The 115343-nt window shown below is 31.9% G+C and carries 94 protein-coding genes, 1 tRNA gene and 1 pseudogene (2 of these 96 running past the window's edge); 48 read left to right on the top strand and 48 right to left on the bottom strand.

What is annotated here, in order from left to right; translation table 11 throughout:
• Positions 1 to 925 carry the 5' portion of a DUF1501 domain-containing protein gene (locus MW871_RS07950; RefSeq protein WP_188049673.1) on the bottom strand. It extends 242 nt beyond the left edge of the window, so the window shows 925 of its 1167 coding nt (coding positions 1–925); it begins with the start codon at positions 923 to 925; the stop codon falls past the left edge of the window.
• A gap of 16 nt (positions 926 to 941) precedes the next feature.
• Entirely contained in the window at positions 942 to 2330 is a 1389-nt protein-coding gene (locus MW871_RS07945) for a DUF1800 domain-containing protein (RefSeq protein WP_248428184.1), read from the bottom strand.
• A gap of 517 nt (positions 2331 to 2847) precedes the next feature.
• Between MW871_RS07945 and MW871_RS07940 the strand changes: the two genes are divergently transcribed.
• From MW871_RS07940 to MW871_RS07840, 21 genes are all read left to right on the top strand, one after another.
• A complete protein-coding gene (locus MW871_RS07940) occupies positions 2848 to 3549 on the top strand; it encodes an outer membrane beta-barrel protein (RefSeq protein ID WP_248428183.1) in 702 nt (233 codons plus the stop codon).
• An 11-nt stretch (positions 3550 to 3560) separates the two neighbouring features.
• Positions 3561 to 4292: an outer membrane beta-barrel protein gene (locus MW871_RS07935; RefSeq protein ID WP_188049676.1), complete on the top strand. Its 732-nt coding sequence runs from the start codon at positions 3561 to 3563 to the stop codon at positions 4290 to 4292.
• Positions 4293 to 4324: 32 nt separating this feature from the next.
• Entirely contained in the window at positions 4325 to 6289 is a 1965-nt protein-coding gene (locus MW871_RS07930; protein ID WP_248428182.1) for a T9SS type A sorting domain-containing protein, read from the top strand.
• Between the two features lie 53 nt (positions 6290 to 6342).
• Positions 6343 to 16122, top strand: a complete 9780-nt coding sequence (locus MW871_RS07925) for a SpvB/TcaC N-terminal domain-containing protein (RefSeq protein ID WP_248428181.1) — start codon at positions 6343 to 6345, stop codon at positions 16120 to 16122.
• Positions 16123 to 16129: 7 nt separating this feature from the next.
• Positions 16130 to 16546, top strand: coding sequence for a DUF4279 domain-containing protein (locus MW871_RS07920; protein ID WP_248428180.1), 417 nt, complete (start codon positions 16130 to 16132; stop codon positions 16544 to 16546).
• Positions 16547 to 17001: 455 nt separating this feature from the next.
• Positions 17002 to 17856: an RHS repeat-associated core domain-containing protein gene (locus MW871_RS07915; RefSeq protein ID WP_345799454.1), complete on the top strand. Its 855-nt coding sequence runs from the start codon at positions 17002 to 17004 to the stop codon at positions 17854 to 17856.
• A 794-nt stretch (positions 17857 to 18650) separates the two neighbouring features.
• Positions 18651 to 19556, top strand: coding sequence for an RHS repeat domain-containing protein (locus tag MW871_RS07910; RefSeq protein ID WP_248428178.1), 906 nt, complete (start codon positions 18651 to 18653; stop codon positions 19554 to 19556).
• 16 nt (positions 19557 to 19572) lie between these two features.
• Positions 19573 to 20451 carry an ankyrin repeat domain-containing protein gene (locus tag MW871_RS07905; protein WP_248428177.1) on the top strand — a complete coding sequence of 293 codons (879 nt, stop codon included), beginning with the start codon at positions 19573 to 19575 and terminating at the stop codon, positions 20449 to 20451.
• A 449-nt stretch (positions 20452 to 20900) separates the two neighbouring features.
• Positions 20901 to 21755, top strand: a complete 855-nt coding sequence (locus MW871_RS07900) for an RHS repeat domain-containing protein (protein WP_248428176.1) — start codon at positions 20901 to 20903, stop codon at positions 21753 to 21755.
• Positions 21756 to 22190: 435 nt separating this feature from the next.
• Positions 22191 to 23138: an RHS repeat domain-containing protein gene (locus MW871_RS07895; RefSeq protein WP_248428175.1), complete on the top strand. Its 948-nt coding sequence runs from the start codon at positions 22191 to 22193 to the stop codon at positions 23136 to 23138.
• Complete coding sequence (locus MW871_RS07890; protein ID WP_248428174.1) at positions 23135 to 23653, top strand: hypothetical protein; 519 nt, start codon at positions 23135 to 23137, stop codon at positions 23651 to 23653. The genes MW871_RS07895 and MW871_RS07890 overlap by 4 nt, the downstream gene beginning before the upstream one ends.
• On the top strand, positions 23650 to 24366 hold the full coding sequence (locus tag MW871_RS07885; protein ID WP_248428173.1) for a hypothetical protein: 717 nt from the start codon (positions 23650 to 23652) through the stop codon (positions 24364 to 24366). The genes MW871_RS07890 and MW871_RS07885 overlap by 4 nt, the downstream gene beginning before the upstream one ends.
• A 366-nt stretch (positions 24367 to 24732) precedes the next feature.
• Positions 24733 to 25191 carry an RHS repeat-associated core domain-containing protein gene (locus MW871_RS07880; protein ID WP_248428172.1) on the top strand — a complete coding sequence of 153 codons (459 nt, stop codon included), beginning with the start codon at positions 24733 to 24735 and terminating at the stop codon, positions 25189 to 25191.
• An 88-nt stretch (positions 25192 to 25279) separates the two neighbouring features.
• Positions 25280 to 25624 (top strand): hypothetical protein, encoded by a 345-nt coding sequence (locus MW871_RS07875; RefSeq protein WP_248428171.1) that lies wholly within the window; start codon positions 25280 to 25282, stop codon positions 25622 to 25624.
• A gap of 2 nt (positions 25625 to 25626) precedes the next feature.
• Positions 25627 to 26016, top strand: coding sequence for a hypothetical protein (locus MW871_RS07870; protein ID WP_248428170.1), 390 nt, complete (start codon positions 25627 to 25629; stop codon positions 26014 to 26016).
• A gap of 273 nt (positions 26017 to 26289) precedes the next feature.
• Complete coding sequence (locus MW871_RS07865) at positions 26290 to 27168, top strand: RHS repeat-associated core domain-containing protein (RefSeq protein WP_248428287.1); 879 nt, start codon at positions 26290 to 26292, stop codon at positions 27166 to 27168.
• Position 27169: 1 nt separating this feature from the next.
• Positions 27170 to 27556: a hypothetical protein gene (locus MW871_RS07860; RefSeq protein WP_248428169.1), complete on the top strand. Its 387-nt coding sequence runs from the start codon at positions 27170 to 27172 to the stop codon at positions 27554 to 27556.
• A 251-nt stretch (positions 27557 to 27807) separates the two neighbouring features.
• Positions 27808 to 28692 (top strand): RHS repeat domain-containing protein, encoded by an 885-nt coding sequence (locus MW871_RS07855; RefSeq protein ID WP_248428168.1) that lies wholly within the window; start codon positions 27808 to 27810, stop codon positions 28690 to 28692.
• A 52-nt stretch (positions 28693 to 28744) separates the two neighbouring features.
• The gene (locus tag MW871_RS07850) at positions 28745 to 29068 is read left to right on the top strand and encodes a hypothetical protein (RefSeq protein WP_248428167.1); all 324 of its coding nucleotides are present in this window, start codon (positions 28745 to 28747) and stop codon (positions 29066 to 29068) included.
• Between the two features lie 866 nt (positions 29069 to 29934).
• A complete protein-coding gene (locus tag MW871_RS07845; protein WP_248428166.1) occupies positions 29935 to 30093 on the top strand; it encodes a hypothetical protein in 159 nt (52 codons plus the stop codon).
• A gap of 215 nt (positions 30094 to 30308) precedes the next feature.
• Positions 30309 to 30905 (top strand): hypothetical protein, encoded by a 597-nt coding sequence (locus MW871_RS07840; RefSeq protein ID WP_248428165.1) that lies wholly within the window; start codon positions 30309 to 30311, stop codon positions 30903 to 30905.
• Positions 30906 to 31073: 168 nt separating this feature from the next.
• Here MW871_RS07840 and MW871_RS07835 read toward each other — a convergent pair whose 3' ends face one another.
• From MW871_RS07835 to htpG, 6 genes are all read right to left on the bottom strand, one after another.
• Positions 31074 to 31667 carry a hypothetical protein gene (locus tag MW871_RS07835; RefSeq protein ID WP_248428164.1) on the bottom strand — a complete coding sequence of 198 codons (594 nt, stop codon included), beginning with the start codon at positions 31665 to 31667 and terminating at the stop codon, positions 31074 to 31076.
• 226 nt (positions 31668 to 31893) lie between these two features.
• Positions 31894 to 33672 (bottom strand): ABC transporter ATP-binding protein, encoded by a 1779-nt coding sequence (locus MW871_RS07830; RefSeq protein WP_248428163.1) that lies wholly within the window; start codon positions 33670 to 33672, stop codon positions 31894 to 31896.
• 156 nt (positions 33673 to 33828) lie between these two features.
• Positions 33829 to 34368 (bottom strand): lipocalin family protein, encoded by a 540-nt coding sequence (locus MW871_RS07825; RefSeq protein WP_248428162.1) that lies wholly within the window; start codon positions 34366 to 34368, stop codon positions 33829 to 33831.
• Positions 34369 to 35376: 1008 nt separating this feature from the next.
• A complete protein-coding gene (locus tag MW871_RS07820) occupies positions 35377 to 35793 on the bottom strand; it encodes a hypothetical protein (RefSeq protein ID WP_248428161.1) in 417 nt (138 codons plus the stop codon).
• 282 nt (positions 35794 to 36075) lie between these two features.
• Positions 36076 to 36261, bottom strand: a complete 186-nt coding sequence (locus MW871_RS07815; protein ID WP_188049692.1) for a hypothetical protein — start codon at positions 36259 to 36261, stop codon at positions 36076 to 36078.
• 388 nt (positions 36262 to 36649) lie between these two features.
• A complete protein-coding gene (htpG, locus tag MW871_RS07810) occupies positions 36650 to 38554 on the bottom strand; it encodes a molecular chaperone HtpG (protein ID WP_248428160.1) in 1905 nt (634 codons plus the stop codon).
• 179 nt (positions 38555 to 38733) lie between these two features.
• Here htpG and MW871_RS07805 point away from each other — a divergent pair, with 179 nt between their 5' ends.
• The 3 genes from MW871_RS07805 to MW871_RS07795 all read left to right on the top strand — a co-directional run bounded on the left by MW871_RS07805 (position 38734) and on the right by MW871_RS07795 (position 41151).
• Positions 38734 to 39210, top strand: a complete 477-nt coding sequence (locus tag MW871_RS07805) for a lipocalin family protein (protein ID WP_248428159.1) — start codon at positions 38734 to 38736, stop codon at positions 39208 to 39210.
• Between the two features lie 19 nt (positions 39211 to 39229).
• Positions 39230 to 39925 carry a YiaD family glycine zipper/OmpA-like lipoprotein gene (locus MW871_RS07800; protein ID WP_188049696.1) on the top strand — a complete coding sequence of 232 codons (696 nt, stop codon included), beginning with the start codon at positions 39230 to 39232 and terminating at the stop codon, positions 39923 to 39925.
• 278 nt (positions 39926 to 40203) lie between these two features.
• Positions 40204 to 41151, top strand: coding sequence for an ABC transporter ATP-binding protein (locus MW871_RS07795; RefSeq protein ID WP_248428286.1), 948 nt, complete (start codon positions 40204 to 40206; stop codon positions 41149 to 41151).
• Positions 41152 to 41343: 192 nt separating this feature from the next.
• Here MW871_RS07795 and MW871_RS07790 read toward each other — a convergent pair whose 3' ends face one another.
• On the bottom strand, positions 41344 to 43755 hold the full coding sequence (locus tag MW871_RS07790) for a S9 family peptidase (protein WP_248428158.1): 2412 nt from the start codon (positions 43753 to 43755) through the stop codon (positions 41344 to 41346).
• Positions 43756 to 44016: 261 nt separating this feature from the next.
• On the opposite strand from MW871_RS07790, the gene MW871_RS07785 reads away from it, so the two are divergent.
• Positions 44017 to 45024: a 3-oxoacyl-ACP synthase III family protein gene (locus MW871_RS07785; RefSeq protein ID WP_188049698.1), complete on the top strand. Its 1008-nt coding sequence runs from the start codon at positions 44017 to 44019 to the stop codon at positions 45022 to 45024.
• Between the two features lie 105 nt (positions 45025 to 45129).
• Here MW871_RS07785 and MW871_RS07780 read toward each other — a convergent pair whose 3' ends face one another.
• Positions 45130 to 47538 carry a TonB-dependent receptor gene (locus MW871_RS07780; RefSeq protein WP_248428157.1) on the bottom strand — a complete coding sequence of 803 codons (2409 nt, stop codon included), beginning with the start codon at positions 47536 to 47538 and terminating at the stop codon, positions 45130 to 45132.
• Between the two features lie 241 nt (positions 47539 to 47779).
• Here MW871_RS07780 and argS point away from each other — a divergent pair, with 241 nt between their 5' ends.
• Entirely contained in the window at positions 47780 to 49558 is a 1779-nt protein-coding gene (gene argS, locus MW871_RS07775; protein ID WP_248428156.1) for an arginine--tRNA ligase, read from the top strand.
• 82 nt (positions 49559 to 49640) lie between these two features.
• Here the strand turns inward: argS and MW871_RS07770 are convergent, their stop codons facing one another.
• A complete protein-coding gene (locus MW871_RS07770) occupies positions 49641 to 50552 on the bottom strand; it encodes a DUF6607 family protein (protein ID WP_248428155.1) in 912 nt (303 codons plus the stop codon).
• A gap of 105 nt (positions 50553 to 50657) precedes the next feature.
• Between MW871_RS07770 and MW871_RS07765 the strand changes: the two genes are divergently transcribed.
• The 8 genes from MW871_RS07765 (at position 50658) to MW871_RS07730 (ending at position 59779) form a co-directional block, all read left to right on the top strand.
• The gene (locus tag MW871_RS07765) at positions 50658 to 52718 is read left to right on the top strand and encodes a TonB-dependent receptor plug domain-containing protein (RefSeq protein ID WP_248428154.1); all 2061 of its coding nucleotides are present in this window, start codon (positions 50658 to 50660) and stop codon (positions 52716 to 52718) included.
• 26 nt (positions 52719 to 52744) lie between these two features.
• Entirely contained in the window at positions 52745 to 53368 is a 624-nt protein-coding gene (locus MW871_RS07760; RefSeq protein WP_248428153.1) for an HmuY family protein, read from the top strand.
• Between the two features lie 443 nt (positions 53369 to 53811).
• On the top strand, positions 53812 to 55173 hold the full coding sequence (gene ffh, locus MW871_RS07755) for a signal recognition particle protein (protein ID WP_188049704.1): 1362 nt from the start codon (positions 53812 to 53814) through the stop codon (positions 55171 to 55173).
• Positions 55174 to 55320: 147 nt separating this feature from the next.
• Entirely contained in the window at positions 55321 to 56202 is an 882-nt protein-coding gene (locus MW871_RS07750) for a bifunctional 5,10-methylenetetrahydrofolate dehydrogenase/5,10-methenyltetrahydrofolate cyclohydrolase (RefSeq protein ID WP_188049705.1), read from the top strand.
• A gap of 230 nt (positions 56203 to 56432) precedes the next feature.
• Complete coding sequence (locus tag MW871_RS07745; RefSeq protein WP_248428152.1) at positions 56433 to 57359, top strand: magnesium transporter CorA family protein; 927 nt, start codon at positions 56433 to 56435, stop codon at positions 57357 to 57359.
• Positions 57360 to 57434: 75 nt separating this feature from the next.
• Entirely contained in the window at positions 57435 to 58049 is a 615-nt protein-coding gene (locus MW871_RS07740; protein ID WP_188049707.1) for a hypothetical protein, read from the top strand.
• 1 nt (position 58050) lies between these two features.
• Entirely contained in the window at positions 58051 to 58344 is a 294-nt protein-coding gene (locus MW871_RS07735; RefSeq protein WP_188049708.1) for a winged helix-turn-helix domain-containing protein, read from the top strand.
• Positions 58345 to 58399: 55 nt separating this feature from the next.
• Positions 58400 to 59779: a DUF4153 domain-containing protein gene (locus MW871_RS07730; protein WP_248428151.1), complete on the top strand. Its 1380-nt coding sequence runs from the start codon at positions 58400 to 58402 to the stop codon at positions 59777 to 59779.
• Positions 59780 to 59837: 58 nt separating this feature from the next.
• Here the strand turns inward: MW871_RS07730 and rluF are convergent, their stop codons facing one another.
• From rluF to MW871_RS07710, 4 genes are all read right to left on the bottom strand, one after another.
• Positions 59838 to 60656 (bottom strand): 23S rRNA pseudouridine(2604) synthase RluF, encoded by an 819-nt coding sequence (gene rluF / locus MW871_RS07725; protein WP_188049710.1) that lies wholly within the window; start codon positions 60654 to 60656, stop codon positions 59838 to 59840.
• 295 nt (positions 60657 to 60951) lie between these two features.
• The gene (locus tag MW871_RS07720) at positions 60952 to 61803 is read right to left on the bottom strand and encodes an alpha/beta hydrolase (protein ID WP_248428150.1); all 852 of its coding nucleotides are present in this window, start codon (positions 61801 to 61803) and stop codon (positions 60952 to 60954) included.
• Between the two features lie 99 nt (positions 61804 to 61902).
• Entirely contained in the window at positions 61903 to 62682 is a 780-nt protein-coding gene (locus MW871_RS07715; RefSeq protein WP_188049712.1) for a zinc ribbon domain-containing protein, read from the bottom strand.
• Positions 62683 to 62685: 3 nt separating this feature from the next.
• Complete coding sequence (locus MW871_RS07710; RefSeq protein WP_248428149.1) at positions 62686 to 63783, bottom strand: Nif3-like dinuclear metal center hexameric protein; 1098 nt, start codon at positions 63781 to 63783, stop codon at positions 62686 to 62688.
• A 184-nt stretch (positions 63784 to 63967) separates the two neighbouring features.
• Here MW871_RS07710 and lpxK point away from each other — a divergent pair, with 184 nt between their 5' ends.
• Positions 63968 to 64993: a tetraacyldisaccharide 4'-kinase gene (lpxK, locus tag MW871_RS07705; RefSeq protein ID WP_248428148.1), complete on the top strand. Its 1026-nt coding sequence runs from the start codon at positions 63968 to 63970 to the stop codon at positions 64991 to 64993.
• Entirely contained in the window at positions 64965 to 65777 is an 813-nt protein-coding gene (locus MW871_RS07700; protein WP_248428147.1) for a purine-nucleoside phosphorylase, read from the top strand. The genes lpxK and MW871_RS07700 overlap by 29 nt, the downstream gene beginning before the upstream one ends.
• Before the next feature lie 4 nt (positions 65778 to 65781).
• On the opposite strand, the gene MW871_RS07695 is transcribed toward MW871_RS07700, so the two are convergent.
• From MW871_RS07695 to recF, 12 genes are all read right to left on the bottom strand, one after another.
• Positions 65782 to 67947, bottom strand: coding sequence for a tetratricopeptide repeat-containing hybrid sensor histidine kinase/response regulator (locus tag MW871_RS07695; protein ID WP_248428146.1), 2166 nt, complete (start codon positions 67945 to 67947; stop codon positions 65782 to 65784).
• Positions 67948 to 67974: 27 nt separating this feature from the next.
• A complete protein-coding gene (gap, locus tag MW871_RS07690) occupies positions 67975 to 68976 on the bottom strand; it encodes a type I glyceraldehyde-3-phosphate dehydrogenase (RefSeq protein ID WP_248428145.1) in 1002 nt (333 codons plus the stop codon).
• An 83-nt stretch (positions 68977 to 69059) separates the two neighbouring features.
• A complete protein-coding gene (gene lipA / locus MW871_RS07685) occupies positions 69060 to 69929 on the bottom strand; it encodes a lipoyl synthase (RefSeq protein WP_248428144.1) in 870 nt (289 codons plus the stop codon).
• A 291-nt stretch (positions 69930 to 70220) separates the two neighbouring features.
• Positions 70221 to 71042, bottom strand: coding sequence for an energy transducer TonB (locus MW871_RS07680; RefSeq protein ID WP_248428143.1), 822 nt, complete (start codon positions 71040 to 71042; stop codon positions 70221 to 70223).
• Between the two features lie 337 nt (positions 71043 to 71379).
• On the bottom strand, positions 71380 to 71931 hold the full coding sequence (locus MW871_RS07675) for an RNA polymerase sigma factor (RefSeq protein ID WP_188049720.1): 552 nt from the start codon (positions 71929 to 71931) through the stop codon (positions 71380 to 71382).
• Positions 71922 to 73028: a glycosyltransferase gene (locus MW871_RS07670; protein WP_248428142.1), complete on the bottom strand. Its 1107-nt coding sequence runs from the start codon at positions 73026 to 73028 to the stop codon at positions 71922 to 71924. The genes MW871_RS07675 and MW871_RS07670 overlap by 10 nt, the downstream gene beginning before the upstream one ends.
• 91 nt (positions 73029 to 73119) lie before the next feature.
• On the bottom strand, positions 73120 to 73743 hold the full coding sequence (locus MW871_RS07665; RefSeq protein ID WP_210644096.1) for an FMN-binding negative transcriptional regulator: 624 nt from the start codon (positions 73741 to 73743) through the stop codon (positions 73120 to 73122).
• Between the two features lie 88 nt (positions 73744 to 73831).
• Positions 73832 to 74845, bottom strand: a complete 1014-nt coding sequence (gene murB / locus MW871_RS07660; RefSeq protein WP_188049723.1) for a UDP-N-acetylmuramate dehydrogenase — start codon at positions 74843 to 74845, stop codon at positions 73832 to 73834.
• Between the two features lie 217 nt (positions 74846 to 75062).
• Complete coding sequence (locus tag MW871_RS07655; protein WP_248428141.1) at positions 75063 to 76127, bottom strand: glycosyltransferase family 4 protein; 1065 nt, start codon at positions 76125 to 76127, stop codon at positions 75063 to 75065.
• A 6-nt stretch (positions 76128 to 76133) separates the two neighbouring features.
• The gene (locus MW871_RS07650; protein ID WP_248428140.1) at positions 76134 to 76805 is read right to left on the bottom strand and encodes a DUF2461 domain-containing protein; all 672 of its coding nucleotides are present in this window, start codon (positions 76803 to 76805) and stop codon (positions 76134 to 76136) included.
• A gap of 6 nt (positions 76806 to 76811) precedes the next feature.
• Positions 76812 to 77510: a thioredoxin domain-containing protein gene (locus MW871_RS07645; protein WP_248428139.1), complete on the bottom strand. Its 699-nt coding sequence runs from the start codon at positions 77508 to 77510 to the stop codon at positions 76812 to 76814.
• A 78-nt stretch (positions 77511 to 77588) separates the two neighbouring features.
• On the bottom strand, positions 77589 to 78668 hold the full coding sequence (gene recF / locus MW871_RS07640; RefSeq protein WP_248428138.1) for a DNA replication/repair protein RecF: 1080 nt from the start codon (positions 78666 to 78668) through the stop codon (positions 77589 to 77591).
• 232 nt (positions 78669 to 78900) lie between these two features.
• Here recF and MW871_RS07635 point away from each other — a divergent pair, with 232 nt between their 5' ends.
• The 8 genes and pseudogenes from MW871_RS07635 to MW871_RS07605 all read left to right on the top strand — a co-directional run bounded on the left by MW871_RS07635 (position 78901) and on the right by MW871_RS07605 (position 86232).
• Positions 78901 to 79677, top strand: coding sequence for a tetratricopeptide repeat protein (locus MW871_RS07635; RefSeq protein WP_188049728.1), 777 nt, complete (start codon positions 78901 to 78903; stop codon positions 79675 to 79677).
• Positions 79678 to 79779: 102 nt separating this feature from the next.
• Positions 79780 to 80355 (top strand): 6,7-dimethyl-8-ribityllumazine synthase, encoded by a 576-nt coding sequence (gene ribH, locus MW871_RS07630; RefSeq protein ID WP_188049729.1) that lies wholly within the window; start codon positions 79780 to 79782, stop codon positions 80353 to 80355.
• Between the two features lie 163 nt (positions 80356 to 80518).
• Positions 80519 to 82360, top strand: coding sequence for a DNA mismatch repair endonuclease MutL (mutL, locus tag MW871_RS07625; protein ID WP_248428137.1), 1842 nt, complete (start codon positions 80519 to 80521; stop codon positions 82358 to 82360).
• A complete protein-coding gene (locus MW871_RS07620) occupies positions 82357 to 83103 on the top strand; it encodes a rhomboid family intramembrane serine protease (protein WP_188049731.1) in 747 nt (248 codons plus the stop codon). Before mutL ends, MW871_RS07620 begins: the two co-directional genes overlap by 4 nt.
• 28 nt (positions 83104 to 83131) lie before the next feature.
• Positions 83132 to 84001 carry a rhomboid family intramembrane serine protease gene (locus MW871_RS07615; RefSeq protein ID WP_248428136.1) on the top strand — a complete coding sequence of 290 codons (870 nt, stop codon included), beginning with the start codon at positions 83132 to 83134 and terminating at the stop codon, positions 83999 to 84001.
• An 89-nt stretch (positions 84002 to 84090) separates the two neighbouring features.
• On the top strand, positions 84091 to 85137 hold the full coding sequence (locus MW871_RS07610; protein WP_188049733.1) for an endonuclease/exonuclease/phosphatase family protein: 1047 nt from the start codon (positions 84091 to 84093) through the stop codon (positions 85135 to 85137).
• A 154-nt stretch (positions 85138 to 85291) separates the two neighbouring features.
• Positions 85292 to 85519, top strand: a pseudogene (locus MW871_RS16400) (IS1/IS1595 family N-terminal zinc-binding domain-containing protein); the annotation flags it as partial.
• Entirely contained in the window at positions 85426 to 86232 is an 807-nt protein-coding gene (locus MW871_RS07605; RefSeq protein ID WP_248428135.1) for an IS256 family transposase, variant Zn-binding type, read from the top strand. The pseudogene MW871_RS16400 and the gene MW871_RS07605, both read left to right, overlap by 94 nt.
• Positions 86233 to 86426: 194 nt before the next feature.
• Here MW871_RS07605 and MW871_RS07600 read toward each other — a convergent pair whose 3' ends face one another.
• The 7 genes from MW871_RS07600 to MW871_RS07570 form a co-directional block, all read right to left on the bottom strand.
• Positions 86427 to 87053 carry a WbqC family protein gene (locus MW871_RS07600; RefSeq protein WP_248428134.1) on the bottom strand — a complete coding sequence of 209 codons (627 nt, stop codon included), beginning with the start codon at positions 87051 to 87053 and terminating at the stop codon, positions 86427 to 86429.
• 73 nt (positions 87054 to 87126) lie between these two features.
• Positions 87127 to 88680, bottom strand: coding sequence for a signal peptidase I (gene lepB / locus MW871_RS07595; RefSeq protein ID WP_248428133.1), 1554 nt, complete (start codon positions 88678 to 88680; stop codon positions 87127 to 87129).
• A 126-nt stretch (positions 88681 to 88806) separates the two neighbouring features.
• A complete protein-coding gene (gene dapB / locus MW871_RS07590; RefSeq protein ID WP_248428132.1) occupies positions 88807 to 89505 on the bottom strand; it encodes a 4-hydroxy-tetrahydrodipicolinate reductase in 699 nt (232 codons plus the stop codon).
• A gap of 239 nt (positions 89506 to 89744) precedes the next feature.
• Complete coding sequence (locus tag MW871_RS07585; protein WP_210644074.1) at positions 89745 to 90305, bottom strand: DUF5683 domain-containing protein; 561 nt, start codon at positions 90303 to 90305, stop codon at positions 89745 to 89747.
• The gene (locus MW871_RS07580; protein WP_188049739.1) at positions 90306 to 91205 is read right to left on the bottom strand and encodes a ParB/RepB/Spo0J family partition protein; all 900 of its coding nucleotides are present in this window, start codon (positions 91203 to 91205) and stop codon (positions 90306 to 90308) included.
• Positions 91206 to 91209: 4 nt separating this feature from the next.
• A complete protein-coding gene (locus MW871_RS07575; protein WP_248428131.1) occupies positions 91210 to 91977 on the bottom strand; it encodes a ParA family protein in 768 nt (255 codons plus the stop codon).
• Between the two features lie 391 nt (positions 91978 to 92368).
• A tRNA-Pro gene (locus MW871_RS07570) sits at positions 92369 to 92443 on the bottom strand.
• 159 nt (positions 92444 to 92602) lie between these two features.
• Between MW871_RS07570 and trxB the strand changes: the two genes are divergently transcribed.
• Positions 92603 to 93550: a thioredoxin-disulfide reductase gene (gene trxB / locus MW871_RS07565; RefSeq protein WP_188049741.1), complete on the top strand. Its 948-nt coding sequence runs from the start codon at positions 92603 to 92605 to the stop codon at positions 93548 to 93550.
• Positions 93551 to 93662: 112 nt separating this feature from the next.
• Here the strand turns inward: trxB and MW871_RS07560 are convergent, their stop codons facing one another.
• From MW871_RS07560 to MW871_RS07540, 5 genes are all read right to left on the bottom strand, one after another.
• The gene (locus MW871_RS07560; protein WP_210644072.1) at positions 93663 to 94496 is read right to left on the bottom strand and encodes a GIN domain-containing protein; all 834 of its coding nucleotides are present in this window, start codon (positions 94494 to 94496) and stop codon (positions 93663 to 93665) included.
• An 84-nt stretch (positions 94497 to 94580) separates the two neighbouring features.
• Complete coding sequence (locus MW871_RS07555) at positions 94581 to 95321, bottom strand: head GIN domain-containing protein (protein ID WP_248428130.1); 741 nt, start codon at positions 95319 to 95321, stop codon at positions 94581 to 94583.
• A 2-nt stretch (positions 95322 to 95323) separates the two neighbouring features.
• Complete coding sequence (locus MW871_RS07550) at positions 95324 to 97054, bottom strand: PspC domain-containing protein (protein WP_248428129.1); 1731 nt, start codon at positions 97052 to 97054, stop codon at positions 95324 to 95326.
• A gap of 2 nt (positions 97055 to 97056) precedes the next feature.
• A complete protein-coding gene (locus MW871_RS07545; protein ID WP_091205948.1) occupies positions 97057 to 97389 on the bottom strand; it encodes a PadR family transcriptional regulator in 333 nt (110 codons plus the stop codon).
• Positions 97390 to 97503: 114 nt separating this feature from the next.
• Complete coding sequence (locus tag MW871_RS07540; RefSeq protein ID WP_188049745.1) at positions 97504 to 97959, bottom strand: DUF4870 domain-containing protein; 456 nt, start codon at positions 97957 to 97959, stop codon at positions 97504 to 97506.
• 200 nt (positions 97960 to 98159) lie between these two features.
• Here MW871_RS07540 and MW871_RS07535 point away from each other — a divergent pair, with 200 nt between their 5' ends.
• Positions 98160 to 98612, top strand: coding sequence for a DUF4442 domain-containing protein (locus MW871_RS07535; protein WP_188049746.1), 453 nt, complete (start codon positions 98160 to 98162; stop codon positions 98610 to 98612).
• Positions 98613 to 98708: 96 nt separating this feature from the next.
• Here MW871_RS07535 and MW871_RS07530 read toward each other — a convergent pair whose 3' ends face one another.
• The 9 genes from MW871_RS07530 to MW871_RS16365 form a co-directional block, all read right to left on the bottom strand.
• On the bottom strand, positions 98709 to 98921 hold the full coding sequence (locus MW871_RS07530) for a hypothetical protein (protein WP_188049747.1): 213 nt from the start codon (positions 98919 to 98921) through the stop codon (positions 98709 to 98711).
• 222 nt (positions 98922 to 99143) lie between these two features.
• Positions 99144 to 100139: an FAD:protein FMN transferase gene (locus tag MW871_RS07525; RefSeq protein WP_248428128.1), complete on the bottom strand. Its 996-nt coding sequence runs from the start codon at positions 100137 to 100139 to the stop codon at positions 99144 to 99146.
• 13 nt (positions 100140 to 100152) lie between these two features.
• Positions 100153 to 102336: a PepSY domain-containing protein gene (locus MW871_RS07520; protein ID WP_248428127.1), complete on the bottom strand. Its 2184-nt coding sequence runs from the start codon at positions 102334 to 102336 to the stop codon at positions 100153 to 100155.
• Positions 102337 to 102348: 12 nt separating this feature from the next.
• Positions 102349 to 102831: a DUF2271 domain-containing protein gene (locus tag MW871_RS07515; RefSeq protein WP_188049749.1), complete on the bottom strand. Its 483-nt coding sequence runs from the start codon at positions 102829 to 102831 to the stop codon at positions 102349 to 102351.
• Between the two features lie 4 nt (positions 102832 to 102835).
• Positions 102836 to 104344, bottom strand: a complete 1509-nt coding sequence (locus tag MW871_RS07510) for an ankyrin repeat domain-containing protein (protein WP_248428126.1) — start codon at positions 104342 to 104344, stop codon at positions 102836 to 102838.
• Between the two features lie 335 nt (positions 104345 to 104679).
• Positions 104680 to 106608 carry a glucosamine-6-phosphate deaminase gene (gene nagB / locus MW871_RS07505; RefSeq protein WP_248428125.1) on the bottom strand — a complete coding sequence of 643 codons (1929 nt, stop codon included), beginning with the start codon at positions 106606 to 106608 and terminating at the stop codon, positions 104680 to 104682.
• A 37-nt stretch (positions 106609 to 106645) separates the two neighbouring features.
• Complete coding sequence (locus MW871_RS07500; protein ID WP_248428124.1) at positions 106646 to 108025, bottom strand: sugar MFS transporter; 1380 nt, start codon at positions 108023 to 108025, stop codon at positions 106646 to 106648.
• Positions 108026 to 108086: 61 nt separating this feature from the next.
• Positions 108087 to 108962, bottom strand: coding sequence for a sugar phosphate nucleotidyltransferase (locus tag MW871_RS07495; RefSeq protein ID WP_248428123.1), 876 nt, complete (start codon positions 108960 to 108962; stop codon positions 108087 to 108089).
• A 26-nt stretch (positions 108963 to 108988) separates the two neighbouring features.
• Positions 108989 to 110065 carry a mevalonate kinase family protein gene (locus tag MW871_RS16365; RefSeq protein WP_248428122.1) on the bottom strand — a complete coding sequence of 359 codons (1077 nt, stop codon included), beginning with the start codon at positions 110063 to 110065 and terminating at the stop codon, positions 108989 to 108991.
• Positions 110066 to 110572: 507 nt separating this feature from the next.
• Between MW871_RS16365 and MW871_RS07485 the strand changes: the two genes are divergently transcribed.
• Positions 110573 to 111613 carry a LacI family DNA-binding transcriptional regulator gene (locus MW871_RS07485; protein WP_188049754.1) on the top strand — a complete coding sequence of 347 codons (1041 nt, stop codon included), beginning with the start codon at positions 110573 to 110575 and terminating at the stop codon, positions 111611 to 111613.
• An 895-nt stretch (positions 111614 to 112508) separates the two neighbouring features.
• Positions 112509 to 115343: the 5' portion of a SusC/RagA family TonB-linked outer membrane protein gene (locus MW871_RS07480; protein ID WP_248428121.1), read on the top strand. 291 nt of this gene lie beyond the right edge of the window; the window shows 2835 of its 3126 coding nt (coding positions 1–2835); it begins with the start codon at positions 112509 to 112511; its stop codon lies beyond the right edge, outside the window.

Genomic DNA, 115343 nt, shown 5'->3' with positions numbered 1-115343 from the left:
GACCAAATTCAGAAAAAACAACAATAGTTACATTTTGTAATAAAGAGGCTTTTTTTAAATCGGTATAAAATGAAAATAACGCATCATTCAATTCCGTTAATTTGTTGTTTTGAATCGCCAATTGGTTGTCGTGCGTGTCAAATCCGTTTAGCGAAGTATAATATACTTTTGAATTCAAATTTCCTTTAATTAAACGGGCAATCCAAGCTAGATTTGTAGCCAAACCCGTTTTAGGATAGCTAATTTCAGTGTTTGATTTAGCTAATGCTTTCTGAATCTCATCAGAACCTTCAGTAACCGAATTGGCAATTTTTCGAACAAAATCCAATTGCGGATTATCAGATAAAGTTATTGTGTCCTCTTTTTGATTTTTAGTTTTAAAAACATTCGGGTTTTTCACCGTAATCGAATTAGGTTCTAAGCCTTTTAATGCCAAATTATCAATAGTGTCTATGTTGATTCCGGCAGTTGGTTGATGATCTTTACATTGCAAATCCAGATAGCGACCTAGCCAACCTTCGTTGCTATATTTATTAAAATCTGAAGCAGTTTGCCAAATTTCTTGACTGCGAAAATGCGAGCGATTAGGTTCAGGATAACCCACATTTTGAATTACCGATAAATCGCCATTTTGCTGCATTTCTGCAAATCCTTTCAAGGCTGGATGAAATGCCATTCCTTTATTTTTGCTAACAACAGCCTCGTTAGATAAAGCGATTTGTGGACGCAAGTTGTAATACAATGGATCCTCAAAAGGAACGAAGGTGTTCAGTCCATCATTTCCTCCATTTAATTGTACAAAAACAATGCATTGATCTCCAATAATTAAGTTTTGTTGCGAACCAAAAGCATGTAAAAAATCGGGTAAAAGTAGCGCGCCTCCAGTAAATGTTCCCGTAAGTGTCAAAAAGTTTCTTCTATTCATTTTCGCAATTTTAAAATTAAATCAATTGATATTCGGGCATTTTTATCATGGCATTATACAAGCGCAAAACAACCTGATTGGCATTCTCTGCTTTTGGATTGAAATCATATTTAATGATATTCTCAAAATCTTTTTGGGATGCAATATCTACCGAACACAACAATCTATTTTTTAGTTCCGTTATAATTTGCTTGTTATTACCATTATTGTTCCAATTGATTTCAACCTGTTTTGTTTTAATGTTTTTGTCTATCATTTCCTCGTTTGGTTTGACATTTTTTCTATTTAAACCGCGGCCGCTACAAAGTAAATCAGCAAGATTATTCCGTTGTAAATAGACTTGTGAAGTCAACCAAGAATTTCCGCCAACCCATCCTTTTACATTGGGTTGGTTGTATAAATCCATTCCTTGTTCTTTTATAAAATTGGCAATCAATTTTGGGTTTGAATTTTCAATATGAAGTTCGGATAGTAGTTGTAAAACATATTCCAACGGATTTTTTATTTTAGAACCGGCATTATTTTTAGTGTATTCCTCAGTAAATATTTTTATTAATAAAGGCTGAATTTCAAAATCAACTTTTCGAAAATAATCACCATAATATTCAACTAATTCCTCTTTTGGTGTATCGTAAATAAACCATCCTAGAATTTTTCTTGTAAGGAGATAAGGAATTTGCTTTTGTTCGAAAATTAGATCTACTATATCATCACATTTGAAGTTTCCGGTTTTTCCAAAAAAAGTCTTCACGTCATTATCCTCGAAAACGCGGCGGTATTGAGCTCCTTCTTTTCCAATTCCTAAACCTGCTAAAGCTTTGGCACCATTTTTTATATCAGACTCCGTATAATTTCCAATTCCTAATGTGAATAATTCTAATAACTCTCGGCTTAAATTTTCGTTGTTTTTCCCTTTTTTATTGTCCGTATTATCAAGATAACGCACCATTGCGTTGCTTTTTAATATTTTTTTTGTCAATTCCTTGAAATTTCCAAAAGCATTTTCTTCTAGAATTTGATGGTGTTGATAGATATAATAATTGACTTTTACCTTTTGAAAAGTTGCTACAAAATGGTTGTGCCAAAAACAGGTCATTTTCTCTCGTAGAGGAAATTCTTCATTTCTCATTTTATCAATCCACCACGCTTTCATTTCTAGTGAAACTTTAGCTTCAGTAATACGTAATTGCTTTCTAGCCTCCGTATTATCTTCTTTGTATTGCATTCGGAGTTGCTTGAAATCTTCCGCCGTTTTAGGACTATTTTCTAGAAAATCGGGTATTTGTTTTTCTGATTTTTTCTGGAAAGACTTTTCAAGAAATGAACTCAAACCAATTTCTGAAATAGTTTGTGCTTCTTTAGAGGAAAAACCAAGTCGTAATGACCAAAGTACTGTATTGTCCATACTATTAATGGGATTAAAATCGAATGATAATTATCAAGAAAAAGGAACAATGTTGCTGTGATTTTTCTCTTTTAGTTCTCAATTAGGACAGCCATTTTACCAAAAGGTTTAATAAAGAAGATTGATTCGAGAAGAGAGAAAAGACGATGTAATCTTGATTAGTGAATTAAAATAAATCAATTTCTATCATAAAATAAAAAGAACAGCACTTTTATGATTCTCAAAAAAACCTCTTTTTTTTTAAATATGATCACTTAATGCTTCTTGTATTTTTTAACTTAAAGTCTTACTATAACAAAAGAAACTGAGGTTTTAAAAACTTTTTTTAATAGTAAAATAATATAAATATTGTTATTTTTTTTTAAAATATATCAGATTATTCTTTATTAATAAAACTAATAATTAATAAAATATGTAGCTATTTTTTTATTATAATCATTTGTACATTTAACATTTGTATTTTAAAAATGTGTTGATATTTAAAATATTACCGTCTATATTTGCAAAAAAATTTTGCATGAAAGTAATACAATACTTATCAATTTTTTGTTGTTTTTTTAACACTTTGATTTATTCTCAACACGACACCAACATTACTTATGGTTTGAAATTCGGGGCTTTACACTCAAAAATCAGTAATCTTCCAGAGAGTATAAAGGGACGAGATAATACATTTGATAATAGTAAGATGGAAACCAAAGGTCTTTATGGTTTAGAAGGTGGTTTTTTCTTGAATTTTAAATTATACGATACTCGCGTAGCCATTCAGCCCGAAATTTTGTTTAGACAATCGGGAGAGACTGTTACCTATAAGGACAGAGTAGGTAAGGAGTTTGAGTTAGGGCTCAATTATTCTTACATAGAAATAGGGGCATTGTATAAAGTATATCCTTATAAGGGATTAAATTTAGGTTTTGGTGCTTTTTATGGTGTGAGCCTTTCACCCAATAATGTTACTTATAAATCGAATGAAGCTGGCGGATTATATGATGTAGCTACTAGACAGTTTTATCAAGATGGTTTAGATGGTGCAGATGATTTTTCGATGTGCTTTTCTCTGGGATATGAACTTCAGCAAAGTATTCATTTTGATCTACGCTATTATTTAGGTGTAAAAGATGTAGTAAAAAGTAACGCTTCCTCCTTTCAATTTATCGAAAATCAAAATAAAACCAACACTATTAGTCTTTCCTTAGGCTATAGTTTTCACCAATGGTAATTTCAAAAAAAATGAAAAAAATTATTATAATCCTTTTTTTAATTGGCGCAAAATCACTTTCAGCTCAAGGAGATAGAAGAATCACTTACGGGCTTTTTGTGGGCGGAATGTATTCAAAAATGTCTAATCTTCCTGATGTAATTGTACCCAAAGGAATTTATGAAGGCTACACTTTAGAAGAGAAAGGAAAGTTTGGTCCTACGGCGGGATTTTTAATTAACTGGAAATATCCGTATGCAAAAGTGAGTATTCAAACCGAGGTTTCGTATTCTCAACAAGCCACCGATTTGAATTATGAAGATGTAAAAGGTCTTGAATACAAAATAAATTTTGGTTACAGTTATCTTAATACCGCCACTCAATTTAAGTATTATCCGTATCAAGGTTTATATGTTGGTGTTGGTCCAGGTGTGTCTTTTAATATCAATGCTAATAATATAAAATACACTTCCAATAGTCAAGAGTTATTTGCAAATTCTGGAGTTTATTTTGAGCCTGATGCCAACGTACAAAAAGTTTTGAGAGAAGCGCTTACCGGTAAAAATTATTTTTACGGAATATTCTCAGCTGGATACGAATTTGAATCCAATTGGACTGTTGGAGCCAGATATACTTTGGGGCTTACAGATGCTTTAGCAACTGAAGAAAACGGGCATCGCTACAGCGAAAATAAAAATAAGATTAATAGTATTTCATTAATTATTGGATATTCATTTGATTTTGATGATTTGGCGAATTTTTAATAGCGATTTCATTTTTTAAAATAGTAGAAATTATGTGTAGAAGGATTTTTTTAGTATTGGTTTTTATTGCGTTATCGACCAGTAATTTAATTTTTTCGCAACAAAAAATAAAACCTGGTGCTGTACAAGATCCTACTTTTTGGCTTACTTCAAGAAATAGTGGAGAAGCTTATTATTGGGAAAATCGTACGGATAATGAAGGTAAAATAACTGCTAAAAAACAAACGGGAACGGCTTTCAATTTTAACCCTAGTATAATCTTTGATGCGACACAAGATTCTTTGATTCTGCCATTAGGAACGGATAAAAAAAGGAAACAGACCTTATTTCTAGTCTATAAAGTAAAAGATAGTTTAAAAGAACAGTTTTTATGGACAATAAATGATCCGAAAAAAATAGTAGCACTTGCCACCAATAAACGTTTGGTAGATTTAAAAAAATATTCGTACCAGTCTTATAAAGAAAAAATAAAACCTCATAAAGCCAATATTCATTTTTTTCAGCAAAATATTACCGATACCATAGCGCGCTCTTCCTCACTAACAATTGGTCAAAGGTCTAAGTTAGAAAAATTACCGCCAGAAGATTTTAAAGGAAATATAGGTGAAATTTTGGTATACAATAGAGTACTCTCGGGATTAGAAACTCAAAAAGTAGCTAGCTATTTAGGTATTAAATATGGAATTTCTCTTTCGCAATTTGAAAGTAAAAATTACCTCAATAGTTCAGGAGATATTATTTGGGATATAGATAAACACAAGGGATTTGAAAATTCTATTACTGCTGTAGGAAGAGATGATGCGAGTGGATTGTTACAATTAAAAAGTAGCAATATGATAGAAGAAGGTTTGCTTACCATTGCTCTTAAAAGTAAAAGCAACAAAATACCAAATAATTATTTTTCTTTTTGGAGTGATAACAGCAAAAATCTTATTGTAAAAAAGCAGGAACAAGGAGCGCCAATAGGAATTGCGAGAGAATGGCAATTAGATTTTGTGAATCCAAGTGATTTAAGTCTGGATTGGAATTTTAATACGAGTTTTATAAAAGGGACTTTACCTAAAAATACTTTTTACTGGTTATTAGTCGATTATTCAGGAAAAGGAACTTATCAAGAAAAAGATTCAGAATACATACGTTTAGGAAGTACAGAAACACAACAAAAACTAGTGTTGAATGATTTTGATTGGGACAAACAAAAAACAGGAAAAACTAATTTTACTATAAAAATTGCTCCAGAAATGTTCAGTAGCGTTTGGATTACAGAAGCTACTTGTGGAGTAACGGGATCCGGAGAATTAAATTATACTATACAAGGAGGTGAAGCTCCTTTTGTAGTAACAGTAAAAAAAGAAGGAAGTGATACTGTCGTAAAACAATGGAACCAAGCTGCTAAAAGTGCTAGTGGAGTACAACTTTCGTCGGGGAATTACGAGTATATCGTTAAAGATGCAAAAGGCAATTTATACACAGAAACTGTTTTTGTAGCTGACAAAGAAGGTACTTTCCCAGATTTAAAATCACAATACCAACTCACGAACGGTAACGCAATTACACTTGATGCAAGTCAAGGGTTGAAACCAGGAAATTATGAATACAAATGGTATTATGAGGGGAATTTTATTGATGATAATCCTAAAATTTTAATAGATCAAGCCGGTATTTATGAACTTCGATTATCAAGTGATAATCTATGCAAGACTTCGACTAAAATTGCGGTTTCTACAGATGGGAAAGAAAATTTAGATTCTAATGTCTTGATATTATATCCCAATCCAACAATTGACGGTCATTTTACAATAGCCATGCAATTTGTTCAAAAAACGGATGCCACAATTGCTATACATTCTTTAAATGGAAAATTAATTCAAGAAAAGGAATTCAAGCAAATAGAAAATTACCTATATGATGGGGTTATCAACGCTTCATCAGGAATGTATCTTGTTACCGTAAAATCAGATTTTGGAACTAAAACTTTTAAAGTAATTGTTAAGTAGTTCCATTTTAAATAAAAATTAACCGATTGCCCCACAGTTGATTACTATTCGTTATGAAAAATAAAATTATAATTAGTGTCCTTTTAGTTAGTTCCTTTTTGTTTGCAATAAATTTAAAAAACAATGCTGTTGTTTCGTTATTAACTACTCATTTTTTTGAAGAACAATCAACTGAATCCCTTCCTGAAAAGGTAAAATTAGATCCCGCGTTCGTTACTCCGTCAAAAGTATTTGATGCAGATATTCAACTAGGAGTAATTGGTATTCAAGAGGAAAATGACTCGGATGATGCCTATGATAACGTATTTCATTTTAAAATTGATGCGGAACCTGCTGCAACTGAAAGTGCCTACTTAGAATACGAATTATATGGTTTTGATCAAGCAGCTTCTATCTCTAGAAGTGTAAATAATCAGCCTAGTATTGGAGGACAATTTTTATCACCTAATAAAAGTTGGAACCAACAATCAGAATTACTCTCTGAAAAATCATTAAGAAATGGGGATAATGTGGTTTTGTTTACCGCATCAGAAGGAGTGGCGAATTCGTATAAAATAAAAAATGTTCGAATTGTCTATAAATCGGTGGTTCCTTCAAATGAGCTAACACTTTTACAGTCAGAAACTAAGTTATACATCAAAGGAACTAATTTTCCGTCTCAAATTAAATCACTAACTATAGAGGGGATTGCAATAGATATGAGTGAACCAGAATTTGAATTGGTTTTAGATCGTAAAGAAGCTGAAAAATCTATACTGTTGACCAAAGAGACGACAACAGGAACAATAAGTAATCAAAATTTAGCGGTAAGTGATTTCAAAAAAGTGGATCGATTTGTTGCTGTAGAAAATGCAAAAGAACGTATTTTTAAAACTATTGATTTTCAAAAGGAAAGTAAAATGGTTTACAAAGATTTCTCGGCTATTTTCCCAATTGGTGCTTTAAAAAATAAAGTAACAGTTTCTGTAAGTGGTTTGCGAAAAATAGACATAGCCCCTCTAAATACGGCTATGGTCAATGTGACTAAAACGAATGCTGGTTTTCGATTGTTGCCACACGGAACTGTTTTTGAAAAAGCAGTTCATTTGTCTTTACCTTTTGATAAAAAAGCCATTCCAGAAGGATATACGGAAAAAGACATCAACGTTTTTTATTTTGATGAAAACAAAAGACTTTGGCAGGAAGTTCGAAAAGATTCTTTAGATATAAAAGGCGGAATGATCAGTGCAAAAACGACACACTTCACGGATTTTATTGCTGGAATTATAAAAATGCCCGAATCTCCAGAAACTTCTGGTTATACGCCAACGAGTATCAAGGATTTAAAAGCAGCAAGTCCATTAGTTGGAATTCAGTCTATTGCGCCACCTTCGGCAAACGGAAGAGGAACCGCAAGTACCGGTTTTGGAATCGCAATACCGAACGGAAGAGGCGGAATGCAACCTTCTTTTAATTTGCAATACGACAGTGATGGTGGACACAGCTGGGCAGGAATGGGTTGGGATGTTTCGGTTCCATCCGTTAATATAGAAACCCGTTGGGGTGCACCACGATATGATGCCAATCAGGAAACGGAATCGTACTCGATTGCTGGCGAGGCGCTGATCCCGAATACGCATCGTGCTGCATGGGTAACCAGAACAGCAGACAAACAATTTTATCCGCGTCGAGAAGGTGCTTTTCAAAAAATTATCCGCAAAGGATCTTCGCCTAAAGACTACTATTGGATTGTGAGAGATAAAAGTGGAGTCGCTAGTTATTATGGTGGAACGACTTCTGGCTTAGCCGACAACAGTATTTTACAAGATGCTTCTGGAAATATTGGACATTGGGCATTAGCAATGCAAGTGGATTTGAAAGGAAATACGGTACAGTACGAATACGAAAAAAAAGAAGGTGAACTCTATCTTAAAAAAGTCTACTATACCGGTTTTGGTTCCGAAAAAGGAAATTATAGCGTTTCCTTTGTCAAAAACAGCGATTTAGGTGAGCCCAACCGGCCAGATGTTCAAGTTTCTGCACGTTTGGGATTCAAACAATTGAACAACCAATTACTAAGAAAAATTGAAGTGCGTTACAAAGACCAAATGGTTCGCAGTTACGAATTGAATTATAAGGAAGGTGCATTCAAGAAAACCCTATTAAAATCAATTTCAGAATTTGATTCGGAATCGAAATTGTTTTATACCAACACATTGGATTATTTTGATGATGTGCGAGAAGCAGGTGTCTATAAACCTTTTGGAGAGGAACAGGTTTGGACAGTGCCTAACAATAACATAAAACAAGGTTTTACAGGTATAAAATTTTTTGAAAGTAACCACACATTAGTAGGGAGTACGATAGGTAATTCAAAGGGAATCAACTATAGAATAGGTGTTGGTCCTAGTAGTGCTGGCTATAAAAATAATACTATAGGAGCTCATGGAGGAAACAATTGGGGAGAATCTGAAACTTTCGTTGTCTTACAAGACTTAGATGGAGATGGCTATCCTGATAAGGTATTTTCAAAAGGTAACGTTGTTTATTATTGTAAAAACTTGATGGCTACAGTGCCTTTTAACTTTGATATTCCTAAGATTATAACGGGTATAAATGATTTAGGCGTTAGTAAAAGCAAATCTTTTAGTTGGGGTGTGGATGCGAGTATTGGTAATGGAGTGACTTCCGCTAATATTGGGTATGATGAACAGCGCTCAACCAATCGATCGATTAGTTATTTTATGGATTTTAATGGAGATGGATTAGTTGATTTTGTAGAGAATGGAAAAGTACAATACAATCGTATTGTGGATGGTGTCCCTACTTTTTTAACATCCAGTTTGGCTACTCCTGCACCGGTTTCAGGCATTGGAACATTAACGCTTACTGCTCCAGATCGAACAGTCGAATTAGATGAATTGTTGAAAAAAAATCCATTGAATGATGTAGTACGGGTATGGCAAGCTCCTGTAAATGGTACTATTGCTGTAAACCAAAGTTATCAATTACTAGAAGATACCTCCAAACAAAGACAAGACTACAAAACTAGAAATGGAATTGATAAGGCAGATGGGGTGCACCTTTATTTTCAGAAAAATAACGATCTTATTTGGGATGAAGTCATTTCAGGAACAGATTATACAATAAAAACAAGACCTGCACAAACACTAACCGTCACAAAAGGAGAACGTTTATATTTTAGAGTGAGTTCGATAAAGGATGGTAATTTTGATAAAGTATCCTGGGATCCAAAAATCGAATACATCAAAGTACGAGAGTATTATTATGAAAATAATAGTGTTAAAAACAGATTGAATGATGTGTTGACTACAGATAATGATGCTAATTTAGTTTCACTCAAAAATTTCCAAGCATCAGAAGATTTTTTTGTAAGTTCTTCCAATCCTATAGTGGTTCCTAAGTCAGGAATAATTAATTTCTCTGGTACTCTTAAAAAGCCATTTACATCGGACCATGTTACTTTAAAAATTGTAAAAAATGTAATGGGTTCCAATGTTGAAACAATATTGTACAAAAAAACATTTTTAGCCTCAGAAATTGTCAATTTTGATTTAACTTCTCTTTCTTTTAATATTCCTGAAGACAATGCTTTTATCAGAACGCAAGTTGAAACTTTAACTAATATTGATGTAAAAACTTTAGAGCTTAATGCTATAGTTACAATCCCTGCAATGCCAGGGACAAAACCAGAAGACAATATCAAAAAAGTAGATGTTTCACATTCTTTTTACTCTAAAATAGATGGAAATTATGTTATTAATGGAGAAAAACCAACAATTACAGGAAAACTAGTAATTAGTATAAATCCATTAGATTATCAGCTTATAGAACAACCTCTTGCCTCAGATTATAATGGGAAAATTATTATTTCTGCAAAACAAGCTAATAAATTAGTGGCAAGAAAAACGTTTGATGTGGTTGATGGTAAATTAGAGGAAACAACTTCAGTTTTTGACAACACCTATGTTTATCCTGAAACTCAACAAGATCAGCCTATAGATTTAGAGGTTTATGTAAGTAATACTAAACTTAATGAAATTATAAAATCTTATCCTAATGGCAAATTAAAAATTAATTATAAAATTGAAATACCAATAGAAGAAGCCCCTTATGTATTAAGATGGGTCGCAAGTACCGATAATTTTTCTATTTTTTCTGATTGGAATGAAACCGATGCAAATTTTGGTATTCAGTATAAAAATTGGGGTCGCTTTGCAATTAATGGAAATCTTGCGGGAAATCTGATTAACCAATCACAGCTGAAATTTAACAGTAACAATAACATTGACACGGATAATTTTCCAGACATTAATTCATTAGACCCAGATAGTATGCCGGAAGAATTTAATACTAACAATCAGTATTTTATTCCTATGGCTGCAAAGTATTCCGATACTTTTTTTTACGGTGGTGAAGAAAATATTTTCATTCAAAGGGAATTTATGGGAACAAGTCGATTGGGTGAAGACGATTTTGCAGAATATGCCGATTTTTCTTCACCTGTTACATCTATAACAGGAGGCGAAACAGAAGCTTTAGATATGATTACCGAAAGTAAAAGTCGCAGTATTGGAGGCGGCGGAGGTATTGGCGTTGGCTCAGGTGCAATCAGTGGAGGTTTGTCTGCTTCAAAAGGAGATTCCTACGTTGTTCAAACCATGAGTGATATGAATGGAGATCGATATCCCGATTATATTAGAGATGGAAAGGTTCAGTTTACAACTCCTATGGGAGGAAAAGAAAATAGATTACAAGATACGGGTAATTTTAGTCATTCAAAAACGACTAGTTTAGGCGGAAGTGCTTCGGGTAGCTATAGCCATGGAGGGACTCAAAGTTCGGCTAGTGTAGATATTAGCAAAACAGGTGTCAAATTCAATAGTGCGAAAACAAATGCTGGTTCCAATGCAGCAAAAGTAGGAGGTACGGTTAGTTTGGGTGGTAATATAGGTTTCTCAAACGATCATTCCACACATATTTATTCCGATATTAATGGTGATGGATTAGCGGATAAAATTCAAGATAACGAATCAGTAGCGCTGAATACGGGTTATGGTTTTCTTCCCTCTGAAACTTGGCCTAACATGAACGTTATTAACAAAGGAAAATCTCTTGATATAGCTGGTAATGCAGGATATAGTATTTATAATGGATCCTTTTCTGGAGGATTAAACTATTCGCACACCACTTCGGATAATTCTAATTCCTTTTTAGATATTAATTCGGACGGTTTGGCAGATAAAATTACTTACCACGACAATGCTGTGTTGGTCGAATTGAATATGGGTAATTCATTTGCACCAGCGATAACCTATCCTCGTTATGAGTCTATGACACGAAATACCTCATCAAGTTATGGCGGGAATGTAGGTTTTTCAATTCCAATTAATGTTTGGCTATTAAAAATTGTGCCTAGTTTTGGCGCTTCAATAGGAACTTCAACCTCTCGTACCGAAGCTACTTTCAACGACATCGATGGTGACGGTAACCTCGATTACATCCTTTCAACTGACGAAGACAACCTAACCGTCCGCCTTTCGAACATCAAAAGAACCAACAAGCTAAAAGGCGTTACCAACGCAGCGGGCAACAGTTACGTGGTGGATTACGAATTACTAAAACCAACTTATGAAAATCCAAATGGCAAATGGGTTTTGCAATCCGTGGATATTAATGATGGACATGTGGGTGATGGAATCGATCATTCGATAGCGAAATTTAGATATGAAGATGGCTATTACGATCGTCGTGAAAGAGAGTTTTATGGTTTCGGAAAAGTGATTCAAGAACAAATTGACGCTGCTGATAATTCGGTTTTTGCAACCACTACGCAGGAATTTTACAATCAGGATTATTTCAGAAAAAATTTATTAAAACGCAGTTATACGTTAGACAAAAACAATAAAATGCGTCAAGAATCGGAAAACGAATACAGCTTTATTGAGGTAGACACACAAGCAAGTGTTTCGTTGACTGATCTTAGTTCAGCGGTTTGTGATGCCAAACGTATTTTTGTGGGATTGATTCATACCAACCAAAAGATGTACGAGGGCGGAAGTGAGTATTTAGAAACCAACACTTTTAGTACCTACGATGCCAACGGAAATATCACGCAATACGACGATTTAGGAAACGGTACCACTACGGATAAAGTAACGGCAAAAATTACGTATCACGAAAGTGCAACCCCTTATTTTGGTGGAATTCCGAAACAATTGGAAGTATTTACTAAGGACGGATTGCGCCGCAAGAGAGCCACGACCATTAATACGACAACGGCTGAGGTTACTCAAATAAAAAACTACAGTGCGGCTGATAAAATTGCCATAACCGATATTGCTTATGATGCATACGGAAACCTTCAAAAAATAACCGGTCCAGCCAATTACAAAGACCAACGCATGACAATGAATTATGTGTACGATGGCGAAAATCATAGTTTTTTGACTGAAATAAAAGATGCTTTTGGATATCAGAATAAAATGGAATACGATTACCGCTTTGGCATTCCGCTAAAAACGACTGATCGAAACGATCAAAGTACTGAATATACGATTGATGCCGTAGGTCGTCCCAAAACTATTCGAGGTCCTTATGAAATTGCCAGTGGAAAACCGTATACGATTGCTTACGATTATTTTCCAACAGCAAAAGTTCCGTACGCAAAAACTAGAAATTACGATCCAGAGTTGGATAAAGATATCGAAACCTATACCTATACTGATGGATTGGGCAGAGCCTTGCAAGTAAAGAAAACAGCCAGTTTATTTACCGCCGCAGGAAGTCCAGATCAGGAAGCGCATATTGTTTCAGGAAAAGTTATTTATGACGGTTTAGGGCGCCCAACCACCAGTTATTATCCCACGACAACTACTACTATAGATGCTGCTTTTAGTACTGCATTATCTAGTGTAAATCCGACCAAAACCGAATACGATGAAGTGGGTCGTGCTATAAAAGTCACTTTGCCAGACGGAAGTAACAATACCACCACTTTCAAAATAGATACTTTTGAAGGAGTTTCTACCATGCTGACTACGCAAACCGATGCGTTGAATAAAACGGTGCAATCGCAAACGGATGTCAAAGGCAGCAATTTGGCGAGCATTCAGAATGATTTGGTGACTAAGTTTGATATTAATGCTTTAGGCGAAACCATTCAGGTCACGGATGCGATGGATCACATTACCAAAAGCACCTACGACTGGCTGGGCAGAAGAACCGAGTTTACACATCCCGATGCAGGAACTACGGCAATGGAATATGATTTGGCAGGAAACCTAACCAAACGTGTTACGCAGGATATTAAAAATACGGTCCCTAATGGTGGCGCTATACAATACGAGTATGATTACAACCGTTTAGAAAGCATTAAATATCCAAAGAATCCACAAAACAACGTACAATACAATTATGGTAAAGCCAACGGAACGGCACCGCGCCGAGGAAGACTGTGGTTTGTAAAAGACGCTAGTGGTGGACAAGAATTTTTCTACGGAAAATTAGGCGAAGTCGAAAAGGAAATTCGAACCTTGCGCATTACCCCAACCGATGTACAAACCTATATTTCGCAGTTCGAATACGACACTTGGAACCGAATTCAGAAAATGACCTATCCCGATGGCGAAGTAGTGGATTATACCTACAATCGAGCGGGTAATTTGCAAAGCATGCAAGGAAAAAAAGAAAGCCATACTTATGATTACATCAAGCAATTGGCGTATGATGAGTTTGAGCAACGCAAGTATTTGAAATACGGAAATGACACCGAAACTAATTATACCTACGATCCAACGATGCGCCGATTGCAACAACTGCAAGTGAAAAGTGGAGCGAGGCAAGTGATGAACAATTCGTATGGTTATGATTTAGTTGGAAATGTATTGAACATTAAAAATACCGCTCCGATTATCAATAATACATTGGGCGGAACCTCCAATCATGAATACCAATACGATGATTTTTACCGACTGAAAACTGCCAAAGCCCTTTACAACGGTGAGTTTACCGAAGCCAAGTATGAGTTGAACATGAGCTACAATAAAATGCACAACATTACTAATAAAAACTTGGTGCATACGGTGAACAATGAGCAAAAAGGCTATGTGTTGGATTATAACTACGATAATGAATTGCATCCGAATGCGCCCAATAAAATAGTAGAAGTAGGAAAAGCAGAGCCAAGAGTTTACGTTTATGACGGAAACGGAAACCCAACGAGCTATTCTGAAGAAAAGAGCTTTAGGAAAATGACTTGGGACGAAGAAAACCGACTCATGGGAATCAATGATAACGGACGAATTCATCAATATACGTACGATGCAGGAGGTGAAAGAGTTATAAAAAGCTCTGGAGATTCTCAAAATGTGGCCATCAACGGGCAAACGGCAGCAACTATTGTACACACCGATGATTATACAGGATATGTTTCTCCTTATTTTGTGATCAGCAAAGGGAAATTTACCAAGCATTATTTTGAAGGCGCAGGACGTATTGTGAGCAAATTAGGAAACGGTGCTTTTGCACAACCTTTGGGTATTACCGCTGGCGGAGTAAATTATACAAACCTGACGGCAGAGCAACAAAAAGCAATGGACGCTTATGTAAAGAGTTTAGGTTTGCCACCAGGACCACCTACACAACAGGGGATTTATGCCACACCCGAGTTTACCGGCAATCCGTATCCAAGTGAAGTGCTTAAACCCGCAGCAGAAAACCAAGCACCACCGGAAGGCTGGCCCAGAAATCCTATTTTTAATAAACCCGGCGATGTTCCAGGGCCACCAGTGCAATTTGGTCCACCCGTGGAACCAACAACGGTGAAACCTGGAGAAGGATTTACAGGAATTGGATTGCCTGAGAATGATATTTTTTACTTTCATCCCGATCATTTGGGAAGTACTTCGTATATTACAACCCGAAACGGAAGCATTAGTCAGCATGTCGAGTACATAGCCTTTGGAGAGGTTTTATTCGAGGAGCATTCTAGCTCGTTTTCTTCGCCTTATCTTTTCAACGGAAAGGAACTTGACAGAGAAACGAATTTGAGCTATTATGGGGCTAGGTATTTAGATATGAAGACTAGTCTTTGGCTCTCGGTCGATCCACTTGCAACTTACAACCCTGTATTTGAAAGTGAATTTTATTTTGATGGTCAGCATAATGGCGGTATTTATAATAGTGGTAACTTGAATCCATATATTTATTGTTATCAAAATCCTATTTCATATATAGATCCTAATGGAAAGCAAGTAGAATGGGGGAAATACTGGAATAAAACAAAACAATTTCTAGATGACAGTGGTGAAGTTATTAATAAAGTAGCAGAAAATTTAGCTCCAGTTCGTCCAATGAAGAAGGAAGAAGTTTCTGCCTTTGAATCAAGATATGGGAAAAATGATGGTAATCCTATTCACGATTTACAGAGATCTGCAACGGCACTAAGTGATGTACCAGGAGATATTTTAGAATCATTAGAGAGTTTGTCTTGGAAAGGATTTAAAGACAAATTTAATAATGCTTCTGTTAAAGAGAAGGCGGAGATGGCTCTTACTGCTGGTGTAATAATATTATCCCTAAAAAAAGGAAAAATAGATACCAAGGACATTGCAATGATGGGTAGTGCCGGAAAAAACTTCAAAATTTTAACCGCTAATCTTTTGAAAAAAGCAGGTATTGACGCCCATGAATTAAAATATGAATTTTTAGGGAAGAAAGCAAAAATATCTGAATACGATTTGTATAAGCACACTGATACAAATGAGGTGTTAATTCTAAAAAAAGGAGGCAAGGGAGAACCAATACATACAGGTGAATTTATAACGGAATAATTATATTATGGATTATCATACTAATATTAAAATTGTTTTTTCAATATTTGGAAGCGATTTTAACCCGATCGATTTTACAGAATCAATAAATATAAGTCCAACAAAGTTTTGGGTAGAAGGAGAATTAATTCCGAATAATAAAAAAAACAAAAAAAGGGAAGAATCATGTTGGGAGTATTCAATACAGTCTGAGACAATCTACTTTGAAGAAGTTTCCGAAATATTTTATAATATTTTTAATAATAAAATAGAAAACATAAATAATTACTTAACTGAAGTTAAAAATGTAACTGTAAAATTTGATATTGTTTTAGAGTTGGCAGAGGAACAGGGAGTGTCGCTGTTTTTTAATAGAAATTTTTTAAGTATGGTTAGTAAATTAGATTCTGAAATAGATGTTGATACTTATATTTTGAAAGATTAATATCTCATGATGTTTCTTATGATAAATTAAAGGCAGCTGGCGTTGAAGGTGCACTTTTAGATTTAAAAACTTTACAAGCTGACATAAAGCTATTATCAGATTCAAAAAAAGTATTGAAAAAGGCTGCTAATGGTGGAATTGATAAAACCACTGCTGCGCAAATGCCCCCCAGCTCTACGAAGAGTTCTTTAGATAAGTAAAATTGTCGTAAATGCTGTGCGAATCTCTCTGACTTCGCACCCACAAAGTTGAGCAAGTAAACAAAATAAAAAGCCAAGCGTGAATACTTGGTTTTTGTGTTTTATAATGTTGAGAAAAAACTGATCATTTGTGAAGTACTTCGTATATTACCACCCGAAACGGAAGCATAAGTCATCATGTCGAGTACATAGCCTTTAACTCTCTTTTTTATTGTTTTTTTGAATCGCTGAATCTCCTAAAATCGATTTGGGGAGATTTTATTTGAGGAGCATTCTAGTTCATTTTCTTCGCCATACTTGTTTAACGGAAAAGAACTCGACAGAGAAACGAATCTTAGCTATTATGGGGCTAGGTATTTAGATATGAAGACCAGTTTGTGGTTGAATGTGGATCCCAAAAAGGAGAAATATCCTAATATAGGATCTTATGCGTTTACTGCTAATAACCCTATTAACTTAATAGATCCAGACGGAAAAGATATAATAGTGCTTTCACATGGAAGAAGAGAAGCTACAAGTATGGATGGAGGAAAAACAAATGCGCATGCTCACTTAGTTGGACATATGGCAGTTTTAATTGGAAATGATAAAAGTGGTTGGAAATATTTATCTTATGATTATGATACGGGGTCTAATAAAGGTAGAGGAAAGAGTGGGAAAAATGATGTTTATACTGAGACCACATTTAAAAAATTAGCTGATTTTAAGAACTCTGAACACAATAGTTTTAAAGATCATTATGACGATTTAAAAGGGAAGGAAACTTCTCATAGAGATGATAAAGGTAATATAATTCAGAGATATCAAGATGCATATCAAATAACTACTGATGCGAAAACTGATGCATTGATGATTTCGGCAGGTAAAGAAACTTTTGACAAGCCATGGGCGCAAGTAAGTGAAGTTGGACAAGCTAATCAGTGCACAACCGTTGCGGAAAAAGCATTAAATGCTGGTAGCCTACAAAATGGAGAAATGACACCATATATAGAAATCGGAGGTTATGAATTAGGAGTGAAAAATTATTTACCTGCAGCTAAACAAATTGGGATTGAAAAAAGAAACTCAGGGAAAGATATAGACTCTAAAATTAAAAGAACAAGTAACTAAACAATACAATTAAATGCGTAATTTTTTTTTATATTTTTTCATTCTTTTCTTTTCTACATTATTTAATTATTTTAGTGATTTAGGATTCAAATTGAATTCAGAACTATTAATATTTTTATGGTTGTTTTTTTACGTGATTTTTCTTCCAATAAAATTAATGAGTTTTTTTTCTAAAAATGATGTAGTTGTTTTTTATTTTATAACTATAAAATTGATTTTTATTTTATTGTATATATTGAGTTTGTTCTTGTCAATTTTAACTTTTATAAATTTTAATAAATTAGAAATTTTAGGTGATGGAGCTACACAATATATAGTTAAAGTAATTATTATTACTTCCTTGTTGTCGTTAATATCGTCATTTGTTTTTCTTAGTAAAAAAGCTAAATGACTTTGATTTTATTTTTATATTAGTTTTTGCTAGCCCAAACGGAATAGGTCCAAAAGTAGATGTGGCCCCGAGCTGGCCCGAGCAGAAATAAGTTCAACGGCTAGCGCAATGTCCAGCTCTACGAAGAGTTCTTTAGAAAAGTAAATTTGTCGTGTGTGCTGTGCGAATGTATCTGACTTCGCACCCACAAAGTAGAGCAAGTAAACAAAATAAAAAACCAAGCGGAATTGCTTGGTTTTTATGTTTTATAATTTTGAGAAAAAACTGATCATTTAGGAAGTACTTCGTATATTACAATCCGAAACGGAAGCATAAGTCAGCATGTCGAGTACATAGCGTTTAACTCTAGTTTTTATTGTTTTTTTAGAATCGTTGAATCTCCTAAAATCGATTTGGAGCCATTTTGTTTGAGGAGCATAGTAGCTCGTTTTCGTCGCCATACTTGTTCAACGGGAAGGAACTCGATCGAGAAACGAATCTTAGCTATTATGGGGCTAGGTATTTGGATATGAAGACTTCGCTTTGGTTCAGTGTGGATCCGTTGGCGGAGAAAATGCAAAATATTGGAGTTTATGTCTATACTTTTAACAATCCTATTAATTTAATTGATCCTGATGGACAAGCACCAACTCCATATGAAGCTGCGCTAATGTCATCGCACGTTTACGACAGCAAAGTTAAATTATCAGGTGGTTGGAAAGTTTCTAATATTGCAAAAGGTATAAAATTATATAATGATGATTCAGGTTTTAAATCTGCTATTTATGAAAGAAAAGACGCAAATGGAAAAACAGAATATACTTATGCTACTGCTGGAACAGAAGAAAGTTGGAAAGATGTAGGTGCAGATGTAAAACAACCTTTGGGTCTATCGCAACAATATAAAGACTCAAAGAAGACGACAGAAGCTGTAAAAAAACGAATAGGAAATGCTGAAATCACCTTTACGGGGCATTCTTTAGGGGGTTCTTTAGCAGAATGGAATGCTGTAAGTACTGGAGGTAAAGCTATAACTTTTAATCAAGCGGGGTTAAGTGTTTTTACCAAAGGCAGATTTGGTTTAAATGGAGCAAAAGTAGATGTTTATATTACCGCAACAGATCCTCTTAATTTTTTGCAAGATATAATTACACCTCTGCCAGCAACTAGCGGTAAGAGACATTACTTAGCTCCGAAAAGTTGGAGTGCTATTCTTAACGGACATAGTATCAATAACAGCATTGAAAATTTACAAGGAACAAGAGGCTTTTTTGAAAAAACATGGGATATAATAAAAGAAGCTATAACTCCTCCAGCATCATTACGTTAACAAAAAATATAAAAAGATGAACTCTAAATATATAATTTTCGGTCTAGTTTTTCTTCTCCTCAGCTGTAATAGAGAAACTAAAGTAGATAAAACAAAGTTGCTAGGAAAAGATTACAGATTATTTCAAGATACTCCAGCTTGGGCGTTATCTAAAGCAGTAGAAGATGAAGACATTATTAAAATTAGAGAAGAAGTTGCAAAAAACAAATCAATTATTAATTTTCAAGAGTCTCGGTTTGGTGGAACTCTTTTAATGTTTGCTATATATAATAATCAATATAAAAGTTTAAAAACTCTACTTGAATTAGGTGCAAATCCGAACTTGAAAGACTTTAAATACGGTACAAATGCGGTAATTTATGCAGCAGGAAATGAAGATCCGGAATATTTAAAATTAGTATTAAAATATGGAGGAAATGCTAATTCATTAGAAACAGCACCAGGAAAAGAGGGTGATCAAGCAAGAAGTGCGGGTTTAAATAATGCAATATCCTATGTGGATCCCAATAGCCTTGTAAGGGTAAAGCTCTTGGTAAATGCCGGGGCAGATATTAATTATTCCAATAATGGTCCAGAAGTCTATACTAATTTACCTTTGTCTGATGCCATAGTTCATGATAATATGGACGCGTTATTATATTTATTAGAGAAAGGAGCAGATTACGATAAAATACTGTACAGGATGGCAGATGATCACAATGTTTATATTCTCGAGGGTTTACGTACAGTAGTTGTCGATTTGAGTTCAGACCAGTACAAAGCCAAAACCAAAGCTATTCAGTTTTTAAAAAAGAAAGGGCTAGATTATGATAAAGAACCAATTCCGGACTATATAATAGAGAAAGTAAAGAAAAAATATCCCAAAGATTGGAAAGATTATATTAAGAAATATTAAAGACAGCTCTACGAAGAGTTCTTTAGAAAAGTAAATTTGTCGTGTATGCTGTGCGAATGTCTCTGACTTCGCCCCCGGCTCTGCGAAGAGTATCCCAGCTCTACGAAGGGTTCTTAAAGTTGGCGACTGCTCCGCAAATGTCTCAGGACTTTGCGCTTTTTTAGAAAGTTGTTATAAGTCGTAAATTTGATAAAGTCTCCTGACTTTTACGAGAAAGGCTATAAGAGCAGTTTTGCTAGTGTTGTGAATTAAACATAAAAAAACCAAGCGTAATTGCTTGGTTTTTGTGTTTTATAATGTTGAGAAAAAACTGATCATTTGGGAAGTACTTCGTATATTACAACCCGAAACGGAAGCATTAGTCAGCATGTCGAGTACATAGCTTTTAACTCTCTTTTTTATTGTTTTTTTGGAATCGTTGAATCTCATAAAATCGATTTGGGGAGATTTTGTTCGAGGAGCATTCCAGCTCGTTTTCTTCGCCGTACTTGTTTAATGGAAAGGAATTAGATAGAGAAACGAATCTTAGCTATTATGGGGCGAGGTATTTGGATATGAAGACGAGTTTGTGGTTAAATGTGGATCCAATGGCGGAGAAGATGCCAAATTGGTCTCCATATAATTTTTGTATGGGGAATCCTTTGAGATTAGTAGATCCAGATGGTAGTGCTCCTCAAGATTGGATTAATTTTACTGGCAAAAATGGACAGCAACAAATCATATACGATTCCAGTGTAAAGACAAAAGCACAAGCAGAAGCAGCAGGATATACTGGTGTCAAACAAGTTTTTGAAGCAGGAACAGGAAGTTCTACAAAAACTGGCGAAGTAGTTAATTTTCAAAAGGATGGGAAATTTTCAGTAAATGGGGGAAATACAATGGATACTGTTGACGGAGGTTTTACAACTCAAGGAGGTAGCTATATAGGTAAAAACTCAAACACATTAGAACAATTGGCTCCTGTTTTGTCAAATACTGGAGATGCAGCTGTGGTTGTGGGATCAATTATGTGTCTTACAGGAGTTGGTGCTCCGATAGGTGCAGCATTAATAACTTATGGAGGTTATGCCTCAACCACAGGAACTGTAATGGATTTAACTAATGATGCTAATAATGGAACTTTGACTAAAGAAAAAGTTTTAACAAAGGCAGCAATGATGGCTATTCCAGAGGTTGGTGGTGCTGCCTTCAAATCGTTAGGTGCGCCAGCAGCTAAAAATCTCCTTAATTTAGAAACAATGGCAGTAGACAAATCTCTTGATGCAATGAGAGAAGCAAAAGCAGGACCTTATAAAGAAAACTAATATGAATGATTATATTTTTTTAATATGCTTAATAGTAATTTTGATTGCATATCTTATTTTTTTTAAAGAAAAACTAATAAAATGGGAAGAAAGAGACTCTGTTGAAAAATCTTTCTCCGTAAGACTTACAATAATTTTAGTCGCTGGAATCATTTTATGGATATTGAAAATCATAAATAATGTTTAAAAAATAACACAAAAATCTGACCGCCCCGCTCTGCGAAGAGTTCTTAAAAGTGTCAACTGCTGCGCAAATGTCTCAAGACTTTGCGCTTTTTAAAAAAGTTGTTATAAGTCGTAAATTTGATAAAGTCTCCTGACTTTTACGAGAAAGGCTATAAGAGCAGGTTTGCTAGTGTTGTGAATTAAACATAAAAAAACCAAGCGTGAATGCTTGGTTTTTGTGTTTTATATTGTTGAGAAAAAACTGATCATTTGGGAAGTACTTCGTATATTACCACACGAAACGGAAGCATAAGTCAGCATGTCGAGTACATTGCTTTTGGAGAGATTTTGTTTGAAGAACATAGCTCAAGTTTTTCTAGCCCGTATTTGTTTAATGGGAAGGAGTTGGACAGAGAGACGAATCTCTCTTATTACGGGGCTAGGTATTTGGATATGAAGACGAGTCTTTGGTTGAATGTGGATCCTTCAAAAGAAAAATATCCAAACATAGGTTCAAACGTTTTCTGTCTTAACAACCCTATAATTTATACAGATCCAGACGGAAGAGATCCTATAATAGGCATTATTGATGCAATAGCAAGTTTTGCTTTAGATGTGGGGATGGATTATTTTGGTGGAATGCTTATTGAAGGAAAATCATCTCAACAGTCTTATGATGATATAGGCTGGTGGTCAGCTGGTTTGAATGCAGCAGGAGCATATGCCGTTGCAACTGTTACACCTACAGGTACATCTACTCTTGCGAAAATTGCAAAATTTGCTAAATCAACCGAAGGGAAAATTGTAATTAGTGTAGTTAGTAAAATGACTACTAAAGCATTAGATAAATATAGTCAAGGCAAATATGATGATGCGAATCATGAATTTAGTTTTAGTAAAGTGAGTTTGCTCGACTTGTTCTGGGAATCTGCAATTGAAACTTTAGTAGAACAAGGATTTGGAAGTAAAGCTGATGAAGTTTTAGCTTCTTTAAAGAAAGAAAATAAAAAACTGTATAATAAATTAGAAAAACAGGCGAACAAAATTGCAGCAGGAGAATCAAAAAAAAGAGTCAGTAATTATGCCAAAAAAGTAGCAGAACAAAAGTTAAAAAGGAATGATGCTATTGAAACAGTACTAAAAACTAAGACGGGAGAGAAGGTCTTACATGGCTCTACATCTAAGAAGTTAAATAAAGAAACAAATCCAACCCAATGACAGAAAAAATATTCTCAAAAAAATGGATTTTTATATTAATGGCGATTTTACTAGTCTTATTTCTAAAGGAAGACAAGATAATATTAAATGTTCCGTTAATTTTAAATATATGTGTTTTTGTAATTTCCTTACTTATAATTTTGATTTTTCAGTATAAACATAATTCAGTCAAAAAGAAAAAGAAAAACAATAACACTATTATCAATATAGTAGGAGTTTTTATTTTGTCGTTTTTTATTTTTATCATATTAAAATTATCGATTAATTTCTGTATTATTAAAAGTTCTGAAAAAATGGTAAACGAAGAGATTAAATTACCTATCGATAATTTTATTTCAGGAAGAACAGATTTGATTTATTTTAATTTTAATGACAAAAGATATAGTTTGAGGTATAACAATACTGATAATCTAAGTAGAGAAGAAATAGTTAATAAACACATATTACATATCATATACAGTAAATCTTTTTTTGAAATATATGTTATTAAAAAATATAATATTGAATTCAAATGAAAAATGTAATAGTTTTTTTTATTTTAATGCTTGCTTTTGAGGTGAATTCGCAATCCTTTGAAGGTAAGTTAGAATATTTGGTGAGTACTGAAATTTTAGGAGATACATTAGTACAAAACATAAGCAAAAACAAATTGATTGAGAAATTGAAAAGTCAAGGTGAAATACCAATAGATACTTTAACTTATATTTATTCTGCAAAAGGAGATTTCGTTTCTATTTCAAAATATGGTAGTATTGATATTATTAGTAATTTCATAAAAAAGAATAATCTATTATATACTTTCATAGGAGATTTGAATATCGTATCAGCTATAGACGTTACAATAGATTTAGAAGAAAAATTAGGAAATCCCCCCAGTGTTAAAAAGATAAATGAGAAAGAAAAAATAGGTGACTTAGAATGTTATATTGTTGAAGTAAAATGGAAAACTGGGATTTATAGATACTATTTTTCTGATAGTATTTTAAAGATTGATCCAGAATTATTTAAAGATTATAATTATGATCAGTTTTATGCCTTTTTACGAATTTCTAATGCCTTACCTATAAAAATTGAAAAATTAACTAATAATTTTTTCAAATCTACTTACCTCTTACATTCTTATACCCCTCAAAAAATAGATAAAGTTATCTTTTCTATTCCAAAAATGAGAGAAGATCGTACAATGAGTAATATGTATATAAACAAGAAAATTTTTATTATTAAATAATTTTTAAAATTTTCCTACTGTCTCATAATGTATATAAATTCAAAGTAACTTGGGTTAGGTTTTAATTAAACCCGATCGCTTGGATTTGCAATCTGTGCCCGCAAAGTAGAGTAAGTAATAAATAGAAATAAGTATAAAAAAACCGAGCAAATTGCTCGGTTTTTGTGTTTTATAATGTTGCGAAAAAACTGATAATTTAGGAAGTACTTCGTATATTACAACACTAAACTGAAGCATAAGTCAGCATGTCGAGTAGATGGCCTTTAACTCTCTTTTTTATTGTTTTTTTGGAATCGTTGAATCTCCTAAAATCGATTTGGAGAGGTTTTATTTGACGAGCATTCTAGCTCGTTTTCGTCACCGTATTTGTTTAATGGGAAGGAACTGGATAGAGAAACGAACCTTAGCTATTATGGGGCTAGGTATTTGGATATGAAGACCTCACTTTGGTTGAATGTGGATCCGTTGGCAGAAAAAACTATTAATTATGGAGCGTATGTTTACACCTTTAATAATCCTATTCGTTTTATTGACCCTATAGGAATGAGTGCAGAACCGCCAACTGGGGTTGATGCAGAAGATGGCGCAGTTCATTCTGATAATAGTGGAACATGGAAATATGAAAAAGCTACGACCACTTGGAAAGGACAAGATGGTGCAAAAGATATCGGTAATACTATTGAATTAGATAATGTCAATATTAAAGGATACAAGAGTAATTATGTTTCTTCGGGAGATTACGGACCTTCATATGGATGTGAGAAAGATTTGCAATATAGTTTAATGCTTGTAGGTGCAATTGCTGGTCCAATATTAGCAGTTTAAGGAGGTATAGCTGCTGGCGGATCTTATCTCTATTCGGAAGCAGCAGCTAGCTTTATCTCAAATAACTTGGGGCTCTGCTGGAATTAATATGACATCTAATGCAACAACTCAATATTTAGCTAATGGAAGAAGTTTTGGGGATATAAATATAGTATCGACAGCTAGCTCACTAGTGCCTGGAATTGGCCCCGAAATTTTTGGAGAAACTATAGGGTGGACGCCAAATAATATTATGAAAGGTCAGGGATTTCAAACTCTAGGATCATTTAACAAATGTGCTGTTCAAGCAGGTTCTGCTGTTTTGAGTAATCGTTTTGCAAAAGCAAGTGATAATTATCTATCAGGTTCAGGTTTTGGAGAAGCGATGGTTAGGGAGTATTTTAAAGTAATAGTAGCAGTTGGAGCAAATTCAGCACCACAAGGAATTAAGTAGTTATGAAATTAAAAACAAAAGCAATATTAGTTTTAAGTCCCTTAATTTTTATTTTTGTGTTCGCTTATATACGAACTCACAAATTTGAAAAAGAGTTTAAAAACAACGGTAAAATAACAATTGGGAGAATTGATTCTATTTTCACACCACCTAAATGGGCATCAACCGTTTATTTATTTTATTATGTTGGTAATAAAAAACATACCTCTTTTGAAAGTGATACAAAATATAAAGCGACCAAAAGAGATATCGGTAAGTTTTATGAAATTAAATATTTACCAGATTCTCCAGAAATAATTAGAGTAGATTATTCAAAAAAAATTACAGACACTACTGCTATTTTAAAAGCGGGTTTTTCAAGAAAAGAAATAGGAAATTTAAAAGGGAATTGAACGATATAACCAGCTTGCTTGAATATGCTCAACGATAGGCAGATTTGCAATCCGTGCCCGCAAAGTAGAGCAAGAAAACAAAATAAAAAACCAAGCGTAATTGCTTGGTTTTTGTGTTTTATAATGTTGAGAAAAAACTGATCATTTGGGAAGTACTTCGTATATTACAACACGAAACGGAAGTATAAGTCAGCATGTCGAGTATATTGCCTTTAACTCTAGTTTTTATTGTTTTTTTGGAATCGTTGAATCTCCTAAAATCGATTTGGAGCCATTTTATTCGAGGAGCATTCTAGCTCGTTTTCTTCGCCTTATCTTTTCAACGGAAAAGAATTAGACCGAGAAACGAATCTTAGCTATTATGGGGCTAGGTATTTGGATATGAAGACTAGTTTGTGGTTTAATGTGGATCCGTTGGCGGTGAAAATGCTAAATTATTCTCCGTATAATTTCGTTAGAAATAATCCAATAAATAGAATTGATCCTGATGGGAGGACAGATTATAGGATTGATGGAGAAACTCAAAATATAAATGATGGACATACCGATTTGGTTATTAACGTAACACAAAAACAATTCGACAAGCTTCAAAATAAATTTAACAAGGGCGTGTCAGGTTATGAAAGTTATATGAATAAGGTATCTGTCCAAAATGGATATACAACATCAAACACAATAGCATATGGGAGTGGAAATAGATTAAACACTATTGAAATGACATCTCACAAGGCAGGTGGAAATTCATATCAGCAATGGACAGATTCAAAAGATGATTCAAATTTAACATCTGGCTCAGCAATTATTGGTTATGAAGGAGCTCTTTTAAGTAAAGCAGAACTATTAATAAGATCTGGTGCCAAAGGTGCTAATTTTTCTGAGTTGCGTAGCATTTCTAAAACCTTAAAGGGAGCTGGTAAATTAGGAAAAGGATTAGGAGTAGCTGGTATAGCGGTGTCTCTTTATGAGGATTATAATTCTGAAAAGGGTTTAACCTGGGGTACTGCTGCAAAAGTGGGTATTGGGGGTGTTTTACTTTTTGCATCTGCACCTGTTGGATTAGGAATAGCAGTTATAGATTTGGGAGTTGGGCTTGTGACAGGGACCACGGTTACAGATAGGGTTGCAAATTATGTGGATGAAAAAATTAAATAACATGAAAAATATTTTTAATTATACTTATTATAGAATTACAAAATTTTATTATAAAAAAGATGGTTCTGATGCAACTACAGCATTGCTAACAATTATACTAATTTTATCATTATTTGTGATTTCTATTGAATTTATTATTTCAGGGTATTTTGATATATACAGGAAAATTTCTACGTTAGAAATAATCTTGATTTTAATTTTAATGTTTGTTTTTTATCTTATTCTTAAAAAAAGATATAAGAATAAATATTCTTCTTTTAGAGAGAAATGGATTAAAGAAACTAATAATAATAAGAGATTAAATGGGTTTTTAGTCATTTTATTTATTTTATCTCCTCTAATGTTAATAGTAATAATTGCTTCTTTTTTTGGGAGGTTAAATTTATAAAAAAAAATGAATACCAGCTCTACGAAGAGTTCATTAGAAAAGTAAATTTGTCGTGTATGCTGTGCGAATGTCTCTGACTTCGCACCCACAAAGTTGAGCAAGTAATCAAAATAAAAAACCAAGCGGAATTGCTTGGTTTTTATGTTTTATATTGTTGAGAAAAAACTGATCATTTAGGAAGTACTTCGTATATTACAACCCGATACGGAAGCATAAGTCAGCATGTCGAGTACATAGGCTTTGGAGAGATTTTGTTTGAGGAGCATTCTAGCTCGTTTTCGTCGCCTTATCTTTTCAACGGAAAAGAACTCGACCGAGAAACGAATTTGAGCTATTATGGGGCTAGGTATTTAGATATGAAGACGAGTTTGTGGTTGAGTGTTGACCAATTGGCGGAGAAGTTTTATATGAACTCTCCATATATTTATGTTAGTCAAAATCCAATGAATTTGATTGATCCTACAGGGATGGGAGAAGAAGATCCTACTGATCCACCAAAACCCGGAACAGGAACAAGTACAGGTAATATGCAGGGGCATCTTGCAAATGGTGCTCCAAACGGGGTAGATTTACCAGCTGAACAATTAAATGAAGTTGTAGTTAATGGGAAAAGTAAAAAATCAGAATCTAGTATCAATAGTGCTGATGGTGTTACTCTTGCTACGGCAGTTACAGTAACAACACAAGAATTACAGTACAGTAAGCACTTTGAATCTTGGAAAGGAATAAATGGAAAAATGTATAGCGGACTTAAAGGATCAGGGCCAAACCAATTTACAGGAAGTCGTGGTCTAGCTATGAGTAAGTCAGCAAATATTGGATATTTTGGATTGTTTTTAGGCGGTGTTTCAGTAGGTCTAACGGAATATAATTATGCAAATTCTTTAAAAATTCCTTATGGACCTAACATGAGAGAATATCTTTCTAAGGTAAGAGCTCGAGACCAGATAGCAAACGCATCTGGATTTATGGGTGTTATAGGAGCTGCAGCAAGTTTTGGATATAATTTAGGTTATTTAATAGAACATACTTGTAATTGTAATATTCAGTATAACCCTATTACTAATGATTTTACACCAATTGAACAAACATATATGGAATACGATAGACTAGGTATAAACTTATTTAAAAATTAGAATGAATTATTTATATGTCTCATTATTTTATTTTTACACAAAAATTGTAAAAGTGGAAAAAAGCTATCCTCCAATTGTTGGTATATCTGCAGTTTTATCAATGCTCATAATATTAATATTAATGATATTAATTGAGTTATTAAATCTTCAAGAGCTTTATCAATATAGTAACGTTTATTTTATGTTGATTTATGTCTCAATTTATATTCTAGGATGGTTTTTATTTTATAAATGGTACTTTTCAAAAGAAGAAGAATTATTGAAAAAATTTAAAAAAAAATCAAATTTATTAAAATCAAGTATTTTGTTTTTTGGTTGGTTTTTTATTTTATTGTTAATTTATATTTGGTTCAAAAGATTTGAATTTTTTCGTTAAGAATTAAAAAACCCGATCGCTAGGATATGTCGACAACGCTAGATTTGCAATCTGTGATTACTATGGTTATCCAAATAATATTGAATGTTTTTTTTGCCAATATATTGAGAATTATTCAATTTATAAATTGGGATTTAGGTTTTTTCAAGGCATAGAAAGCCTCTGAATAAGATTAAAAAGGAAGGCTGAAACCTTCCTTTTTGTTTTGACTTATTCCCCCAGCTGGCGCGAGCAGAAATAATTTCAACGGCTAGCGCGATGCCTCTGGCTCGTGCCCACAAAGTTGAGCAAGTAAACAAAATAAAAAACCAAGCATAACTGTTTGATTTTTGTGTTTTATAAAGTTTCAGATAGTAATTTTGAAAAAAATAATGATCAATTCTCATAAAATAGTTCTTTATGAAACCGAATTCCCTAGCCCAGATAGAAGGGAAAATCCTTTTTTTAGTTTCGTTTTTTTAAACGAGACAAAAAAAGATTGGAATGATAGCTGAAAATAGCTCCTGAAAATAAAGTTTTACGGATGAAAATAGCTATAGGAAAATTACTTTTCAACTAGGAAACCAACTTATGAGAATCATTGAAAACGTAAGAATTCATTAATATACGTAAGATGTAGCTGGCGAAAGAGTCATATAAAGTTCTGGTTATTCGCAAAATATTGAAGCCAAAGGATATGGCCGCTTGGATATCTCTTCAGGGCTAATGTAGATTTGCAATCTGTATTGCAAAAGATTGTAATTAATAAATAATTATTTGTTTTTTTTAGAGTAATATTAAAAAGCGCAAAAAAAATATCGATAAAAAGAGGCTTTTCTTTTAATAATTCTATAATTAACTTCTTATAATAATATTTAAATTTAGATATGAATTGGCTGTATCTCATTAAAAGTTTATTCTGTTTTATTGCTGTCTTTGTACTCTATAAATACGATTTATGGTGGAGAAAAAATAAAGTAGAAAACAATAAAGAGGTCTTAAACGACTATGATAAAACGGTAAGACCTGTTAGGAATTTTGGATGAAAAATCATGCTCTTAATATTAGGAATACTATTGTTGGTGTTAAGTTTTAAAGAATAAAAATACGATGATAATTTTATAAAAAACAGATATAGTAGAACATTTTGATTTATTTTGGATGATTAAAAATAATACAAATCTTACTTTATTTGTTTTTTATAAGTAAATATTTACGAAAATTAAAGTATGTTTGCGCTTTTAAATTTAAAATAAACATCATGAAAAAAATTATTTTAACGGCCATCGCCGTATTTGCTTTTGCTACGGGTTATTCTCAAGAGGAAGGTAAATTTAGAGTAGGATTAGATTTTGGATATACAATTCCTTCAAATGGAGGAGGTGGAGTATTATTATCAATTGAGCCTAAATACAACTTAAAAGACAATATGAATGTCGGTTTAAGAATTGGAGCCGCTGCTATGGTGCGTGATTTAAATAGAAATGGGGAATCTACTAGTGCGAAAATTTCAGCAAATGGTTCTTATGTGGGTACATACGATTACTATTTTAATAATTCAGGAGGTTCTTTTGTATCTTATGTTGGTGGTGGTGTTGGTTATTATAGTATTGCAAATGTAGAATTTGATGATGTTAATTCCTCTACAGAAACTGTTGGCTTAGATGCTACAGGCAAATTTGGTGGTTTATTGAGAGGTGGTTTTGAATGGGGTAAATTTAGAATGGGACTTGAATATAATCTTGTTCCTAAATCTACTTTACAAGATGTGTCTGGTGCAGAAGTAGGAACTATTGCAAATAGTTATTTAGGTATCCATTTAGGCTTTTACCTTGGTGGAGGAAAATGGAATAAATAATTTTTATACAGGAACTAAATGGCGCAAATGTTTTAGACTTTGCGCTTTTTTTTGTTATTATATTATTTGGTCTCTTTACTATAAAGCCGTTTTTGAGGGAATGTTTATATAAAAGACGATTAATAGTATTGAACTTTTAAGTAAATTAAATGGATTATAAAGGGGAATTTAATTCAAAATTTTAAAATCAAAGGCTAGTTTTTTAGTTTGAATTAAAGTACGCCAGTCCACAAAAAATAAGCAGAATAACATTATAAACCCTAAAATAAAACTCACAATCGACTGCCATGAAAAAATATTATCAATAATACTTTGTTGATTGTCAACTGCAAATTTACCTAAATGAAGCGCTATAGAATCGCTAGTAAATTTACCAATCAAAAAGGGAATAATAATATAAATAGGTTTTATTTTAGAAATACCAGCACCCAAAAATAATGGTGTTGTAGGAAGAGGTAACAAAGAATAAGCAAGCACAACAACTACCCCTTTCCATTTATTTTCGTTCATCTTATCACCAAGGAACTTTATGTCTTCATTTTTTGAGGATTTTAAAAACTTGCTGGCTAATAATGGAGCATATAATAAAAGAATAAATCTACCTAAAACCGATCCTAAAACTCCAATAACAATAACAGCCCAAACGTTTAAATCAAATAAAATTTGAAGAAATACCATTATTGTAAATGCTGGTGCAAAAGGAAATGGGACAATGTCAAATAATAAAGAGCCAAAAAAAACTAATAGATAATGCCACCACATAGGTTTGGAGTTTAATTTTATCACTATGACCGATAAGCAAGGATTGCAAATTTGTAGTATCAAAGTAAGGAACCTCAAAACTACAACTAAATACGGTGTAAAGCTGAAATACTTTTTTGCTTACCTATTTATCTTTAAAGGAAGAGTTTAAGAGATGTGGGTGTAAAATGTGTTTCTAAATATTCGGATACTTATTCCTATTTATTAAAGTTTCCATTTTTGAGTTTTAATCGATAGTTTGCGTTATTTTTCCAATATTTAAACTATTAGCCATCGCAGTGAATATCTTAAAATACGTTCCTTTTAGATCATACAAACTTTCATGAGTTCCTACTTCTACAGCTTTTCCTTTGTCTAAAACAATGATGTTAGATGCATCGATAATTTGAGAAATACTATGCGAAATAATAATGACCGTTCTGTCTTTTTTTATCGCATCTAAGGATTTTTTTATTTGCTCTGTTGCGATAGCATCTAGACTTGCTGTGGGTTCATCTAAAAATATAATAGGTGGATTTTTCAAAAACAATCTTGCAATAGCGATTCGCTGTTGTTGTCCTCCCGAAAGTAAATGCGCTTCCGATTGATAGCCATTTGGCAAGGCGCTAATTTGTTCATGAATATAGGCTTTTTTCGAAGCTTCTATTACCTCAATTTCAGTTGCATTTGGATTGCCATAAAGAATGTTTTCTGAAATTGTACCTTTGAAAATGTGATTCTTTTGCAATACCAATCCAATATTTTGCCTTAAAAAATTAGTATCATACTCCTTTAAATCAATACCATCTAATAAAATAGTGCCTTTGGTTGGTTGGTAAAATTTATCCAATAAATTAATAATGGTACTTTTCCCAGCACCACTTAATCCTACTAAAGCGGTATTTTGATTTGGTTTTATTGTAAAGTTTACATTCTCTAAAGCTTTCGTCCCGTTTGGATAACTAAAATCTATATTCTTAACTTCTAGTAATCCTGTTATTTTTTTAGGTTTATAAGAACCACTTACTTCTTTTTGATGGTCCGATTCTAAAATATCAAAAAATCCTTCTGAATAAATTAAAGCATCATTTACTTCATCATAAATTCGGTGTAGTTGTCGTATTGGTGCCGAAACATTGTTGAATAACATAATGTGAAACATAATAGCACCAATGGTCATGGTTCCGTTTAATACAAAATAGGCAGTTAGAATTATTATAATTACCACTCCAATTTGCTCTACAAAACCTTTTATACTTTCAAACATAAAACTGGTTTTTCTCGTAGCCAACTGGTTTTCGGTCATTTCGTATTGTATGTCTTGGTGTCGTTTGGCTTCAAGCGACTCTCGCACAAAGGATTTAATAACCGTGATTGATTCTATCAAACTAATGATGCCATTATTTTTGGTTTCTCTGTAGATTCGCATTCGTCTTCTAAAACCACTTAGTTTAGTAGCTTGTAATTGACTGATGTAAAAATAAATGGGAATGATGCATAAACTAACCAAACCTACATAAAAATTAGCGTAAAACATTAATCCTAAAGCCACAATTGCATTTGCAAAAAGCGGTAAAATATCGATAAAAAAGTTCTGGACTAATCTGGTTAAGCTACTTATTCCTAAATCAATACGTGTTTGGAGTTTACCACTATCATTTTCGCTAGAAGTATAAAATTCCATGCGATAGCTAAGGATTTTTTCAGTTATGGTTTGTGAAATATCACGTGAAATAAAAATACGTAGTTTTTCTCCATAAAACTTTTGTCCAAATTGAACTACTGAGTAGATTAATTCTTTTGAAAGCAAAATGATACTAATAATGCCCAACAAATAGAAACCTTTTGAAAGCGGTTCTCTGGCTACCATTAAATCAGTGATAGAATCTACAGTATATTTTAGTATTAAGGCGTTCACTTGAGCCGCAAAGGAACCAATAAATGCAAGGAATAAGGTAGCCATTACCATTTTACGATAAGGCTTTACAAATGGCGTTATTTTTTTATATAAGGATGAAATAGTCATTTTAGCAATTTAAGAAGAAAAAATAATTCTCTCTAAATTTTTATTATTTTTTCTTTTTCTTCATTGCTTTTTGGGTAATCTATCCTATTAGCAAGCAAGTATTTTATGGTAAAAAGGGAGGGAATTGTAGAAGCTACTTTCAATGAAGCAATACTTTTAATTTTGTTTATCCTGTTTTACCCAGATAAGGTCCTTTGTTGTATAACCGGACTTTTCTGCAATTCTCAAGTAGTCTTTTTTGATAGCATCAGGAATAGTCGTTTCTCGAGATAAGATCCATAAATATTTTGTGCTCTTTCCTGCAACTAAGGCGTATTTGTAATTTTCATCAATTGCAATTATATTATATCCAGCATAGAAAGGACCAAAGAAAGAGACTTTAAGCATTGCAATATCTTCGCTACCAACAAATTTAGCCTTTCCAATTGCTTGTGTCCATTTGTGTTTTTTTACGTTGTATCCTTTGTTTATGACTTTAATTTTCCCATCGTCTTTTAAAGAGTATTCTGCTGTTGTATTATTTAAATCTTTTTCAAATTTGAAATCTAATCGGGCAATTTCATACCATTTTCCAAGATATTTTTCTTTGTAAAACGGTTTAACTGCTGTTACATTTTCAGGAATTGTTTTGCAAGAGCAAATAGATGCAACTATTAAAAAAAGTGTTGCTAAATAAATTATTTTATTGGTTTTCATAGATGTATTATTTTTTTACCGATTTAATATAGCTGTTTAATAAAAGTTCTAACTGTAAAATTGCATCGGGATTAAATCGCATTACATTGTCTTTGCTAAGGTAGAATATCTGGGTGAAAATTATACTTGTTGTAACCGAAAATTAGGTAATTACTTAGTCATAACTACGAGGAATGATTGCGCGGAATTCTACCTAAGAGCCAAAACGTCCCACTCATATCTGCAAAATAAATTATTTTTTTATTAAAATATGTTAATATATGTTAATCAAAATAATGTATTAAATCGTCCTGCATAAAGGTTGGTAGGACTAAGTTTTAAGATTCAAAATTGAACCGTTTTACAAAATATTTCAATTATTATTTTTTTTGTCGATCACTATTTATAAAATTTAGGATTAATATCAAAACTGAAGATAAAATTACAATTGGTATAAATGAATATCGAATAGTAAAATAGATTTCTTCATGAAAAAGATAAGTACTCCATGATGATTCTCGGTCTACAAAAACAGTGTAATTAAAGAAAAACCAAATTAATATCAAGAATATATATTGAAGTGTTATTCTCATAATTTTCTGCTTAATCACTGTAAAGAAGTAAAATAGCATTAGGAGGAAAAAACAGGAAAAGATTGATATAACGAAAATGTCTTCAAAAAAACTACACTCTAGACATCCACTGGAAATACTTTCAGAGAGTTTTCTCATTGATAAATAGAATTGCAAAAATGTAAATAGAAAAATAATGCAAATGTTTATAAATATTCTCTTTATTGAAAAAGCTGCATAAGTTTTTATAAATATTTTCATTTTAAATTTTTAAAAAAGACTATTTTTTATTGATTTTCAGGTGGAATTATCGTTAAATCTTTGACTATCTTTCTTGATAGGAGCGAGAAGTTCGCAATAACACTAATTGTTTGTCATACTGCAACGACTAACGGGAAAGCAAAAAAAATTATAAAACTAATAATTGCTGTAAGTAGCAAAATTTTAGGATCATACCTCAGTGCTTACTTTTAATAATTAATTGGTTGTATTTCTTAGGATTAAATTCAATTTTTGGTTTGTGTTTTCCGTCAAATAATAGCATTGCATTTCTTTTCCGGAATTTATCGATAGCGATATAATAGGTTTTATTTTCTAAGTTAAATTTAAAGTCGATTGCATTTGTACTTCCAATAAAAAAGTCATCTCTTGCTGGTCCGTATTTATTATAAAGTGCATTGGCTGTTTTCTCAGGATTGTTTTTGGTTATATTCCTAAATTCAATTTTTTCATTTGTCACAAAATAGATAGCTTGGTTTGGAGCTGTTATTTCAAAACCAAACTTTGTTTTTTGAGCAGCAGATACTTCTTGAATGTATTTTGAACCACAAGAACTTAATGCGGTTAAAAAAAATAGTAATATTATAATTCTCATTCTCTATTTTTTTGATTTAAATATCTTCGTCTAAATTAAAAATACAAGTGGAATTAAAAATTGGAAATAGAATAACTCTCAAAATAATTTGATAATGAGTCTATAAACTATTAGTGAATTTCAACAGGATTAAGTTTGTCTGACAGAAATTTTTTTTATCCATTTTACCTTTTTAAAAGCGGTAAATTTTTTAGTCAAATATTCTATTTAGATAATTTTAATTTGGTACATATTAAAAGTCTCTTACAATTCATTTTCTAATCTTTATTTATTTTATAGGTTCTATATTTTCTTGTTTTTCTTTTTAAATGTTAGAAAAATACAGATAATAAATGTAATTAAGAATAGCCAATCTAATGCTGGTTTTTTAAATGTAAAAGTGGCAAAATCGGTGTGTTTATACAAAGCTAATCCAATGGGAAATGCAATTATTGCAAAAACGATATTAAAGTTTATTTTATTTTTCATTTAATCAATGTTTCGTTATTAAAGTTATAATTGGCTGTTTCCAAAGATTAATTTTCAGAATTATACTAAGTTCTTTGAATTCATTCCTATTTAGGACTTATATGTTTTTATGATTGTAAATAGTTTTTTTACTAGATAATTTTCAAATATATTAAAATTTTCTTACAAATTTTATAATTGTTTATAAGGACTTGCAAAAATGAAACGCTCTAAATTAGCCCCGATAGTAGTGAAAATCCTTTGTTGTGGCGGTAGCCAGAAGCAAAGATTGTAGCAAATAGCGGGACAAAACTTCTTATTAAAACATTCGATCTGCTCCAAAAAAAAGACCCGTAAGTTTGCACTTGCAGGTCTTCAATTCTCTACTTTATAGGAGTTAGTAAAGGATTTATTTAATCATCTCGAAACTTCTTTTTACAAATGCCGTTAGCGCTTCTCCTTTTAGAAGATTTTGCGATAATTTAGCTAAGTCAAGGGCTTGTTTGATTAAACTTTCTTGAGCTGCTTTATCGGTTTTGTTCAAAATATTAGTTGCCAATTCAGAGTTAGTATTTACCACTAAATTGTACATTTCTGGCATATTACCCATTCCGAACATTCCGCCACCGCCACCGGATTGGCTCATTTCTTTCATTCTACGCATAAATTCTGGTTGCGTGATGATAAATGGAGATGCGTTGCTATCTAAAGCTTCTAGCTGCACAGAGTACGTTTGTTTAGGAACGATAGCTTCTAGAACGGTTTTTAAGTTAGTTTGCTCTTCTTCAGATAATTTAGAAATAGCAGTTTCTTCTTTTTTGATTAAGTTATCAATATGATCTGAATCGACACGAATAAAAGTCATGTTGCTGTTATCTCCTTCAATTTTTTGAATTAAATGAGAGATAATTGGCGAATCTAGTAATAAAACTTCGTATCCTTTTTCTTTCGCAGTCTCGATATAAGAGTGTTGCGCTTCCTTGTTTCCAGCATATAAAACAACTAATTTTCCGTCTTTATCGGTTTGCGTAGCGGCAAGATTTGTTTTTAATTCTTCAAGCGTGTAGAATTTATCATCTACTGTTGGATACAAAACAAATGCACCTGCTTTTTCATAGAATTTATCTTCAGAAAGCATTCCGTATTCCAATACGATTTTAATGTCATTCCACTTTTGTTCAAAATCAGCGCGATTTTCTGTGAACAATGATTTCAGTTTATCGGCTACTTTACGAGTAATGTAATTTGAAATTTTCTTAACAGCAGCATCGGCCTGCAATCCAGAACGAGAAACATTTAATGGGATATCTGGCGAATCAACAACCCCTTTTAGCATCATCAAAAATTCTGGAACAATTCCTTCTACATTATCCGTTACATATACCTGATTTTGGTATAATTGGATTTTGTCTTTCTGAATTTGTAAATCAGAACCTAATTTTGGAAAATATAAAATACCAGTTAGGTTAAAAGGATAATCAACATTCAAGTGAATGTGGAATAACGGCTCCTCAAACTGCATTGGATACAATTCATGATAGAAATTCTTGTAATCCTCTGGAGATAATTCTGTTGGTTGTTTGGTCCAAGCCGGATTTGGGTTATTGATAATATTGTCAACTTCTACTTCTGTAAAAGTTTTGTCTTTATCTTCTTCAGCAACTTCTTCGCCCTTTTTTTGTTCAATTTTCTCTGTCTTTGTTCCAAATTTAATCGGAATAGGCATGAACTTATTGTACTTATTTAATAACCCACTAATTTTAGATTCTTCTAAAAATTCTAAAGAATCTTCAGCGATATGTAAAATAATTTCCGTTCCACGAGTGGTTTTATCTGCTGGTTCTAATGTGAATTCTGGGCTTCCATCGCAAGTCCAATGTGCCGCTGGTTCGTCTTTAAAAGATTTAGTGATGATTTCTACTTTTTCGGCAACCATAAAAGCCGAATAAAAACCAAGACCAAAATGACCAATAATTCCAGAATCTTTTGCAGAATCTTTGTATTTATCTAAAAATTCTTCTGCTCCAGAAAATGCAACTTGGTTGATGTATTTTTCAACTTCATCGGCAGTCATTCCTAAACCTTGATCGATGATGTGTATTTTTTTGCCCTCTTTGTCTATTTTTACTTCAATAATTGGATTGCCATATTCTACTTTGGCTTCACCAATACTAGTTAAATGTTTTAATTTTAAAGTGGCATCAGTACCATTCGATATTAATTCTCTTAAAAAAATTTCGTGATCACTGTATAAGAACTTCTTGATCAAGGGAAAGATGTTTTCTACCGAAACATTAATTTTACCTGTTGTCATATTTTGAGTTTTTAAGTTTGTTTTATAGCCTACTATTCTTTCAAATAAGATACCAATGATAGGGGAAGTGACAAATTGTCGTAACCTTTAATTATGATACAAAATATTATAATTTTGAAACAAAATTATAACAATGCAGTGTATCTTTGTATCAATATTAATACATTAAATTTAGAAAGATGAAAAAAGTTATTTTAGTATGCACATTAGCCATTTTGATGTTTGCATGTAAATCGAACTCAGCTACAAGTACGAAAACAGATAGAAAATCGCAAGTAGCTATAAAAGGGAATTGGGAAATTAGTTCAGTAACTTATCCAGGTTCACAATATGTGAAAGTGAACACTTTTCAATTAGCAGACTCAGAATGTTTTGTTGGTAGTACATGGAAATTCGTTTCTAATAACAATAAAGGAACAATGGCTTTAACAAAAACAAATTGTGTAGCTTTTAGTTCTCCAATTACTTGGTTTGTTAATGCAGACGGACAATTTGTTCTTAAGATATTAGATGCAGGCGAAAAAGCAAGAAAAGTAAGAGATGGTTATGTATTAGGTTTAGCTAATCAATCAGAAACTTCTTTTCAATTGATCGATAAAATTGATGTTGCAGGTAAAATGACGGACGTTGTTTATCAATTCCAAAAAGTAAATTAATATTAAAAAAAATACAATTATGAAAAAGATTTCAATAGTTGCAATAGCAACAATAATGGTTATAGGTTCAATGTTTACCAGCTGTGAAGCGGTAAAAAACACAAACAAAACGCAAAGAGGAGCAGGAATAGGTGCTGTTGCAGGAGCTGTATTAGGAGGAGTTTTAGGTAACAATCTTGGTAAAGGTGGTAATGGTGCAATGGGAGCGGTTCTTGGTGGAGTTGTTGGTGGAGTTGCCGGTGGAGTTATTGGTAATAAAATGGACAAACAAGCAAGACAAATTGATCAAGTTCTTCCAGGAGCTGAAGTAGTTCGTGTTGGAGAAGGTATTAAATTAGTTTTAAATGAAAATGCAGTACGATTTGATACTAATAAATCATCTTTGACCGCTGCTGCTAAAGCTAATTTAGATAAATTAGTTCCAGTTTTTGCTGAATATCCAGATACTAATATTACTATTTACGGTTATACTGATAATACAGGTGCTGCTGATTATAACTTGAAACTTTCAGGAGAAAGAGCTGGAGCTGTAAAATCATACTTAAATAGTAAAGGTGTTTCTTCTAGTAGATTTCAGGTTACTGGTTTAGGTATTGCTGATCCAATTGCTTCTAATGAAACACTTGAAGGAAGAAGCCAAAACCGTCGTGTAGAATTTGCTATTACTGCAAATGATAAAATGATCAAAGACGCTGAAGCTGAAAGTAAAAAATAAGCAAACATTACAATAAAATTTAAGGCTGTTTCTTCTAGAAGCAGCCTTTTTTTATGATTTGATTGGAATGATTTGATGATACTAAAATTTTTTGTTTTAAATATTAACCTTCAGTTCCTTATTTCAAACTGAAAAAAATAATTTATTAATGTATTTTTTTAAAAGTTAAATATTATTATTTATGAAGTTTTATCTGTGTAGAAAATCAATTATAAACCTAAATAAATCGTGGCATAAGCAAATTAAACATTGTAAATTTGTGCTCTCAAATAAAGATGATGCTAGAGATAAATAACATATCCTTCACGTATATTGATATTCCGGTAATTCAGGAAGTAAGTTTTACGATTGAAAAAGGTCAAAATACAGCGATTATTGGCGAAAGTGGCTGTGGTAAAAGTACTTTGCTAAAACTTATTTATGGTTTATACGATTTAGATGCTGGAGTAATAACCTATAATGAAAATCCTATTTTAGGACCCAAGCACAATCTGGTTCCAGGAGAAGATTATATTAAATATTTAGCACAAGATTTTGACTTAATGCCTTATATTACGGTAGAGGAAAATGTAGGTAAGTTTTTATCGAACATGTTTCCGGATGAAAAGAAGCAACGTGTTTATGAGTTGTTAGACATGGTCGAAATGACCGCTTTCGCCAAAGTAAAAGCGAAATTTTTGAGTGGTGGCCAACAACAAAGAGTGGCATTGGCTAGAGTTTTGGCGTTAGAACCAGAAATTCTATTACTAGATGAACCTTTTAGTCAAATCGATTCTTTTAGAAAGAATTCATTGCGTCGCAATTTATTTAAATACTTGAAAGATAAAGGTGTTACGTGTGTCATTGCAACTCACGATAGTACAGACGCCTTGGCTTTTTCTGATGAAACAATAGTGATTCAAAACGGAAAACTGGTTGTAAAAGGAAATTCGAAGCTGGTGTATGAAAATCCAATTAATAAATATACAGCTTCTCTTTTTGGTGAGGTTAATGAATTGAAATTATCTCAATTAATTCCTATCGAAGAAGAAGAGGATGAGTTTTTATTGCTTTATCCACATCAACTAAAATTGGTTGACAGTGGAGTGATGCAAGTTGTAGTAAAACAATGTTATTATAAAGGCAGTCATTACTTAGTCAAAGCTGCTTTTGAGCGAAGAGCTATTTTCTTTGAGCACGATACAGAATTAGAAATAAATCAGGAAGTACACTTAATGCTAGCTTAAAATAAAAAACCCCGAAATTCAATGATTTTCGGGGTTTTCCATTTATTATAATTAAGCTTATTTTTAATGGTAGATTCAGTCATTTTAAATTTTTGAATCATTTGCCGATGAAGCAAAAGGGGGTGAATTTAATCAACCTTAAAAACTTTATGACTTTGTGGCAATAGATCATATTTCTTAGTGGTAAGTAGCCTAATTCTTCAAATACTTCTCTAAAAACTGATCTTGTTCCCATAATAAGTGCAATATGTTTTCTTTCGCAGCATACCCATGAGATTCTTTTGGTAAAATGACCATTCTTGCGGGAGCACCCAATCCTTTTAACGCTTGAAAATAACGTTCTGTTTGTAAGGTAAATGTTCCTGGATTATTATCTGCTTCACCATGTACCAAAAGCATCGGTGTTTTCATTTTATCAGCATTCATAAACGGTGACATCGTATTATAAACTTCTGGAGTTTCCCAGTAATTACGTTGCTCACTTTGAAAACCAAATGGAGTTAGTGTTCTATTGTATGCGCCACTTCTAGCAATTCCACAAGCAAATAAATTTGAATGTGTTAACAAGTTAGCTGTCATAAATGCACCATAAGAATGACCGCCAATAGCTACTTTTTTTCTATTGATGTATCCTAAAGCATCAACAGCATTAATTGCTGCTTCGGCATTATCAACTAATTGCGAAATAAAATTATCGTTTGGTTCAGTTGTTCCTTCTCCAATAATAGGGAAAGCAGCATCATCAAGAACCACATAACCTTTGGTTACCCAATATACAAAGGAACCATAGCTAGGAAATGTAAATTCATTTGGATTTTGAGTAACTTGCCCTGCTGAGTTTTTGTCTTTGTATTCTGCTGGATAGGCCCAAATAAGCAATGGCATTTTTTCTTTTTTAACCTTGTCATAACCTACCGGTAAATATAATGTTCCCGATAACTCAACACCATCTTTACGTTTGTACTTGATTACTTCTTTGCTTACGTTCTTGATACTCTCAAAAGGATTTTTAAAGGCAGTAATTGGAGTAAGTTTATTTTTCTCTTTAATATTTCTAATGTAGTAATTAGGATATTCGTTTTTAGATTGTATTTGTACTAAAACCGTTCCTTTTTTAAAATCTTCAATTTCAATGATATCCTCTTTTTTATCTGTATATGCAGATGTGTAAAGACGTTTTGATTGCAATGTTTTTAAATTATATTCTGTGATAAAAGGAAATTGACCATTTTTAGTAAATCCATCACCTATAAGAAATACATTGTCATTTTCTATAGCCAAAACATATCTATTGTATTGATTTTTTTTGGTTTCAAAGTTCCCCGGATTAGAATAAGAATCTTGTGAATTTCTATCAAAAATTACTTTTGGTTCTTGACTCGGATTTGATGGATTGATTAAATATGTTTTAGTATTACGAGTATCGTACCATTCGTCTGTTACAATTGCAATATTGTCATTTCCCCAAATCATTCTGCTGTAGCGTTGAGGTGTTTTTACCAATGAAGTTGCAGCAGTTGTAAAAGGAGCGTTCCAAAGAAAAACTTCGTCTCTATAATCTACTTTATTAGCAGGATCTCCACCATCTAATGCTTCTGCATATACTAATGTTGCTGGTTTGTCTGCTCTCCAACTCATGTTTCTTCTTCCTTTTCTAACGGCCATAAAACCTTTAGGAATTATTTCTGTAAGAGGCACTTCATTTACAACCTTTACTTCTTTTCCTGCAACATCATATATAGTTGTTTTCATCGGAAAACGACTTAAGGGAACAATATAGGAAAACGGTTTTTGTATGGTATTTAACATCAAGTAATTTCCGTCTGGCGAGAAACTTTCTCCGGCATACATAGCTGCTTTTTGAAATAAAGTAGCCGTTCCGTTTAAGTTTATCTTATATAATTCAGACGTCATGATATTTTCAAAGTTGATCTCATCATTCTTGTTTTTCAACATATCTGGATACGTTCTGTTTTGAGATTTTTCTCCGTCAGCATTCGAAATTATCGGACCAGTTGGAAGATCTTTTTTGGAATCTAAAAGTGCAGCTCTATTTTTTGGTAGCATTTTTACCAAAATAGTTTCATTGTCATTCATCCAACTGAATGGATTGCCAAGATTTGCATTGACTGTAGCTTCTGTTAATTTTGTAGCTTTTGCTGTAGATACATCAATTACCCAAAGTTCAACCCCAGTATTCGTAGTATGTGAGAAAATAATTTTTTTATCGTTTGGAGACCAAGATAGATTGCTAATACGAGGATTATCAGGCAATCCAGCAACTTGCATCTCCTTCTTGTCGCTTACTTTTTGAAGTTTAAGGTTGTTGACATACGTAACGGTACTAGAAATGTTGGTTACGGGATTGATGCGTAAACCTCCTAATCGCAGTTCGTCTTGGTTTAAATCATCTAATGATTTATAGGTATTTCTATAGGATAATAATAAATATTCTTTTTTAGTATCCATAGATACTGAAGGTGCTCTTTCATAATCGGCTAATTCTAAAATAGATTTAGAAGGTTTTTGATAGCTGAGATTTTCTTGAGCATAGGTGGTTAAACTCAGTCCGAGGAAAAGAAAAAATGGAATTTTCAATTTCATGATTTAAGTGATTTTAAATTAGCAACCGAAAATAAAGTAATGTTATTAGATTTGAAAGTAAATGACTCTTTTTAACTTTTGCAAGAGCTTGATATTTATCAAAATTATTCCTTTAATGTTTTTATTTGTGTGAATTCGAATTCAGTTTTAGTTCTGTTAAAAGCATAAAAATTGTAAATTGCTAAAATAATGGTAATTTGGTAGCTCATATTTTTAAGTATGTTTTAAATTTGCAATCGTATTTTAATAAAATAATATAATATGTATCATTCAAAAATAACAGGGTTAGGATTTTATGTTCCCGAAAACGTAGTGACAAATGATGATTTGTCTAAACTCATTGATACTAATGACGAATGGATTCAAGAGAGAACAGGAATACAAGAAAGAAGGCATATTGTACCTGGTGAAGATACCACGACATCAATGGGCGTAAAAGCAGCTGAAATTGCAATTACTCGTTCTGGAGTGGCTAAAGAGGATATTGACTTTATTGTTTTTGCTACTTTGAGTCCAGATTATTATTTTCCAGGACCAGGAGTTTTGGTTCAAAGAGATTTGGGATTAAAAACTATAGGCGCATTAGATGTTAGAAACCAATGTTCTGGTTTTATTTATGCTTTATCTGTTGCAGATCAGTACATAAAAACGGGTATGTATAAAAATATTTTGGTGATTGGTTCTGAAGTACATTCATCTGGATTAGATATGACATCGCGCGGTCGTGGTGTTTCTGTAATATTTGGAGATGGAGCAGGAGCAGCAGTTTTGAGTAGAGAAGAAGATTTGACAAAAGGGATTTTATCAACACATTTACACTCTGAAGGACAACATGCTGAAGAGTTAGTGCTCAAAGCACCAGGAATGGGTGGTCGTTGGGTATCTGATATTTTGGCGGATAACGATCCAGACGATGAGAGTTACTTTCCTCACATGAATGGACAATTTGTATTTAAAAATGCAGTAGTTCGTTTTAGTGAAGTAATCAATGAAGGTTTAGAAGCTAATAATTTAGAGGTTTCTGATATCGATATGTTAATTCCGCATCAAGCAAATTTGAGAATTTCTCAATTTATTCAAAATAAATTTAAGTTAAACGACGATCAAGTTTTTAATAATATTCAAAAATACGGTAACACAACAGCTGCATCTATTCCAATTGCTTTGACCGAAGCATGGGAACAAGGCAAAATAAAATCGGGAGATACCATTGTATTAGCTGCTTTTGGTAGCGGATTTACTTGGGCTAGTGCTATTATTAAGTGGTAGAATAACGTTTGATATCATTAAATTATTCAAAAAAAAACCCGGAGTTGGCATACTCCGGGTTTTTTATGGATAACAACTATTAAAAACTAATTCTCTAATTTTTCATTAAAACATTCCTCCGCCACCTTCTTTGGTATTGTTGTCTCTTTGTTTGCGCTGTAAACTTTTGTTTTTTCCTGCACCAAACATATAATTAAAACCTACATAAACCGATTGGCTTTCCCAACTGAATTGTCCTACTTGAGGATACGGATTGTCTCCGCTAAAACCAGCTTTCATTGTGTCGAAAATATCATTAAAACGAATGCTTAAGGTTGCCTTGTCTTTTAAGAAAGAGTAACGTCCACCTGCATCAATTTTATACATTTCCTTACCATTAAACTGAACACCATCAACTCCCGATCTATAAAAACCGAATAAAAGGAATCTAAGATTTTTATTGGCTTTAAAATTACTTGTAAAACGAGCATTAAATGCAGCGGCATCAACTTGTTTTGTTACAAAGTCAAAAGAATTTGACGTCGAATTGTAAACAGATATCAATCCTTTTTGAGCAATGCTTGAGAAATCTACCGCAGGTTGAATATCCCACCAACTGTTTATCTTATAATTTAAAGAGGCTTCAAAACCATAAGCTCTATTATTATCAAAGTTGTCATAACTTAGAATTTGTTGGTTTTGATTTTGTGGGTCTGGATAGATAATTCGGTTAATTTCGTTATTAATAGATCTCACAAAAACACCTGTAGTGATCGATCCTTTAGTAATGGTTTTTGTATAATTTACTTCGACAGAATTTGTAAATTGAGGTTGTAATTCGGGATTTCCAATAGAGGTAATTCTTGGAGTACTAAATTCTCTTATTGGTTTTGTTTGGTCTAAACTAGGTCTGTCTACACGGCGACTGTAACTAATTTGAAATTGATCTTTCTCGCTAGGAGAATATGTCATCGACGCTGATGGATATACCGTAATATAATCGTCCTTGAAAGCAACAGTGTTATTCAGTTTCGCATTCACTTTATAGCTTTCCAGACGAGCACCCAATTGATAACCAATTTTACTAAATTTTTGTCCAAAAGTTACGTACGCCGAATTAATGTCTAAATCGTATTGATAATTAGAATTTGATAAAGCGCTGTTTGTAGTAACATAATTATTGTCCGTTCTAACAATTCTAGTTTCGGCACCTAATTCTAATTTGCTTTTTTCGTTCAAAGGGTTTACGTAATCAAGATTAACGATAGAGTTTTGTCTTTTTTCGTTGATGTTGTCTCTATAACTACTACTAGGAATTATAGGATTAGTAAAAGCGGTACGGAAATTTGAAATTTCATCTCCAGTATAAATACTGTGATTGATTTCTAAATCTAATGACTCTCCTTCTTTTTTTGTTAAATGTTTAAAGGCTAAATTGTAGGTTCCGTCAGTGTTATTCCCTTTATATTTCGAATTTTGAAATAGATTTTTGGAGGCATCAGGATTTGTAATAGCAACATCGATTTGTGCATTTCCAAGTTGTTTGTTTTGATTTGTATAAACAGATAAGGTGTTTTTATCATTGATGTAATAATCCATTCCAATTTTAAACAAATGGGATTTATCGTTATTGATGATATCAAGATGTTGATTGCTAAGGTCATCTAATCTCAGGATATTTCCCTCATTGAGTTTCTTACCAAAGTTATTCCCGTAAGTTCCAAAAAAGTTTAATTTTCCAGTTCTATAGTTCATGTTAGTAGAACTATTAATTTTTGGTTTTTTGGCAAAAGTTAATCCCGTATTTATACTGGCATTAAAACCATCACTAGCATTTTTATGCAAAACAATATTAATGATTCCTGACATTCCCTCTGGATTATATTTTGCACTTGGATTGGTGATTAATTCAATTTTCTTAATAGAAGTAGAAGGAATTTGTTTTAGTAATTGTGCAGCATCAATATTGCTAGGACGACCATCTATTAAAATCCTAACATTTTCATTTCCTCTCAAAGATATTTTTCCGTCCTGATCAACATTTACAGAAGGAATGTTACTCATAATATCCGAAGCCGTAGCTCCCGAAGTAGTAAGATCTTTTCCGACATTAATTACTTTTCTATCAATTTTTTGTTCAATTGTAGAACGCTCGCTAATTACTGAAACTCCTTTTAGTTCAATGGCATCTTCCTCAAGGAAAATGGTGTTTAAGTTTAAAGTAATGTTCTCGGTAAGTTTTGCTGATTTTGTGATGGTTTTGTATCCAATAAATTGAATCTCTACCACATAATCTTTTAAGGCTAAATTCTTGATTTGAAACAATCCTTTTTCAGAGGTAATTCCGCCCGTAATAATTTTGTTGTTTTCCTTTATTGTAATGTTTACATAAGCTAAAGGTTCGTTCGTTTTTTGATCAATTACCTTACCTGAAATACTTCCTGAGTTTTCTAAAAGTGTTGGTTTGACAGCTGTTTGTGCCTGCAACGAAAAGAGCGTTGCAATAAAGCAAATTAGTGTTAATTTGATTTTCATGATTGATTGTGATTTGATTGTGATTTGATTGATGTTTAAACTTTAATCCATTAAATAATTACTTAATGTTACTTAGTAAGACTGCATAAATTATTATTTGTTACAGATTTTTTTTGAAAAATAAATCTGTTTGTTGAAAATAAAAACTAAACAACTCATAATGAATAGGAAATTATCTTATTCTTCAATTTTAAAATTCCCGCAGAATCACTATCTTTGCACCCTTAAAAAAGTACACAAAATGACATTACCACAGATTCTTACGCCCGCTATTGAAAAAGCCGTAAATGCTTTATTTGATGTTACTGTTGAAAAAATTGAATTTCAAACTACTCGGAAAGAATTTGAAGGAGATATTACCATGGTAATTTTTCCTTTACTGAAATTGGTAAAAAGTAATCCAGTTGAATTAGGTAATAAAATTGGAACATATTTAGTCGAAAATTTGGCAGCCGTAAGTCGTTTTAATGTGGTTTCTGGATTTTTAAATATTGTTATTTCGGATGACTATTATTTAAATTTCTTTAATGAAATAAAAAACATTGAGTCCTTTGGTTTTGTAACTCCTAATCCAGAGGATAAAGCAGTTATGGTTGAATACTCTTCGCCAAATACTAACAAACCACTGCATTTAGGTCACGTACGTAATAATCTTTTAGGATATTCTGTTGCCGAAATTATAAAAGCTTCAGGTAAAAAAGTATATAAAACCCAAGTCATTAATGACAGAGGAATTCATATTTGTAAGTCGATGTTGGCTTGGCAGAAATTCGGTAACGGACAAACTCCCGAATCAACTGGTCTTAAAGGAGATAAATTAGTAGGGAACTACTATGTTGCTTTTGATAAAGCCTATAAAGAAGAAATAGCGCAATTAATGAGCGCTGGAAAAACGGAAGAAGAAGCCAAAAAACAAGCGCCAATTATTTTAGAAGCACAAGAAATGCTTTTGAAATGGGAAGCAGGAGATGAAGCCGTAATTACGCTTTGGAAAATGATGAACCAATGGGTTTATGATGGTTTTGCTATTAGTTATAAAAATCTAGGAGTAGATTTTGATACTTATTATTATGAAAGTAATACTTATTTATTAGGAAAAGATGTAGTTCAGATAGGTTTAGATAAAGGAGTTTTCGAGAAAGATCCAGATGGTTCAGTTTGGATTGATTTGACTGAAGAAGGTTTAGATCGTAAAATTGTATTGCGTTCAGATGGAACTGCGGTTTATATGACGCAAGATATTGGTACCGCAATTCAGCGTGTGAAAGATTTTCCTGATGTAGGAGGAATGGTTTATACCGTAGGAAATGAGCAAGATTATCACTTTAAGGTGCTATTCTTAATCTTGAAAAAACTAGGTTTTGATTGGTCTAAAAACTTATTTCATTTGTCTTACGGAATGGTAGATTTACCTTCGGGTAAAATGAAAAGTCGTGAAGGAACCGTTGTCGATGCCGATGATTTGATGCAAGAAATGACCGATACAGCTCAGAAAATTGCCGAAGATTTAGGTAAATTAGATACGTATACTGCTGAAGAAAAAGCAAAATTATATAATACTATTGGTCTTGGAGCTTTAAAATATTACATTTTAAAAGTAGATCCTAAAAAACGAATCTTATTTAATCCAGAGGAATCTGTTGATTTTGCTGGAAATACAGGGCCATTTATTCAATATACTTACGCCAGAATTCAATCTATAATTCGTAAGGTTAATTTCGATTTTACAAATAAATCAGAAATAACAACACTTCACGAAAAAGAAAAAGAATTAGTTAAGCAATTAGAGTTGTTTCCAGAAGTGATTCAAAATGCGGCACAACATCATAGTCCTGCTTTACTAGCTAATTATACTTATGACTTAGTTCGCGAGTACAATTCGTTCTATCAAGCAGTTCCTATTTTAGGTGAAGAAGATTTAGAAAAGAAAATATTCCGAGTGCAATTATCAAAAAAAGTAGCCGATGTTATTGCTTCTTCTTTTAAATTACTAGGAATTAATGTTCCAGAAAGAATGTAGTTTATTTTATAATTCAATATAAAACAAAAGCCGATAATTTAAAATTATCGGCTTTTGTTTTTAAAACTATTCAGTTGTTATTTTATTTTTTGATAACAAAACTGTCAATAATGCTATCCGTTTGGTCTTTTGTTGCATTTGGTTTTAAGTCAAATAGATGGGAGTATAAAGTCTTTTTATTTACTTTTTTTTCCAATTTTATATCTTTGTTTTGATCAAAAACAGTATCCCATTTCGTTCTTATATTTTTCCATAGATTATTGTTTTCTTTCCACCAATTTTGAGCAGCAAGACATTTAGAATCGGCTACTTTAGTATAAATATCCATTCCTTTTTCTTGAGCGAGTAGGTAATCTTTTCCTGCTTCGGTTCTTAAAATTTTATCATTATCTTGTTCATGGTTCCAACCAGTTTTAGTGATTTCATGAATGTTTCTTCTTTTCAAGACATTATAATCTTTGCGTTTGGTATCTTCTCTTCTAGGTAATGGAGCGTCCGTTGTATTTTTCCAATAGTCTTTTCCGTCAATATGAACCCAAGAAGCGGTTCCTTCATATCTTGGACTATCGTCAACTTGAAATACTTTTTGGGTCCATTGTCCTTTTACATCCGTCTTATTCAACTTAGTAAATTTCCAAGTATTGTCTTTGTCAAAACGATACAAATTAGTGTTTTCATAAAGCCAATCTTGTCTCCAATGTTTGATAATCATGTCGTCACTCACAATTAATAAGTGTTGTAGCATTATTTTGTTGGGTGTATCCTCTACTAATTCTATCCATTCTAAACCATTGTCATGTTTTGTCGCAGATGGATTATAGTTAATGCTGTCTTTTGAATATTGAAATGTTTCTGCAAAATTGAATTTCACTTCATAACAACCACACATAGCCTTGATCGCTTTTATGTCTTCACTTTTTTTGAGTTCTTGACTAAAGCTTGTTAGAGTTGTAACTGTCATTAATGCAGATAAATAGAGTTTTTTTGTTAACATAGTTGATTTTATTAATTAAAAATTTTTGACAAATATATAAAGTTTATTTAGAATAAATAAAAATAAGACTACTTTTGTAGAAATTATTAAGTCTAAATAAATATAATGAAATTTAAAAATACTCTTTTTATCACTCTTCTTTTTTGTCAATTTTCCTTTGCGCAACAAGTGCAAAAAGACAGTTTAGTTGTTAAGGAATTATTAGAAGTTAAGGTTGTTACAGCGACAAGAACCGAAAGAGTACTTTCTTCCTTACCGTTGCCAATAAGTATAATAACTGCCAAAGAAATTGAGAAAACAGGAGTTACTCGGTTAAATGAAATTTTAAGTGAGCAAACAGGTATTATTTTAATTCCTGATGAAAGTGGTTTTGAGGGGATTCAGATTCAAGGCTTAGATGCAGCTTACACGTTAGTACTAATTGATGGCGTTCCAATTGTTGGTAGAAATGCAGGAGTTTTAGATTTATCAAGAATATCAGTAGGGAATATAGATAGAATTGAGATTGTAAAAGGAGCATCTTCTGCTTTATATGGTTCAGAAGCAATGGGTGGTGTGATCAATGTAATTACAAAAAAACCTAAAAAGGATATGCTGTCAGGTAATTTTTCCTATCGATATGCAACTTTCAATACCAATGACTTGAATGCTAATCTGCTCTGGAAAAAGAATAGGTTTTCTGCTAATGTATTCGCTAACTTTTATTCTTCTGACGGATTTGATTTGGATAAAACAACCCCTTTAAAAAATGTTGAAAAATTTTATAATTACACCATTAATCCCAAATTGTATTATGATTTTTCTAAAAAAGTTAAGCTAATTATAAGCAATCGCTTTTACAATCAGAATATGAATAATGTCGCCCTCATTGAAACTGAATATTACAAAGGTGATGCTGAAGAAAAGGAATGGAATTCTCAAGTTAAAGTAGAACACAAGTTGAATTCAAAGTTGTATTTTGAGTATGAATTATATGCAACGAATTATAAAAACAATTCCTTCTTAGAGGATGAAAGTAAAGTGCTTTACGATCAAACCTTTTACAATCAATGGCTTTTTAGACCTGAAATAAGAACTACTTTCTCTATTAATAAAAATAAGTTAACAGCAGGAATAGGAATGAATCAGGAAACTTTAGATAGAACTTATTTTAATGCTATTGTCAAATTTAATTCTCAATATGTTTTTGTGCAGTATGATTACAACCCAAACCAAAAATGGAATATTCTAGCGGGATTTAGGTACGATAATCACAGTGAATACGCCTCACAGTTAAGTCCAAAATTAGCGTTGAATTATAAAATTAACACTAATTTTTCTTTAAAAACATCTGTTGGATACGGATACAAGGCACCAGATTTTCGCCAATTGTATTTCGATTTTACAAATCCATCAGTAGGATATACCGTTTTGGGATATAATGTAGCTAAAGCGAGATTAAATGAGATGCAAGATCAAATATTGAAAAAAGAATCAGGGATTAATTTTGATGAACCATTACAAGCAGAAAGTGCTGTGAATTTTAATTTTGGAACTTTTTACAAAAAGGAAAAATTTAAATTAGAGGTAAATGCATTTTATAATTCTATTCATAATTTAATTGATACTAGTGCAGTTGCTCAAAAAAATAATGGTCAGAGTATTTTTAGTTATTTTAATACTAATGCTGTTTTTACGTATGGATTAGAACTGAATTCGAATTATAACTTCACTAAAGATGTAATGGTTTCTTTTGGTTATCAATATCTAACAGCAAAAGACAAATCGATTTCGGAACACTTTCAATACTATCAATACATACGAAACAACGAATTAGAAACGATAAAAATTGATAAATCAGATTATTTCGGATTGTACAATCGTTCGAAACATACTGCCAATCTCAAACTATTATACACTATTTCAACTATAAAAACAGATATCAATTTGCGTATTTTTTACAGAAGTAAATACGGAATGTTTGATAGCAATGGTAATCAAATACTGGATAAATACGACACGTTTGTAGATGATTATTTTATTACCAATTTATCGGCTTCAAAATACATTTCGGATACATTACTTTTTCAAATCGGTGCTAATAATTTACTTAATTATAAAGAGCCCAATCAAATTCCTAATCTTTCTGGAAGACAACTTTTTGCACGAATTCAATTCAATTTTTAATTAATATTTATTTAAACACTTTTACAATGAGAACAAATTTTTTAAAACTTTCGCTTTTAGCACTAGTAATTTTCACAACATCATGTAGTAATGATGATAAAAAGGAGGAGCTAGTTCCAGCAGTTATAACTCAAAAATTCACTAATCTTCCGGCTCCAGCCACAGGGGGACAAGGACAACCTGAAGGCGGTGCATTCACAAAATTCAGTTTTTCTGAAAATAAAATTGTAACCAGTGATAATTGGGATGTAGCTTTTCGTGGTACTGTAATTATTGTAAACGGAGGTGCTAAAATTGGTATTGTCGATGAGCCAAACAGAACGGGAAATGCTGCTGTAAGCATTGTTTCTGGTGCATTTTCAACTATAAAATCGATTCCCTTAGCATCAACCTTTAAACAAGATGCAGCTACAATTTATGCTTTTCCAAAGTCTGGAGATAATGCGTGGTACGATTACAATTCTAATACCCATATTATATCCTCTAAAGCGGGAAAGATATTTGTTATAAAAACACATGATGGGAAATACGCAAAATTTGAAATCCTAAGTTATTACAAAGATGCACCTGCAGCACCAGATCTTACTTCTACAGGTAGATATTACACCTTCAATTTTGCTTATCAGCCCAATAGTACAACAACTTTTTAATTTTTTTTTTTTTTGAATCTATCCATTTATTTTGATTTATAAAGTTTAGCCACTTATTTTGAGCTATTCCTACTAATAATTATTGAGATAATTTGATGCAATTCAGCATATTAAACACACTCCTTAAACTAGTATTATAATTAGGTTCAAAATATTGTCTTGATATTTCTTTTTTTATAACCAAATAGATTTTGGCTTTTATAAGCTAAAATGTTAATGTCAATACTGTTTATGAGTTACTTGTTTGTATTTTGGGAAAAGGAGGTTAGATTTATCTAGCCTCTTTTTTGTTTTTAAAGTATTCATATTAAACACAGTTTAGCTAAAATAAAATCCTCTTTTCTATTTTTTTCTATTTCATAAAATAGTCTCAATTATCTATTGTATCTAATTGCCTAATTATCTAATTAGTTTATCTTTGCATTTCAATAAAAAAATAAACCATGTTCGATAATTTAAGCGATAAACTAGATAAAGCCTTTCATATACTTAAAGGTCACGGAAAAATCACCGAAGTAAATGTAGCCGAAACTTTAAAAGAAGTTCGTAGAGCTTTGCTTGATGCGGATGTTAACTTTAAAATTGCGAAAGATTTTACCACTAAAGTAAAAGAAAAAGCAATCGGGCAGGATGTATTAACAACGCTTCAGCCAGGGCAATTGTTAGTAAAGTTAGTTAAAGATGAACTGACAGAATTAATGGGTGGTGATGTTGCAGGAATTAATCTTTCTGGAAATCCAACCGTTATTTTAATGTCTGGTTTACAAGGATCAGGAAAAACTACTTTTTCTGGAAAACTAGCGAATTATCTTCTTACAAAAAAGAATAAAAAACCACTATTGGTTGCTTGTGATATTTATCGTCCAGCAGCGATTCAGCAATTATATGTTGTTGGAGATTCAATAGGTGTTGAGGTATACTCGGAACCAGAAAATAAAAATCCTGTTGAAATTGCCCAAAATGCAATCAAACACGCAAAAGCAAATGGATTTAATGTCGTTATTGTAGATACAGCAGGTCGTTTGGCGGTTGATGAGGAAATGATGAACGAGATAGAACGTGTTCATAAAGCGATTCAGCCTCAAGAAACCTTATTTGTTGTAGATGCAATGACAGGTCAAGATGCCGTAAATACAGCAAAAACCTTCAATGATCGATTGAATTTTGATGGTGTTATTTTAACGAAACTTGATGGTGATACGCGTGGTGGGGCAGCTATTTCTATAAAAACAGTTGTAAATAAACCAATTAAGTTCGTTGGTACAGGGGAAAAGATGGATGCTATAGATGTATTCTATCCTATTCGTATGGCTGAAAGAATTTTAGGGATGGGTGACGTTGTGTCTTTGGTAGAAAGAGCGCAAGAACAATTTGACGAAGACGAAGCCAGAAAAATTCAAAAGAAAATTGCTAAAAATGAATTTGGTTTTGATGATTTCCTATCTCAAATTCAGCAAGTAAAGAAAATGGGTAATATGAAAGACTTGGTCGGAATGATACCTGGTGCTTCAAAAGCCATGAAAGATGTAGAGATCGAAGATGATGCATTCAAACATATAGAAGCCATTATTCACTCGATGACTCCAATTGAAAGAAGCAAACCCGCTTTGATTGATGTAAAAAGAAAAGCAAGAATTGCTAAAGGTTCCGGAACGAAAATCGAACAAGTCAATCAATTGATGAAACAATTTGATCAAATGAGCAAGATGATGAAAATGATGCAGGGACCAGGAGGAAAAAATTTAATGAAAATGATGGGCGGAATGAAAGGCGGAATGCCTGGAGGAATGCCTGGAATGAGATAATATCTTTAAGGTTTAAAGTTTTAATTAAATTAAAACTTTAAACCTTAATTTTTTAGCAGAACAATTACAACAACTATTATGTTATCCTTTTTTTGCTGAGTTGGTTTGACTACAGCAAAGAATTATTATCCTTTAAACTAAATTAAAATGCAACTACTAGACGGAAAAAAAACAGCGGAAGATATTAAGAGTGAAATCGCTGTAGAAGTACAAAAAATGAAAGATAATGGGGAAAAAGTACCTCATTTGGCTGCTTTAATCGTTGGTAACGATGGGGCAAGTTTAACTTATGTTGGCAGTAAAGTGAAAGCTTGCGAACGAGTAGGATTCGAATCTACTTTAGTAAAAATGCCTAGTACAACTACAGAAGTTGAATTACTTAAAAAAATAAAAGAATTGAACGAGAATGAGGCTATTGATGGCTTTATCGTTCAGTTACCATTGCCTGAACAAATTGATGAACAAAAAGTTTTAATGGCTGTTGATCCGAGTAAAGATGTGGATGGTTTTCACCCAGAGAATTTTGGTAAAATGGCATTAGATATGACAACTTTTATCCCAGCTACACCTTTCGGTATCTTAGAGTTATTAGAAAGATATGAAGTAGAAACAAAAGGTAAACATACTGTAGTTATTGGTCGTAGCCATATTGTAGGACGCCCAATGAGTATCTTAATGGGAAGAAAAGGATTCCCAGGAAATTCAACAGTTACATTGACACACAGCTACACTAAAAACATTGAAGAAATAACGATTCAGGCAGATATTATTATTACTGCACTTGGAGTTCCTAATTATCTTAAAGCAAATATGGTAAAAGAAGGTGTTGTTGTTATTGATGTTGGTATTACTCGTGTTCCTGATGAAAATCATGAAAAAGGATATGTAATTACAGGAGATGTTGATTTTGATGAAGTAAGTAAAAAAGCATCTTTTATAACTCCTGTTCCAGGTGGAGTAGGACCAATGACGATAGCAATGTTACTTAAAAACACACTTTTGGCAAGAGAAATGAAAAGAAATAAATAGTATAATTGATTTTAAAAAAAGCCTTAAATGTGAGTTTAAGGCTTTTTTTTTAGCTTAAAAACGACTTAAAAATTAGTTAATTGACGATTAAACGAAATTTAAACAATACTTTTGCAGCACTTAAAAAAATAAATAATTTTAAAATGGACGATTATTATTCGGAAATGTTGAACTAAAGTAGCCCTTGTAACTAAATCAAGAGGCTATGACTAAACCTATAGAATTTTGATATGAGAGCTTTTTACAAAAACAATAACGGATTAATTGCCATTGAGAAATGGATTCCAAACTGCTGGATAAATATAGAATGTCCGACCGAAGCAGAAAAAAAATATTTACTAGAAGACCTAGAGATTCCAGAAGCTTTTTATAATGATATTGAAGATATAGACGAAAGACCAAGGATAGAAATTGAAAATGGTTGGACTCTAATCATTATGCGAATTCCAGTTAAGAGCAATGATATAAAGTTGCCTTTTCATACCATTCCTGTTGGTATTGTTTTTAAAGGTGAAATATGCATTACCATAAGTTTTCACAAAACAGAAATGCTTGCCGATTTTGTAACATACACCAAACGCAAGAATATTAATATCAAAGATAATTTTGATTTAGTATTAAAATTGTTACTATCCTCTAGTGTTTGGTTTTTGAAATACTTAAAGCAAGTTAACCAAAAAATAAAATTAGCCGAAGATAATTTGGAGAAATCCATAAAAAATGAAGAATTACAAGCCTTACTTCAAATAGAGAAGTGCTTGGTTTTCTTTATGACTTCCTTAAAGGGAAATGATATTTTATTACACAGAATCAAGAATATAAAATCACAAAGAGAATATTTTGATCTTGATTTGTTAGAAGATGTGGAGATTGAATTGCGTCAGGCACAAGAAACTACCAATATTTATAGCGATATTTTAACAGGAACTATGGATGCGTATGCCTCTGTAATTTCAAACAATATGAATACTATAATGAAACAGATGACTTCTATTTCAATTATATTAATGATTCCAACATTGATCGCTAGTTTATACGGAATGAATGTTCCTAATGATTTACAAGAAAACAAATATGGAATCTGGATTGTAATTGCAATATCTATGATTTTGTCTGCTTTTGGTGTGTTTTTATTTAAAAGAAAACGCTGGTTTTAAATTCCTTTTTATTTTTTTTAAAACACTTGTAAAATTCAAATATTATAATAACTTTTCATTTCAAAGTACTTTAAAATGAAAGATACACATCAAGAAGATTTAATGCACATTCGTTCGATGATGGAACGTTCTTCCCGATTCATTTCCTTAAGCGGTCTCTCTGGCATCTTTGCGGGAACTTTTGCTCTAATAGGTTCAGTCTATGTTTACTATTTATTCGAAAAAAGAGGAATTGCTTATTTTGATAGTAAAGAGGTAAGCTATAGTTTAGATTTTATTATGGAGTTGGCTTTTATTGGAGGTTCTATTTTAGTTTTAGGCTTAGTATCAGGAATTTTTTTTACTTACAGAAAAAGTAAAAAATTAAATATTCCTATCTGGACCAATACTACCAAGAAATTGATAATTAATCTAATTTTACCTTTGACTGTTGGTGGAGTTTTTTGTGTAGCTCTTCTATATCATAATTTATTAGCTTTAATTGCACCCTCTACCTTGTTATTTTATGGTTTAGCTTTAATAAATGCTGAAAAATACACATTTTCTGATATTAAATATTTAGGTTTTTGTGAAATAATTTTGGGGTGTGTCTCCCTTTTTTATTTAGGAAAAGGTCTCATTTTTTGGGGAATAGGATTTGGTGTTTTGCATATTCTCTATGGTTTGATAATGTTCAAAAAATATAAATAAAATGGGAATAATCGATAAATTAAATAAAGATTTTGATAGTCGAGTCCGTTTAGGGATTATGTCTGTCCTTATGGTCAATGATTGGATCGATTTTACCGAAATGAAGTCTTTATTAAATGTAACAGACGGAAATTTGGCTAGCCATTCTGCTGCTCTAAATAAATTAGATTACATAGAAATTAAAAAGGAATTCGTGGGCAAAAAGCCTAAAACTTCCTATAGAGTTACAAATTTTGGTAGAGCTTCTTTTGTTTCTCACCTTAATAGTCTTGAAAAATTAATAAAAAATAAATAACGCATTTTTTTTAACTAATTACTTTGAAATTCAAAGTACTTTTAAATATTTAAACATGAAAAAACACACTTTGATTTTTAGCTCAACATTGCTATTTTTTAGCTTATTTTACAAAGAAGGCTTAGGTATTAATTTAGCTTTTTTTGCCTTATTTTTAATAGCTTTAATTAATTATAATGCTAAGAATAAGACCTTTACTTTTAAAATTTTATCTTTAACTTCAGTAGTAGCTACTGTTGCATACGCATGGTTTGGTGACGCCGCTTCTTTTTTTGCATTGTTTTTTTCTATACTCTTTCTTCAATTTGAAAATCAAGAAATTAAACTAAAAACAATTCTGTCTATACCGATCATATTTATTAACTTTTTTTCTTCTTTAGTAAGACCTTTTTTATTTAAGGAATGGCTTCCAGAAACTAAAATTGGAAGTAATACGTTAAAAAAAGCAATTGCTTATGTATTGATTCCCTTGGTTTTCATGGTTGTTTTTTTTACTGTTTATACATATGCAAGTAATGTTTTTTCTGGTTTTTTGCGATATGAAATTGATTTTGACTTTACAGCTGTTTTTTTTACAACTCTATTAGGGTTTTATATATCTTTTTCTTTTTGGAATTATTGGGTTCCTAATTACAATTATTCCTTAAATTCAAAATTGCAGAATTTATTTCCCTCAGAATCTCAAAGTGAAATTACACCAAGTTTTTCATTTTTAGACTTAGACTTTGAACGTAAAAGTGGTGAAATCTCTTTAATTCTTTTAAATGTAATGTTACTGTTTTTTATTACAGCATACAATTATGAGCAGTTTTTTCAAATACAAGAAACATCTTCTTTAAGTTCCGCAACTCATGATGGAGTTAATTCTGTGATGCTCTCTATATTTATGGCAATTGGTGTCCTTTTATTCTATTTTAAAAAAAGTTTTAATTTTGATGATAAGGCGAATTTTCTCAAAGTTTTGGCTAAAATTTGGATTTTTTTAAATGCAGTTTTAGTGTTTAGTTCAGCAATCAAGAATTATGAATACGTTTGCCATTTCGGATTGACTTACAAGCGATTAGGAGTTTTTGCTTTCTTAGCCATTATTTTAATTGGACTCGTTTATCTTTATTTAAAAATTAAAAATCATAAAACAAATGCCTATTTATTTAATGTAATGCTTTGGTACTTGTATGGTTTATTAATGCTTTGTGCTTGTGTAAATTGGGGTAATTTGATAACAATCTACAATATTAATTCTAAAAGAGGAATTGAACCCGTTTTTTTAAGTGAACTTAATTTTAACGATAAAGTGCGAAGATCTTATTTTGAAGAAAATAAATTATCAGGGGAGTACATGGAAGAATTAGTGGAAAGAAGAATTGAAATAAATCAAAATAAATCATTCCTTTCTAAAAATTTATATTACCAGAATTTAGAGAATCAAAAATAAATATATTTCAATAGCATATAAAAAAAGCGTTTCAGATTTTGAAACGCTTTTTTACTTTTTAATATTCTCCTCTTTTCTTAAATCGAGGATCATCCCTTTTTATAAATTCGGTTTTTCTTCTGTTAGGTGATGCTTCTGGTTTAGGTAAACTTCCCTCTTCTGTTTTTATTGAAGGCTCGATTAATTGATTCATTTCTAAAATTTCAGCATCCGTTAAATCTCTAAAACGACCCACAGGAATATCAAGTGAAATATTAATGATTCGAATACGCTTAAGCGCTACAACGTCATAACCTAAATACTCGGTCATTCTACGAATTTGGCGATTTAAACCTTGTGTAAGTATAATTTTGAATGTGGTAGAACTAATTTTCTCTACTTTACACTTTTTGGTTACAGTATCTAAAATAGGAACTCCATTTCCCATCTTTTCTATAAATCGGTCAGTAATTAATTTGTTTACTGTTACGGTATATTCTTTTTCGTGATTGTTTCTCGCTCTTAAAATTTTATTTACAATGTCACCGTCATTGGTCATAAAAATCAATCCTTCACTTGCTTTGTCTAATCGTCCAATTGGAAAAATACGAGTGGGATAGTTTATATAATCAACTATATTATTGCGAACTTCTAAATTAGTAGTACATTCTATACCTACTGGTTTGTTGAAAGCAAGGTATACTGGTTTTTCATTTTTTTCTCGTATCAATTTACCATCAATACGCACTTCATCATTAGGAGATACTTTGGTTCCTAATTCTGGTACGATTCCATTAATGGTAACGCGACCTTCTTCAATAATTTTATCAGCTTCACGACGAGAGCAATATCCTGTTTCTCCTATGAATTTATTGAGGCGTTTTAAATTTTCTTCCATAGTGCAAAAGTAAGCAAATTTCTTTATCGGTTTCTTAAACTCTTTTTTAAAAATGATGTTTGGGTAGGAAAGTGATTTGACATTCAACTTTAAAGTTGTTTATCACAAATGTCAATAAATATCAAAAATCCCTTAAAGTTTTAAAACCTAATTAATCTAATTCATAAATTTGAAATATAAATTACTGGCAAATTAAAATTTAGACATTCTTATATTTCTTATGTGTTTAAAACAGTCAATATTATTTTTGAAACACTCACACTTTTTCAAAATGTACTATTAAAAATAATGGATTTTAGTCCTTTGAATCAAATAAAAAGGCACTTACTTTTTTATACAATTCCTCATCATGTAATTTGTGACCAAGGCCTTTTGTTTCTTCAAAATGAACGTCTTTCCATGCGGAGGCTATTTTTTTTCCTTCTGTAAATAAGACAATAGTATCATCAACATCATGCGCTAAAAATCCTTTAGTTTCATTATTGGAAACAAATTCTTTTGATGCAAATTCATCTAAATTTTTATCCAATACCTGCGTGTATTTGTTTTTTAAAGCTTGTGTAACTTTATTGTTCAACCTTAATAGAGTTGTAAAGTTTTTTAAAATAATAACAAAATCACTAGGCGCACCTAGAATTACCATTTTTTGAATATTAGGGTTTTGGTGTTTGTATTGATAGTACAAACTTGTTTTTCCTCCCATAGAGTGACCAATCATATATTGAGGTTGGTACTTTTTAGCAACAATATCAATAAATTCTGCATATTTTGGTACGGTAAATTCTTTTCCGCTTGACATTCCTTGTCCTGGTCCATCAATAGCAATTATGGTACTTCCTGAGTCGATAAGATAGGGTAGCATTTTTTTCCATCTAGAGGAATTGCTTTCCCAACCATGAATAAGTAATATAGTGGTATCGTTTCCTTTCCAAATGTAGGTTTGTATTACATTATCATTATCAATTATTGTGTCTCGAATTGCACCTTGTAGTGTTTTAGGAATTTTGTTGCTATTGATTTTTCCTTTTCTAGGTTGGCTAAAAAATCCATGTGCTATTTGAATAGCTTTATCAGGAAAAACATAGCTCATAAGATTGATGTAAGCACCAATTGATTTAGTTAACAAAAAATAAAAACTGTTTTTCATGTAATAAAATTATCAAACTTTACAAACAAAAAAAGTCTGCAAAGCAGACCAAATATAATATAAAAAAAAGTCCCGATGTAAATCGGGACTTTAATGTAATTAAAACTTAGCAAATAATTGATCCATTTTTTCTTTTTCTTCGTCAGCTAGCATGCTGTCTACTAATATTCTTCCAGAGTGTTCGTCTGTGATGATTTTCTTTCTCGAAGCAATTTCTACTTGAGTCTGTGGCGGAATAGTGAAGAATGAACCTGCAGATGCTCCTCTTTCGATAGATACAACAGCTAAACCGTTACGAACACTAGTTCTGATTCTTGTATATGCTTTCAATAATCTTTCTTCAATTAAAGCTTGGAATTCTTGAGATTTCTCAGATAAGAATGCCTCTTCTTTTGCTGTTTCAGCCATGATAGCGTCTAGCTCAGATTTTTTATGCTTTAAGTGATTTGATTTTGCTTCTAATCTTTCTTTAGAGCTTGCAATTACTTCCTTCTTGTGTTCCATAGAAGCTTTCATTTCTTTAATTTGCTTTTCAGACAATTGAATTTCTAATTCTTGAAATTCTATTTCTTTAGTCAGCGAATTAAATTCTCTGTTGTTACGAACCGTTTCTTGTTGTTTCGTATATTTTTTGATAGACTCTTTGTGGTCTTCAATGGCATTCTTTTTTACTTTGATAAGGTCCTCAATTACTTCAAGTTCTCCTTTCAATTTTTCTGAACGCGTACTTAAACCAGCCACTTCATCTTCTAAATCTTCAACTTCTAAAGGAAGCTCTCCTCTTACGTTTCTAATTTCGTCAATTCTGGAGTCAATAAGTTGTAAATCGTAAATCGCTCTTAACTTGTCCTCAACACTTAATTCTTTCGTATTCGTCATATTCTATAAGTACTTAACTGGATTTGAATTTTCTTCTGATAAAATAACGGCAAAATTAAGGATTTTTTTTCGAAGATACTCAACAATATAATTTTTTGTATAGCGTTCGCTTTCAAAATGTCCAATATCTGCCAATAAAAGTCGATTTTCGGCTTGATAAAACTCATGATACTTCAAATCAGCGGTCAAATATACATCTGCGCCAGCTTGAATTGCATTTTTTATGGCAAAACTTCCAGCTCCACCAAGAACGGCTATTTTTTTTACTTCTTTTCCGATAAAATTAGAATGCCTTATCCCTTCTGATTGCATTTTTTCTTTTACAAATAGTAAAAAATCTTTTTCTTTCATTGGTTCTTTCAATTCACCAATCATTCCTAAACCAATATTTTGATGCTGGTTTTTTAAATCGTAAATTTCATACGCCACTTCTTCATAAGCATGATTTTGAAACAATGCTTTTAATATTTTATTTTCTAAATGTTTTTCAAAAGTAACTTCAATTTTAATTTCCTCTTTTTGAACAAATTCAAATCGCTCTCCTAATTGAGGATTGCTATTTTCATTTCCCATAAAAGTTCCTATGCCTTTTGAATTGAAACTGCAATCTTCATAATTTCCTATATTTCCAGCGCCAGCATCAAACAGTGCTTTTCGAACTTTTTCTGCATTTTCAGCAATTGTATAAGTCACTAGTTTCCTAATGAAATTTTCCTTTGGAACTAAAACTTTAGTATTTATTAAACCAAGCGCATCACAGAAAATTTTATTCACTCCATTTTGATGATTATCTAAAGCAGTATGAACTGCATATATAGCAATATCGTTTTTTATAGCTTTGATAATCGAGCGTTCTACATAATCTTTGCCTATTATTTTTTTTAAACCAGAAAATAATATAGGATGAAAACAAACTACAAGATTGCATTTTTTTGCTATGGCTTCATCAATTATGCTTTCTAACGCATCATGACAAACTAAAACTCCTGTGGCTTCATTATTTTGATCCCCAACTAATAAACCCACATTATCAAAATCTTCAGCGTAAGCAAGCGGCGCCATTTCCTCCAGAATAGAAAGAATGTCTTTTATTTTACTCATTATTAATTGTTTTGCATTTATAAATCATCAAATTTTTTAAGAATCTATTTAAGATAAAAGTGTATGTTTGACTAAATGAGAATCTTAGCAATTTGTATTTTCAAATATAAGCATAAACGATGTTTTTTTAATATTTGAGCCGTTTTATTCGTGAATTGGCAGCTTATCTTTTTATATTTGTTTTATGAATTTACTTAGAAAAATACTGTTTCCAATTTCCATTTTGTATGGTATAATCACAAGTATTCGTAATTTTCTTTTTGATAAAGGGATTTTAAAATCCTATTCTTTTGATTTGCCAATTATTGCAGTGGGAAATCTTAGTGTTGGAGGGACTGGTAAAACGCCTCAAATAGAATATTTAATTCGTTTGCTTTCTAAACAATATAAAGTAGCCACTCTTAGTAGAGGTTATAAAAGGAAATCGAAAGGTTTTATTTTGGCTGATCAAACTGCGACTGCTGTTATTCTTGGTGACGAACCTTTTCAATTTTTTGAAAAATTTAAAGAAATTCAAGTTGCTGTTGATGCTGATAGACAAAATGGGATTAAGCAATTACTTGCCCAAAAAGAAAAGCCAGCAGTTATTTTATTAGATGATGCTTTTCAACACCGAAAAGTAAAAGCGGGATTTTATATTTTGCTAACTTCTTTTGGAGATTTATTTTCAGATGATTTTATATTGCCAACAGGAAATTTAAGAGAAAGCAGAAGTGGGGTAAAAAGAGCGAATGTTGTCATTGTAACTAAATGTCCTGCTACACTTTCATCAGAGGAGAAAAACAAAATCAGAAACAAGTTGAATATTTCTTCAGATCAAGAATTATACTTTACTTTTATAGCGTATGATACTTTTATTTTTAGCGAAAATCTAAAGTTAAACCTTAATGAACTGCAATCAACACCCAAAATAGTAATTGCAGGAATTGCAAAGCCAGAACCTTTTTTTAAACATTTACAAAATAATAATGAAGTCTGTTTGTCTTTTCCAGATCATCATAATTTTACTGATAAAGACATTTTAGAAATAAAAAAAATAGCTCAAAACAATATTATTATTACTACCGAGAAAGATTATATGCGTTTGAAAGGAAGTTTGCCAAAAGAACAGCTTTTCTATTTGCCCATAAAAAGTTCTTTTCTGTGTGATAGTGAGAAATTTGATAAAACAATTATAAATTATGTGGGAACAAGTACAAGAAACCGTTAGTTATATCAACGAGAAGATCAATTTTAAGCCAGAATATGGTGTTATTTTAGGATCAGGATTAGGGAGTTTTACCGATGAAATGCAAATTGAGTACACTTTACCGTATAATGAGATTCCAAATTTTCCAGTTTCAACCGTTCAGGGTCATAAAGGAGCCTTAGTATTCGGAACCATTGGTTCTAAAAAAGTAGTTGCTATGCAAGGAAGATTTCATTTTTATGAGGGATATTCTATGACTGAAGTTACTTTTCCGGTGCGAGTAATGAAATTTTTAGGAATTGATAAATTAGTAGTCTCAAATGCTTCTGGTGGAGTAAATCCAAACTATAAAGTAGGATCTATTGTAATCATTACAGATCACATTAATATGACTCCAGAACATCCTTTGCGTGGCAAAAACGATGAGCGTTTTGGACCTCGTTTTGTAAATATGAGCGAGCCTTATTCTAGAAAGATGATTGCTACCAGTAAAGCTTTAGCAAAAAACTTGAATATAGAAGTGCAAGAAGGAATCTATTTAGGCTTACAAGGTCCTACTTTTGAGACTTTGGCCGAATATAAAATGGTGAAAATTTTGGGAGCTGATTGTGTGGGAATGTCTACTGTTCCAGAAGTAATCGTAGCACGTCATATGGATTTAGAAACATTTGGTATTTCTGTAATAACAGATATGGGTGACGAAGAAAGTATTGGAACTATTTCTCATGATGAAGTATTAGAGGCTGCTAAAGGGGCAGAACCTAAAATAAGAAAACTTATTAGAGAATTAATTTTAAACTATTAATAGTCTAAATATATTCTGCGATTGTGCTATAAAAATCCTCTGGGACGAACGGTTTAGTTATTACTTCATTCATCCCAAAGGATAAAAGCATTTCGCGGTTTTCGTGAAGCGAAATAGCTGTAAGTGCTATAATAGGTGTAGTTTTATCAAAACTACGAATGTGTTCTGTAGCAACAGTTCCGTTAATTCCGGGTAAGTGAACATCCATCAGTATTAAATCAAATTTATTATTCCTAGCCCAATCAATTGCATCTTCTCCATTATCAATTATCTCACATATAATTTTCTTATTGTGTAGCATTTTACGAGTGATCATTTGATTGATTTTATTATCCTCAACTACTAATATCTTTTTATTTATTAATTTAAAATCATAATCAATTTTTGGAAGCACTTTTACTTCTACTGGGCTTTGGCTTATTTCAAAAGCTAATTTGAAAGAAAAAGTAGAGCCTTTGCCTACAATACTTGTTAACTTTATTTTACCTCCAAGGATTTTAATTAATTTTTTTACAATAGTTAAGCCCAATCCTGTGCCACCATATTTTCGGTTCACTTCTATTGAGCCTTGTGAGAAACTATCAAAAACACTACTTAATTTGTCCTCAGGTATTCCAATTCCAGTATCATTAATTTCAAAATAAAGCGTGGCTATTTTATCTTCTAACATTTCAAGATTGGTAATTAATTGGATTGTACCATTCTTTGTAAACTTTAGCGCGTTATTAATCAAGTTTAGTATTATTTGAGATAATTTTGTTGGATCTCCAATTAGATAATCGGGTATTCCCTCATCAATTTTTAGTACTAAATCGTTGTTATTTGCGACAGCTAATTCTTTTAAAGAATTTTTAATGTCAAATAGCAGTTGCTTTAAATTAAAATTAGTTTGTTCTACTTCAGATTTATCAGATTCTATTTTGTTTATTTCTAATATTTCATTGATAAATTTTGTCAAATAATCTCCCGAAAATTTTAAAGAATGCAAATAATCCAATTGGTTTTTTTTCGGTTTTTCTTCTAATAGTAAATGTGCAATTCCATTAATGGCGTTTAATGGTGTTCGAAGTTCATGACTCACAGTAGAAAGAAATTCAGATCTTGCTTTTGATGCTTTTTCTGCTTTGTTTTTTGCAATTTCTAGCTCGTTATTTTTTTCTTGTAATAATAAATTTGATTGATTTCTAATGATATTGTTCTTGTATAAAGAAAGACTTAACAAAGACAATATTGAGATTAAAGCTATAGCTAAGATGCTGATCAGTTTAGAAAATTTACTTGTTTTTTCCTGTTCCTTAATCTCATTGTTATTCTGAATAATTTCTTTTAATCGTTGTGATTGTTTGAATTTGGTATAATCATCTATTCCGAGTCTTTTATTATTTCTAATAGTAATACGCTCTTTTAAATTCAGATGTTGTTTTAAATAGGAGTAGGCAGTGCTTTTGTCTAGAATTTTTTCATAAACGGTACTAAGGGCCAATAAAATATTAGATCGCTGTTCTAAATTATCTGAATTATCACCTAATTCTAGTGCTTTATATAAATAATTCAGCGCTAAATTACTTCTGTTGTTTTGATTTTCAATATAGCCAGTTTGATAAAGCGCTTCTATTTTCGAATTTAAATTGCTACTGTTATCAGGTTTTGCTATTATGGTTTTAAATATTGTTAAAGCTTCATCCAATTTATTTTCGGACTTGTATAATATTCCTTTTTGAAGAGAGAATAATTCGGCAGTATCAGGTATCTTTAAAAAATCTTGAATTACTTTGGCTTTGTTTAAGAAGATTTCGGCATTGCTAAAGTCTTCTTTTTCCATATAACACATTGCTATTGTGTATAATGTCGCAACTTGTTTTGTGTTTGGTTTTAACGAAGAATACAAAGAAGCACTTTTAAGAAGTGTCCCAATAGCATCATTGTATTTTTTTAAATCATAATATAGTTTTCCTAAATTATAATTTTCTGAAGCTTGCTCTTTGATATTATTGCTTCTTTCTGCTTTTACTATCTTTTTCTGAGTATTTGATAGTGCTTCTTTGTAATTGTTATTGTCAACTAAAGGGTAGTTTAAGCTAACATAGTAAGCTGTGCTATCTATTTTCTCGCGTTGTTGAGAATATAGTAACGAAGTTAAAAAAAGTAAATAAACGAAAGACCATTTCATTTGTTACCAATTTTATGACTCTTATTTTTATGGCTTTTTTAAATTAGTCAAAAGAATTAAATCAATTATCCTGGAGGAATACCCTATTTCATTATCGTACCAACCAACGACTTTTACCATCTTGTCAATTACTGAAGTTAGCTGAGCATCAAATATACAAGAATTTTTATTGCCAATTACATCTACTGATACAATTGGATCTTCAGTATAGTCTAAAATGCCATTCAGGCTGGTTTGTGCAGCAACTTTAAAAGCTTTATTGATCTCTTCTATTGTTACCGCTCTTTTTACATTGAAAGTAATATCGGTCAATGAACCATCTGGCACTGGGACACGAATACCACAACCCCCAATTTTACCTTCAAATTCAGGGAAAATTTTTGTTAATGCTTTTGCAGCTCCAGTTGTTGTAGGGACAATTGATTGGCTTGCTCCACGGGCGCGACGCAAGTCTTTATGAGGTTGATCGTGTAAACTTTGATCTGTTGTATAGGAGTGTATGGTGGTTATATAAGCTTGCTCAATACCGCAAAGTTCATTCATTACCTTTATCATAGGTGCTGCATTATTAGTAGTGCAACTAGCATTTGATATAATCGTTTCTGAACCATCAAGTATGCTTTCATTAACCCCTAAAACTACTGTTTTTATAGTGTCAACTTCAGAAGGTGCAGAAAGAATTACCTTTTTGGCTCCAGCTAAAATATGATTATTTAAATCTTCAAAAGTTTTGTATTTTCCTGTAGATTCAATAACAAAGTCAATATTTAAACTTTTCCAATCTAAATTTAGAATACTTTTTTCATGGAAAAATAAAAAGTTTTTGTCATCAATTATAATTCCTTCTTTATCACTACTTACAACATTTGGTAAAACACCGTGAATGCTGTCGTATTTTATTAAGTGAGCCATTGTTTTTGTATCCGCAATATCATTTATGGCTATTACTTCAATATTAGGATGATTTAAGAGTAAGCGAAATAAATTGCGCCCAATTCTTCCAAAACCATTTATAGCGATTCTTATCATAAGTAGGAAAGTGTAGGTTCTTAAAGTAAAACACCATAAGTTAAAATCTTCAGAATTTTAACTTATGATGTTATACCATTGTATTATAGTATATGTTTTTGAGCTTTGTAAGAAGAACGAACTAAAGGACCACTTTCTACATGACGGAATCCAAGTTCTAGTCCATAATCTTCATATTTTTTAAATTGCTCTGGAGTTATGAATTCTTTTACCGGTAAATGTTTTTTGCTAGGTTGCAAGTACTGACCAATAGTCACAATATCTACATTGGCTTCACGTAAATCACGCATGGTTTGATATACTTCTTCTTCCAGTTCTCCTAGTCCAAGCATGATCCCGGATTTTGTTCTATTAATTCCTTTTTCTTTCAGGTATCTTAAAACTTCTAGACTTCTATCGTATTTTGCTTGTATACGAACTTCACGTGTTAGTCTTCGAACGGTTTCTACGTTGTGAGAAACAACTTCTGGGTTGGCTTCTACAATGCGATCTATATTTCTTTCGATTCCTTGAAAATCTGGAATCAATGTTTCTAGAGTAGTAGTAGGATTCATTCTTCGAATCGCTTTTACCGTTTCTATCCAAATAATAGATCCACCATCTTTCAAATCATCTCTATCTACACTTGTAATTACAGCATGTTTGATATTCATGATTTTTATCGAGCGAGCTACTTTTTCAGGTTCATCCCAATCTACGGTTTCTGGTCTTCCGGTTTTTACACCACAAAAACCACAAGAACGAGTGCAAATATTTCCCAATATCATGAAAGTTGCCGTTCCTTCTCCCCAGCATTCTCCCATATTTGGACAACTTCCTGAGGTGCAAATTGTATTCAGACTATATTTATCAACTAATCCTCTAAGTTCAGTGTATTTTTGGCCTATTGGTAGTTTCACCTTCAACCATTTCGGTTTTCCAACCGGTAAAGTATTTTCTAAAACAGTTTCCATATATCAATTTTCAAAGTGCAAAGATAACGATTGTAGTCTATTTGTGGATTCGTTTGTCCTTTTATTTAAAGCAATGTAAATAGATATATTTAAAGCAGATTTTTTTCGTTTTTTAACAAATAGTTGTCCTGCTTTCCCCTTTATCTCTCCGCTATGCTACGAGGATATCGGCTCTATCAGGGCTAGGTTAGAACTTTTTGTAGTGCTAAAGAGGTTTTCCTAAAAAGAATCTAAACAATAAAAGCAGCACTTATAGATGCTGCTTTTATTAAAATATTTTCATTTAATAATTTACTCCATTTTTATGATAATAGGAAGATTATAAGCTGTTCTAACTGCTTTTCCATCAATCATTCCAGGCGTCCATTTGGTTCGTAATGATTTCAAAACTCGAATCGCTTCTTTTCCTAATCCATAACCTGGATCTTTTTTTACTTGAATGTCGGTCATACTTCCATCTTTTTCGATCACAAAAGAGACAAAAATGCGAATGTTACTTGTGTTTTCTATTTCTGGTTTTTCAAAATTATTACCAACATAAACATAGAATTTATTAATACCACCCGGAAATTCAGGAAGTTTGTCTAATGCTACACTAGCGACAATAGTATTGCCTAAATCAGTAACATTAGTGTTATCTGTTCCGCTTGTTGTGCCTGCAGTAGGATTTACTCCTGTTATTCCAGTTCCATCATTTACAACAGTTGTAGTATTTTGGTTATCAGTATTTTTAGGAACGTCTTGTGTAGCTTGCGCGGCTTGTACAATTTCTGGATTTGCTAATTGTTTTTTTATAATTGGTGCTTCTGTTGTATTACTTTTTACCGCCGTAACTGATTCGTTGGGTTTAACTTGGTTTGGAATGATCTCATTAATTTGTACTATAGTATTAGTAAAATCAGGAGTACTTACATTTTCTGAAGAATCAGCACTAAAATAATTTAAGAATCTAGGAATACTTATAGTTCCAAATAAAAATAATACCCCCATTAAAAGGGCAAATAGTAAGGTTTTATTACTTTCCTTACGGAGTTGATAGGCTCCGTATTCTTTGTTTCTGTTCTCAAAAACAAGGTTCAACCAACTGGTTTCGTAGATTCTTAATTTTGACATAATTAGTGGGTTTAATGGTTAAGTAACATTCAGATCATAAGCATGTTTTTTTTAAATCATCAAAGTGTTTATTTTATTTATGTGAATTTAGTAATTATTTTAATATAATCGTAAATATTATGCACTTATTTAACTACTATAGTAATTAAAATTTCAATATTGCATCATTTTACCTAATTATTGTTAATTAATTATTTAGTTAAAAAAGATGTATAGTGTTAATTTTCAATACTATATAATTTTAATTGTATAAAAAAAAGATAGTATTTTTTATAATTAAAATAGTACGAATTAAGGAAGGATATGAATTTGTTGACGTAAAATAATTGAAAGTAAATTATTTTTTTTTCTGAATTATTTCAGCCAGTAATTTTTTAGCACGAAGTAATTTTACTTTTACATTGCTCAAGGGTTCATTAATTTTAGTGGCTATTTCTTGATAAGTCATTTCCTGAAAGTAGCGTAACTGAATTACTTCTTGATAATGTGGCTTCAATTCTTTGATAAACTGCAGTAATAAAGATAAATTTTGTTCTGTGATTAATTTGTCCTCTGCAGACGGAGTAGTATCGGCAATATTGTAAGCTTGTTGGTCTTCCTCGTCTGTGATTTCTACGAATAAACTGGCTTTCTTTTTGCGTAAAATATCAATATGAACATTTTTTGCAATAGCAATCAACCAAGTGTTAAACTGAAATTCGGAGTTGTAAGAAGCAATTTTATCAAAAGCTTTTGAGAATGTTTCAATAGTTATATCCTCTGCGTTGGTTTCATTTTCAGTACGTTTTAGCATGAAACCATACACTTCGTTCCAATAATGATTCAATAGAAAAGTGAAAGCAACTTGATCACCTTGTTTTGCTTTTTCTATTTGATTTTTTATTTCCAATGTATTGGTTTTGAGAATATATTTGTTACAAATATATTGATTTGCGTAAATATTAATACTATTTCAATTACCGGATACCAATATACGACATCTTTTTCTTTTAATTTTCCAGCAGAAAATCCGATCACCAGCCAAGTTATAAGGTAACGAAAACCGATTAATAGGAGTACCAAAATCCATTCGAATTGTATTGCTAATAATACTATTGAAAGTATTAAAAAAGTTAGTTGCGAGAAATAGAAAAGTCCCAATTGAAACTTGTCAAATTTTTTGTAATAATTCGCAGTAGCAATATGTCTTCTTTTCTGAATCAACCAATCCTTATACGTAGTTTTTGGTTTAGAAAGTGTAATGCTTTCTGGTGTATATGCGATAGTTGTATTCTTAGAATTAGCAGCTTGATTGATAAATAAATCATCATCTCCAGAACGAACTCTCATGTGATCTATGAATCCGTTTACATTAAAAAACTCTTCTTTTTTGTACGCTAAATTTCTACCTACACCCATGTAAGGATGTCCTGCTTTTGCCCATGAAAAATATTGAATTGCAGTTAATAAAGTTTCAAAACGAATTATTTTATTTAAAAACGAGTTGTTTATCTTTTCATACTTACCATATCCTAAAACTATTGTTTTTTGTGCCGTAAATTGAGCACTCATAGCGGTTATCCAATCTTTTGAAGTAGGATAGCAATCGGCATCTGTAAAAAGTAAATATTCTTTTTTAGCTGCTTTAATTCCTAATGTCAAAGCATATTTTTTGTTTCCCCAAAAGGCTTCGTTGTTTTGTACTTTTACTAATCTAACATTAGAATATTGTTTCTCAAATTCTTCAAAAATGGCCAAAGTATTATCGCTTGAAGCGTCATCAATTAATACGATTTCAAAGTCTGAATAGTTCTGTTCAGCAAGGAGAGGAATAAAACGAACTATGTTTTCTTGCTCATTTTTAGCACATACGATAACTGAAATAGGGAGCGTATTTGGTGTTGTCTGTTGCGTTTTTGCAAAAGCAAATTTGCTAAAGATACCCAAATAATACAAAATTTGAACTGCAACAATAAATATAAAAATGTAAAGAATGATAATAAGCATCAGAGTTTAGTGTAATTTTATTTCCTTAATTTTAAGAAAGTGCAAAGGTATGAAATACAATTATCATTAGTAAATTATAAATTTATGAATTTTAAAGTTTTTCATAAGGACATTTTTTCATCTCCTTTGCTGTAGCAATAGACTCAGTTGTGTTTTTTTTCTCTAATTCTAGAATAATATTCTGATAATTTTTCTCGTCTCGATTTTGTGACATCTTTCGAGTGGCTTGAATTTCTTCAATTTCAATTTCAAAAGCAACAATTCCATTAACTTGTCTCATGGTTTTTGAAGATAAATCTTCTACACGAATTGGTTTTTCAGACTGCTGTTCGTGTTTATCCACTAATCTTTTTAACGAATTTACAACGGCTTCACCTTCAATTATTTTTATTTTTCCATACACATGTACGGCAATATAATTCCAAGTTGGCGCATTTTCATGATCATACCATGAGGAAGATATATATGAATTTGGTCCTGAAAAAATTGCCAAAACTTCTTCGTTTTGCTTAAAGCCTTCCCATTGTGGATTTTCCTTAGCGATATGACCTTCTAAAATGGTTCTCCCTTCATTATTAATCGCAAGTTCAAGCGGTATATGAGTTGCCCACAATTTTCCGTTAGTCTGATTGATCAATATGCCAAAACTATTCTCCTCTAGAAATTTATTTACTTCTTCTGGATTCTCATTTTTGTATATATCTGGTGTAAACATGGTGGAATTTTTATTATTAAAGAATTTAAATTTTGAAAAAAACTGTTTCTCAAGCAAAAAAATTTTGAATAGAATACTATGATTTTTTTTAAATAATATTGACTTCTGCTTCTATACGAATACCAAATTTTTTCAAAATAGTTTCCTGAATATTCCTTGAAACCTGTAGGATTTCTGCTCCAGTAGCATTGCCATAATTGACTAAAACTAAAGCTTGATTTTTATGAACTCCTGCGTCTCCAAAACGTTTCCCTTTAAATCCAGCTTGTTCTATTAGCCATCCAGCAGGAACTTTTACTTCAGTTTCAGAAATTTCATAATATTTCATTTCTGGAAATTGCTGCTTTATTGGTTCGAATTCTGATTTCAAAAGAATTGGATTTTTAAAAAAACTACCGCTATTTCCTAACTCCTTAGGATCAGGTAATTTACTTTGACGAATAGCAATTACTGCATTGCTAACCTCTTTTAAGGAAGGATTAGTTATGTTGTTTTTTGCTAATTCACTAATTATGTCTCCGTAGGAAGTATTAATTTGATGATTGTTTTTGGTTAATTTAAAAACAACTGAAGTAATGATGTATTGGTCTTTTGCCTCGTTTTTGAAGATGCTTTCTCGATATCCAAAACGGCATTCTTCTTTTGTAAAGTTTTTTATTACCTGATCTTTTACTGCAATGGCTTCACATGAAACGAAGGTGTCTTTGATTTCAGTTCCATAAGCTCCTATATTTTGAACAGGAGTGGTGCCTACATTTCCCGGGATCAACGACATGTTTTCTAAACCACCAAAATTGTGATCAATGGTCCAAAGAACAAATTCATGCCAGTTTTCTCCCGCTTGACTTTCAACCCAAACAAAATCTTCATTTTCTTTTATAATTTTTTTGCCTTTTAAATCGATATGTATTACAAGGGCATCTATGTCTTTTGTCAAAAGCATATTGCTTCCTCCTCCTAAAATGAATTTTTTATCAGATTTTTTTAGCTCTAAAATGTCTTTTAGTTCTTCAAGTGTGTGAATGGCTACAAACTGTTTTGCTTTGGCTTCAATGCCAAAAGTATTGTGTTTTTTTAAAGAAAATTGATGTTGTATGTCCATGAAAGTGTTTGCTTTTTTGAATTCTTAATCCAAAAGTAATAATTATAATTTAGTTGGATAATTTTTCATTCATAGATGTGTTTTTTAATTTTATGAATGTGTAATTTATTTTTTTTCTCAATTATGATTTTTGAAATATTTGAGGGAATGTTTTGAAACTGAATCAAAAAAAAATACCCTATTCAATTGAAAATTTCAATAGAATTATTTCTTGTTTTTACTTTTTAGTAGTATTAATTAACTCGTGATATCTTTCAGAAATGATTTTCATATTTATATTATAATCTGCATTTTTTTCTACAAATTTTCTATTTTTTACTACGGCTTCTTCTCTAAAATCCTTATTTTCAAAGGACCATATTAATTCGGAGGCAAGCTTTTCATAATCATCAATTGGAATAAGTTGTCCGTTTTTACGATGTTGAATCCAAGATCTATTTCCAGCAATATCGGTAACAATGGGAAAACAATTGCAAGCCATAGCTTCAAATAAAGAGGCCGAAACACCTTCTGTTATTGGCATACTGATGTAAAAATTTGATGCTTGAAGTATTTTGGGTAATTCGGTATTAGCAATTCTTCCCGTAAAATTAACTTTCTTTTCAATATTTAAATTTCGAGCTAAATCTTTCAAATTTGTCAATTGATTTCCGTCTCCAATAATTGTAAGGGAGAAATCTATACCTTTTTCATTTAGCAATGAAAAAGCTTTAAGTATAGTATCATGACGGTATTCAGGCAGTAAAGAACGAGTTACTACTGCATTAATTTTTGATGGATTAGCGCTATTTATATTTTTAAATTTTTTGAGATCAATTCCTTTTGGTAGGACCAAAACCTTTTTCATAGCTACATTTCTCTCCTTCATAGAAACCGTCATTACGGGTCCCCAAGCATGTATTAAATCTGCTTTTTGAAATGCATATTTTTGAATCATTTTTTTTAAATGAAACGAAAATGATTTTTCAGGCCATAAATCAGTTCTGCCTTGTTGAGCAATCGCTACGGGTTTTACGCCAGATAACGCAGCAAGAAAACCATAACTAGTGGTTCGTTCGGCAATAATCATATCCGGTTTTTGGAGTCGGCTAATTTTCTTTATTTTAAAAATTGCAAATAGAAACTCAAATATTCTTAAAATTCGGTTTAGATTAGAATTGCTTGGTATTTTTAATTCCCACGTAATAATTTCAAAATCGCCAAATTCCCGAAGACCATTCATCCAAGTAATTGCATCGGCTCTGTAGGTTTCTCCAAGAAAAAGTATTTTCTTTTTTTTCATTTATAATTATTCCGACGTTAAGGCGCGATTTATAAAATCATTTAAAGGTTTTAATGCTATTAGTTTTCGACTCATAACAGTAACAAAGTCTTTTTTGGAAACGGACAAAAAATCGATTGCTTGAGAGGATTCAAAACTTTTTAATTTAAGTAATTCAATAGCTGGATGCTCTTTTTCGTAACCTCTAGGTGGATTTTTTAGGGTATTTTTTTCATTGCGATCAAAATCCTTAAATTCTGTTTTAAAGTTTTTTTCTTCAAGAATAGCTTCTAAATCATCATGGAAATAAGCAATTTCCTTACGCATTTTTTTTAAGTCTTCAGATTCAGGACAGTAAAGTCCGCCTGCAATAAAACTAGCGCCTTTTTCTAAATGTATGTAATATCCAGAACGGTTCAAACCTTTACTTCCTGAGGAGAACCAAAGTCCTAAATGTGTTTTATAGGGAGTTTTGTCTTTTGAAAACCGAATGTCTCGATTAATTCGAAAGGTGCAATTTTTTACTTCGAGCATTTCTAAGGAAGGATCAAGCGGTTTAAGAGCGTCTAGAAAGGAAGCTGCTAATTGCTGATAATCTTTTTTGAAGGCCTCATATCTTTTCTTGTTTTCTAAAAACCAATCTCTATTGTTATTGGCTTTTAAATCTTCTAGAAATTGTATTGTTTCTTTTGAAAGCATATTCGGTTATTGTATTTGTTTTCTTAAGTCTTCTTCACTTATATAACCAGAATGTTTCCATTTTATCGCTCCTTTTTCATATACAAATAATGTAGGAAGTTCACTAATTTTCAATGCATCCATCAATGTTTTGTTTTTATCAGCATCTAATCTAATAATTACAACATTTTCATTTTCTTCTTTTTGCATTTTAGCAAGGTAAGGAGCCATTTTTTTACAAGGAGCGCACCATTCTGCATAAAAATTAATAAGTGTCTTTTTATCTGCATTTACTAATTTGTTGTATTCCTGAACAGACATTCCGCTCACTTTGTCACTTGGCTTAGACAAGCCTGCAGCGTCCCATTTCAAGATTCCACCCTGTAGTTGATAAATATTTTTGAAACCTAATTCTTCTAATTTATTAACAGCATTTTGACTTCTTCCGCCACTTTTACAATACACAAAAACAGGTTTTGTTTTGTCTATTTTTTCTACATCTGTCACAAAGCTATTTCCTAACCAATTAATATTTATGGCATTATCTAAGTGTGATCCAGAAAATTCCTCAGGAGTTCTTACATCTAGAATTTGTGCATTTGGAGTTTCGGCTATTTTTTCGGCAAAATCTTTTGCTTCTATTGTTTTTACGTCCTTAGCGTTTTGTGCATTGCACGAGAATATTATAAAGGAAATAATTACGAGTATTTTTGGATTGAATTTCAAGGTGTTTTAATTTTAAAATGATTAGGCTAAATTAGTTATTTTTTCACTTTGCCAAGGCTAATGAAGTCTTAAATAAAACTATAAATTGAAAATTTTATAGGATTGATGTGTAGATTTTAAAATTTCTTCTGTGCGATCCGCATGCGTATCAGAAATAAAAAGCTGACCGAAAGTATCGCTATTTACCATTTCAATTATTTTTGAAACTCGGTTTTCATCTAATTTATCAAAGATGTCATCAAACAGTAAGATGGGCTTTACGCCACTTTGTTTTTTTAAAAATTCAAATTGCGCTAATTTTAGAGCGATTAGGTAAGTTTTTTGCTGTCCCTGAGAACCAAATTTTTTAATTGGGTAATGATCGATTTCAAAAGCTAGATCATCTTTATGAATACCGATACTTGTATAATGCAAAGCCCGATCTTTATTGATGTTTTCCTGCAAAAGGAGTAGGAGTTCTTTTTCGAATAAATGACTTTCATATACCAATCGTACGCTTTCTTGTGAACCTGTTATTGCTTGATGGTGCTTATTGAAAATAGGAATAAATTGTTCGATAAATTCTTTTCTTTTTTCAAAAATAAATTTTCCTAAACCGTCTAGTTGCTCATTATAGATAGACAATGTATCGTTTTCAAAAACATGATTTAAAGCAAAATATTTTAATAATGCATTGCGCTGGTTGATTACTTTTTGATATTGAATGAGTTGCTGTAAATACTGAGCGTCCAATTGAGAAATTACACTATCCATAAATTTTCGTCTGGTTTCGCTTCCTTCAACAATCAAATCTCTATCTGCTGGTGATATAATCACTAAAGGGATAAAGCCAATATGATCTGAAAACTTATCATAGGATTTACCATTTCGTTTCAGTATTTTTTTTTGTCCTTTTTTTAAACTGCAAACAATTTGTTCACTCCTCTCGTTTTTTTCGAATGTCGCATCAATTACAAAAAACTCTTCACCATGTTTGATGTTTTGTACAGCCAATGGATTAAAATAGCTTTTTCCGTAAGATAAATGATATATTGCATCGAGAACATTAGTTTTTCCAATGCCGTTTTTGCCAACAAAACAGTTTATTTTGGTGTCGAAATCAAAATTTGCTTCTGAAAAATTTTTGTAATTGAAGAGGGAAATATTTTTTAAATACATGTATAAAGCTTGCTGGTATTGAGAATTTTGCTGTTTTTAGACCATTTTTTTAAAGAGGGTGCAAATTATCGAAAATTATCGATATAAAGCATTTTTCTCTTTGTTTCTCTGGTAAATAATTTGCCTTAACTAGTAAAGAATCATTAATAACGTTTTTTTTTAATATTAAAGCATATTTCTTGTGTGGGTTTGAATAAAAATTTTATTTTTGCGCTTCACTAAATAATAAAAAATGGCAACGTACAATAAACGAGGATATAAAGCACCAAAAGAAAAAGAAGTAAAAGATGATGCAGTTAATGCAACTGTAATTGATGAAAAAGACAGCACAACAGCTGAAGTTTTTTCTAAATTAGATCAAACGGCTTCAATGACAGAGGATTGGGTAGCTAAAAATCAAAAAATAATTATAGGATTAGTTGCAGCAGCAGCGATATTTACTATTGGTTATTTGGCGTATCAACGTTTTATTGCTTCACCAAAACAAGAAGAAGCGGCTAATGAAATGTTTCTTGCAGAGCAAAACTTTCAAAAAGCAACTGATGGTGTAGCGAGCGACTCTTTATATAAATTGTCATTAAATGGTGCTGAAGGTAAATTTGGATTTTTGAAAATTGCAGATGAGTATTCAGGAACTGATGCTGGTAATTTAGCGAACTATTATGCTGGAATTGCGTATTTGAATACTGGAAAATATACAGAAGCAATTGAGTATTTAAATAAATTTAAGTCGGATGATATTGTTCTTGGCGCTTTAGCTAAAGGAGCAATAGGAGACGCTTATGCTGAAAAAAATCAAGCTAAAGAAGCTTTAGATTTTTATGTTAAAGCAGCTAATACAAACAAAAATGATTTTACTACACCACGTTTTTTATTAAAAGCAGCTAAAACAGCATTGGCTTTGGGTAATAAATCGGATGCTTTAAAATATCTAAATGATATTAAAGATAATTACGATGGATCTCCGGAATCAGGTTCAGCGGATGTATTAATTGGTTTAGCGCAATAGTTAAAATTGATTTAAGATTGAATTTGAGACTAGGTATTTTTGATTTCAAAATGGTATCTTTAGCTACTTAAATTATAATCTAAAATTTTAAATAGAGATCAAATGGCTACTGTAAATAAAAATTTATCAGAGTACGATAAAAATTCAATCCCAAACGCGAAAGACTTTCGCTTTGGGATTGTTGTTTCTGAATGGAATGATGTGATTACTGAAGGACTTTGTAGAGGTGCTGTAGAAGCGCTTTTAGAAAATCAAGTTCCGGCTCATCACATAATACGTTGGAATGTTCCTGGTAGTTTTGAACTTATTTATGGTTCAAAAAAAATGTTACAAACACAAAATGTTGATGCCGTTATTGCCATAGGATGTGTTATTCAAGGTCAAACTAAGCATTTTGATTTTGTTTGTGAAGGAGTTGCTCAGGGAATTAAAGATTTAAACGTTCAAACTGATATACCAGTTATTTTTTGTGTATTGACTGATAATACAATGCAACAATCTATTGACAGAAGCGGAGGAATTCATGGTAATAAAGGTACAGAAGCTGCAATAGCAGCTATAAAGATGGCTTTTATTCGTCAGCAAGCTTCTTTAACACATCAAATAGACAATCAACATTTGTTGTCCTCAGGGCCTATTCAAATAGAAGAAGGTGGTCCGCTAGAATTGAAAGAATAAATTGTTAAAATAAATTATAAAAATTTAAACCTATACTATTTTGATAGTATAGGTTTTGTTTTATTAATGATTAAATAAGCTACAATTCCCAGTAGAAAATTATTAAATTTGCGACTCTTACTTTCGAAAATTAAAACAAAAATCTTTAAAATTAAATTTTTTAATGTCGAGTATAATTCAATTACTTCCTGATCACGTTGCCAATCAAATTGCTGCTGGAGAAGTGGTTCAAAGACCTGCTTCGGTGGTCAAAGAACTACTTGAAAATGCTGTTGATGCAAGGGCAACCGATATCAAGTTAATTATCAAAGATGCTGGGAAAGCATTAGTACAAGTAATTGATAATGGTTTAGGGATGAGTGTTACCGATGCGCGTTTGTGTTTTGAACGCCATGCCACCTCAAAAATCCGTCAAGCCGAAGATTTATTTTCATTACATACAAAAGGTTTTCGCGGTGAAGCCTTGGCTTCTATTGCTGCAATTGCTCATGTTGAAATGAAAACCAAGCAAGATCAAGAGGAACTTGGAACTCATATTGTGGTTGAAGGAAGTAAATTTGTATCTCAAGAAGTTGCTGTTTTACCAAAAGGGACTTCATTTGCTGTCAAAAATTTATTCTTCAATATTCCTGCGCGACGCAATTTTTTGAAATCGGATACCGTTGAATACCGTCATGTAATTGATGAGTTTCAACGCGTAGCTTTGGCACATCCAAAGATTCATTTTACTTTTTATCATAACGGTAGCGAAATGTTTAATTTGCCCTCTTCGACATTGCGTCAAAGAATTGTTGCTGTTTTTTCAGGTAAAACCAATGAAAAATTAATACCGGTACAAGAGGAAACCGAAATAATAACAATTGAAGGATTTGTAAGTAAACCTGAATTTGCAAAAAAAAGTAGGGGAGAACAGTTTTTCTTTGTAAATGATCGATTTATAAAAAGTGGTTATTTACATCATGCGGTGATGGCTGCTTATGATGGAATTTTAAAAGAAGGGACACAGCCGAGTTATTTCTTGAACTTAACTTTGCCACCTAACACCATCGATATTAATATTCATCCTACTAAAACGGAAATCAAGTTTGATGATGAACAAGCATTATATGCTATTTTACGAGCATCAATTAAGCATAGTTTGGGTCAGTTTAATGTTGCGCCAGTTTTAGATTTTGATCGCGATTCTAATTTGGATACGCCTTATCATTATAAAGATTTAGATGGAGAAACTCCCACAATACAAGTGGATGGAAGTTTTAATCCCTTTGCTGAACAAAAACCAAGCAAACAATTTACTTCTTATAAAAAACCAGAACCAACTGCCAATTGGGAAAGTTTATATGTAGGTTTAGAACAAGATTCACAGGAAATGGAGCATCTTACTTTCGAGAATGAAGAGATGACTTCTTCTTTATTTAATGATGAAGAAATTGAGCAATCAGTTCATAAAACTTACCAAATACATAAAAAATATATCATTTCATCAATAAAATCAGGAATGGTAATTGTAGATCAGCAACGCGCTCATCAACGGGTGTTATATGAACAGTTTTTGGTAAATATGACCGTAAATCAAGCTTCTAGTCAGCAATTGCTTTTTCCGTTAAACTTGTTTTATTCAACTACCGAAATGGAACTTATTAGTGGACTTCAGCTATCGCTTATGAATACTGGATTTGTTTTTGAAGACAATAATAAGGACCATATTGTTATTTCTGGAATTCCAGTGAATGTTACAGAAAGTGAAGTATCTATAATTTTTGAACAGTTATTGAGTGATTTACAAGACGGAATTCCCGAAAGTAGTTTTAGTCAAAACGATACAATAGCCAAGTCAATGGCTAAAAGTCTGGCGGTAAAGACCGGAACACATTTGACAGAAAAAGAACAGGAAAATTTAGTAAACGGGCTTTTTGCTTGTAAAGATCCTAATGTTTCCCCATTTCAGAAACCCACTTTCATCACAATGCGTGTGGAAGATTTAGATAAAAAATTTGTAATATGAGAAATGTAACAGAGACCGTTAAACAATTAATTATTATTAATGTTTTGTTTTTTGTTGGTACTTTAGCTTTAGGAGACGTTGCGTATAAATATTTAGCGCTATATTTTCCTGAGAATCCTAGTTTTCAATTTTGGCAACCCATTACCCATATGTTTATGCATGGTGGATACATGCACATTTTCTTTAATATGTTCGCCTTGTATTCTTTTGGATCTGCTTTAGAGAGCTTTTGGGGAAGCAAAAAATTTCTATTTTTCTATATATCATGTGGTTTAGGTGCTGCTTTATTACACACAGGTGTAAATTATTATTACTTTCAAGATGGTTTAAATACCTTAATAAGTCATGGATTTCAAAAACAAGAAATCTTACAATTATTAAATGAAGGAAAGATAAATACGAGATGGCAAGAAATTTTAACTGTTTCTGATTTCCAAAATTTTACTAGCGCTTACATGGGAACTGCAGTAGGAGCCTCTGGTGCTATTTATGGAACTATTGTGGCTTTTGCTTTTATGTTTCCAAATGCAGAGTTAGCTTTAATGTTTATTCCAGTACCTATTAAGGCAAAATATTTTGTTCCTGGTTTGGTATTAATCGATTTGTATTTAGGAATTTCTGGACAGTCTATTTTTGGCGGTGGCGGAATTGCACATTTTGCCCATGTTGGTGGTGCTTTATTTGGATTTATCATTATGTGGTATTGGAAGAAGAACCAATTCAATCAAAATCGTTGGAATTAATTTAATACCATAAAACTCCTAGAAGGATATGAATATATTAGACGACTTAAAATTGCAATACAAGGCAGGAGGAATAGTAATTAAGCTAATTTTCTGGAATGTTGCATTATTTGTAATCCCTTGGTTATTTTTTGCCATTTTATCTTTCTTAGGTCTTACTATTGATTATATCGATTATGTAAGCTTGTCGTCAAATCCTTCTTTTTTATTATGGAAACCTTGGTCTTTGCTTACCTATGCTTTTTTTCACAGTGGTTTCATGCACATTATTTTTAATTTGATTGTTTTAAATTTTGCGGGCCGATTGTTTATGACGTATTTTACAGGGAAGCAGTTATTGGGTTTGTATATCTTGAGTGCAATTTTTGCTGGAATTATTTATATTTCGGTATTTTATATTCTTAATATTAATGCTCCAATTGTGGGTGCTTCTGCAGCAATAATGGCGATTTTGGTTGCAACGGCAACCTATAATCCTTTCATGGAGCTACGGTTGTTTATCATAGGAAATGTAAAATTGTGGCATGTAACGGCAGTAATTGTTCTTATTGACTTGATGCAAATCCGTTCTGAAAATATGGGAGGACATATTTCGCATCTTGCTGGTGCTTTTTTTGGTTTTATATTTATTAAATTGCTACAAAATGGAACTGATTTAAGTAAAGTTGTTACTTCAGTTTTAGATTTTTTTGCAAATTTATTCAATAAAAGACAAAGCACACCATTTAAAAAAGTACATAAAAATTACAATAAACCCGTTGAAAAAGTTGTTTCTAAAATAGTGACTAAAGACAAATCACAGCAGCAAATCGATGAAATTTTAGATAAAATTAGTCAATCTGGTTATGATAGTCTAACAAAAGAAGAAAAAGAATTCTTGTTTAAAGTGGGTAAATAAATACCTTTTAGATATAAAATACGTTTATAAGTTTTGGCCCATATCCTATCTATTTTTTATCTCTGTTTGATAATACTAAAATATAGCAAATGAAAAATCTGTCATGGTTTAATAAAGTAATGTTTTTTTTAAATATTGTTCTTACACTGGTGACTTTCATTGCTTATGTTTTGCCTTTCTTGGCTCCAAAATCTTTTCCTTTGTTGTCAGTATTAACTCTTTTCATGCCTCTTTTTTTTATATTTAATGCTTTGTTTTTTATTTATTGGGCATTTCAATTCAAAAAACAATTGGTTGTTTCCGGTTTAGTTTTATTGTTAGGAATTACTTTTATAAATAAATTCTACAAATTTTCTGCTCCAAAATTTTCTGTAGAAGAAGATGACTTTACTGTAATGAGTTATAATGTTCGTCTGTTAAACGTTTTTAAGTGGATTGACAGAGATGATGTTCCAACAGATATTGTAGGTTTTATAAATGAAAAAAATCCCGATATTTTGTGCATTCAGGAATACGCACCTTCTGCTAATATTGATCTAAAAGTTTATCCACACCGCTATATTTTTACAACAGGTGATAAAATTAAAGGCGGTCAAGCTATTTTCTCTAAATTTCCTATTATCAATCAGGGAAATATCATTTTTCCAAATTCTAATAATAATGTTGTTTTTGCAGATATAAAAAAAGGAAAGGATATTATCCGAGTGTACAATATGCACTTGCAATCCATTAAAATTTCTCCAGATGTAAATGAAATAGATGAGAATATTGATGTCATTAATCAGCAGAAATCGCAAAAGTTGTTTATTAGAATCAGTAAAGCTTTTAAGCAACAACAGCAACAAGCTGAAATATTTGCTACTCATAAAACGGAATGTACTTATCCAATTATCATCTGCGGAGATATGAATAATAGTGCTTTTTCTTATGTTTACAGAAGTATTAAGGGGAAAATGAAGGATGGTTTTGAAGAAGCTGGAACTGGTTTTGGAAGCACCTATAAATTTAGATATTATCCCGCTAGAATTGATTATATTTTTACTGATGAAAAAATGACTGTCAAGAGTTTTGAAAGCTTTCCTAGTTTTATCAATTCAGATCATTTTCCTATCCTTGCAAGATTATCATTAGAGTAAAAGGGACTTTACTATTTGAGGCATAATACTGAAAAATGGTTGGTAAAAACCTTTTAAAGCCTTTACATGTATGACCTTACAAAAAGTTTTATGAAATTCGTTTCATAAAACTTTTTTAGTATATGGAAAACTCAAAAAAAAGCGTTGTTGGGGATGTAAAAGTTTAGATGTTATTAAGTGGGGAATCAGAGAAGGTAAACAACGATTTAAGTGTAAAAATTGTGGTTTATTATTTACTCGAAGCCGACCAGAACAGCGTTTGAAAAATAGATTTGTTTGGTTTAAAAAATGGATATTAGAGCGTCAAACATACAAAACATTAACCCGAGAGATAGCGGCTACTCAAAAGATACTCTTCAAAGGACTTTCTACGCTATTTTAGAGCAAGCTCCAAAGATAAAAATCATTCAAAGAGATAATGCTAATCTGCGAATGGATGCAACCTATTTTCAGAAGTTTTGTTTGGTCTGCTACCAAGATGATTATGATGGTTATACTCAACTTATACGCTTTACAGACAAAGAAGATTATTTTGAAATGAAAGAAGATTTGGAGAATCTTATTAAGTTAGGAATTCAAATCGAAAGTGTAACAACAGACGGTCATAAAAGTATTTTGAAAGCGATAAAAAAGGCTATACCTGATGTAAAAGTACAACGTTGTTTGGTTCATATTCAGAGAATGTGCTTGATTTGGCTCACTAGATACCCAAATCATATCGCTGGACAAGAATTAAGAAGAATTGTTTTAATGCTCTTGAAAATCAAGACAGAAAATGATAAAACTTATTGGATACAAGAATTTAATCATTGGTTTGAAAGGCATAAAGCTTATATCAACGAGAAAACATTTAACCTGGAATCTGATCGATATTGGTATACTCACAAATTACTCAGACGTTCTTATTCTACAATAAAAAGTGCATTGCCAAATATGTTTCATTATCTGAAAAATTCAAATATTCCAAAAACCACAAATGGCATAGAAGGCTATTTTAGCCATCTTAAAAATCACTTAGATATTCATCGCGGCCTCACAACTAAAAACAGAATGAATTTTATAAAATGGTATATATTTTTGAATAACGAAAAGTAAGTTTTTTTAGCCATAAAGCAAACTGGTAAAATGAAAAAAGGTAGTCCAAAACTGAACTACCCATTTTACCATATTGCATTAACCTTATTGCTGATATGTTGGTCTCCACCAGAGCATACTTCCTCTTGAGATTAACGATAGAATATTACAACTTATTTTTGTAAAATCCACCAACCATTTTTCAGTACATTACCCTATTTGATGATTAATTTTTGTTCTTTAAGATAATCCATTGCATATTTGCCTTCATTAAATAATAGATCCAAAATACTAAGGTTGTTAAGGAATCCATATTTATCATCAAAAACCTGAGTGTATTTCTCAAATTCAGAAATGTCTTTTTTTCCTTCAACTAAATTTCTATAGTCAGACATATTATTTTGATCTACTTGATGAAAATATTCGGTAGTTTTATTGTATTCCACTTTCATTCTTAAACATTTGAATACAATATCTAATACTTCAAAATTAAGATCTAATAAGAACTCATACTTTTTTTCGAAAAGAGGACGAAGATCATCTTCAAAAAACTCGAAAAATGGAGAACTTCTATAGGCTGCTTCTAAAGATTTAAAATGTTGTTTTTGCCAATCAAAATCAGGTTCAATTCTAATTTCTTTTGTTTTTTGACGGTTTTCTTTTGAATGCTTAATTGGAATGTTTAGTAATAAAATTCCGTTTGGACTGTAGATGTAAGTTCTATTTCTATTGGTTTGTTTTTGGAAATTATCCTCAATTTCAAAAGTAATTTTATCCGCCTGAGCCATAGCAACGAAATGACTAATCGATGGGAAATAGGTAGGGTGTATTAAAGTATTCATTTGTTTACTAGTTTAAAAAGTAAAGGGTAAAGTCAAATATTATTTTAAACCTTACCCTTTCAATTCCTTATGTTTACACTTTTGTCTGTTTTCTTTTTTTCCAAAAATATTCACCTACAAAGAAAACCACTAAACCTAGTAAGAACAATTTAAAGTAGGATTGAGGTTGTCCTTCACCACTAACTGTAGTAAAAACTCTATCCCAGCGTATTTTATTTATTCCTTTACCGTTCGGATCAATACTTAGCCAGATAAAAATAGGTTTTCCTACGATATGATTTTGTGGTACAAAACCCCAATAACGGCTATCTTCAGAGTTGTGACGGTTGTCTCCCATCATCCAATAATAATTTTGATTAAAGGTATAAGTAGTTGCTAGTTTGCCATTAATTTTTATTTCTGAACCCTCTACCTTTAACTCATTATTTTCGTAATCTGTTATTATCGCTTTGTAAAAAGGTAACGTTTCTAAGTTTAAAGCAACAGTTTTTCCTTGTTGCGGAATGTATATTGGTCCGTAATTATCCTTGTTCCATTTGTTAATATGAGGAAAAACGCCATTGTCTGGAGCGGTAGAAACTTGTCTTATAACAGCTGTAATTCCGGGTGTGTCTTTAAATCTTTGCGCTCCAACTTCTGTTAATGCACTTAAAAAAAGAGTATCTCTTTTTACGTCATTTGTAAAAAAAGCTGGGTCTGTTATGTCTAAATCTTTAAATAAATATTCAAGATTAACAGCAGTTTTTCCATCAAAAGCAATTTTATAAGAGAATTGTGGTTTTGCTCTCTCTGGTAATTGTAATATTTTACCATCAATGTAAACGACTCCATCTTTTATAGCCAAAGAATCTCCAGGTATACCAACACATCTTTTTACATAATTTGATTTTTTGTCAACAGGCTTATAAGCACGTCTTTTTGATGTGTCAAAAAAACGATATACAGTATCTACGGGCCAGTTAAAAACTACAATATCGGTACGATTAATATTCTGAATTCCCGGTAATCTCATGTACGGCAATTGAGGATAGGATAAGTACGATTTTAGTTTTGTCAAAGGAATTGAGTCATGAACCATCGGTAATGCAATGGTAGTCATAGGTACTCTAGCACCGTAATTCATTTTGCTAACAAATAGAAAATCTCCAACTAATAATGATTTTTCTAATGAAGAAGTTGGGATTGTGTACGGTTGAATTAAATAAGTATGTACCAATGTGGCTACAATAACTGCAAAAAGCAAAGAACTTATCGTATCTGCTGTTTTTGATTTTGGAACTAAACTTCTGTCTGATACATACTCTAATTTTTGTGTGTAGTTTACATAATAGATATAAAATCCAAGAGTAAAAATTCCTAAAAAAGTATCTAAAGTAGAGCGCTTTCCAAAACTACGTAACGTTTCTATCCAAACAACAGGAAACATAATCAAGTTGATAATAGGAAGAAATAATAAAATGGTCCACCAGGTAGGTCTTTTTATTATTTTCATTAAAACGATTGCATTATACACAGGAATTGCTGCTTCCCATTTTTTTCTACCAGCGCTTTCATACAATTTCCAAGTTCCTAAAAAGTGAACGATTTGGATAAGCAAGAAAAAAATAAACCATTGATATACTGACATAATATGATGTTTTTTTTGATTAAATAATTGCTAAGCTAAACAGGAGCTAACTCGACAATTTTTGTGATTAATATATTTGATTGAAAATTATAAAATAAATACAAAAAATAATAGTTTAAAACCCGTTTAAAGTTCTAGAACATCCTTCATAGTAAAAACGCCTTGTTTGCCAACAATCCATTCTGCAGCAATTAAGGCTCCAAGAGCAAAACCTTCTCGATTGTGAGCAGTATGTTTTATTTCTATTGCGTCTACGCCCGAATTGTAAGTTACCGTGTGTGTTCCCGGTACTGATCCTATTCGTTTGGTTTCTATATGAATTTGTTTTGGCGCTGCATTTTCTAAAGTCCAATCAATGTAAGAGCTGTTTTCGATTATTCCTTTGGCTAATGAAATTGCCGTTCCGCTTGGCGCATCTAGTTTTTGAGTATGATGAATTTCTTCCATACTTACAGAATACGAATCAAATTTTGACATGATTTTTGCCAAATATTCATTGATTTCAAAGAAAATATTTACCCCTAAACTAAAATTAGAGCTAGAGATAAATCCACCATTAGTAGACTTACACAACGCGACCATTTCATCATAGTGTTCGAGCCAACCTGTTGTCCCTGAAATTACAGGAACATTAGCATGAAAACAAGTAGAGATATTTTGAACTGCAGCAGAGGGAACACTAAAATCAATTGCTACATCAGCATTAGAAAGTCCTTCAAAAGTGCTGTTTTCGTCTTTTTTCAAAACGATTTCATGGCCTCTTTCAAGCGCTATTCGCTCAATAACTTGACCCATTTTTCCATATCCTAAAAGCGCAATTTTCATTTATTTTGTTTTTATGTAATTAAGCATTCCTACAAAAGCTAATGGTATGAGTATTCCAATAAATGCTCCTGAAAAAAAATCATTCATTCTTAAGAATTCAAAACTTTTAATATTGGAGTAATTTATTAAATTAATCAAAATTAGAAACGAAATGATTATTAAATAATACCTATTTCCTATTTTGTCATTTAATCTCATACTAGGTATTTATTTAAATTTGATGTTCTTAATTTCAACTATTAAAAACGGTAATTAAGGGTTAGTCCAACATTTGTTTTTAATGTTACATCATTTGGATAAAGTACTGGACGTATCGATAGAGATTCATCAACATTAAATTGAATTAAAGCGGCATCTACATTGGCATCAATAATATTTAGCGCATAAAACGCTACCGTAATTAAAGCCGATAAGTCGCGATTGCGTTGGTAAAACTTTTGTGCAGCAATTAATCGAGTATTGTCTAAAAAAGCTAAATCGTCGGTGACATATCCTTCTAATCTGCTTTTATAAGCATCTCTATACTGATGGTATTTTTTATTATTATCAATATAAAAATAAAGACTGGTACCAAGAGCACCATAAACTAAAGGAATTTTCCAATATTTTTTGTTGTAGGCTTGTCCCAAACCTGGTAAAACTGCTGAGAAAAAAGCAGCTTTTGCTGGAGTCAAAGGATCAATGTCATTTGATTTCAAAGTGTCTTTAGCCACAAGAACTGCATCTGTTTTTTTTTGCGAATAAACAGTTGCAGTTCCAAGGCTAAATAAGAATAGAACTATGAAAATAATTTTATTCACTTATTCGTTTATTAATTTAATGATTCTATTAAAATCTTCTTCAGAGTCAAAAGGAATGGTAATTTTACCTTTGCCATTTCCAGCTATTTTAACATCTACTTTAGCTCCAAAATAATTGACAAAGAGGTTTTTTTGAGAGTCCTCAATTTCAAAAGAAGCTGTTTTAGGCTTTCCTTCTGGTTTAGGTTTTAAACTTTCTTGATAGTTTTTCACCAATGCCTCTGTATCACGTACCGATAAGTTTTGACTTACGATTTTTTGATAGATGTCAGTTTGAATATCAAGATCTTCAATATTGATTATCGCACGTCCATGACCCATACTAATAAAACCATCACGAATCCCAGTTTGGATAATTGGATCTAACTTTAATAGTCGTAAATAATTGGCGATTGTAGATCTTTTTTTACCCACACGTTCACTCATTTGCTCCTGCGTTAATTGAATTTCATCAATTAAGCGTTGGTAAGAAAGTGCAATTTCTATTGGATCTAAATCATGACGCTGGATGTTTTCTACCAATGCCATAACCAGCGATTCGTTATCATTTGCAATACGAATGTAAGCAGGAACAGTAGTCAATCCCACTAAAGTAGAAGCGCGAAGACGACGTTCTCCAGAAATTAATTGGTACTTATTAAATTCTAGCTTTCTAACAGTAATAGGCTGAATAACACCTAATTCTCTAATAGAAGTTGCTAGTTCTCTTAGCGATTCTTCATTGAAGTTACTTCTAGGCTGAAAAGGATTTATTTCAATAGCTTCTATTTCAAGCTCAATAATATTTCCCACTACTTTATCTGCATTCTTATCATCAACAGATTTTATATCGTTTTCTGGATCTTTTAATAATGCTGATAATCCTCTTCCTAAGGCTTGTTTTTTAAGTGCTTTTGCCATAAAACTATTTACTGTTTTTCTTTATAACTTCTTGAGCCAAGTGCAGGTAATTAATAGCTCCTTTACTTGTTGCGTCATAGTTTATAATGCTTTCGCCAAAACTAGGTGCTTCACTCAATTTTACATTTCTTTGTATGATTGTGTCAAAAACCATGTCGTTAAAATGTTTTTGAACCTCTTCTACTACTTGGTTAGACAAACGCAATCTAGAATCGAACATCGTCAATAACAATCCTTCTATATCTAAATCTGGATTGTGTATTTTTTGGATACTTTTTATAGTATTTAACAATTTACCTAGACCTTCTAATGCGAAATATTCACATTGAATAGGAATGATTACAGAATCAGCAGCAGTCAATGCATTCAAAGTTAGCAATCCTAATGAAGGAGCACAATCAATAATGATGTAGTCGTATTCATCTTTAATGCTTTCTAGCGCTTTTTTAAACATATATTCTCTGTTCTCTTTGTCTACCAATTCTATTTCGATAGCCACAAGATCAATATGTGCTGGAATAATATCTACGTTTATAGCATTACACTTTATAATAGCCTCTTTTGGAGTGTGACTGTGTTCTAGAATTTGATAGGTACCAATTTCAACAGATTCAACATCAATTCCAACCCCAGAGCTGGCATTTGCTTGTGGATCAGCATCAATAAGTAATACTTTCTTTTCTAAAACTCCTAATGAAGCAGCAAGATTAACCGATGTTGTAGTCTTTCCAACTCCTCCTTTTTGATTAGCAATCGCGATGATTTTGCCCATTTATTTTTATAATTTTGAACGGTAAAAATACAATTATTTATGGTTTCAAAAAATCTATTTTGTAAACATTTCTTAAAGTTTGATTCCTTGCTATTTACCCATTTTTATTTTGACAGTCTATCACTATTTTATAGCTGTTGTTACTACTATTGACGTGAATTTTTATCCTATTATCGGTTTTTCAGGGTTTTAAAAACAAAGGTGTTTTGTTTGATTTTATTCTCTAACAATAACTAATCAATACAGTTTACAATTGTTTTATTGTTCTTTTGGGTATTTTTACTGGTTTGAAATCCCGTTTTTGTTTTAAAAATCAAGTTGAAAAGTGGAGCTCCTTTTTTTTAAATTAGTTCCATAAAAAAAAGCCGAACATTGCTGTTCAGCTTTTTTGTCGGGGTGGCAGGATTCGAACCTGCGGCCTCCTGCTCCCAAAGCAGGCGCGATAACCGAGCTACGCTACACCCCGTAATCGGGTGCAAATATAAAACTTTTTTTGTGTTTTACAAGTGATAATTTTAAATTGATTGCGATTATTTTTAAATAGCTAAATGTGATGGGTTTTTGAATCGATTTTTTAATAAAAAACATACATTTGCATCAATAAAAATTATTATAAAATTCCATTATGTCAGATACAATAGAAAAAATTAAATGTCTTATTATAGGTTCTGGTCCCGCTGGTTATACAGCTGCAATATACGCTGCAAGAGCAAATATGAATCCTGTTTTATATCAAGGTATGCAACCCGGTGGACAACTAACAACAACTAATGAAGTAGAAAACTGGCCTGGAAATCCAGAAGGAATAACGGGTCCAGAGATGATGGTAGGTTTAGAAGCGCAAGCAAAACGTTTTGGTACAGATGTACGTGATGGATGGGCAACTGAAGTTTATTTTTCAGATAATGTACATAAAGTGTGGATCAACGGAACTAAAGAATTGCATTGTGAAACTGTAATTATTTCTACTGGAGCTTCTGCTAAATATTTAGGTTTACCTTCAGAACAACATTATTTAAAAATGGGTGGTGGCGTTTCTGCCTGTGCGGTATGCGATGGTTTTTTCTACAGAAATCAAGAAGTAGTTATCGTTGGAGCAGGAGACTCTGCTTGTGAAGAAGCACATTACTTATCTAAACTTTGTAAAAAAGTAACCATGTTGGTTAGAAGCGAAAAATTTAGAGCTTCTAAAATCATGGAAGAACGCGTTCGCAAAACCGAAAATATTACCATTTTAATGAATCACGATACTATTGAGGTTTTAGGAGACGAGCAAGTAGTAACTGGAGTAAAAGTGTTGAATAAAAATAATGGAGAAACTGCTACAATTGAGGCTACAGGTTTTTTCGTAGCTATTGGTCATAAGCCTAATACTGATATTTTTAAGGATTACATCACTCTAGATGAAACAGGATATATTGTTAATACTCCTGGAAGTGCTAAAACGAATGTGCCAGGTGTTTTTGTTGCCGGAGATGCTGCAGATAGTGTATACCGTCAAGCAATTACTGCTGCTGGAACAGGTTGTATGGCTGCTCTAGATGCAGAACGCTATTTAGCTTCTAAAGAATAAGTGATTATAAAATAGTATAAAAAAAGAGTCCCAATTTGTAAAAATCGGGACTCTTTTTTTATACTTGATATACTGTATTAAAGAATTTTTCTTAATTATAAAATAGATGTTTTTACTTCAATTTTTTAAGAAGTTTAGCTTCATCTAAAAACTTGCGTATTTCTATTTTTGGATTTCCCAAGAGTTGAATTTCAGATTTATTTGTTGCCTCAATCATCACTTCTTTTTCTACAAATAAACTGCAGGAAGAATAGCTTTCTGCTGTAATGTCTCCTTTTTTAGTAGTTAACTTATTTCCAACAAAGGTTGCATTATTGTCTAATCGTATAGCCGTGTTTAGAGCAGTTCCTTCAATAGTTGCAGTTGTTTTTTGATACTGATCCACCTTTAAAAAACTGGTGTTGATCAATGCTTTTAATGTAGCATTTTTATTTAGTTCAACAGTTGCGTTTTCTGATTTTAAATTCAGTTCTGTTTTTGTTTTGTCTCCTGCTTGAAGTAAAAAATCTTTGGTATTGGCATTTAAAAATAATTTTGACGCATCTTGTGCTTTTATCGTAATTGAATTTAATAAAAGTTCCTGAATCGAGTTGATGGTCGTATCATCTTTTGAAGTGATTAGATTTAATTCATCGGTATAAGTAACTTTTACTATTATTTTTTTGTAATTAGTGATATTCTTAGTAGTAAAAATACGCAAGGTGCTGTCATGCAATTCAAAAGAAATAATATCCTGTAAATTTTCGTCAGCTTCTATTTTTAATTCTGCTTTTTCTCCTCTTTCTAAATATACCTCAAGATTATCTTCAATCAGCAAAGCTGAAAATTTACCAACTTCTCTACGTTCTATGGTTACTATTTTAGATCCTTTTATCTTTTCTTTTTTTTGAGCAAACAAGATCGTTGTTGCTAAAAAGAGTAGGAGTAGCGTAAGGTATTTTTTCATGATTATTTGTATTAATGTATTTACAAATATAAAAAAATCATCCATTTTTTGATGGATGATTTTTTTATATTTACTTGCTTTTTTTTATTCTTGATCGATACTTCCGCCAGAACTTGTATTTTTAGATATCGATTTAGGCTGAATGTCATATGTAATACTTCCTCCGCTAGAAGCTTCAGCATTTAACTTAACAATTGGATGAACACTAATCCTTGCTCCACTAGATACATCTGCAATAACTTCATTAGCAAGCATCTTTACAGCAATTATTTCACTTCCACTAGATGCATTTGCTTCTAATTTTAATGATTTACCATTAAGTATAATGATGCTTCCGCTACTGGTATCACAACTAATATTATCCGATTCAATATTGATGTTAATACGTGCAGCACTAGAAGTATTTAAACGAATGTTTTCTCCTTTTAAAGTGTTTTTGCTGGTGATTTTTGAATTACTAGTAGCTTCTAATTCATCAATAATCGGCATTTTAACACTTACTTTTTTTGTTTTCGTATCGATTAGATAATTTTTATCGCATGAAATAATAAGTGTGCCATTCTCTACTTTTGTAGTGATGTGTTTTTGCAAATTATCATCAGCTTCAACTATTATTTCTGTAGTATTCGATTGTTCGATTACAACCTCAATAGAATTGTTTACTTCAATACTTGTAAAATCACTTTCTACATTTCTTTTTTCAGTAGTAATATTTCCGCTGCCTTTAATTGACTTGAGATTTATAGAATAATTACAAGATGCAAACAACAGTGCGGTTAAGGTTACTAAAATAAATTTTGTGATTAATGTTAAAATTTTTAGCATGACTAGTTAGTTTTAATTATTATACCGTCTTTATTTATTTTTAATTCTTTAAACACTTTTTTAGAATTTTTTATAGTATCTCCTTTGACTGATACCCCATTCTCATTGATAGTTATTGAGGTTTGCTTAGTATCATTTTCAGAATCGTAATCACTATTATAGTCTTCTTCAGTATCACAATTTAAACATCTTACTTTGTTCTCCTCAACTTTGTAAACATTGGTATTAGATTCTGGATTCCATAAAAAGTAATCTGCATCGGTACGGTCATAGTTTCGCAAAGATTCATCCGGTTTTAATAAAGTTCCTTTTGGTAAATATAAAGTGATTTCAATTTCTTGATCTCTGTATTTGTTTTTTAAATCTGTTAACAAATAGTTGTCTAAAATTAAATGACTTCCTTCTATTTTATAGCTGTATTTAATTTGTTCAGCTCTTTTCTTGGCTTCAGATAATGATTTTCCTTTTGCTTCTTTCTCAATCTGAATATAAGGTAGTTTTTCATTCGTTTTTTCTATTTTTAAAGAAACTTCATTCGAATAAATTACATCTGTTCCTGTTGAGTCCTGTGAAATTATAAAGTCATTGCGATCATTAATGTTTTTTGCGAAATAATCACTGTGCGTAAACTTTATAAATAGAGTATCAGTAGGTTTTAGATTTAAGATCTCTTTTTTTACGACTCTACCATCTACTGCAAATGCGCTTGCTTGTTTAACTCCAATAGAAATTAACAACGCCATTGCAATTATCCAAAGTGCTAATAAAGTATATTTAGCAATGCTTCCTATTGATTTTATGTTAGGTGACACTAATTTAAATCCTAAAAGTATCAAGAAGAAATTTGGAATTGCTATTGCTATAAAAACCAATGCTCCAAAAACCCAAATCGGATAATCTGTAAAATTTCCTGACTCAATAAATTGGTGAAAAGGAAAGTTTCCAAAATTAGTAGAACCTAAAGTTAAGGCGCCAACTAAAAAAACGATAATCATTGCTAAACCAGATAGGATTAAAATTATTCCTAGAAATTTTGCAAACACATTAAAAAGAGTCATTATGAAATCACTTAATGAATTTCCTAATTTACCAGCACCACTCTTAATTTGATTGCCGTATTTGTCATAATCTGCGTTTTTGAATTTGTCTGAAACATTCTCAAACTCTTCTCTAACTTTTTTCTCTATGTTGGAAATAGTTACTGGTTCTCCAGTCATTTCTAGTTTTTCGGAAGTAGTTATTGCCTCAGGAGTTACAATCCACAGAATGATATAAGCTAAAATACCAGTTCCAAATCCAGCAAACACTAATAGAATAAGTACCACTCTGATCCATACGGCATCTATTCCAAAATAATATCCTAAACCAGAAGCAACGCCACCAATCATTCCTTTTTCTTTGTCACGATACAGTTTTTTAGTTCCTCTAGTATCCGAATTATTAAAGGAAGTATTGCTTGTATTTTCCTCTTCTATAATGTAATCTTCGGGTTGTCCCATTACAGCAATAACTTCATCTACATCTTTTAAAACAATAACATGTTTATCACTAATTTGTTTTTCATGTAATAATTCTGAAACGCGCATTTCAATATCTTTTATTATTTCATCACGACCAGATGAGTTTGATAAAGAACGTTTTATAGCGTCAAAATAACGAGTTAGTTTTTGGTATGCATCTTCATCTATATGGAAGAACATTCCGCCTAAGTTTATATTTACAGTTTTATTCATGACTATTGTTTTTGGTTGGTTATAAGGTTTACGGCATCGGATAGTTCTGTCCAAGTACCATTAAGTTCGTTTAAGAAAGTTTGTCCTATTTCGGTTAGTCCATAATATTTTCTGGGTGGTCCAGAGGTTGATTCTTCCCAACGGTAGTTGAGTAATCCGTCGTTTTTAAGTCTAGTTAGTAGCGGATAAATTGTTCCCTCAACCACTAGTAATTTTGCGTTTTTTAAAGTGTCTAATATCTCCGATGTATAGGCATCTTTCTCTTTTAATACAGATAAGATGCAGAACTCGAGAACCCCTTTGCGCATTTGGGCTTTTGTGTTTTCAATGTTCATAATTCATTTGTTGTTTTAGTTGATTAAACTGTTCTTTTTTTGATTGATGTGCCAGCATTATTTCTTGGCAAGATGAAAATTGATTTTGCATGATACGAATGATGAGATCGTTTTTTATTTTATAAATGGGATTGTGATAGGATATTTATATTTTTCGCCGTTTGATGTTTTTATAGAAGCATAAATGATTAAAAAGAATTCTGATATTTTTAAAAGGGCAAAAATCAGCAAACATGTAAATCCTAAAGTTAGTAAACCGATATTACCTTCAAAGTTAAAATTTGAGATTTCAAAATCATTGTTATAGTTTAAGCTTTGAAAAGAAGTGTTTTTAAATAGCGTAACTAAAAAAGTGGGAACTGCAATTACAAGTAGTATTAAAGAGTAAAGTAATAAACTCAATTGAAAATTAAGAATCTGTTTTCCGCTTTCATCTACAAGTTCAGATTTGTCTTTTTTACTGGTCCACAATATTATAGGAAAAATATAATTTCCAAAAGGGATAAAGTATTTCGTTAAGGCACTCAAGTGCGTAAATGTGGCAATGTTTTTTTCAGTTGTTGATTCCATGGTTTTGATTTTTTGATGATGATGATTGAAACTCTTTTTTTTAGTACCAGATAGCTTACCTAGTAATTTCTTATGCAAATATATGTTCAAAAGACAGTATCTTGTTTCGCATAGTACCTAAATTTAACACAAATTTAACAAATGTATTTTTGTATGTACGCATACTATTTTTTTGTATTTTAGCAAAAAAACCACTGATAATGAAACTTACCGTATCAAAACTTAATAAATTTCTATTGTTCAAATTGCCTTCTGCATTTATTTGTGGTGTTCGCGTAAAAAATATAGATGAGAACAAATGCATAGTATCTGTAAAACACAGATGGATTAACCAGAACCCTTTTAATTCCATGTATTTTGCTGTGCAAGCTATGGCTGCAGAGCTTTCTACTGGTGCTCTAGTAATGTTTCAAATTCAAAAGAGTGGAAGGAAAATCTCTATGTTAGTCGCGAATAATAAAGGGAATTTTACAAAAAAAGCAACCGGTAGAATTACTTTTGTATGTAATGATGGACATCTTATAGAAAAAGCAATACAGGAAACTGTAGCAACTGGTGAAGGAAAAACCTTCTGGATGAAATCAATTGGAACTGATGAAAAAGGAGTTCAAGTATCTGAAATGGATTTTGAATGGAGTGTTCGAGTTAAATAAAACCAGTTCATACGATTGACAACTAGCTTTTAAAATATAAAAACGCCTCTAATTGTAGAGGCGTTTTATATATATATTAAATACAAATGGTATAGATTAGCATTTTTTTCCAGAACCAGAATCACATTTTTTTCCTTCTGCTTTGCATTTGGCTTGACATTTGGCAATTTCTGATGCACTCATAGTTTTACTCTCTTTTTTTGCACAGCAAGATTCTTTTTTAGCTTTTTCTTTAGTAGTTTTTACTTCTTGCGCACTCAGATTAATAGTAAAGAATGCAATGGCAATTACTGTTATTATTTTTTTCATTTTATAAATATTAAATTATTTTTATTTTTTGATATCTTAAAGATTACTAATCAAATATAGATAGTTATTCAAATCAATTCAGAAAAATTAATTAATATTTACTTAATAAAATAGCTACTTTATTGACTCGTTTCTAAATGAATAATTCCTATTATCTTTAAAAAATAACAATCACTTTGCTGAGATGTTAAAAATCAAAAAGTAGATTGGCCAAGTAGTATTTTATTTCTTTCGTTGATACTTTGGGAAATTCTTAGATTTTATTATTTTTCCAGAATCCGTTATAAAAAGATACTGATAATTAGGAAAATTATTCAATAATTTTATTGCATCTTTTTTTCCTAAAACCATAGCCGATGTGCTAAAACCATTGGCTATTTCTGCATTTGGTCCTAAAATAGTTACACTGCATAACCCCGTTGCAGGATAACCGGTTATTGGATTAATAATATGAGAATAGCGTTTACCATTAAAAACAACAAATTTTTCGTAGGATCCAGAGGTGGTAATTGCGGTATTTTTTAGTGCGATGATCGCTAACAGATCTTTGGGATGAAAAGGATTAGTAAGACCAACATTCCACGGTTTTCCGTTGGGTTGTGTACCCCAAACACTCATGTCTCCTGTGGCATTTATGATTCCGGATAGAATTCCTTTGGTTTGCATTATTTCTTGGCATTTATTTGTGGCGTAGCCTTCACCAAGTGCGCCAAAACCAATTTTCATTCCTCTTAATTTCAAAAAAACGGTGCTGTTTATACTGTCTAAAATGATGTTTTTATAGCCTATTTTTTCTATTGATTTTTTAATGCTTTCTTCGTAAGGCATGGCTTTCATGGAGCCATCAAATTTCCAGATTTTATCTACTGCTGCAAAGCTAATGTCAAACGCACCGTTAGTGATTTGAGATAAATGAATGGCTCTTTTAGTTAGATCAAAAACTTCTTTGTCGACTTTTACAGGTCGTATTCCTGCGTTTTGATTAATTTCTGATACTTGAGAGGTAGGCTTCCAATCTGAGATTAAAAATTCGATACGGGAAATTTCGGAAATAACCTCATCAATGCTTTGTTCGGCTGTTAAGGAATCTTTGGCAACTAGAGTGATATCAAAACGGCCGCCCATCAATAATGTAGTTCTTTTTCGCAGCACTTGAGCTTGTGTATAAAAAGAGCAGAGTAGCAGTATTAATATGTAATAGTTAGTACTAAATTTCATTTTCAGCTTTAGATTAATAACAATCGGTTAGAATCTGACCTCTAGTTTTATATTCAGAGAGAGGAGTTTTATTTTGGATTAAGCAAATAGAATTTAAAACACTTTCGACGTCAAATTGCATTTTTAGTGATCCGCATATCATTATTGAACCATTATTTATTAATAAATCGGCAAAGAATTCAGAATCTCTTTTGATAAGATCCATTACATATTGATGATTTTCTTCGCGAGAATAAGCTATATGAAAGTTAGATAGTTGGTTTTTAAGTTTCATTTCTGAAGCAAAATTTTGATAGACAGTGGTAATTGCGGTGTTTTGGCGAAAACCAGAGTACAAATGAATTTCGGATTTTTTCTTGTTTTGTGAAATCATTCCAAGGAAAGGTGCAATTCCAGTTCCATTTGATATTAGCGCTATTTTTTTTACTTTTTTAGGAAAATGAAAAGTTTTATTATTTAATAATTGAGCCTTAATGGTTTCTTCAACTTTCAGCTCATTTAAATAGCTAGAACCAAGTCCTGAGGGATGTAGTTTAATTGCTAACTGAATATTTCCATTATTTTTAGCAATAGAATACAAGCGTTCCCTGTTGTCATTCGCGGGATAAATTGCCAAAAGATCACCAGAGGTAAATTTACTTCGAATTCCTGCTCGCAAAGTGAGTAAAAAAGTTTGATCTTTTTCTGAAACCATGGTTTTGTCTAAAACCACCAATTTTTCTAAGCCATTCGGAATATGATTGTATAAAGAAGGAGTAGAAGCAAATAATATATTACTTTGAACATTCCATAATCGAACCCAGTTTACAAATTCATGTGCTGATTTATCGTTCACAGTTTGTAATTCTATATAGCGATTTGCCCAAGATTGTTTGGTTAGTAAACTATCTATGGCTTTAGCATAAGCACAAAAATCAGCATAAGAGGTAGAACCAAAACCAATTACCGAATAATTAATTTGTTGTTGTTGCTTATTTTTTTCTAAAAGAGATATAAATTTTGTGGCATTAGATGGCGGATCGCCCAAGCCATAAGTAGAAGTAAGAATAATTAGATGAGCAGCTTTAGGATAATTGGTATAACTATTTAATTCTGCAAGATGGGCTTTTTCACCTTGATCATTTAGTTGTTTTAAAATGGCATTACCAAAACGCAAGGTGCTTCCGTTTTCTGAACCAACTAATACTATATATTTGCTTTCAGTAGCTTTATATTTATTCTTGATACGATTGGCTCTTCTTTTAAGCGTCATTGTAAAACCAGAATAAATAAAAAATACAATATTTATAGAAGCTAATCCAAGTATAATTGCCCAAATTATGCTCGATCTACCTGTATGCAAATCCAAACTCAGATTGGTTAATGAAACAGCTCTGGGGAAAATATTTTCTGTTATAATTTCATTTGAATATTGATCTACTTCAATTTTCCTATCTTTTAATTCAAACGTGTAATAATCCTCTTTATCGTCAGAAAAAGGGAATATGATTTTAGTAACAGCTGAAAAATGAGTGTGTTTTAAATCGAATTTTTTTACAACTTTAGTAGAAACTGTATTTATTTTTGTGTCGCTTCCTTTTTTATTATCAAAAAGATGAAAACGCTCCATAGACAAATAAGTTCCAGAGAGTGCAATAATCAAGATGGGGATTAAGGCTATTCGCCCTAAGAAAACATGATAATATTGGCTAAAATTCTCTTTTACAATTTTAGAAAAGAAACTGCGCAATCCTTTTTGTCTTTTAAGAATTAAAACACTTCCAGAAATAGCGATTAAAAAGAGAAAAAAGGTATTAATACCTATAAATATACGCCCCGTTTCGTGTAAAAATAAGGAACGATGCAAAGCAGTAATCCATTGAATGAAATCACTTTTTTTTGATATTGAACCAATCACTTTTCCGTTTACTGGATCGATATAAGCATTTACTTCATTGCCTAAAGAATCAATTGCTTGAATACTTACAAACTGATTATGATCAATCTGAATTTCATTTATTTCAGGGTAAATGGCACGTAGCTTAGGCAAACTTTTAGTTAATGTGATCGCGTCAAAATTTTCAACCTTATAATTTGGAAGTTGCTCTTGAATCGCATCTACAGCAAGAATAGAACCTGTAACAGAAGCTAAAACTAAAAATAGGGACGAGAATACCGCCAAAGCGAGGTGTGAATACCTCCAAAATGAAAGAGTCATCTAATTGTACTATTATATTTTGCTTAAACGGACATAACGAATATAACCTTTACCTTCTGTTTTCTCGGACATTGCAGCAGTAGTTAGTGGAATTTCTATATCAGTTGTGTTGTATTTTTGATCTTCTACAGCAGATTCAAAACGCAGTTTATAACCAGTATTTATTTTAGAATCTTCAATTTCTATAGTAGTAATGCTACGATCACCGCCAGTTACAGAAGCGCCCGTAATAGCACTAATATTCGTTGGTTTTTTTGAGTAGAATTTATGCCATTCCTTCAGACTTTTATACCATTTTTTATCTTCTCCCATTACATAAAGGGTTTTTTCATAAGTTCCTTTTGCATTTACTAAAGAAACCACCACATAAGCACCTTCGCCCATGTAATTAGACATTTGAAGCATGCATTTATATTTAGTGCTTTGAGCAGTAGCTTGAAAAGAAATAAGGCTGATAAATGCACATAATAGTGCTGTTTTAAATAATGAGTTCATTTTTTTATTTTAAAAATTCTAATGAAATATTGTCTTTTTGTACGGTTTCGTTTTCTTTGGCTAGGTCATAAACTGTTTCGTCAAAGTCCGTTTTAATGTCTTTTTTTGCTCCTATAGATAGTAAATATTTTAAAATAGTATCATTTTTTGCAATCATAGCCGCACGATGCAAGGCCGTTAATCCATCTTTATTTTTGGCATTGATATCAATGTTTAAGGTGCTGATTTTTTGAAGCAAATTTAAATCATTTTTTACAACCGCATAATGGTATAAAGTACTTCCGTCTTTTTGAACTTGTGCTATGTTTAATCCGTTTTCTTGTAGCAATTTTAATTTCACATCAAAAGGATCTGTTTTAGAAATAGTTGTAATTACTGCTCCGCGCTCTAATGTTTGAGGACGAAAAGATTGAATTAAGTAATACCCTAGATTATTACCTTCTTTATCTATAACATTACTATTTGCTTTTTTATTAAGTAAAAGTGATACAGACTGAGGCGTTCCAGATAGAACTGCAAATGATAAAGCAGATTCCCCTTTTTTATTTTGAACATTTACATTGTCTGTATTTGCTAATAGTAATTCTAATGCCTCAGTATCTTTTGCTGCAGCTGCATTCATCAAAGCAGTATTGCCATCATTGTCTGCTTTATTACTATTTACTCCTTTTTTTATAAAATAGTTAATAATCTCTGTCTGATTGGGCTTGCGAGCAATATGGTGTAATACTGTTTGTCCGTCTGCTGAAATTACTGTTGGTTTTAATTTTAAGTCTTCTACTAAATATTTGTAAAATTCTAAAGTATTAGCTTCCCGACGAGAACCTTCTGCAGCAATAATTAACGCATTATCAGTATATTTTACTCCTTTTTGAAGTAAAGATTTTAAAATCGTTATGTTTCCATTTCTTGCAGCATAATTAAAAGCAGTATTGCCATTGCTATCGGTATCTTTATAAGATAATCCCTTTGAAATAAAGTAATTGCTTAAGGCTAATTCTTTATCGTTAGAAATCCCCATTAATAAAAGAGTAGCTCCATCTTTGTATTTTTTCTTTGGATCTAATCCTTTTTTTAAAAAAGCATTATATACTGCGGTATTGCTTTGCGCATTTGTTACAGCAAAGGTAATAGGAGTAGCGCCATGACTATCTTCTAAATTAATATCAGACCCTTTTGTAATTAAATAATTTACAATTTCTAAATTTCCTTTGTTGGTTGCCCAATGCAGGTAACTTCTATTATCGTGTGTCAATTTTTCTACACCATTTCCGGGTTGTTCTATTAGAAACTGAATTGTTGCTGCAGGTGCATCATTATTTATGGCATATACAACAGCATCAAAAGCATTTTTAGTCTTTTCTGAAGGATTGTTTCCTTTCTCTATTTCTGCTTTTACAGTTGTAATTGTAGGAGCTGTTTTCCAGAATGAAGGTTCTAAAAGACTATTTTTTTGTGCAGAAACAAAAAAACTAACGATCAAGGCTAATGAAACTAATATTTTTTTAGGCATTGTAAAACAATTTAGTAATGAATTATCTTTCTTTATTTAGAACAAATAAGAATAACGCAAATGTAAAAATAAATTTAACAATATCAATTTCTTTATAGACTTTTTTTAAACTTTATAAATGGGTAAATTTTAATTGTATTATTTCTGGAGAATAATCTATTTTAAAAAATTAGTGACTAATTTGTTTACTATTAAATTGATAAAAAATAACCGCATATCACTTTATCATTCTCTTAAAATACAAAAAAGAGGCTAAAGGATATGCGGTTTTTTCAATTTAAAAATAAATATTAAATAGTTTTTGATCGCTTATTATTTAAATTTTAGATTAATTATTAATAATGCCATCTCACAAAAGCTTCCATTGCAGCATAATTGGATAATCCCAACTGAATGTACAATTCGGCTGTTTCTTTATTTCGATCTTCGGCTCTTTGCCAAAATTCTCTGGCATCAGATCCTTGAAATACAACACCGTCTTTTTGGGACTGATGTTTAAAAATCCCGTGTCTTTTTGCTAATACTTGATCAGGACTCATAGGAACAGCCATTTCGACTTCATCAATTCCCCATTCTTGCCAAGCGCCTCTATAGAGCCAAACCCAGCAATCTTTCATGTAGTCTTTGGATTTAAGATTTTTTACCGCAGTAAAAATAGCGTCTAAGCATACTTTATGAGTTCCGTGTGGATCTGCCAAATCTCCAGCAGCATATATTTGATGTGGTTTTATTTTTTCAATGAGATCCATCGTTAATTGAATGTCTTCTGGTCCAAGAGGTTTTTTCTCTATTGTTCCTGTTTCATAAAATGGGAGTTCCATAAAATGAATTTTATCATCTGTTAATCCTACGAAATTACTGGTAGAACGTGCTTCTCCTTTTCGAATTAAACCTTTTAAATAGCGAACTTCTGGAATGTCTATTTCGCTGTTCTTTTTATTTTTAAGGAAGGCTGTTGCATTTTTATAAATCTGATCTGCTTCGGGACTTTTTATTGAAAATTTATCATTGTAATCGCATACAAAACGAGCAAACCGCAAGGCTTCATCATCTGCAACGGCTATATTACCAGAAGTTTGGTAGGCAACATGAACTTCATGGCCTTGTTGTTGCAAACGCATAAAAGTTCCTCCCATACTAATGATATCATCATCAGGATGTGGACTAAAAATAAGGACTCTTTTTCTAGCTGGTTCTGCTCTTTCTGGGCGATTTATATCCTCTGCATTTGGTTTTCCACCAGGCCATCCAGTGATAGTGTTTTGTAAATTATTAAAAATTTTAATGTTGATGTCGTAAGCTGGACCAGAATCAGCCAACAAATCGCTCATTCCGTTTTCGATATAATCAGCATCAGTAAGCATTAAAATTGGTTTTTTAAGGTCGAGTGCTAATCCTAAAACAGCTTTCCGAGTCAATTGTTCCGTCCAGTCAATTGTAGAAACGAGCCACGGTCTATTGATTCTCGTTAATTTTGATGCCGCTTCTTTATCCAATACAAAAACAGCATTATTGTGTTCTTGCAGAAAGGAAGCAGGAACTTGGTTGGTAACAGTTCCTTCGGCAGAGGCTTTTACAATGTTTGATTTTCCTTCTCCCCAAGCCATCAAAATGACTTGTTTAGCTTCCATTATTTTTTTTACTCCTAATGTAATGGCTGTTCTAGGAGTATTATTCAAGCCAGAAAAATCCTTACTAGCAGCCACTCTTGTAATGTGATCTAAGGCTACCAATCTGGTTTTTGAGTTTTGTAATGACCCTGATTCGTTAAAACCAATATGTCCGTTTCCTCCAATTCCTAATATTTGCAGATCAATTCCGCCTAAGCTTTCAATCTTTTCCTCGTAAGTAGCGCAATACCTTGCAATTTCTGTTTTTGATAAGGTTCCGTCAGGGATATTATAATTCTCGGGTAAAATATCTACGTGATCTAATAACAATTCTTTCATAAAGCGAACGTAACTATTTATAGAGTCGGGTTCCATAGGATAGTATTCATCAAGATTGAATGTGATAACGTTTTTAAAACTGAGCCCTTCTTCTTTATGCAAACGAACTAATTCGGCATACAAACCCTTAGGAGAGGAACCTGTAGCTAAACCTAAAACACAAGATTCGTTTTTTTGTTGCTTAGATTTAATGATAGTTGCAATTTGTTGCGCAACTGCTTTAGAGGCTTCGGTAGCGTTTTCAAAAACGACAGTATCAATATTTTCGAATCTTTTTTCAAAATCTGTAGCTTGGTCTATTTTACTTTTTAACATGATCTTTTACTATTTAAAAATTATAATATTAGAATTATTATCTACTCCAACTTCTATATTTATGTCCTTTGATAGCAAAAAATAGAATCATTATATAAGCTGGTAGTAGCATTAAATAAGCAATTTGATTCCCACTTTTTGCGGTTGCTGTAATTCCTTTGGCCTCATTTGCTAGATTTATGCTTTCTGCCCAGAAGCCATAAAATAAAGGGAAAATTGCACCACCGATAATACCCATTATTAGAATAGCACCTGCTATTTTTGTATAACCTCCTAGATCTTGAAGCGCTAAAGGCCAAATGGCAGGCCAACAAAGTGCATTAGCAAGTCCTAGAAGCGCAACTAAAATTACGACTAAAGGCAAAGCGGGGATCAATGGTATTTGAATACTAATAGTTGGTGAAATAAATACAATCAACAATACTAAAATAATGCCCAATAGTCCAGAAGCTTTTAATGCATTCACTTGAGAAACATATTTTGGAATCAACGTTATGCCTAAAATATAACCAATAACCATTGCAGTCATTGTAAATGAAGTCAATTTTAAATAAAAGTCTCCATTAGCACCATAAACTCCTAATTGTTTACCAAATTTACCTATTGTATCTCCTGCAATAACTTCTGCAGCTACATACAAGATAAGCGTTATAACACCCAAAACTAGTTGAGGATGTTTGCCTGCATTGATCATTTGTTTTAAAAGACCCTGATTTGATACACTACCATCTTCATCTAAATCTATTTCTGGTAAAGGAGATAATCGAATTATTAATGCGAGTACTAAAATTGCAATTCCCATATAAATATAAGGAGTTTGTAGCTGAAGTGCTAATAAGTCTAATGCTTTCGTTTTTGCTATACTATCTAGTGCAGCTATTTTTTCTGCAGTATACTCTTTCATGTTGGATAGCACTAACGCAGTTAATGCCAATGGAGCTATAAAACCTGCTAACTTATTGGCAACGCCTAAAATACTAATTCTCGCTGCGGCGCTTTCTCTTGGGCCTATAACGACAACATAAGGATTTGCCGCAGTTTGCAAAATAGCTAAGCCTGTTCCCATTACAAATAAGGCAACAAGAAAAAACAAAAAAGTTCTAGTTTCTGCGGCAGGATAAAACATAAATGCGCCCAAGGCTATTACTATTAACCCCAGCGAAACGCCATTTTTATATCCTACTTTTTCTATTACCCATGACGAAGGAATTGCCATAACAAAGTAGGCAATATAAAATGCAAAGGCCACAAAATAGGCTTGAGACTCGGTTAGTTCACAGGCTAATTCAAAAAAAGGTATAAGCGGACCATTCAGCCAGGTTACAAATCCTAAAATGAAAAATAACAAGGTTAATATAACCATCGGAATCAATACACTATTTTGATTCTTATACGAAGTACTTTCTGTTTGGGACATATTTATTTTTTTACAATAATTTAAATAATAATTTAGAATGCTATATGAAGTTACTCTTACATTAGTTTTCCCAATTTAATTCAGGATAATGATTTTTAAGATATTCTTTGACTTCTGCAATATCTTCTTTGGCTGTTAAATCAGGCACATGTTCAGAGAAGGGAATTCCCAAGGCTGTATCAGGATGCTCCTGTAAGAAATTTAAAAGCACCGTTGGGAGTTCTTTTTCTTGTCTTTCGGGATGTACTGGGCAATTTTTTAAGTAAGGATAAATAAGTTTTCCATCAAACTTAAAAGCATTCATACTCACACGTAATTTGCCTTCGCTGTCTTTATATTCGGCTAAAATTTCAGCAGTAGGTTTTTCAAGAATATCTAATAAAAATCCTTTTTGGTTAAGTTTTGCAATTGCAAATCGAGAAATTCGCTCTAAAGGGAATTCCATAGAATCTCTATCATACGCAATAAATGCATGAGTAATTATAGATTCTCTTAGGGCTAGTAAAGCAGCGGTAGAGTATAAATTATCACTATTGCAAACGGAATAGGACTGCGAATTTAATTCGGGATATTGCTCTACAGCTTGGTACAAAGCATCAGCGGTTCCAAATGGTTTTACTCTGTTTTTTGGAATATACTGAGTTGCAAAGGAGATGTTTAAATCATGAAAATTGTTGTTTTTGGTTTTGTTACCATAGAATTCCTTAAATAAATCTCCTTGTTCTCCTATAATAATGTAGATGTTTTTATATCCCGCTTTTTTTGCGTTTAATAAAAGATAGTCTAACAACGGTCTTCCGTTTGGACCAACACCTATTAATCCTTTACTTCTTTCATTTGCTTGTGCAATCTCTTCGGTTGTTAAATTGTCTACTGCCACTTCTTTTTTCATCCTTGAAGAGGCGCCGCCTGCTAAAATAACTAAATTATTATGCATGATTATTTTTTTTAATTTCACTTAATTTATTGAATTCTAGAACCTGGATCAACAGTTACAGCATAGGCTTCTATAGCTCCTGCATCTAGTAATGCCTTTACAATTGGAGCTTCATTTCCGGGTTCTGCCATTACTACAATGCTTCCTCCGCCACCAGATCCTACAATTTTTGCCCCGTAAGCACCTGCGTTTAGTGCGGCATTAATCATAGCATCAATTCTTGGTACGGTTATTTTTAGTAAATCACGTAATACCACATGATGTTCATTCATTAATGCTCCAATCTTTTTTAGATCTAGTATTGGTTTTTGAAATTCGATCAAAGCCTTTTTAGTGTAATGATGATTTTTTATAGCCGCTTCGAAAAAAGGACTTAAGCGATCGGGTAAATAATTAAGGTATTTGTCTAAATCATTAATTTCAGCTTTATTTAAATCAAAATCAGGAAAATGTTCTTTAATAGTGCTAATTGCCATCAGAGCATTTCCTTTTAAGTCACCAATTAATCCTATTGTTTCTTTTGGGATACCAGAAACACCAGTAATTAATCCGTTTAATTCAGTGCCTATTACTGTACAAGAAAAAGGATCTCTAGTGTCAATATGAACAATATTACCTACGCCAATACTGTAATGATCCATCATTCCACCTGGTTCTCCATGTTCTACAACTTCAGATAAGTAACCCATTTTAGAAATAAATTCGGGTGTAATTTCGGGATCAACTCCAAAAGCATTTACTAAGAAATTAATCCATGCAACTAATAAAGCTGAGGAACTAGAGGTTCCAGAATTAATAGGTATATTTCCTGTTATGGTAATATCGTAGCCGCTATTTGGAATGCATCCGTATCTTCTAAGGACACGCAAGGAAGAAGCAAAATAGTCACGAGGAGCTAAATTATCATATAATTGATCTATAGGTATAATTCTGAGTTGATCAATGTCGATCATATTAATTTTAAATAGTCCAGCATCATTTGGAACAGCTGTTAATTTTATACTTCTGCTAATGGCACATGCAATTACAGGAAGTCCAAGATAGTCTTGATGATCGCCAAAAAGACAAGTTCTGCCGGGAGCTATTGAGATTATTTCTTTCACTTTAAATATGTTAAAAATAGTAGTAAATAATTTTTTAAATGGTATTTTATTTGAAAAAACAGGCTGTTATTTGCCAAAAAAAAATTGCATTAAGTAGGTTTAAAAGACGAAACTATATCTTTTATTTTAATTAAACAAGAGAAGTTGCTAAAAATGTGTTCGAACACATTTTTATTTGATTTAATTCCTTATATTGGTTTTTAATTTAAAAATAATGTTCTGATTAGATTTATAATGTATGCTAGATGTGGTTTTTTAATAGCACTGAATCAGAATTTTATTCGAGATTTAATTTTAATTTTTTAAATAATAGATCAAAATGGTCTGGAAAAAGTTTTTACTCTTAATGGGTTTCATTTGTAAAGAAATGATCAATGTTATAAAATGAAGTAAAAAGTTTTAGTTTTATTGGAATTAAAATTAGTTTTCAGGAAATAGATTGATAAGAAAATATAGAAATAGAAAATCAAAATTTTTTAATATAAAGATTTTATATATTTGCTCACGATGGATAAAAAACTTACAATTAAAGACATTGCTTTGCTTGCAGGAGTTTCAAAAGGAACTGTGGATAGGGTATTGCACAAAAGAGGCAAGGTTTCTACAAAAGCTTTTGAGAGTGTTAATGCTGTTTTAAATGAAATAGATTATGAACCTAATCTTATTGCCCGAAATTTAAAAAACAATAAAATTTATAGTCTAGTTGTTGTACTACCAGATCCTTCTTTTGATCCTTATTGGTTGCCATGTGTAAAAGGGATCGAAGAAGCTATCAAAGAATTTAAAGCATTCAATTTATCTATCAAAGCGCATTATTTTAACCCAGAAAGTACAAAGTCATTTATAACGGTTAATGAAAATGTCTTAGCTTTATCTCCAGATGCCGTTTTATTGGCTCCATTATTTTACAAGGAAGCCATAACGGCAATGAATCTTTATAAAGAAAAAGGAGTTGTCGTTAGTACATTTAATAATCAAGTGCAATCTGCAGAAGATCTAAATTTTGTAGGACAAGATTTGTATCAAAGTGGTAGAGTAGGCGCAAAGTTGTTAGATTCGATTGCTAATAATGGAAAATTTGCAATCATCCACATCAATGAGAAGTTTAAGAATGCGGTGCACATGCAAGAAAAAGAGAGAGGGTTTAGAACTTTTTTTAAAGAGAAAGGCGTTCAAGAAGAAGCTATAATAACTTTAAAATTAAAAAATCCTAGCATAGAACTGAACTTTACAAAATTTCTAGAAGAGAATCCTAATTTGCAGGGGATCTTTGTTACCACTTCGAAAGGATACCAAATTGCAAAAATATTTAATCAAACCCAACGCTCCAAAATAGCTATTATTGGTTATGACTTAATAGAAGAAAATGTTGCTTACTTGCATCAAGGAAGTATCGATTTTTTAATTCATCAAAATCCTAAAAGGCAAGTTTATCTCGCTTTAACTAGCTTGGTTGAACATTTTATTTTTGGCAAATCAATTCCAGGAACTACACTTTTGCCTATTGATATCGTCAATTGTGAAAACTCAATTTTTTATATGGCTTAATTTCTTACTTCCTATTTCATTTATTGTAGTTAAGATAATTTGAATTTTTGCTTTTTATAATTCAAATAAATAATGCTTAAAAAATAGTTCGCCTGTTTCTTATATATTTAAAACTTTAAAAACTTGTAATTTCCATACTAGAACGCTACTCAAATAGATTGTATCTATTTTTACAGTGGTGTAGTTTGAATTTTTTGAAATTGACTTATTTTCAAACTAATAATTTTAGTCGTGATTATATTAAGTATTCAGCACCTATTTTTCTGCTCTATTATTGTTGCTTAACACACCTATTTTTTGGAATTTAAAAAATAGTAAGTTTGAAATCTTATTGTGTTATAATAAAAAAAATAATTTCCATTTTTTCTCTTTCTATCAAAACACACTACATTGTTTTTTTTTTTTAGATTTCTATCTTCTTAGATTTTGTTTTTCTTCATTGTTTTATTTTAATCCTAATTTTCAAAATCTGTTTTTTTGTTAATCAGGATAGCATCAATTAATCACCGAATTTATTTTTTTCTTCTTATTTTTTTAAAGTAAATCCTAAAAATTAGTATAAAAATTATTTTAACAAGATTTTTTGTGTTCGATAACAATTTTTTTTGTGTTCGAACACATTTTTGTTCTGTTTCCTTGTTTTATTAAATTTTAATATATAGTTTCGTCATTCTTAAAAGAAATACTATCAAAAAATAACCTAAAAAAAGAGCTAATTAAAAAGTCTTTTTAAATGATTATTACTGTGTCTTACAGGAATTAAGTATTTGTTTTATAAGTGATTATATTATGTTTTTTTCAAAAAATAAAAGTGTGTAGTGTCTTTTTTACTGCATTTATAAATAATAAAATAACCTATTGAAATTGAATATTAACCAAAAACCAATTCACAAGTATGAATTTATTAAACAAAAGCAAACCAACTCGTATTTGGGTAAATGCAATTACGCATAAAGCCATAAAATTTACGAGTTTATCGATGTTGGCATTCGCTATTCCTATATCGGTTGCGGCAACTGAAAAAAATAATTTTGGAATAATTATTAAAGAAAGAAATAGTTTTTTTAATGAGGCTAATTTAAAAGTTGCTAATAATTTTCAGCAAACACAAAGAAGAGTTACAGGAACAGTATATGATAAAAACGGAGAAACATTACCTGGAGCTAATATAATTGCAAAAGGAAGTACGGTTTCTACACAAACTAATTTTGATGGTGTTTTTACATTAGACGTCCCTAACACTGTAACAGTTTTAATTGTCTCTTTTGTTGGTATGGAAGATCAAGAAGTTACTGTTAAAGATGATCCACTTCGTATAGTTTTGAACGAAACAGGTCAAAAATTAGATGAGGTAGTGATAATGGGATATAGCCGTGTAAAAAAGGAAAGCCTCACAGGTTCTTTACAAACTCTGGATAATAAAAAATTATTGGACGCTACTACCTCTTCTGTAGAAAATTTGTTAGCAGGTAAAGCAACTGGAGTTTATGTAAATACAGGTTCAGGACAGCCTGGCGGAAGTGCAAAAATTATTATTAGAGGAAAAAGTACTGTAAACGGTAGTACTGATCCGCTTTGGGTTGTTGATGGTGTTATTGTAGGATCTGGATCTAGTAATGTTAATCCATCAGATATTGAGACGATGACGATTCTAAAAGATGCGGCTTCAACTGCAGTATATGGTTCTCAAGGTGCTAATGGTGTTATTGTGGTAACTACTAAAAGCGGTAAAAGTGGTAAGTCAGTGATAAGTATCTCTACAAAAATGGCTGCTACTACTCTTAATACGGGAAACTTTAAAATTATGAATGGTGCTGAACTTTATGATCTTTATGACTCTTTCCCTAATAAAAATCAATTTTCAACTAATAGTTGGTGGACTCCAGCATTAAGAAATCAAAACTTTGATTGGTGGGATAATGCAGCAAGAACAGGTTTAGTAAGAGATCATAATATTTCTATAAGTGGAGGTGGTGAGAATTTTAAAACCTATGTTTCTTTAGGCGCTTACGATGAAACTGGTGCTGTAAAAGGATATGACTTTAATCGTTACAATTTACTTTTGAAGGTCAGTTATAAAGTAAATGATTGGTTAACCATTAGACCACAAGTAAATGCAACTCGCAAAGACGTATTAGACAAACAGCATTCTGTGGGAGCAATGTATGGTAATATGCCTTGGGATAGTCCTTATTTACCAGACGGTACTTTTGTAGGAAATCAACCTAATCCTACTTGGGTAAATACTACAGGCTCAAACTATTTATATGACCTACAATGGAATTATGGGGAATCTCAAAGTTATGATGTACGAAGTAATTTTGATTTTGATATTAAATTTAATGATTGGCTTACTTTCACTTCTACAAATAATTATATTTTTTCTAATGGTGAGTCTATGTATTATTCAGATCCGCGTTCTTCAAGTGGATTAGCAGTACAAGGAAGAATTCAGCAAGATGCTTCTTCATATAACAGAATGTATACGAATCAACTTTTTAAATTCAATAAAACATTTGGCAAACACGCCATTAATTCGATTGCAGGGTATGAATGGAACGAGTATAACTCTAAATGGAACACCGGAATTGCTACAGGATTAGCACCAGGATTTGTTGTAGGTGATGTGGCATCTATTCCAGAAAAAGTAAAAGGAAATAGATCACAATGGGCGGTTCAATCGTTACTAACAAATACTAACTATTCCTATGACAATCGTTACTTAGGACAGTTTTCAATCAGGAGAGATGGTGCTTCTAATTTTGGACCTAATGCACAGTATGGAAACTTTTTCTCTGTAAGTGGTGGATGGAATATTCACAACGAAACTTTTTTTAAGGCAGATTATATTACTAATCTTAAGCTAAGAGCTAGTTATGGTTCTGTAGGAAATCGTCCTAATAGTTTGTATCCACATCAAGCACTTTATTCATTAACTACGGGTTATAATGAAAATCCAGGAGCTCTGATTTCACAAATATCAAATCCAGATTTAAGTTGGGAGAAAACATTTACGACTGGTTTAGGATTAGACATTTCCTTCTTGAAGCGTTTTAATTTGACATTGGATTATTACGACAAAAACACCTCCGATTTATTGTACCAAGTTCCTTTGCCAGGTGTTATTGGTGTAACAAGTATTTGGAAAAATGTTGGAGCAGTTAGAAACAAAGGGTTTGAAGCTGCTCTTAATGTAGAGCTTATTAATAATGAAAACTTTAAATGGTCTGTGGATGCCAATATTGGATTCAACAAAAATAAAGTTACTAGTTTGTATGGTTCTAGAACCGAAATAATTGTGGGTGATGGATCTGGTATTTCTGGATCTGCCTCAAAATTATTAAAACCAGGACTGGATGTAGATACCTGGTACTTACCAGAATGGGCCGGTGTAGATCCGCAAACGGGAAAACCACAATGGTTTGAAACCAATGCTGCTGGAGAACGCGTAAAAACTTTTAGTTATAGTGAAGCTGCTAAAGATCCTATCGTTAAAGGAGCGTATACTCCTGATTTTTTCGGAGGATTCTCTACTAATTTAGTTTATAAAAACTTTGATTTATCAGCAGTCTTTAGCTATTCTGTTGGAGGTGAGATTTACAATTATGCAAGAGCTGAGTTTGATTCTGACGGAGCTTACACGGATCGCAATCAAATGAATCTTCAAAAAGGCTGGAGCCGATGGGAAAAACCAGGTGATATTGCTACACATCCGCAAGCCAGTTATAAT

The sequence above is a fragment of the Flavobacterium pygoscelis genome, from assembly GCF_023162025.1.
GTDB lineage: Bacteria > Bacteroidota > Bacteroidia > Flavobacteriales > Flavobacteriaceae > Flavobacterium > Flavobacterium pygoscelis.
Note: the sequence above shows the minus strand (reverse complement) of the source record. Positions and strands in the feature narration are given on the sequence as shown.

Coding starts and splice junctions, on each gene's coding strand:
- MW871_RS07945 (WP_248428184.1), bottom strand. CDS start 2,330: ATGGACAATACAGTACTTTGGTCATTACGACTTGGTTTTTCCTCTAAA.
- MW871_RS07940 (WP_248428183.1), top strand. CDS start 2,848: ATGAAAGTAATACAATACTTATCAATTTTTTGTTGTTTTTTTAACACT.
- MW871_RS07935 (WP_188049676.1), top strand. CDS start 3,561: ATGAAAAAAATTATTATAATCCTTTTTTTAATTGGCGCAAAATCACTT.
- MW871_RS07930 (WP_248428182.1), top strand. CDS start 4,325: ATGTGTAGAAGGATTTTTTTAGTATTGGTTTTTATTGCGTTATCGACC.
- MW871_RS07925 (WP_248428181.1), top strand. CDS start 6,343: ATGAAAAATAAAATTATAATTAGTGTCCTTTTAGTTAGTTCCTTTTTG.
- MW871_RS07920 (WP_248428180.1), top strand. CDS start 16,130: ATGGATTATCATACTAATATTAAAATTGTTTTTTCAATATTTGGAAGC.
- MW871_RS07905 (WP_248428177.1), top strand. CDS start 19,573: ATGAACTCTAAATATATAATTTTCGGTCTAGTTTTTCTTCTCCTCAGC.
- MW871_RS07890 (WP_248428174.1), top strand. CDS start 23,135: ATGACAGAAAAAATATTCTCAAAAAAATGGATTTTTATATTAATGGCG.
- MW871_RS07885 (WP_248428173.1), top strand. CDS start 23,650: ATGAAAAATGTAATAGTTTTTTTTATTTTAATGCTTGCTTTTGAGGTG.
- MW871_RS07875 (WP_248428171.1), top strand. CDS start 25,280: ATGACATCTAATGCAACAACTCAATATTTAGCTAATGGAAGAAGTTTT.
- MW871_RS07870 (WP_248428170.1), top strand. CDS start 25,627: ATGAAATTAAAAACAAAAGCAATATTAGTTTTAAGTCCCTTAATTTTT.
- MW871_RS07860 (WP_248428169.1), top strand. CDS start 27,170: ATGAAAAATATTTTTAATTATACTTATTATAGAATTACAAAATTTTAT.
- MW871_RS07845 (WP_248428166.1), top strand. CDS start 29,935: ATGAATTGGCTGTATCTCATTAAAAGTTTATTCTGTTTTATTGCTGTC.
- MW871_RS07840 (WP_248428165.1), top strand. CDS start 30,309: ATGAAAAAAATTATTTTAACGGCCATCGCCGTATTTGCTTTTGCTACG.
- MW871_RS07835 (WP_248428164.1), bottom strand. CDS start 31,667: ATGTGGTGGCATTATCTATTAGTTTTTTTTGGCTCTTTATTATTTGAC.
- MW871_RS07830 (WP_248428163.1), bottom strand. CDS start 33,672: ATGACTATTTCATCCTTATATAAAAAAATAACGCCATTTGTAAAGCCT.
- MW871_RS07825 (WP_248428162.1), bottom strand. CDS start 34,368: ATGAAAACCAATAAAATAATTTATTTAGCAACACTTTTTTTAATAGTT.
- MW871_RS07820 (WP_248428161.1), bottom strand. CDS start 35,793: ATGAGAATTATAATATTACTATTTTTTTTAACCGCATTAAGTTCTTGT.
- MW871_RS07815 (WP_188049692.1), bottom strand. CDS start 36,261: ATGAAAAATAAAATAAACTTTAATATCGTTTTTGCAATAATTGCATTT.
- htpG (WP_248428160.1), bottom strand. CDS start 38,554: ATGACAACAGGTAAAATTAATGTTTCGGTAGAAAACATCTTTCCCTTG.
- MW871_RS07805 (WP_248428159.1), top strand. CDS start 38,734: ATGAAAAAAGTTATTTTAGTATGCACATTAGCCATTTTGATGTTTGCA.
- MW871_RS07800 (WP_188049696.1), top strand. CDS start 39,230: ATGAAAAAGATTTCAATAGTTGCAATAGCAACAATAATGGTTATAGGT.
- MW871_RS07795 (WP_248428286.1), top strand. CDS start 40,204: ATGCTAGAGATAAATAACATATCCTTCACGTATATTGATATTCCGGTA.
- MW871_RS07790 (WP_248428158.1), bottom strand. CDS start 43,755: ATGAAATTGAAAATTCCATTTTTTCTTTTCCTCGGACTGAGTTTAACC.
- MW871_RS07785 (WP_188049698.1), top strand. CDS start 44,017: ATGTATCATTCAAAAATAACAGGGTTAGGATTTTATGTTCCCGAAAAC.
- MW871_RS07780 (WP_248428157.1), bottom strand. CDS start 47,538: ATGAAAATCAAATTAACACTAATTTGCTTTATTGCAACGCTCTTTTCG.
- argS (WP_248428156.1), top strand. CDS start 47,780: ATGACATTACCACAGATTCTTACGCCCGCTATTGAAAAAGCCGTAAAT.
- MW871_RS07770 (WP_248428155.1), bottom strand. CDS start 50,552: ATGTTAACAAAAAAACTCTATTTATCTGCATTAATGACAGTTACAACT.
- MW871_RS07765 (WP_248428154.1), top strand. CDS start 50,658: ATGAAATTTAAAAATACTCTTTTTATCACTCTTCTTTTTTGTCAATTT.
- MW871_RS07760 (WP_248428153.1), top strand. CDS start 52,745: ATGAGAACAAATTTTTTAAAACTTTCGCTTTTAGCACTAGTAATTTTC.
- ffh (WP_188049704.1), top strand. CDS start 53,812: ATGTTCGATAATTTAAGCGATAAACTAGATAAAGCCTTTCATATACTT.
- MW871_RS07750 (WP_188049705.1), top strand. CDS start 55,321: ATGCAACTACTAGACGGAAAAAAAACAGCGGAAGATATTAAGAGTGAA.
- MW871_RS07745 (WP_248428152.1), top strand. CDS start 56,433: ATGAGAGCTTTTTACAAAAACAATAACGGATTAATTGCCATTGAGAAA.
- MW871_RS07740 (WP_188049707.1), top strand. CDS start 57,435: ATGAAAGATACACATCAAGAAGATTTAATGCACATTCGTTCGATGATG.
- MW871_RS07735 (WP_188049708.1), top strand. CDS start 58,051: ATGGGAATAATCGATAAATTAAATAAAGATTTTGATAGTCGAGTCCGT.
- MW871_RS07730 (WP_248428151.1), top strand. CDS start 58,400: ATGAAAAAACACACTTTGATTTTTAGCTCAACATTGCTATTTTTTAGC.
- rluF (WP_188049710.1), bottom strand. CDS start 60,656: ATGGAAGAAAATTTAAAACGCCTCAATAAATTCATAGGAGAAACAGGA.
- MW871_RS07720 (WP_248428150.1), bottom strand. CDS start 61,803: ATGAAAAACAGTTTTTATTTTTTGTTAACTAAATCAATTGGTGCTTAC.
- MW871_RS07715 (WP_188049712.1), bottom strand. CDS start 62,682: ATGACGAATACGAAAGAATTAAGTGTTGAGGACAAGTTAAGAGCGATT.
- MW871_RS07710 (WP_248428149.1), bottom strand. CDS start 63,783: ATGAGTAAAATAAAAGACATTCTTTCTATTCTGGAGGAAATGGCGCCG.
- lpxK (WP_248428148.1), top strand. CDS start 63,968: ATGAATTTACTTAGAAAAATACTGTTTCCAATTTCCATTTTGTATGGT.
- MW871_RS07700 (WP_248428147.1), top strand. CDS start 64,965: ATGTGGGAACAAGTACAAGAAACCGTTAGTTATATCAACGAGAAGATC.
- MW871_RS07695 (WP_248428146.1), bottom strand. CDS start 67,947: ATGAAATGGTCTTTCGTTTATTTACTTTTTTTAACTTCGTTACTATAT.
- gap (WP_248428145.1), bottom strand. CDS start 68,976: ATGATAAGAATCGCTATAAATGGTTTTGGAAGAATTGGGCGCAATTTA.
- lipA (WP_248428144.1), bottom strand. CDS start 69,929: ATGGAAACTGTTTTAGAAAATACTTTACCGGTTGGAAAACCGAAATGG.
- MW871_RS07680 (WP_248428143.1), bottom strand. CDS start 71,042: ATGTCAAAATTAAGAATCTACGAAACCAGTTGGTTGAACCTTGTTTTT.
- MW871_RS07670 (WP_248428142.1), bottom strand. CDS start 73,028: ATGCTTATTATCATTCTTTACATTTTTATATTTATTGTTGCAGTTCAA.
- MW871_RS07665 (WP_210644096.1), bottom strand. CDS start 73,743: ATGTTTACACCAGATATATACAAAAATGAGAATCCAGAAGAAGTAAAT.
- murB (WP_188049723.1), bottom strand. CDS start 74,845: ATGGACATACAACATCAATTTTCTTTAAAAAAACACAATACTTTTGGC.
- MW871_RS07655 (WP_248428141.1), bottom strand. CDS start 76,127: ATGAAAAAAAAGAAAATACTTTTTCTTGGAGAAACCTACAGAGCCGAT.
- MW871_RS07650 (WP_248428140.1), bottom strand. CDS start 76,805: ATGCTTTCAAAAGAAACAATACAATTTCTAGAAGATTTAAAAGCCAAT.
- recF (WP_248428138.1), bottom strand. CDS start 78,668: ATGTATTTAAAAAATATTTCCCTCTTCAATTACAAAAATTTTTCAGAA.
- MW871_RS07635 (WP_188049728.1), top strand. CDS start 78,901: ATGGCAACGTACAATAAACGAGGATATAAAGCACCAAAAGAAAAAGAA.
- ribH (WP_188049729.1), top strand. CDS start 79,780: ATGGCTACTGTAAATAAAAATTTATCAGAGTACGATAAAAATTCAATC.
- mutL (WP_248428137.1), top strand. CDS start 80,519: ATGTCGAGTATAATTCAATTACTTCCTGATCACGTTGCCAATCAAATT.
- MW871_RS07620 (WP_188049731.1), top strand. CDS start 82,357: ATGAGAAATGTAACAGAGACCGTTAAACAATTAATTATTATTAATGTT.
- MW871_RS07615 (WP_248428136.1), top strand. CDS start 83,132: ATGAATATATTAGACGACTTAAAATTGCAATACAAGGCAGGAGGAATA.
- MW871_RS07610 (WP_188049733.1), top strand. CDS start 84,091: ATGAAAAATCTGTCATGGTTTAATAAAGTAATGTTTTTTTTAAATATT.
- MW871_RS07605 (WP_248428135.1), top strand. CDS start 85,426: ATGGATATTAGAGCGTCAAACATACAAAACATTAACCCGAGAGATAGC.
- MW871_RS07600 (WP_248428134.1), bottom strand. CDS start 87,053: ATGAATACTTTAATACACCCTACCTATTTCCCATCGATTAGTCATTTC.
- lepB (WP_248428133.1), bottom strand. CDS start 88,680: ATGTCAGTATATCAATGGTTTATTTTTTTCTTGCTTATCCAAATCGTT.
- dapB (WP_248428132.1), bottom strand. CDS start 89,505: ATGAAAATTGCGCTTTTAGGATATGGAAAAATGGGTCAAGTTATTGAG.
- MW871_RS07580 (WP_188049739.1), bottom strand. CDS start 91,205: ATGGCAAAAGCACTTAAAAAACAAGCCTTAGGAAGAGGATTATCAGCA.
- MW871_RS07575 (WP_248428131.1), bottom strand. CDS start 91,977: ATGGGCAAAATCATCGCGATTGCTAATCAAAAAGGAGGAGTTGGAAAG.
- trxB (WP_188049741.1), top strand. CDS start 92,603: ATGTCAGATACAATAGAAAAAATTAAATGTCTTATTATAGGTTCTGGT.
- MW871_RS07560 (WP_210644072.1), bottom strand. CDS start 94,496: ATGAAAAAATACCTTACGCTACTCCTACTCTTTTTAGCAACAACGATC.
- MW871_RS07555 (WP_248428130.1), bottom strand. CDS start 95,321: ATGCTAAAAATTTTAACATTAATCACAAAATTTATTTTAGTAACCTTA.
- MW871_RS07550 (WP_248428129.1), bottom strand. CDS start 97,054: ATGAATAAAACTGTAAATATAAACTTAGGCGGAATGTTCTTCCATATA.
- MW871_RS07545 (WP_091205948.1), bottom strand. CDS start 97,389: ATGAACATTGAAAACACAAAAGCCCAAATGCGCAAAGGGGTTCTCGAG.
- MW871_RS07540 (WP_188049745.1), bottom strand. CDS start 97,959: ATGGAATCAACAACTGAAAAAAACATTGCCACATTTACGCACTTGAGT.
- MW871_RS07535 (WP_188049746.1), top strand. CDS start 98,160: ATGAAACTTACCGTATCAAAACTTAATAAATTTCTATTGTTCAAATTG.
- MW871_RS07530 (WP_188049747.1), bottom strand. CDS start 98,921: ATGAAAAAAATAATAACAGTAATTGCCATTGCATTCTTTACTATTAAT.
- MW871_RS07525 (WP_248428128.1), bottom strand. CDS start 100,139: ATGAAATTTAGTACTAACTATTACATATTAATACTGCTACTCTGCTCT.
- MW871_RS07520 (WP_248428127.1), bottom strand. CDS start 102,336: ATGACTCTTTCATTTTGGAGGTATTCACACCTCGCTTTGGCGGTATTC.
- MW871_RS07515 (WP_188049749.1), bottom strand. CDS start 102,831: ATGAACTCATTATTTAAAACAGCACTATTATGTGCATTTATCAGCCTT.
- MW871_RS07510 (WP_248428126.1), bottom strand. CDS start 104,344: ATGCCTAAAAAAATATTAGTTTCATTAGCCTTGATCGTTAGTTTTTTT.
- nagB (WP_248428125.1), bottom strand. CDS start 106,608: ATGTTAAAAAGTAAAATAGACCAAGCTACAGATTTTGAAAAAAGATTC.
- MW871_RS07500 (WP_248428124.1), bottom strand. CDS start 108,025: ATGTCCCAAACAGAAAGTACTTCGTATAAGAATCAAAATAGTGTATTG.
- MW871_RS07495 (WP_248428123.1), bottom strand. CDS start 108,962: ATGCATAATAATTTAGTTATTTTAGCAGGCGGCGCCTCTTCAAGGATG.
- MW871_RS07485 (WP_188049754.1), top strand. CDS start 110,573: ATGGATAAAAAACTTACAATTAAAGACATTGCTTTGCTTGCAGGAGTT.